Consider the following 111,755-nt stretch of genomic DNA (forward strand, 5'->3'; position numbering starts at 1 on the left):
GCGAACATCAGCAGCATGATCGTGCCGTGCATCGTGAACGCCTGGTTGAACTGCTCGTTCGACATGATCTGCAGACCAGGCCGGGCGAGCTCGGCACGCATGAACAGCGCCATCACGCCACCGATGACGAAGAACGCGAACGACGTCGCCAGGTACAGCGTGCCGATCGTCTTGTGATCCGTGGTCGTCAGCCACTTGAGGTGCCTCATGCCCCGCCTGTGTCCGCGCCCCGCCCGGACGTCACACTTCACTGACGCGACGAGCATCACGAAAACGGGTGTGACGATCGGGAAGCTGCCGGACAAGAACGGGACATGAGCAACGACGAGAACTTCGCCGCTGCCTACCGCGAGCACTACTGGGCGGTCAGCCGTTATGTCGCCCGGCGACTGGACGGGCGGGCCGGCGACGTGGAGGAAGTGGTGGCGGAGGTGTTCACGGTCGCCTGGCGGCGCCGGGCCGACCTCCCGGCCGCCGCGCTGCCCTGGCTGTACGGCGTGGCACGCAACTGCCTGGCCAACGCGGTACGCGGCCACGGACGCCGCCGCCGGCTCGTCGACCGGCTCGGCAACGACGACACCGCGCACGGACGGCACATCGCGGCGGGCCCCGAGGCCGACACGCCCGGCGGCTGGGTGCACGAGGCACTCGCCCGGCTCTCCGCGGCCGACCAGGAGGTGCTCCGGCTGACGGCCTGGGAGGAACTGGGCATCGACGAGGTCGCCGTCGTCCTCGGCTGCGGCAGCCGGGCCGCGTCCATGCGGCTGCACCGGGCCCGGCGCCGCCTCAGAGCCGAGATCGACCGCATGCGTCCCGAGCCCCCGCTCGCCGGGCACCCCTGCATGACCGCCCCGAAGGAGCACGGCCATGGCTGACGAACTCGAACTTCTGCGCGGCGCCGACCCGGTACCGCCCCACGGTCCCCACTTCGGTGACGGTCCCCTGGACCACAACGCCGAGCGCCGGCTCGAGCAACTGCTGCGGGACCAGGGCGACCGGCCGGCGGGCCGTCAGCGAGGCCGACCGGGTCTGCTCTCCGGCCGTCGGCGGCGTCGACAAGGTCGGTTCCCCGGCCGACTGCAGGGCCGACCGAGTCCGTTCCCCGGCCGTCCGCGGACGGGGCAGGGCCCGTTTCCCGGCCGTCCGCGGGAGCGCCTGCTGCCAGGGTCCGGCCGGCTCCGGCTGGCCTGGGGCCTGGTCGCCACGGCCGTCGTTGCCGCTGTGACCCTCACCCTCGTGCTGAGCGGACCCAGCACCCCACCCGCGGTCGCCGCCCCCCGACCGCTGGTGGTCGAGACCGGCTCCACTCCCGTGTCCCTGGCCCGTCTGGCCGAGCGGGCGTCAGCCGCCGCCGGGACCGCCGGTGCGCCCCGCCTGCGCAAGGGCACGCACGTGCAGTCCTGGAGCCTGGGCATGTCCGACGACAGGCCCCCGATCACCCTGCCCCAGGAGCGCATCGTGCGCTGGCGGGCCGACGCCAGCCACACCGAACTCGTCGTGGCCACGGACCCGAGGCATCCGGGCCGCCCGGTCCTCTCGGACGAGGGAGGCGAGCCGCACCTCGTCGACGACGGCCACGTCCTCGTCGACCGGGCTTACCCGCCGAGCTGGAGCGACGCGCCGCCTCAGTCGCCGCCGCCCCGTGACCCGGCCCGGCTGCGCGCCTACCTGATGGAGTCTCAGTTCACCGACGCGCCGCTGACCACTCCCGAACTGCTGGATGCCGTGGCCACGCTGCTGGACCACTGGACCCTCGGCGCCCGGGAGAGCGCCGCGCTCGCCCGGCTGCTGGCCGGCGCGGAGGGACTGAGGCCGGTCGGCCGGGTGACCGACCGGATGGGCCGGCACGGCCAGGCCTATGTGAACGACAGCGGCGGCGTCCGCCGCATGCTGATCATGGACCCGGCCACCGGCGTCGTCCTCGGGCTGGAGAGCACCCTCACCGAGCCGGAGCCCGCGTTCGGCGTCGAGGAGGGCGACGTCATGTCGTACAGCGCCTGGATGCGCTGATCACACGATGGCCATCACGGCCGCCGACAGGTCCCGCGCCGGGCGTGCACGACCCGAACCCGGGCAGCCCGGAACTCATGGTGGCGAAGGAGGCGAAGGTGACGCCATCGACCGGGTGCCGCAGCAGGATGCATGATCCACTCCTGGCGGGTGAACTGCTCCGGCCCGGCCGCACCCTGACGGAGCCCGGCGCGGCTCCCGTTACTCGTCCCAGGCCTGGACCAGCGTCTGCTCGGCGATCTTGCCGCCGCGCAGCGCGATCATGGACTCGGACAGTACGCGCACCCCGTCCGCGTACTCGCAGCTCTCGCTGTAGGCGGCTTCGTCACCCTCGATCACACACCGCTCCAGCTTGTGCGACATGTCGCGGCTGTAGACGTCCTCCAGCATCCGGCCGATCTCGTCGCGGCCGTGCAGGACCTTGGGGTGGCTCGGCTGGGTCGTACGGTCCACGATGCGCAGCTCCGCATCGTCGGCGTACAGCGAGAGCAGGATGTCCGGTGTCTGCCCTTCCAGGCCCCGGCGCAGCGTCTCTCGGTCGAAGGCGGGTTCTGCCGCTGTTCCCATGACGACTCCCTTCGAAGGGCCGCGACCCGGCGGGAGCGGGCCGCGAAAGGCCTCTCCTGATGAGCGTCCTCCCGCCCGGCGGGCTCGGCAAGCGCAGCCGGGGCACTGGGCCTGACGGGTGGGCGGCACCGCCCGCACGGGTACGCCGGAAGCCCGCCCGCGGTGCGGCAGGCATGATCTCAACACGACGTATCGCCCCCGCCGTTCACCGGCCTCGCCGCTCCGATGGCGAACGCGGCCGACGCGGAAGCGAAGAGCCCGCTCAGCCCGCTCTTCGGCTTCGTGCGGAACATTCGCCGACCGCGTGTGTGCGGAAGGGCCGCCCGGCTCCGGGCGGCCCTCATCCGTGCCCGGAATCAGTCCGCCGTGGCGAGGAACTGCGTCGCCGCCAGCTCCGCGTAGAGCGGATCGGCCGTCACGAGCTCTCGGTGCGTGCCGACGGCCCGGACCCGGCCCGCGTCCATCACCACGATCCGGTCGGCCATCGTCACCGTCGACAGCCGGTGCGCCACCACGAGGACCGTGGTCGTACGGGCCACGTCAGCGACGGTGTCGCGCAAGGCCGCCTCGTTCACCGCGTCCAGCTGCGAGGTCGCCTCGTCGAGCAGCAGCAGCCGCGGCCGGCGCAGCAGCGCGCGGGCGATGGCGACCCGCTGGCGCTCACCGCCGGACAGCTTGGTGCCGCGGTGCCCGACCAGCGTCTCGAGGCCGCCGGGCAGCCGGGCGACCAGACCGTCGAGCCGGGTCGTCTTGAGCACCCGCGTCAGGGCGTCCTCGTCCGCCTCGGGATTGCCCAGCAGCAGGTTGTCCCGCAGGGAGCCCGACAGGACCGGTGCGTCCTGCTCCACGTAGCCGATCGCGGCACGCAGCCGGGGCAGCTCCCAGTCGTTCAGGTCCCGCCCGTCCAGGGTGATCATGCCGGACTCGGGGTCGTAGAACCGCTCGATCAGCGAGAAGACGGTGGTCTTGCCGGCGCCGGACGGGCCGACGAACGCCGTCATGCCCTGCGCGGGCACCGTGAACGTCACGCCGTGGTGGACGTAGGGCAGGTCGTCGGCGTAGCGGAAGCGGACGTCGTCGAAGGCGAGGGCGGCGGGCGGGGCGCCGGGGACGGGCAGGGGCGCGGCGTCGGCGGCCGGCTCGGCGGGCAGGCGCAGCGCCTCCTCGATGCGGGTGAGGGCCGCGGCGCCCGTCTGGTACTGCGTGATGGCGCCGACGACCTGCTGTATCGGGGACATCAGGTAGAAGACGTACAGCAGGAACGCCACCAGCGTGCCCACGTCGACCGCGCCGGTCGCGACCCGCGCGCCGCCCACCGCGAGCACCGTGATGAAGGCGACCTGCATGGACAGCCCCGCGGTGTTGCCGGCGGCGGCCGACCACTTGGCGGCCCGCACGCTCTGCCGCCACGACTCCTGCGCCGCCTCGTGCAGCGTCCGTTCCTCGCGGTGCTCCGCGCCGGACGCCTTCACGGTGCGCAGGGCGCCGAGGATCCGCTCCAGCGAGGCACCCATGACGCCCACCGCGTCCTGCGCCTGCCGGCTCGCCTTGTTGATGCGCGGCACGATCACCCCGAGGACGACGCCCGCGCCCAGGATCACCGCCAGGGTGACGCCCAGCAGCACGGCGTCCACCAGGCCCATCATCACCACCGTGGCCAGGAGCGTGAGCCCGCCCGTGCCCAGGCCGACCAGCGAATCGGTGGTGACCGCGCGCAACAGGGTGGTGTCGGAGGTGATGCGGGCCATCAGGTCCCCGGGTTCGCTGCGGTCCACGGCCGTGATCCGCAGCCGCAGCAGATACGACGACAGGGCGCGCCGCGCGCCGAGCACCACCGACTCGGCGGTGCGGGTCAGCACGTACGAACCCAGCGCGCCCACCGCCGCGTTGGCCACGACCAGGGCCGACATCGCCAGCAGGGCGCCGGTGATGGCCCGCTCGTGCGACAGGTCGTCGATCAGCTCCCGCGCCACCAGCGGCAGCAGCAGTCCGGTCGCCCCGGTGACCAGCGAGAGCAGCGCCCCCGCGAACAGGGACCAGCGGTGCGGCCGTACGTATCCGAGGAGCTGCCGCCACGCGGGTGCGGCCGTCCCGGTCTCTGCGATGCTCACGGCGCTCCCTAGGCGTCGGCGGAGCGTTCAGGCTACGTCGCCCCCGACCCGCCCGGCCTGCCCTTTCCGCCCTTTCCGGCGGAGGGGCGTGGCCGATCCGCGTCCCTTACCGATCAGTCGCGCGTAGGGTCGGAAAGGAACGGACCCCGGCCGACGAAGGAGTCAGCACCATGGCCCAGGAAGTACGCGGCGTGATCGCCCCCGGCAAGGACGAGCCGGTGCGGATCGAGACGGTCCTGGTGCCCGACCCCGGCCCGGGCGAGGCGGTGGTGCGGGTCCAGGCCTGCGGGGTGTGCCACACCGACCTGCACTACAAGCAGGGCGGCATCAACGACGAGTTCCCGTTCCTGCTGGGCCACGAGGCCGCCGGCGTGGTCGAGGCGGTCGGCCCCGGCGTCACCGACGTCGAGCCCGGTGACTTCGTGATCCTCAACTGGCGCGCGGTGTGCGGGAAGTGCCGGGCCTGTCTGCGCGGGCGGCCCTGGTACTGCTTCGACACCCACAACGCGCGGCAGAAGATGACCCTGGCCTCGACCGGCCAGGAGCTGTCCCCGGCCCTCGGCATCGGCGCCTTCGCGGAGAAGACGCTGGTCGCGGCCGGGCAGTGCACCAAGGTCGACCCGAGCGTCGCCCCGCAGGTGGCCGGGCTGCTGGGCTGCGGGGTGATGGCCGGCATCGGCGCCGCGATCAACACCGGGAACGTCGGCCGGGGCGACTCGGTCGCCGTGATCGGCTGCGGCGGTGTCGGCGACGCGGCCATCGCCGGATCGCACCTGGCCGGAGCGGCGACGATCATCGCCGTCGACATCGACGACCGAAAACTGGAGACCGCGCGCTCCATGGGCGCCACCCACACCGTCAACTCCCGCCAGAGCGACCCGGTCGAGGCCATCCGTGAGCTCACCGGCGGCTTCGGCGCCGACGTCGTCATCGAGGCCGTCGGCCGCCCGGAGACGTACAAGCAGGCCTTCTACGCCCGGGACCTCGCCGGCACGGTCGTCCTCGTCGGTGTCCCCACCCCCGAGATGAAGCTCGACCTGCCGCTGCTCGACGTCTTCGGCCGCGGCGGCGCACTGAAGTCGAGCTGGTACGGCGACTGCCTGCCCTCCCGCGACTTCCCCATGCTGATCGACCTGCATCTGCAGGGGCGTCTGGACCTCGGCGCGTTCGTGACCGAGACCATCCAGCTCGACGAGGTGGAGAAGGCGTTCGAGCGGATGCACCATGGCGACGTGCTGCGCTCGGTGGTGGTGCTGTGATGGCGGCCCGCATCGAACACCTCGTCACCTCCGGGCAGTTCAGCCTCGACGGCGGCACCTGGGACGTCGACAACAACGTGTGGATCGTCGGCGACGACCACGAGGCGATCGTCATCGACGCCGCCCACGACGCCGACGCCATCGCCGAGGCCGTCGGGGACCGCAGGCTCACGGCCATCGTGTGCACGCACGCCCACAACGACCACATCGACGCCGCCCCCGCCCTCGCCGAGCGCACCGGCGCCACCATCTGGCTGCACCACGACGACCTGCCGCTGTGGAAGCAGACCCACCCGGACCGCGAGCCGGACGCCTGGCTGGTCGACGGCCAGACGATCGAGGCCGGGGGTGCCGACCTCAGGGTCCTGCACACCCCGGGGCACGCGCCCGGCGCCGTCTGCCTCTACGACCCGGGGCTCGGCACCGTCTTCACCGGCGACACCCTCTTCCAGGGCGGCCCCGGCGCAACCGGCCGCTCCTTCTCGCACTTCCCGACGATCATCGACTCGATCCGCGACCGGCTGCTCACCCTGCCCCCCGGCACGACGGTCCGCACCGGCCACGGCGACTCCACCACCATCGGCGCGGAGGCCCCGCACCTGGAGGAATGGATCGCCCGGGGCCACTGATCGCGAGCCGCCCGTAAAAGGCGACAGAAGATGTCCGGCTTACCCGCCACCCTGGAGACGACAAGCAGCCACGGTCACAGGAGGTCGGACATGTCAGCTCCGTTGCAGGGCAAGGTCGCACTGGTCGCCGGTGCGACCCGGGGCGCCGGGCGGGGGATCGCCGTCGAACTCGGCGCGGCCGGAGCCACGGTCTACGTCACCGGCCGCACCACCCGCGCCCGCCGCTCGGAGTACGACCGGCCCGAGACCATCGAGGACACCGCCGACCTGGTCACCGCCGCCGGCGGCCGGGGTGTCCCCGTCCCCACCGACCACCTGGACCGGGCGCAGGTCAAGGCGCTCGTGGACAGGATCGCCGACGAGCAGGGCCGCCTCGACGTCCTCGTCAACGACATCTGGGGCGGCGAGAAGCTCTTCGAGTGGGACACCCCGCTCTGGGAGCACGACCTCGACAACGGCCTGCGTCTGCTCCGGCTCGCGATCGAGACGCACGCCGTCACCAGCCACCACGCCCTCCCCCTGCTGCTGCGCAACCCCGAAGGCCTGGTCGTCGAGGTCACCGACGGCACCGCCGAATACAACGCCGAGAACTACCGCAACAGCTTCTTCTACGACCTCGCCAAGACCTCCGTGCTGCGCATGGCCTTCTCCCTCGGCCACGAACTCGGCCCGCGCGGCGCCACCGCCGTCGCCCTCACCCCGGGCTGGCTGCGCTCGGAGATCATGCTGGACGTCTACGGGGTGAGCGAGGAGAACTGGCGCGACGCACTGGAACGCGTCCCGCACTTCGCCATCTCGGAGACCCCGCACTACGTGGGCCGGGCGGTGGCCGCACTGGCCGCCGACCGGGACGTGGCGCGCTGGAACGGACAGTCCCTCTCCAGCGGCGGACTCGCCCAGGTGTACGGCTTCACGGACCTCGACGGCAGCCGCCCGGACGCCTGGCGTTACGTCGTCGAGGTCCAGGACGCGGGCAAGCCCGCGGACGTCACCGGATACCGGTGACGCGGACGCGCCGCGGGTTCGTCACGGGTCGCTCTCGACGAAGCGGTCCAGCAGCGCGTCCAGCCCGGCCGCCAGGCCCTCCGGACCGCCCCGCTCGGCGAAGGCGGGTGCGGTCGCGCGGAGCCTCGGCAGCTCCCCCGACGGCATGCGGTACAGCCCGAGCCGGAACGCGGGGTCGGGTTCCCGGGGGTCGTCCACCACGGCCCGCAGTTCCACGGCCACGTACCCGAGGACCCAGGCGGTGAAGGCACGCAGGACCGGGGCGGAACGGGTCTCCTCCAAGCCGGCGTCCCAGAGCGCGCCGAGCACCCTTTCGTGATCCCTGAGGACCGCCGGCGCCCTGCGCGCCAGCGGCACCTCGGTGAAACGTGTGAAGATCAGGGGCGCACCCTCGGGGTGGTCGAGACAGACCTGATAGGTGATCCGGGCGATGCGATGCAGTTCGGCCCGCCACGCGGGGCTCGCTGCGTCGGCCGCCGTGTCCGGGGCGGGGGTCCGGGCGAGCCGGTCCTCCAGTTGCAGGAACAGGGCCTCCACCACGCCGTCCAGCAGCGCGGTCTTGCCCGGCGCGTAGCGGTACAGGGACATGGCCTCCACACCGAGCTCGGCTCCCAGCCTGCGCATGGTCAGGGCCGCAAGGCCTTCACGGTCGACGAGGTCCAGGGCCGCGGCGAGGACCCTCTCGCGACTGAGCCTGCCGGGGCGTCCCTCGTCGTCGCCCGGTCCCGCGCCGTCCATCGTCACCTGCCTCCTCCGCGGAGATGTCGCGTGCCGTCACGGCCGCTCCCGTTCGCCCCACACGACGAACCGGTGGACGTACGTGCCGTCCCAGCCGCGGTCCGTACACGTGATGAGGGTGATCCGGGCCTTGTCGGGCCGGGCTCCCGGCTTGCCGGGAACGGGAAGGAGAACGCCGACGTCCGAGGGCTCCACGACCTTGCTGTGGGTGACCCGGTAGGTGTAGGTCGTCCGCTTCCACTCGACGTCGATCGTGTCGCCCTTCCTCAGCTCGGGGAGCCGGTTGAAGGGCTCTCCCCACCCCGTCCGATGACCCGCGACCGCGAAGTTGCCCGTCTCGCCCGGCAGCGCCGTCTCCGGGAAGTGCCCCGGGCCCTTTTCGAGGGCCTTCTGGGAGACGCCCTCGACGATCACCGGGGCGAATTCCTGGCCGAACCGGGGGACGCGCAGTACGGCGACGGCCTCGCCGGCGCGCGGATCGGCTTTGTCCTCAGGTGCTTTCCGCGGTGGAGCGGCCGACTGTCGAAGGCCTTCGCGCAATGCCTGCTGCGTATGGTCGTAGGCGTCGTCGGCCTGACGGTCGTGGAAGAGTCTGAGGCCGCCCAAGGCCAGTCCGGCGAGAATCAGGCCGATACTCAGAATGCGGATCACCCTTCTCATTCCGGACCTCCTGCATTGCGGAGGGGCCACTCCCATGGCCCCGCCCGGGCGACCTTGTCAGGCGTCGTCCCCGACCTTGCGCGGGATCAGCCGCAGTGCTGCGCATCCCGCCGAGATCAGAACGAAGACGACGATCCAGAACCAGACACTTTCGGGGCCCCCTGTGACCGGCAGCAGCCCGGCCCCGGTGGTTCCTCCGGCTGTGGTGCCTGCGCCTACATAGTTCGCCATGATCTTTTCCTTTCTCCGCCTGCATTTCAATGTGTGAGCCGTTGTGCGAGTCGTCGTGCGGGTGTCACCAGGTGCGGTCCCTTCGCAGAGCCGTGTCCGCGAGCGCGCGGAGGTGGACGCCCTGGAGGAACAGGTCGTAGCACCATTCGGGCAGGACCAGCACCGAGGCGATCGACACACGCCAGCCGCGCGATTTCACGGTGATCGCCCGCTCGATGGCGTAGAACGCCGTGAAGGCGATCCAGAACGGAGCGATCCTCAGCCCCGCGCCGACGGCGAGGTACCAGATGACGAAACCTATGTAGGCGGTCGACACGGATACTCCGAGAAAGGCCACGACCTGTCTGGCCCAGCCTTCAGCGGTGTACCGGGTGACGCCGTAGTCGATCAGGTTCTCCAGTGCGCCGCGCTTCCAGCGAAGCCGCTGTTTGGCGAGGGCTCTCCAGGTCTCCATGACTTCCGTGGTCATCGTGGCCCGCGTCGGGGCGACGATGCGGTGGTGGAGGTGCTTCAGGGCCAGCGTGAGTTCGTTGTCCTCGGTCAGCGCCTTCGTGTCGTAGACGCCTTCGGCCGCAGGGAGCCGGCCCGATTTCCGCGCCTCCAGGACGTCTTTGAGGGCTCCGGCCCGGAAAAGGCACGCGGTGCCGGTCAGGCACAGGACCTTGCCCTGCTTCCGTGCCGTGTCCCGGGCGTACCGGGCGAACTCGTTGCGCTGGAAAGCCCCGCACAGTCTGCCGCCGGAGCGACCGCGGAAGGTCCCGCCGACAGCGCCGTATCCCTGGTCCATCTTCCTGCGGGTCACCTCGATGAAGTGAGGATCCAGACAGGTGTCGGCGTCCTGGACGAGGATGCCGTCCTGGTCGGAGAGGTCCGGCAGCAGTCTGCTCAGTGCCCCGTTCAGGTTGCCGGCCTTCTTGTGCCGGTTGCCGACCGAATGCCAGACCTCGGCCCCGGCCGCGTGGGCGATCCGTTCCAGCTGCGCGGTCCGGTCGCTCTCCCGATGCGGATCGAGCGTCACGATGACGCGGTCCGCGGGACGCGTCTGCCTCCGCAGCGCCTCCAGTACGTGGGGGAGTGAATCCACCTCCCTGTAAGCGGGCACGAGCACGATCACCCGAGGCGATTTCCGCGCCGCGGCGGACGCCGCCACGAGCCCGACCGTGCTGGTCGCCGGGTCGTGCCTCGGACGGCGTTCCGCTGCTGTGGGTGAGGACGTTTCGATCATCACGTGCTCCGTGCGATGTGGGGAAGAACTACCTCATATCCATAAGCTTACGTCGTATACCTACATGTGCAACTTACATAGTCGGTTTCGCCTGTATGCGGTCTCGCACCCGCCCTGGCCGGTCCGCGGGGAATGTCACTGTTCCGTCGCAGCCCCGCCGACCGCACAACCGGAAGCCGTCACCGGCCGTCTAGCTGGCAGACATCGCACACCGCTTTCGCGAAAGGGCATGACCAGCCATGGGGGACGTACGCAGACGGAGCGCCGTCGCACTGGGGATCACCGGTCTGGTGGCACCGCTCACGCTCGCTCTCGGCGCCGCACCGGCGCAGGCCGCGAGCTGCACCACGCAGGCCGGCCCGTACCAGAAGAAGGTCGAGAAGTTCCTCGGCCTTCCGGTCGACGGCAAGCAGTCGGCCGCCGACTGCAAGGCCATCCGCGCCTTCCAGACCAAGCACGGCATCTCACCGAACATCGGCTACGCCGGTTCCGTCACCTGGGGCGTGATGGACCTGATGCAGAAGCAGAAGGCCGTCGGGTCGAACCCCAACAAGGACGGCAAGTGCCCGGTGAACAAGGGCCGGATCGCCTGTGTGAACCTGACGCTCCAGCTGAGCTGGATCCAGGACGGCAAGAAGCTCGTCTACGGACCCGTCCCGGTCCGCACCGGCCGTAACGGCGACGAGACCCGCACCGGCCTGAAGAAGATCTACTGGCGCAACATCGACCACGTCTCGTCCATCTACGACGTGCCGATGCCCTACGCCCAGTTCTTCGACGGCGGCCAGGCCTTCCACCAGGCGAACGTCAGCATGTGGAACCCGCCGGGCTCGCGCGGCTGCGTCAACATGACCAAGACCGACGCCAAGAAGTACTGGTCGCTGCTGAAGAAGGGTGACGACGTCTTCGTGTACGGCCGCAAGCCGGGCACCTGATACCGGGCACCCGGCTCGCACCCGGCGTTCCCTACTGGGGCGCGTCCCCGAAGTCCGGGATCTCCAGCCTGACCCCGCCCTGCCGCGCCGACTCGTGCGCGACGATGCCCGGCAGGGTGTAGCGGGCGGCCACCCAGGCGTTCACCGACGGCAGTGTGCGGTCGTTGACGGCGGTCACGAAGTCGTCCACCAGGAAGTGGTGGCTGCCCTCGTGGCCGTTGTGGAGGTGGTCGAACTCCCTCGGCAGTCGCGCGCGGTCGTGCACGGGCGCCGACCCGGAGGTGAAAGCGGCCCGCAGCTCCGGCGCGATGTGCTGGAGCGAGGGGTCGTCGGGCGCCATCGTGGGCTTGGGCTCCAGCAGTTCGCTGATGTCCTTCACCCCCTGCTTGTCCTGCCACAGGGCGACCGTGGCGAGCTGCTCCATGCTGGCCTCGGTACCGAAGAAGCGGAAGCGCGACTCCCGTATGTGCGAGGGGTAGCCGACCCGCCGGAACTCGTTCGTACGGAACGAGCCGCCGCCCGCCACCTCGAACAGCGCGGTGGCGTTGGAGACGTCGTTGCCGAACTGGCTGACGTCCTTGTCGAAGACGCCGTCGCCCCGGTCGTCGGCGACACCGATCGCCGACACGCTCACGGCGTGCGTCCGCCAGGCGCCCAGCACGCCGCCGATCGCGTGCGTCGGGTACAGCAGCGGGGGATAGCTGGCGGTCGCCTTCCAGTTCTCGCCGCCGCTGTACTGGTAGGCCTCGTAGAAGCCCAGGTCCATGTCGTGGACGTAGTCGCCCTCGGCGTAGAAGAGCCGCCCGAAGGCGCCCTCGGCGATCTGGTTGCGGGCGTGGACCGTGGCCGGGTTGTACTCACTGGTCTCGCCCATCATGTAGGTCAGCCCGGTGGCCTTGACCGCGTCGATGATCGCCGCGATCTCCTCCGCGCTGATCGCCATGGGGACGGCGGAGTACACGTGCTTGCCGGCGTTCAGGCCCTGGAGCACCAGCGGGCCGTGCGTCCAGCGCTGGGTGAAGATCGCGACGGCGTCGATGTCCTCCGACTCCAGCATGGCCTGGTAGGACGGGAAGGTGCCCGCCAGACCCTGGGCGGAGGCGAGTTGGGCGGCCCTCTCGGGCAGCAGGTCGGTGACGTAGACGTCGCTGACACCGGGGTGGGCCTGGAACAGGGTGGCGAACTGGCCCGAGAACTGTCCGGCGCCGACGATGCCGATGGAGAACGTCATGGAGCGCGTGCCCTTCACTGGGAGAGGATGAGGTTGATCTGGTCGTTGGTCTGATCGAGGCTGCTCACGGGCTTGCCGTTGCCGTAGATGTCTTCCATCGCGGGCTGCATGAGCGCGGTCATGTCCGCCGAGTAGCTGGCGATCGGGTACGAGAAGGTCCGGGAGTGCTTCTTGTCGGCCACCGGTTCGGTGAACGACGAGACGTCGATGCCCTTCTTCCGGTACGCGGCGACGGCGGCCTCGGTCCCGGCCGGCGTGGCGGGGAAGACGACGCCGTACCTGCCGACGACGGTCTGGCACTTGTCCGAGGCCAGATACGCCACCCACTTCTTGGCGCCCGCCTTGTTCTTGGAGGCCTTCGTGACGGAGTCGGCGAGGCCGTTCATCATGGTGGCGCGCTTGCCGGTCGGGCCGACCGGCGTCAGGGCGGTCTTGATGTCCTTGCCCTTGAAGCCCGCGTAGGTGGAGATCATCCAGGCCCCGTCGAACGCGGTGGCCGCCTTGCCCGCCGCCACCTGGGTGTTCGCCTGGTTGGACTGGACGTTGTAGTCGGACAGCGGTGGCATGTAGCCCTTCTTCGCCAGGCCGAAGTACCACCGGATGACGGACTGGAAGGTCTTGCTGTCGTACTGGTACTTCGTGCCCCAGCGCGGCTTGTCGAGGTAGCTCCAGCCGGCGGAGGCGGCGAAGTTGCTCCACTGGGTCTGGCCGTCGCCGAAGCCGCCGCCGTTGCTGGCCATGCCGTAGACCTTGACGTTGTTCCTGTCGAAGCCCGGTTCGTCGCCCCGCTTGCCGTTCCTGTCGATCGTGAGGTGGGCGATGGCCTTCTCGAAAGTGCCGCCGTCCTTCGGGTTCCAGGCCAGGCTGTTGAGCTGTTCGGCGCCGAGTCCGGCTTCCGCGGTCATCTTGGAGTTGTAGAAGAGCGCGACCGTGTCCCAGTCCTTCGGGGCGCCGTAGCGGTGGCCGTCCTTGCCGATCCAGTTGGCGGCGAGGCCCGGCTGGTAGTCCGCGTCCTCGATGCCGAGGTTGTCGAGCGGTTCGAGGACCTTCAGATCGGCGAACTGGCCGAAGTTCTGGATGTGGTCGGTGAACACGTCCGGCTGGGTGCCCGCGATGAACCCGGCGGTGAGCTTGGTCCAGTAGTCGCTCCAGCCCAACTGCGTGATCTTCACCTTCAGTCCGGGGTTCTCCTTCTCGAACCCTTTGGCACAGGCCTGGTAGGCGGGCAGCTGGTTGGCGTCCCACAGCCAGTACGTGACGGTGTTCGCGGAGGATCCGGCGGCGCCGGACTGCGCGCATCCGCTGACCAGGGACAGCGCCAGCGCTCCGGTCGCCGCGACGAGCGTACGAATTCGCATCACAGTCCCCTTACTTGATCCCGGTGAAGCCGATGGAGCTGACGATGCGGCGGGCGAAGCAGGCGAACAGCACCAGCATCGGCAGCGCGGCGATCAGCGTCGCGGCCATGAGCCCGGACCAGTCGACGCCGGTCGCCGGGGTCTGCGCCCGGAAGACCGCCAGCGCCACGGTCAGCACACGCGAGCTGTCGCTGTAGGAGACCATCAGCGGCCAGAAGTAGTCGTTCCAGGAGGTGATGTACGTCAGCACGGCCAGCGTGATGATCGGCGTGGACGCCATCGGCAGCACCACCCGGAAGAAGATCTTGATCTTCCCGGCGCCGTCGAGCAGCGCGGCCTCCTCGACCTCCTTGGGGATGTTCATGAAGAACTGCCGCAGGAAGAACACCGCGAACGGGGTCATGAACATGGTGGGCAGCGCGATGCCGAGGAGCGTGTCGATCAGGTGCAGCTGCTTGATGAGCACGAAGTTCGGCAGCAGGGTGAAGATGGCCGGCACCATCATCCCGGCGAGGAACAGGCCGAACACCTTGTCCCGCCCCCGCCAGCGCAGTCGCGAGAAGGCGTACGCGGCCATCGCCGAGAAGAAGATCTGACAGCCGGTGATGAGGGTCGAGACCAGCACCGAGTTGAGCAGGTAGCGCCAGAAGTCGAGGCCGCCGCCGGCTCCGCCCTGACTGACGGCCTCCTCGGCCGACTGCATCCCCAGGGCTCGTTCGAAGCCGCTCGTGGTGAGGTCCACCGGCAGCGGGTTGGTCGGGTCGGCGCTCAGGCCCGCGTTGGTGGAGAGCGCGGTGCGCAGGATCCAGTAGAACGGCAGCAGGGTGATGAGGACGATCAGCCCCATCGCGGTCCAGCCGGCGGCCCGCCCCCAGGAGAACCTGCGCCGCACCGGTCGTACGGTCGTGGTGGTCGTCACGGCAGCCATGGCGGTGTCCCCCTTCCGTCAGCCGAGGTCGGTCCGGCCGGCCCGGGTGAGCCGGTACTGGAGGATGGTGATCGCGCTCAGCACGACCAGCAGGGCGACGGACATGGCCGAGGCGTAGCCGAACTGGAAGCGGCCGAAGGCCGAGCCGTAGATGTAGAACTGCAGGACGTTGGTGGCGTTCGCCGGACCGCCCGCGGTGGTGACGGCGACGGTGTCGAACACCTGGAACGATCCGATCACCGTCATGATCAGCACGACCGCGAGCACCGGACGCAGCAGCGGCATGGTGATCCGCCAGAACATCCGCCACTCGCTCGCCCCGTCCACCCGGGCCGCCTCGTACATGTCGTTCGGGATCGCCTGGAGACCCGCGAAGAGCAGCAGGGCCGTGTACCCGACGTGCCGCCACACGTTGATGAGCGCGATCGTCGGGATCGCCCAGGTCTCGTCGGCGAGGAACGGGATACGGTCCACGCCGAGGCCGCTGATGATCTCGTTGCCGATGCCGAGCTGGGTGTCGAGGATCCACAGCCAGACGAGACCGGCGACGACGTTCGACATCAGATACGGCGTCAGCACGATCCCGCGCAGCATCGACGACTGCGTCAGCCGCTGGAGCAGGACGGCGATGGCGAGCGCCGCGACCGTCTGGACGCCGATGTTGATGACGACGTACTCGACGGTGACCCACAACGAGTCCCAGAAGATGGGGTCGTTGACCATGCGGACGTAGTTGTCCAGACCCACCCACTCCGCCGGCGTCAGCAGGTTGAAGCGGGTGAAGCTCAGGTAGATGCCCCGCAGGGTCGGCCAGAGCAGGAAGACCAGGAAGCCGAGCAGGGCCGGCGTGATGAAGAGCGCGGCCAGCCGCCCGTCCCCCCGGTCCTCACCGGACACCCCCTGTCGCGTCCGGGTCCTGCTGGGGGCCTCCGCCGCGCCGCCCGTGGGCAGACGTGAGGGAGGACTGCTGGAGGCGATGGTCATCGGGAGACTCCCTCGCTGCGGCGGCTCGTCCTCTGGCGGGACTTACTTTTGGTGCGAAACAATTGCTGCGTCAAGAGGCCTGCAAACAACTTTTCCCAGGAACCGACATCGACTTAGAGTGGTCATGTTGGTTTCGGTGTGAAAAAAATGGGTGAGGGGGTCGGACCTTCATGACCGAAGGCACCGCCGGCTGGCTGCCGCTGAGCGCGGGGGAGCGCTCCGTGGCGATCGACGTGCTCGTCCACGGCCCGCTCTCGCGCACGGAACTCGCCCGCAGGCTGGGTCTGTCGGCCGGCAGTCTCACCCGGCTGACCAAGCCGCTGATCGAGTCGGGCCTGCTCGTCGAGGTGCCCGAAGCCGATGCGCCCGCGGAGTCGCGCCAGGGCCGCCCCTCCCAGCCGCTGGACGTCGTCGCCGACTCGGGCTTCTTCCTCGGCTTCAAGATCACCGAGGACATGGTCTACGGCGTCGTCACCACCCTGCGCAGCCACATCGTCGCCCGCCACGACCGCCCGCTCACCACCCACGACCCCGCCGAAGTCGCCGACGTGCTGGCCGGGATGACCGCCGAACTGGCCAAGAGGCACCCCCGTCTCGCCGGCATCGGCATCGGGGTCGGCGGATTCGTCCAGGACCGTGCCGTGGTCGGCGAATCCCCCTTCCTGCTGTGGCGGGACGTCCCCCTGGCCGACCTGGTCGAGGAGCGCACGGGGCTGCCGGTGGTCGTCGAGAACGACGTCGCCGCCCTGGTCGAGGCCGAGACCTGGTTCGGCGCCGGGCGCGGCCTGGACCGCTTCGTCGTCCTCACCATCGGTGCCGGTATCGGCTACGGGCTCGTCCTGGGCGGCAAGCGGGTGCCCTTCGCGGAGGAGGACCGCGGCTTCGGGCGGCACTGGATCGTCGACTCCAGCGGTCCGCTCACCCCGGACGGCAGGCGCGGCAGCGCCGTCTCGCTGCTGACCATCCCCAGCATCCGCTACCAGGTCCGGGCCGCCACCGGCGGCGACCACACCTACGAGGAGATCCTCGCCCTGGCCGCCGCGGGGGACCCGATGTCCGCCCGGGTCGTCGAGGAGGCGGCGCGCGCCCTGGGCGCGCTGGTCGCGCAGATCTCCAACTTCGTGATGCCGCAGAAGATCCTGCTCGCGGGGGAGGGGGTCGGGCTGATGGACGTGGCCGGGAAGACGGTCGAGGAGACGATCCGCGAACACCGGCACCCGCTGGCCGCTCCGGTCGGCCTGGAGACGAAGGTGTCCGACTTCCACGACTGGGCCCGCGGCGCGGCCGTGTTGGCCATCAAGGTGCTGGTGCTGGGGTCGGCCGAAGCGTGAACGACGGCGAACTTCCCGGTGCCGAAAGGTACTCACAGGCGGCTGATGTGAACAGCCTCACGTTTACCGGGAGATGGACGTGATCAGTAACACTGTCCGAAATGACCGTTTAGCTCGTGATTACTCACATCGTCTTCACGTCCGGCGACGTATGCTTCACAGTATGTCCACCACTGTTGAACCATCATCCGAGCGATCGGCTGACGAGGTCAACGAGGAGATCCGCGCGCTGTGGCGCCGGTCGGGCGGGACACTGAGCGTCGAGCAGCGCGAGGAGTACCAGCGGCTCGTCCTGGAGTGGGCCGCAGCGGCCCCGCAGCCGGCTCCCGCGGCCTGACCTTCGTCCCGGCGCACGCTGACGCATCGGACCCTCGTCGAAGGGCACCCCTGATCCAACGGGTGCCCTTCTCGCACTTTCCTCGGCCGCCGTCTACGGCATCGTCGTCCCCCGAGCTCTCGGCTTCGCTCGAGCAGGCAGGCGCCCCCTCGCCGCCCAGCGGCCGTTGATGGCCGTCGCCGTGGTCCTGGCCTCCCTGTACCCCGCCCTCCCCGTGGTACTGGGCCTCGCCCTGCTGCACGAGCGGATCAGCCGCCGTCAGGCGGTGGGGCTGCTCGGAGCGGGGATCGCGACCGTGCTGCTCACGCTGGGCTGACGGCGACGCCCCGCCGCCTGCCTCATCCCCACGTGGCCGAGTAGTACTGCCGGTACGCCCTGCGGTCCTGCTCCGCGCGGATCCACCGGGTCGCCACCAGCGCCACGAGGCTGCCCGCGATGACGAGCATGCCCGGGCCGACATTGCGCGGGTCGGTGAGGCGGGTCAGCAGCGTCGACACGTCCGTGCCCGTGATCGGCGCCGACGAACCGGGCGAGGCCGCACCCGGCGAGGCCGACGGCGCGGGTGCGGCGCCCGTGCCACCGGACGACTTGGCCACGATCAGCTTGACGCCCAGCTCGCTCAGCGCCTTCGTCACCGGCTGGAAGAACGTCGTACCGCCCGCCTTGCAGTCCCCGCTGCCGCCCGACGTCAGGCCGATCGCGATGCCGTCGGCGAACATCGGGCCTCCGCTGTCACCGGGTTCGGCGCACACGTTCGTCTCGATGAGACCGGTGACCGTGCCCTCGGGGTAGTTGACCGTGGCGTTGAGCGCCGTCACCTCTCCCTCGCGCAGTCCGCTGGTGCTGCCGCTGCGGAAAATCTTCTGCCCGACCTCCGCGTCGGCGACGCCCGTGATCCGCACGCCCTTGCCGTCACCGACCGCCACCACGTCCGCGCCCTTGCCCGCACGGCCGCCGTCGTACTTCACCAGGGAGTAGTCGTCGCCCGGGAAGCTCCCCCGGAGCGACGTGCCGACCTGCTGCCGGCCCCGGTCGTCGGCGAACCAGACGGAACCGTCGGGCCCGCAGTGCCCCGCCGTGAGGATGAAGTCGCTCTTGCCGTCGGTCACGTTGAACCCTGCCGAACAGCGTCCGGCGGTCGACAGGATGGGCTGCGCGCCGTTGATGCGTGTCGTGAACGTGCCCTCGGTGCGCTCCATCCGCACGAAGGAGCCGATGCCCTCGGCGACGTCGGTCATCCGGGACCAGTCGGAGGCGGAGACGGTGCTGTCACCGCGCACCACCACCTGGTTGCTCTTGTAGTCCAGAGCCCACGAGGTTCCGGCAACCCTGGGGGCCGAACGCAGCGTCGCCGCGGCGGACTTGAGGTCGCTCATACTGTGACTGACCATCTTGGCCCGCGCCCCGGCGCGCTTCACCTCGGCCGCCGCCTTCTCGTCGGTCACCGCGACGACCGGCCGCCCGGACGAGTCGATCCAGCTGCCCGCCGTGCGCGTGTTCCCGAGCCGGGACACGAGGTCGGTGCCCTCGCCCGTCGCCGGCGGCGCGGTGAACGGGACGCCGATGACCGGGGCCGACGGCTCGCTCGCCACGGCGGTGGTGACCATCGCTCCTCCGAGGAGGAGTCCGCCGACGGCCGCCAGCCGTGTCACTCGCCGGACGACCCGTCGTCGTGCGTGCCTCATGCATGGCTCCCGAACCAGAACATCACGGTGCGAACACCGCAGGGCCCTCCTTGAGTTGAGTGCCCTTCATCCCATACGGGGCGGAGCCGTGCCGTGTTCAGCGCACCGGTGATCTCTTCGGCCTCACCCGGCGACCGGGGCCGCGAGCAGGGCCCCGCTGCGCGCGTCGCCCCACACCGAGTCCGGATCGACGTAGGGCCGCAGCAGGGCGGTGAGCGCCGGGTCCCCGCGGCCGTTCAGCTCGTCGGAGGCGATCTTGCGGGCGATCCCGGCCAGGAAGTCCGCCACCTGCACCCGCGCGTCGTCCCGCGCGACGACGAGCCGCAGCCCGGCCAGGCCGATCCCGGCCCGCCGGGCCGTGCCCTCGATCCAGGCGATGCGCTCCGGCGTCAGCATGTTCTGCCGGTCGTGCACGAGGTGGACCGGCCGCCCGCTCCCGCTCCAGAGCGCGGCCGTCCGCACGATCGCCGGGAGCAGCGGGTTGAGCAGCGGGATCAGGGGCGGCCCGGTCAGGAACCCGTCCCGGTACGCCACCGCGCGGGGCCGGGTCGCGGCGAGCCGCTCCAGGATCCGTGCCGCGTCCGTCCGCGGACGCGCCCGGAGCAGGGTGCCGACGGTGGCGTAGAAGGCGTCCACCGGGTCCCCGTCGTGGCGGACCCGCAGCAGCTGGTTGGCCGCCTCCAGGAAGGCCCGCCAGCCGTCCTCCCCGAAGACCTCGCGTCCCGCGCGGAACAGGACGGCCGCCCCGGCCGCGTCGTCCAGCAGCAGACCGAGGGTCCGGTCCACCACGAAGTACGTCTTCTCCATGAGGTGCACCCGAGCCTGCCCGTGGATCGGGCCCTGCGGCGCGAGCAGCCACTCCAGCACCGCGCGGTGCTTCTCCCGCAGCAGGTGGTTCGCCTTGTACTCCTCGGCCGGTGACCGGATCCGGTTCCGGATCTCCCCGACCGTCGCCGCGGCCGACGCCACGGACAGCGAGACGCCGGCGTGCGCGAACACGTCCGTGTTCCCGCCGGTGAGGTTCTCACCGTCCGACCCCGACTCGTCGCAGGCGATCTCCAGCAACGCGCCCACCGCCCCGCCCCGGTGCCCGTCCGCACAATTCCCGCTCACCGCACAGCCCCCTATCGTGTGCCCATGACCAGGATCCCGCACGAGACGTCCGGTGAACCGAATCCCCTGCAAGTCCTCCCTCTCGACCGCCTCCGGCAGCGCACCAGCGTGAAGTGGCGCACCTACCCGGAAGACGTGCTGCCGCTGTGGGTGGCCGAGATGGACGTGCCGCTCGCCGAACCCGTCGTGCGCGCCGTCACCGACGCGCTCCACCTCGGCGACACCGGCTACGCGGCCGGTACCGCCTACGCGGAGGCCCTGGCCGCCTTCGCCGGGAAGCGGTGGGGCTGGGAGGGGCTCGCCGTGGAGCGCAGCGCGATCGTCCCCGACGTCATGCTGGGCGTCGTCGAGATGCTCAAACTGGTCACCGGCCCCGGTGACACGGTGGTCGTGAACCCGCCCGTGTACCCGCCGTTCTACCTGTTCGCGGAGCACATGGACCGGCGGGTGGCCGTAGCCCCGCTCGGGGCGGACGGGCGCATCGACCCGGAAGTCCTGGAGTCGTCCTTCCGGCAGGCCGTGGCGGACGGGCGGCGAGCCGCCTATCTGCTGTGCAACCCCCACAACCCGACCGGCACCGTGCACACGGAGGAGGAACTGTCCGCCGTCGCCGGCCTCGCCGAGCGGTACGGTGTGCGCGTCGTCGCCGACGAGATCCACGCCCCGCTCGTGCTGGGCGGCCCCGGCTTCGTGCCGTATCTGAGCGTGCCGGGCGCCGAGCGTGGCCTGTCCCTGATGTCGGCCTCGAAGGGCTGGAACCTGTCCGGGCTCAAGGCCGCCGTCGCGGTGGCCGGGCCCGGGGCGGCCGCCGACCTGGACCGCATGCCCGAGGAGGTGGGGCACGGCCCGAGCCACGTCGCCGTCATCGCCCACACCGCCGCCCTGCGCGACGGCGTCACCTGGCTGGACGCCCTGCTGGCCGGCCTCGACGGCAACCGGCGGCTGCTCGCCGGCCTGCTCGCCGAGCACCTGCCCGCGATCCGCTACCGGCCGGGCGACGCCACCTACCTGGCCTGGCTCGACTGCCGCGCCCTCGGGCTCGGCGACGACCCGGCCGACGTCTTCCTGCACCGCGGCCGCGTCGCCCTCAGCTCAGGCCTGCCCTTCGGCACCGGTGGCACCGGTCATGCCCGCCTCAACCTGGCGACCTCGCAGGAGGTGCTCGTGGAGGCCGTGCGGAGAATGGCGGCGGCGCTGCGGTGAACCCGGGGACGCGCTCGTAGACTTCCCGGCATGGACGACAGGACACCGGCTGAACTGGGCGCGGGCAAGTACCTGCTGATCACCAGCTACCGCCGGAACGGCACGCCGGTGGCCACTCCGGTCTGGGTGGTGCCCGACGGGGAGGCGCTCGGCGTCTGGACGCCGGCCGACTCCTGGAAGGTGAAGCGCATCCGCAACCGCGCGGACGTGCTGGTCGGCCCCTGCGACCTGCGCGGCAACCCCACCGGCGATCAGGTGCCCGCGACGGCGGAGATCTGCGACGCGGCCACCACCGCCCGCTACCGGCGGCTGATCGCCCGCAAGTACGGCCTGACGGGCCGGCTGACCCTGCTCGGCAGCCGGCTGCGCCGGGGCGTGGACGGCACGGTGGGCATCCGCATCACCCTCTGACCCGTACCGAAGTGATGGGGCGTCAGCTCCAGGCCCGGTACGGCTCGTCCAGCAGCTGGAAGACCGGCTCGCCGCGTACCGGGTCCTTGGCCGTGGACAGCCGCACCCGGTCCCCGCTGTGGATGCCGATCGGCGGGCCCATCACCCGGCCACGCACGACGAACCCCTCGGACATCTCTATCTGTGACACGTTGCGCGCCGCGGGCGTGTTGCGGTGCACCACCGTGGAGTGGCGGACGGTGCCCGTGCCCTCGGCGCGCTCCGTGCGCAGCTCGCTGCCCCGGCAGACCGGACACAGCAGCCGGTGGTACATGGCGGTGCCGCACCAGGTGCAGCGCTGGAAGAGGATGGCCTCCGCGTTCTGGCCCCTCGGGTCGAGCAGACCCGTCGCGGAGCCGGCTGCCTGCTGAGCGACGCTTCCTGAGTGGTACACGCTGGTCAACTCCCTGCACTCGGCCGGAATCCGCGCACGCGATCACCCGCGCACACGTGTGCGCGGTTCGCCGTGCCACCGTGCACGCAGCACAGAGTATGGCACTCAGTGCCACTCGTAAAGGCACTCCGTACCCTCAATGTGAGGGCACTCAGCCCCGCCCCAGGGTCGCCTCGATCTCCTGCACCACCCGCCACAGGGGCGCGCCGCGCCGCGCCACGACCACCACCACGTCCTCCGGCTGCTCCGCCACCGGCGGCACCGGCACGCCCCCGAACGCCGACTGCACGTAGGCCAGCGCGTGGTCGACCGCGGTGCTCGCCTCGCCCCGCCCGTCCGAACGCAGCCAGCACCGCAGCGCGTTGTTGTGCGCCGCCACCACGGCCGCCGCGATCACGTCGGCCTGCAGGGTGCCGTCCCGGCGGGCGGCGAAGCGCCGGCGCAGGTACTCGGCGAGGGCCCGCTCGTAGCGCCACACGACCGACAGCTCGTAGGCGCGCAGCCCCGGTACCTGCTTGGTCAGGCGGTAGCGCTGCACCGAGAACGTCGGGTTCTCGGCGTACATGCGCAGCACGAGCCGGGCCGCGTCGCAGACCCGCCCCACGGGTTCGTCGTCGTCGGAGCCGTCCGCCAGGAAGGCCGTCATGTCGGCCAGGCAGCGTTCGTGGTCCGGGAAGACCACGTCCTCCTTGGAGGGGAAGTAGCGGAAGAACGAGCGCCGTCCGACTCCGGCGAGGGCAACGATGTCGTCGACGGTGGTCTGCTCGTACCCCCGCTCAAGGAACAGGTGGAAGGCCGCCGCCACCAGGGCGTCCCGCATGGGTGGCTTTCCGGTGCCGGCCTCGTCCTTCTCGGAGCTCATGGGCGCGAACGTAGCACCCGGCAGATCACTCATGGCACTCAGTGCACAACTGGCGAGGTACTGAGTGCTGTGCCCGCCGGGCCCGGCCGGTCGCTGAACCCCCGACGCGCAGGCCGCGTATCTAGCGGCAGGACGATCCCCGAAGACGGGCGCCCCCGGCCCGGACGAAGGAGTACAGCGTGTCGACACCGTCCGAGCCCCGGCCGCCGCACGACGGCCCGGCCCTCGAACCCATCCGCGTCCTGCGGCCCCGCCGCACCGACGCCCTCGCGGAACTGATGCGGGAGTTCCAGCAGGACGCCGGCCGGGAGCCCGCCGGCTACGAGTCCGTCGCGCTGCCGGGGCAGCCGCCGGCCGGCTCCGAGGCCCGGACGCAGGAACTCCCGCCCGTCGCCCGCGACAGCCGCCGGCGCACGGACGTCGTGCCCCCGGGAGCCGGGCTGCGCCGCGCCGCCGTCGCGGTGGCCGTTCTCGCGGCCGCCGTGATCGGCTTCGGCGGCGCGCTCCTGCTCCGCGGTGAGCGCCCGGACGACACCGCGGCTCCCGCACCCGGTCCGCCCCGGTCCGCCGCCTCCACCCCCGACCCCGCACCCGCCCCGCCCACCCCGCCCGCCACGGCACCCGTGGACCCCGACGGCGCCGGCACGCTGCGCGAGGGAGCCACCGGGCCCGAGGTGACCGAACTCCAGCAGCGCCTCCTGCGCATCCCGGACGTCTACCGGGACGGCTCCACCTCTGGCCGCTACGACCCCACCCTCACCGCGGCGGTGGCCCGCTTCCAGCTCTGGTACGGCATCCGCGGCGACGAGACCGGGGTGTACGGCAACGACACCCGCGCCGCACTGGAGTCCCGCACACCGGCGGGGGCGAGCTGATGTGTGACCATGGCCGGCATGGACGAGTTCGTCGACCGGCTGAACCCCGAGATGTACGTGGTCACAGCCGCCGCCCGCGGTGAACGGGCGGGATGCCTGGTCGGGTTCGCCTCGCAGTGCTCGCTGCGGCCCGTGCGGTTCGTGGTGTGGCTGTCCGAGCTCAACCACACCTTCCGGGTGGCCCGGAACGCGGACGTCCTCGCCGTGCACCTGCTCGGCCGCGAACAGTACGGTCTCGCCGAGCTGTTCGGCGGACACACCGGTGACCGGGCGGACAAGTTCCAGGACGTCCGGCTGCGGGAGGCGTACGGCGGCGCCCTCGTCCTGGAGGACACGCCGGCCTGGTTCGTCGGCCGGATCCTGACCCGTGCGGGCGGCGGTGACCACATCGGCTTCGTCCTCGACCCGGTCGAGTGGGGCGGACAGGCGGCGCACGACGGGCCGCTGCTGCGTCTTTCCGACGCCGTCACCATCGACCCGGGCCACCCGGTCGACTGACGTCCTCCTCCATCGAACACCGGGCAAGGGCTGGGGAAAGCGGCGCGACAGCGGGGCCACCCGGCGTCATCCTGGGCCGGGGCGACGCACGAGGCGCCCGAACCACCGCGAACCGAAGGCCACGCCCATGAACGGCTCCCGCATCCCCGGCCTGGTGCTGCCCACGCTCTTCCTGCTGGCCCTGCTCGTGGGCCTGTGGTGGTACTGGCGTCACCGCGGTGACTCCTGAGGTGCGGTGACGCCTACCCGTCCTGAACCCCTGGGACCCGGACGTCCACCACGCACACGTCGTCCCGCCGCTCGTCCGGCAGCATCCGCGCGAGCAACGGCCCCAGCGACGCGGGCCCGTCGCCGTGCGGAGCCGCCACCGCCTCGGCGAGCTGCTCCAGACCCAGGTCGATGCTGTCCGGGGGGTGCTCGACCAGGCCGTCGGTGTACAGGATGAGCCGGTCGCCCGGGTCGAGACGGCACTCCGCCTCCTCGTAGACCGGCGTGGCGGCCGCCCCGAGCAGCATGCCGCGGGGCCTGCGCAGATACCGCGCCCCGCCCTCCCGCAGCAGCAGCGGCGGGGGATGCCCGGCCTGGGCCCAGACCAGGCGCCGGCGGCGCGGCTCATAGCGGGCCAGCACCATCGTGGCGGTCGCGTGGGAGTCGCGTGAGTGCAGCAGCAGGGTGTTCAGCCGGGCGAGCGCGCCGGTCAGCGACGAGCCCGTGATGACCATGCCCTTCGCGGTGAAGCGGAGCTGGGCCATCGTGGCCACGGCGTCGACGCCGTGCCCGGCGACATCGCCGACCACCAGCAGCGCGTCCCCGTCGGGCAGCTCGATGGCACTGAACCAGTCACCGCCGACGTGCACACCCGACTGGGCCGGAAGATAGGCGACCTCGACGCGCAGCCCGGCCAGGTGGACGGGCCGGTTGGACATCGGCAGCAGCGCGTGCTGGAGCCGGGAGGCCAGGGTCCGCTCGGCCTGGAGCACGTCGTGCTGGGTCAGGATCGCCCGCTCGCTCTCGACCAGGGCCAGCTCCGCCCGCCGCCGGGCGGTCATGTCCTGCACGAAGCCGTGCACCTCGACGGGCGTCCCGTGCCGGTCGGCCACCGCCTCGGCCACCAGCCGCAGATGCCGGATGCCGCCGCTCGTCCGGATCCGGAACGGTACGTCGAACGCCCGCCCGCCGTGGACGAGTTCGCTGATGGCGCGGGTCAGCGCGGGCGTGTCCTCGGGCAGCGCGAGCTCCGGCACCTCCGGCAGGCGCACCGGGCCGTCCGCCGGGTCCCGGCCGACGAGGGAGAACACCTGGGTCGACCAGGAGGCCTCCTGGGTGGCCAGGTTCCAGTTCGCCCAGCCGAGATTGCCCAGCCGCTGCAGGTCCGCCAGCCGCTGTTCCTGCCGGTCGGAGGAGCCGTGCCTGATCCACGAGACGACGAGGGCGTCGCCCAGCGGGGCCACCCGTGCCGTGTACACGTACAGCTCGGCGACGCCCGCCACGACCTCCTCGTGCGCGAACGGCTCGCCCTCGTACGCCTTCCCGGTGGCCAGCACCTGAAGGCAGCCCCGCCACAGTGGCTCGGCCGCCAGGGCCGGTCGCAGCTCCAGCAGCCGCCGCCCGGCCGGTTCCTCACCGGTCCGGCCCAGCAGGTCGCCCACCTGCGCGGTCGCGGCCTCCACCCGGAAGTCCTCGGTCTCGCCCGTCGCGCCGTGCAGCGGCGTGAGCAGCATCGCGGCGACCGGCAACGCCTCGAACAGCGCCTGCACCGCGTCCGTGGCGGCGTCGGCGTCGCGCTCGGGCGGAGTGTCGAAGGCGCGCAGCCGGCCGGCGCACAGCCTGGTGACGCCGCGCAGGTGGGCGCGGTCGCGCGAGGTGAACACCCCCGCCCGGCCGCGCAGCACGCCGATGCAGACCTCGGCCGGGCCCGCGGCGGCCACGGGCAGCCAGGCACGCGAGCGCCACCGGTCGGGAGGGTCGCCGATGAGCAGATACCGCCGCTCGTCCGATGCGAAGTCCTCCAGCCAGCGCGGCTCACCCGCCCGCAGCGCGTCCAGCGCCGCCATGCCGCTCAGCGGCGGCACCTGGGACCACTGGGCCGCCAGCTGGTCGTCGACGCCGGCGTGCCCGATCAGAACGAGCCCGCCGTCGGGCCTGCGTGCGTAGATCAGGATCGCGTCGGCCCCCATGCCGGGGCCGAGGTGCTCCAGCAGACACCGGGCGAGGTCGTGCGGTGACGTCACCCGAACGAGGGCCTGGCCGAGGCGGGCCAGGGCGGCGGTGACGTCGTCCGGCGCGTCCGACTGCTCCAGGGCCACCGTTGCGGAGTCGCGAGCCTCGGAACCGGGGGATGCGCTCGCCCTGCCCGCGGCGGGTGGCGTGGGCGCGAGGGTGCCCAGGGTGATCCAGCACTCCTCCAGCAGGGTGTGACGGGCGGCCTTGGCGCGCTGGAGCAGCAGTTCGCCCGCCGCGTCCGCGGTGCACCCGGTCAGCGCCATCACAGCGCCCTTGGCCCGTTCCACGACAGAAGCCGTGGCCGCCTGGTCGCGCAGCCGGTCCAGTTCGGCGCGCTGCCGGGCGACGATCTTGGCCAGTTCGACCAGGTCCGGTGCGGCACCGGGCTGCGCCGGAGTCACGGGCTCGCTCGTCACGCGTTGAGCATCGCACACCCTGCCCGATTCGAAGAGCGGCTTGTTCGCACGGACTGCCCGCCAGGCCCGGGCGCCCCGTCCGTCACCTCAGCCTCACCGGGCAGGGGTCAGCGGCCGTCGCGCGGATACAGCCACAACCGCAGCAGCCGGCTCAGCCGCGGCATCACCAGATAGGTCAGCACCGGCAGCAGGACCAGGGGGAAGACAGCGGCCCGCAGGGCCAGCGGCCAGCCGGTGGTGTGAGGTGTGACCAGCCACTGGACGAGCAGGGTGCAGGGGTAGGCGCCGAGGAAGGTCGTGAGGACCATCTTCCACCGGGGCGGGGCCTGCACCGTGGTGCCCGGGAGGCTGAACCAGGTCTCCATCCCGGTCGTCGACTGGCGCTCGCTGCTGACCTCGGTGGCGATGTCCTCGATCCGCCGGTGCCAGTGCGCACGCTCCTCGGACTCCAGCCAGGCGGCGAGCCGGTGCTGATCGGACCAGCGCAGCACCGCGTGGTAGCGGTGACCGTCCTCGGGCGTCAGCCAGGAGACGCCCTCGTTGCCGGGGAACTGTCTGGCGCAGCGGGTGATGCCGTGCGTCCACTCCTCGAACCGCTGCTCCCGGCCGGGGCGCACCTGCCAGGTCAGAACCGTGGTCACCGGCTCGCCGCGCCGGGCTGTGGTGGTGCTCATTCCCCCACGGGTGCCACGCCCGGCGCCGGTCATGCCCGGCGGCTCACGGCTGGCGGTTCGCCTCCACCAGGGCCTGGGTCACCGCCCTGACGCTGCGCGCGATGTGCTGGAGCTGCATGACCTCGGCCGCGTACAGCTTGATCGTGTGCTCGATGACCCCCTCGTGCAGGCCGAGGCCGGGAAGGTCGGCGCGGGCGGTCTGCAGGGCGGTGCGGGCGACCCGGATCTCGTTCTGGACCTGGATCTGGGCGTGCCGGGCGAGGAGGACGGGGTGGCGGATGAACACGGGGTATCCGGCGTAGCGCGTGGGCACCAGCTCGCGCAGCCACTTGGCCGCCGAGCGCTCCCAGTCGTAGCTCCCGGGGGTCTTGACCTGGCAGGGCCAGTCCGGGCTGATGCGCGTGGTGGTCAGGTGCATGATCATCGCTTCCGGGTGTGCGGCGTCGTGAGGGTGGACGACGGGTCGGGGCGGCCCCGGCCTAGGGGATGACCGGGGCCGCCACGGACACCCGGGACCCGGAGTGGGTAGGACCCGGCTCCACGGGTGCGGAACGGATCCGGAACTGCCGGGTCGCGATCCGTGAGCAGTATTTATATATGCCATCCGGTTTGCAAGAAGCATGAAAACATTCATGCGCGCTTTGTTGTGGATGGTCCCCATGTGTGGTCCGTCCGGCGGGGTCCGCCGCCCGTCGCTCAGTCCCTGAGGAAGAACTGGTGCTGGTCGGCGAGCTGCTCGTACTCCTCCAGCCGCGCCTGCGTCCGCTCCGGATCCGCGTCCGTCATCGCCTGCAGCAGGGCCGAGCACATCACGCCCGGGGCAGCGTAGGAGTCGAAGACCAGGCGCGAGCCGGTCCCGAGGGCGAAGACGACGTCCGCCTCGTCCGCGAGCGGCCCGAGCGCCAGGTCGGTGATCAGCGCGACCTTGAGCCCGGCGCCCCGCGCGACCCGGACGGCCGTCAGGGTCTCCTGGGCGTGCCGGGGCAAGGAGAACGCCAGCACCCACGTGCCACCCGCCTCACGCGACTGCAGCAGCGCGTCGTAGGCGACGCTGCCGCCGCGCGTCACGAGCCGTACGTCCGGATGGATCCGGCGGGCGGCGTAGGCGAAGTACTCGGCGAGCGAGACGGAGATGCGCAGCCCGAGCACCGTCAGGGGGGTGGACGAGGAGAGCTTGCGGCCGACGTCGATGACCACGCCCGGGTCGGCCAGGTCGCGCCGCAGGTTCTCCAGATTCTCGATCTCGGCGTCGACCGCCGCCTGCAGTTCGTTGCCGCGCATCTCCTCGGCCGGGCCGACGGCGAGGGTGCCCAGCGCGATCGACTGGAGCTTCTCCCGCAACGCCGGGTAACCGCTGAAGCCGACCGCCGAGGCGAAACGCGTCACCGAGGGCTGACTGACTCCGGCCCGGTCCGCCAGATCCGTGATCGACAAGAAGGCCGCCTCGGTGATGTGCTCGATCAGGTACTGCGCGATGCGCCGCTGCCCCGGGGACAGCCGGGGCCGGTCGAAGAGGGCCCTGAGCTGGGCGGACGGGGAGACCTCCGCTTCGGGGGCGGCCTTCCCCGAGGTGATCGCGGATGCCTGTGCGCGTGCCTGCTGCGGCGATGGCACCGGTGCGCCTCCTTCGTCTCCCACGGACGTTCAACATAGCTCACGCACATGGTGACCAGGGCTTCTCCGGACAGCATGAGCTGTCCCGCCGGGGGTTACCCGTGCGCCGGGCGGGAACCCGCCGCCGCACACGACCCCGAGAGGAGCCGCCGACATGACCGTCCCCGAGGAGAACCGTCCCAAGACGGAGACCACGGACGAACTGCTGGAACACCGGGACGACCACCGCTCCCGGCCGCCGGGCGCGACCGGCCGCACGATGCGCGAGGCCCTGGAAGAGGCCGAGGTGCGCCCCGACGACTACGACGACCGCTAGGCGGTGTCCGTGGGGCATCCCCCCGGCACCCCGATCGAATCGACGAAGCTTCCGGCAGGTGAGACGGCATGGGCGCGCTGAGTGCGCTGGAACAGACCCTGGAGAACCGTTGGGACGCGCTGTGGGCGCGGCTCCTCGACAAGGAACCCGTCGAGGTCGTCGACGCCCTGCGGCGTGAATGCGACGACAACGCCGTCGTGTGCCGCGGGGGCCGCGTCATGGTCCCCAACGCCTACGACGTGGAACTGCCCGACGACGTGCACGACCATCTGACCCGCACCGGCACCGACGTGGGCCAGGCCCTCACCGACAGCCTGTGCCGCCACGCGGAACGCCGCGGTTACGAGTTCGCCGGCCCGCTGGCGGTCCATGTGGCGAGGTGCCCCGACGTGCCCAACGGCCGTTACCGGGTGGCCGGCCGGGTCATGGAGCACGTGAGCGCGGACGGGTTCTTCTACGCGACCCACTGACGTGGACGCACCGACGTACGCGCGCGACCGCGGTCAACGGCGGTACAGCGTGATCGAGTGCCCGACGTCGTCCACGGGGCGGCTGTCGCCGATCAACTCGGCCAGCCGCCCCGTGGCCTTGGCGGCCGCCGAGTCCGACACGGCCAGCAGTCCCCGTACCTCACGGACCGGCACCCGCCGCGGATCGGAGGCCTCGATGCCGTAGAAGGACGGCACACCGCTGCCCTTGTACACGAGCCACACCCGCTCGCCCGGATAGCGCTCACGGAGCCGGTCCGCGAGCCGCCCGAGGTCCTGCCCCCAGTCGACGTTCGAGTCGTGCAGCCACTCCCGGGTTCTGCCCGGCCCCCCGAACGCCTCATTGGAGTACGGCAGATAAAAGGGATAAGCCCGGGCCGAACTGACCACGGCGAACGCCACCAGCACGGCAACCCCCAGGCACACCCACCGCCGTCGCACCATGAGGACGCACCCCGCCGCCACCGCGAGGAACAGCGGCAGGAACACGGCGTACCGCGTCCCGAAATCCCGGGCACCTTGCATGGCCGCCGCCAGCAGCACCAGGGGAGCGGCCAGCACATAGGGCGCGGCAGGCCGCAGCCGCCGGACCGCGACCACGGCCGTGGCGCCCGCGGCCCACAGCACGAGCATCCCCAGCGGCGTCTTCACCAGCAGCGCGGCCGGCAGGTAGTACCAGAGCGAACCCTCGTACAGCCGCCCGAACAGAAACCCCTGCCACGGCCGGTTCTCCAGCCCGAACTGCACCCGCATCCCGTCCCGGTAGGCCTCCGGGAACGGCATCGTCTCCACCAGCAGTCCGCGCAGCCCGCGCACCACCGGCACCTGCTGCTCCGGAGCCCAGCGCAGCCGCGGATCGACCATCAGATACGTGACCCACACGACGGCGACCGCCACCAGGGCCACACCGCCGGCCGCCGCCACGGCCCGGCGCAGACTGCTTCCGGACGACCGCCACACGGACACCGCGGCCAGCGCCATCAGCACCGGCACAGCGGGCAGCGTGCTTATCCTCGTGGCCAGCGCGGCGCCCAGCGCCACTCCCGCGAGCGGCACGTACAGCCGCGGATTCCGGCGCGCCCGCCACACCAGCCACGCCGAGGTGAGCACGAACCCGGCGGCCGGTACGTCGAGCGTGGCGAGCGAGCCGTGGGCGATGACGTCGGGGGAGAAGCAGTACAGCGCGAGTGCGGCCAACCCCGCGCCATTCCCGGCCAGTTCACGGGCGAAGCAGAACACGACGAGCCCGAACAGCAGCGTCAGCGCGATCACGGGGAGGCGGGCCCACAGCATCAGCCGCCAGGGGTCGTTGCCCGACTCGTAGAGCAGGTGCCGCCCGAGCCTGCCCTGGTCCCCGGCGAAGGCCGGGTCGATGTGCGGATCCGCGAGGGCGACCCCCGCGCCGATGACCAGTTTGCCGAGCGGCGGATGCTCGGGGTTGTGCCGCAGCCGGTGCTCGTGCACGTACTCGGCGGCCGCGCCCACGTACACCGGTTCGTCGATCGTCGGGGTCTGCCGCACGGCGGTCGTGACCATCGCGAAGGCCATCTGGGCGAGGAGCACGGCCACGAGGAGCGGCACCGGCCACCGCCTGCCGGGCCGGCGCGCCCGGTCCGCCGGCACCGGGGGCGAGAGCGACACCGGCCGGGGAACGGCGGGAGCGGTCCAGAGGTCCCTCATGGACTCACTCTGCATCAGCTCCCGCCGTAGAAAGCGCTACCGCCTCACGAGTCGTACCGACAGACCGTCAGCCGTCTCCACGGGCACGGCCCGCAGCGTCTCCGAGTCCAGCTCGACCCGGTCGAACCGGCCGCGCAGCTGTGCGGCGGACAGGACGGGGACGGTCGTCCCGGCGACCGGCGGCCGCTCGGTGTCGAGCCGCAGCGACAGCACGCTGCCCCGGCCCAGCAGGACCCGCCGGCTCACCGTGAGGGCGGGGCCGTGGTTCTTGCGGAGCAGCAGCTCCAGCGTCGACTCGCCGTCCTGGACGTACGAGCCGCGCACCCGCAGCACCTTGTCCGCGCGGAGTGTGCCGCCGGTGACCCGGACGTCGCCCTCGCCCAGCGCGTTCGGTGCCCCGGCGGCCAGCACGCCGTCCTCGACGACGGTCCCGCCGTGGTAGCGGTTGTGGCCCGCCAGGGTCAGCGTGCCCGAGCCGCGCTTGGTCAGGCCGCCGTCGCCCTCGATGTCGTTGCGCCAGCTGTCGGTCGCGTGGAAGCCACCGGCCGCCGCGTCGAGCGTCACGGTGACGTCCCGGTCGAAGGCGCCGTAACCGTCCGCCGCGGCGAACAGGTTCAGCCGGCCCCACTGCTCGAAGCCGTCCAGCAGGACATAGCCGGAGGGCAGCGCGGTCGTCCGCAGCACCTCGCGCCGCTGGGCCGCGGTCAGGTACGGAAGCCGCGTCTCCAGCAGGACCTCCGCGCCCTTCGGCACGGTGAGCGGGTCCTTGGGGCCCCGGCGCGGCAGGACGTACGTCAACCGGTGCCCGACCGCGCGGGCGTTGGCCTCGCGGTCGGCGTAGGCGTCCCCGGCACCCGGGTGGGCGTAGTCGTACAGGGTGTCCGCCGTGGTGCCGGTGTGCTGTGTGAAGTAGGCCAGGGCCTGGGCGCGGGCCGCCGCCTTGAGCTCCGCGTTCGCCGGGTCGGCCAGCGTCGCGGCGGTCAGGGCGGTGGCCATGATCCGGCCGCCGATGACGTCGACGGTGGAGTGCATGCCCGACATGATCCGGGTGTGGCTGAGCTCGAACGCCCGCGTCACCAGCTCCTGGAACCGCTCGGGCACCGCGTACGCGAAGGCCAGACCGGCCAGGTGGAAGGCGTTGGTGTGACCGCTGGGGAAGCCGCCGTCGTCGGCGGGGGAGGTGCTGCGCTGGCGCAGCAGCTGCTCGACGACGACCACGTCCGACTCGTACACCGGGTAGCCGAGTTCGTCCGTGCGGCCGGTGTCGACGACCTCGCTGTCCTCGTTCATGCGCCATGGACGCGGGTACTGGAAGGCGTACTTGCCGGGGTTCCCCGAGGCGAACGGGCCGCGCACGGTGTCGACCAGCTTGGCCACCAGGCCGAGGTCGGAGGTGTACGAACCGGCGCCTAGGGCGGAGCCGGCGGGCGCGCCGGCCGGCACGGAGTCGCTGATCGTGGTCGGGGGCGTGGTGTCCGGGGCGCTGGTGATCGACGTGACCGCCTTGGCGCCCGCCTTGTACAGGCCGGACAGCGGGCCCAGGCCGGCGATCATCGCGTAGCTCTGGTGCTGGCGGTCGTAGACGAACGCCTCCCGCGCCTGCGCCTCGGTGCGCGCGCCGGTGACCTGGGCGCAGTAGCGCATGTTGGCGCGCAGTACCTCGGGGCGCAGCGGTGTGCCGGTGTTCCAGGCGGAGCCGGTCTTCCACACCTCGGCCATACCGCCGAGGATCCGTACCACCGCGTTGGTCTCGGGCGTGAGGTTCGTCAGGACGTTGGTCTTGTAGTCGTCGACGAACGCGGCGAGAACGGTGGCGGCCTTGGCGTCCGCGGCGCCCAGCCACCCGACGAGGGTCGGCGCGGCGACCACCGCGGCCGAGCCGCCCAGGGAGGTTCTGAGGAAACCCCTCCGGTTCAGGGTGGGGGAGTGGTGCCCGGCGGATGACGGCATGGGTGTGCCTCTCTTCAGTTCTGCGGCCGTTCGGCCGGGTGAAGTCGTGCGATCCTGCCTGATTCGAAGGCCGACTGGTGTCCCGTCGAGGAGGGCTCGGCGGCCCGGATGTGTCCCGCGGGTGAACGCGCGGCCCGGCTCACAGGAGCGACCGCGCCAGCGCCACCGCGCCCTCGACCGGTGGCACCCGCAGGGGCCTGGCGCGGGCCGTGGGCAGCGTCTCGGTCAGGGCGACGGTGAACGCGTCGAACAGCGCGGGCTGGGAGAGCACCGTGCCGCCCGCCACGACCACGTCGTCGACCGCCACGCCGCGGGCGGCGAGCCGGGTGACGAGCGCTGCAAGCGCCCAGCCCGCCTCGTCGATCACGGTCCGGGCGAGCTCGGAACCGTCGGCGGCAGCCGCGAAGACGACGGGGGCGTGCCGGCCCCACTCGGCCGAGACGTCCGTGGCCCTCTCCAAGGCAGCGCCGATGGCGGGGACCTCGGGCACATCGAGCGCGGCGATGAGCCCGAGCGCGAGCGCGTCGGGCCGCTCCCCGCGGTCGTGGGCCGCCCACACGGCTCGTGCCGCTTCCCGGACGAGACCGGCGGCGCCGCCCTCGTCGCCGAGGGCCGCGCCCCAGCCGCCCACCTGGACGGCGGTGCCGTCGGGCAGCCGCCCCACCGCCACCGAGCCGGTGCCGGCGACCAGGCCGACGCCCTTGTCCAGTCCGGCTGCGGGGACGAGGAGCTGAGCGTCGCCCACCACCAGCGCGGGCGCGTCGAAGTGCAATTGGAGTGCGGCGCGGATCTGCGCGCACTGGCGGGGGGTCTCGCAGGCGTGCCCGCCGACGGCCACGGCGGACGGACGGGCGCCCGCCGGTAGCGCGTCGGCGACCAGCGTGGCCAGCCACCCGGCGGCTGCCACCGGGTCGTGCGGCCGCCAGCCGCCGCTCGCACGGACGTGGTCGGCCACGAGGGCGTCGCCCGCGAGCGCGCGCAGATGCGTCTTGGTGCCGCCCACGTCGATACCGACCACGAGGGGCGCGATGTCCTGCACGGAACCTCTTTCGTCGTTGCGCTGTGCTGCGACGGCGGGCGAACCGTGCCTGAGGGACGGGCAGTTGAAGGACTAGGGAAGCCCCGGGACGGGCTTCTGGCGGAGCACGGCAGGCGAGTACCGTGAACTTCGTTAGGAAGTTAACTAACGAAGTACAGTGCGTCAAGAGGAATCCCTTCGCCGCGTCCCGTGGAAACGACCCGAGACGATCCGGGCCGGTCGGCCCGGGAGCGCGGCCCTTTACCCGTGTGGGGGAACTGTTGGAACCTGACGTGGCAAGAGCCCCCCGCCTGACCGAGAGCGCGGGCGCGGTGTTCGCCGTACTGGCCGGGGCCGGCCGGGCCACCCGGCCCCAGCTCGCGAGTCTCGCGGGCCTGTCGAAGCCGACGGTGTCCGCCGCCGTCGCGGAACTGGAGGCCGTCGGGCTCGCCGCCCACTCCGGCACGGCCTCCAGCGGCACGGGACGCAACGCCGCCGTCTACCGTCTCGGGCCGGCCGCGGGGGCCGTGCTCGCCGTCGACCTCGGCCCCGCCCTCACCCGGGTCCGCGGCTGCGCCCTGGACGGCACGCTGCTCGCCGAGGCCACCGGCTCCCGGGACGGCGCCGCCGACGTCGTGCGCGAGGCGCTCGACGCGCTGCCCGCCGACGCCCCGCTTCGGACCATCGTCGTCGCCGTCGGTGACGTCACCGCGCCGCGCAAGGAGGGCGCCGGCATGCGTCCGGCGACCGCCAAGGCCGGTCCCGTCTTCGACGCCGTGACCGTCGCGCTGCCGCCGGGCGTCCCCGTCCACCTCGAGAACAACGTCAACTGCGCCGCCCTCGCCGAGCTGCACGAAGGTGCCGCCCGGGGCCGGAACACCTTCGGCTACCTGCGCATAGGGGTCGGTATCGGCCTCGGCATCGTCGTCGGCGGCCAGGTGCTGAGGGGAGCGAACGGCGCGGCCGGTGAGCTGGCCCGGCTGCCCTACCCGTGGGACGTCGGCCGCGAACCCCGCCACGAGGCCCTGGAGGAGTACATCGGCGCACGCTCCCTGCTGCGCCGCGCCGCCGAGGCCTGGCCGGACACCGACGGGCCGTGCCCCAGCACCGCCGAGCAGCTCTTCGCCCTCGCCGGACGGGGCCGTGCCGCCGCCCGCGCCGTCGTCGACCGCCATGCCGTGGACGTGGGCCGGCTGGCCGCAGCCGTGACCGCGGTCCTGGACCCGGGGCTGGTCGTGCTGGGGGGCAGCACCGGCGCGTACCCGCAGCTCCTGCAGGGTGTGCGGGCCGAGCTCGCCCGGCTGAGCTGGCCCACCGAAGTCGTCAGCAGCACGGTGGGCGATCTCGGCACCGTCGTGGGCGCCGCCCGGCTCGCGGTCTCCCGAGGAGTCCAAACCGTGACCGAGTCCGTGAGGGCGAAGGATTGACGGCCTCCGACTCGATCTGCCAATGTCCGGACAAGCGCTTTCTAAGTCGGCCCGGGACGCCGACTCCGGGTGAGCCTCCCGCCCGTACACGAAGTACGGCAGCCGCACGAGGGCGAGCTTGTGCGACGCCGGCCGTCATGGCCGGGGACACCACCCGTCAAGGCGACGCGGCCGGGCGAGGCCGTGCCCCCGGAAAGCGAAACCTCTCCCACCATGCACCAGTGCCGCCTCGGCCGGCCCCGTGCTTCCTCCGCTACGACGAAAAGGGATCGAAGATGATCAGTGTGGGTGTGCGGCGCTCCCGCCGACTCGGCCGCGGCGGCATACGCCGCGTGGTTCCCCTCGCTGCCGTGGCCACGGCAGGTGCCCTTCTGCTCTCCGCCTGCGGCTCGGGTGGCGACTCGGGCGGGACGTCCAAGTCGCTGACGTTCTGGATCTCCACGGTTCCGGGGCAGGACGCGGGCTGGAAGAAGATGGTGGCGCAGTACAAGAAGGAAGCCGGCGTCACCGTCAAGCTCGTCAACATTCCCTACGACGGGTACCCGACGAAGCTGCACAACGCCGCGCAGGCGAACTCCCTGCCCGACGTGGCGGCGGTTCCGGCGCTGGACCCGATCTGGGCGAACAAGCTGATCGACCTCAGCTCCATCGCCAACAAGAAGAGCAACAAGATCAACGCCAACTTCATCGCCAAGGACTCGTCCGGGAAGGTGCTGTCCATCCCCTCGGACGTCACCGCGTCCGGCATGTTCATCAACAAGACCCTGTTCAAGAAGGCCGGCGTCTCCTTCCCGACCTCGCCCGGGAAGACCTGGACCTGGACCGAGTTCATCAAGGCGGCGGACAAGGTCCGTGACAAGACCGGCGCCAAGTACTCCCTGACCTTCGACCAGTCGCCGTCCCGGCTCCGCGCCATGGTGTACGAGCTCGGGGGCAAGTACGTCCACGCGGACTCCTCCGGCACGTTCTCGGTGGACGCCGCGACCAGGAAGGCCGTGAAGCGCTTCGTCGGGATGAACGACGACAAGACCATGCCGAAGTCGGTGTGGACCAGCGGCGCCGATCCGTCGGCCATGTTCCAGAGCGGTGACGTGGTCGCCTACTGGTCCGGCGTGTGGCAGGTTCCCGCCTTCGCCGAGAGCATCAAGAAGTTCGACTGGGCCAGCGTCCCCACCCCCGCCGAGCCGGTGCAGGCCAGTGACGTCAACAGCGGCGGCATGATGGTCGGGTTCAACAACAACGAAGCCGCCGCCACCGCCGCGAAGAAGTTCATGTCCTGGCTGTACGAGCCGGACCACTACCGCGCGCTGTGCGAGGCGTCCGGGTTCCTGCCCGTCGAGAGCGGCCTGAACCCGAAGTACCCCTTCACCTCCGAGGCGGCGCAGGCGGCGTTCAAGCTCTACAACGAGTCGATCCCGGGCTACGCCCCCATCTCCGGCTACTTCAACACCGCGCAGACGAAGTGGGTGCTGAAGGGCAAGAGCCTCACCGAGGACCCGACCAAGACGGAGCTCGGCAAGGCGATCAACGGCCAGCAGTCGCCCGACAAGGCTCTGGACAACATCGTGGCCGGCTACAACCAGCAGGTCGGCGGAGGATCGTAGGCCGACGGGGCCCGGGGCGGGGTCGACACACCGCCGCCCGGCCCCGGGCGCCCGCGTGATGCCGGGCTCACGGCGTGAGCCCACAGCCGTCCATCCCACCAGCACGGAGTCAGGAAGATGACAAAACGCGCCTCGGACGTGTCCGTGAGCCCGCCCAGGAGACGCAGCAAGTACACCGTCGCGCCGCTCGTCCTCATCGCGGCCAACGTCGTGCTCTTCGCGCTGTTCTTCGTCTGGCCGGCGGTGATCGGGCTCGTCTACTCGTTCACGAACTACACGGGCGTGGGGGCGTTCCAGTTCATCGGACTGGACAACTACAGCAAGCTGTTCGGGGACTCCGCGTTCTACGACGCGATGACCCGCACCCTGCTGTACACCGTGCTCTTCGTTCCCCTGAACTTCGTGTTCTCGCTGCTCATCGCCAACGTGCTGGTGAGCAAGCATGCCAAGGGCGTGTCGGTCGCCCGCATCTTCTTCTTCATCCCGTGGCTGCTGTCGCCCATCGTCGTGGGTGTCCTGTGGCGGTGGCTGTTCGGTGAGAACTTCGGACTGGTCAACTACCTCATCGAGAAGGTCGGCGGAAGCGCAGTGCCGTGGCAGTCGAACGCGGACCTGTCGCTGCTGGTCGTGGTGGTGGCGGCCTCATGGGCCTGGACGGGCTTCTCGATGCTGCTGTTCATTGCCGCGATCAAGAACGTACCGACGTCGTACTACGAGGCGGCCGCGCTCGACGGCGCCGGTCCGTGGCGCCAGTTCTTCAGCATCACGCTGCCGAGCATCGCGCCCACGTCCTTCATCGTCATCCTGCTCAACACGATCCACGGGATGAAGGAGTATCCGCTGTTCGCCTCCCTCAACAACGGCGGACCCGGAACGTCGAACAACCTGCTGGTCCAGTACATCTACCAAACCGGCTTCAAATCGGGCCAGATCGGCTACGCGAGCGCCGCGTCGTTCGTGCTCATGCTCATCCTGATGGCCGTCGCGATGATCCAGCTGATGGTCAACCGGCGGGTGGAGAACCGATGACAACCACAGACATGCCTCGCAAGGCCGACTCCACGCCCGGACGGGCTGTTCCCAAGAAGCGGTCCGGCGGCGCGGCCAGTGGCGGGCTCCGGCGCGCGATCCCCGCGACGACACTGCTGTGGGTGCTGGCGGCCCTCTACGGCGTGCCGGTGCTGTGGTTCGTCCTCAGCTCCTTCAAGCCGGCCGGAGACCTGTTCTCCCTTCCGCTGACGCTGTTCCCGACGAACCCCACCGTGTCGGGTTACGAGGCGGCGTGGGACAGCGCCAACTTCTCCCAGTACTTCATCAACACCGCCATCGTGTGTGTGATCGCGACGATCCTCACGGTGGGAGTCAGCTGCTGCACCGGCTACGCGCTGGCCAAGTACGACAACAAGTGGCTCAAGGCCTTCTTCGTCGGCATCCTGGCCACCACGATGCTGCCGGGCGAGGTCATGCTCGCCCCGCTCTTCCTGGTGGTCCGCGACCTCGGTTTCTACAACTCGCTCGCCGGCATCATCCTCCCGGCCGTGCTCACCGCGACCGGCTGCTTCATGTTCCGCCAGTTCTTCCTGACGGTCCCCGACGAGCTCATCGAGGCCGCCCGCATCGACGGCGCACGTGAGCTGTCGATCTTCCTGAGGATCATGGTGCCGATCTCCCGGCCCATCATGCTGACGCTCGCCATCCTGTCGTTCCAGTGGCGGTGGAACGACTACATCTGGCCGCTGCTGATGCTCAACGACCCCGAGAAGTTCACCGTGCAGATCGGCATCCAGAGCCTCGTCGGGGCACAGAACATCAACTGGTCGGTGCTGCTGGGCGGTTCGGTCATCTCCATGGTCCCGCTGATCGTCGTCTTCCTGGTGTTCCAGCGTTACGTCATGAACGCCGACATCAACGCCGGACTGAAGGACTGACCGTGACCACCCCGCTCGACCACGAGTTCGTCCGCGCGGTGGCCCGCGCCGCCGACCGGCTGGCCGCCCCGCTGGCGGCCGCCCCCGACGAGGAACCCGCCGGTGTGCCCCACCGCGCTCTGGCACGACGGGCGAAGACGCTGATCGCCGCGTACCGGTCCCCGGACTCGGCCCTGCACGGCAGCAAGCAGGCCGTCGCCGCCGCGACGACCCACCTGCGCGCCCTGCGCGCCGCGCAGACGGCCACCGGCCTCTTCGCCGGCGGCGACAACGTGCAGTCACCGCCGGACTCCGGCTTCACCGTCAACGACGTGTGCGACGCGCACGTCCTCGCCGCCGGCGCGGGGCCGGAACTGGGCGATGTCACGGCCACGCTCGCCCGGATCGCCCGCGCCGCCACCGGCAGTCTCCTGACCGGTGGGGTGCACACCCCGAACCACCGCTGGGAGCTGTGCGCCGCGCTGGCCCGGCTGCACCGGTCGTTCCCGGACGGCCGGCTGCTCGACCGCGTCGAGGAGTGGCTCGCCGAGGGCGTCGACATCGACGCGGAGGGCCTGTACTCGGAACGGAGCGCCAACTACGCGGCCCACGTGTCCAACCCTTCGCTGCTGCTCCTGGCCGAGGTGCTCGGCCGCGCCGAGCTGCTGGACGCCGTCGAACGCAACCTCGCCACGACCCTCGATCTGATCAGGCCGGACGGCACGGTGGAGACGGTCCTCTCGCGCCGGCAGGACCAGAACCACCCGTTCCCGCTGGCGCCCTACCTGCCGCACTACCGGCTCCTCGCGATCCGCACCGGCCGGGGCGACTTCGCCCGGGCGGCGCGACTGGCGGCCGCCGTCGGCGTCGACGACCCCGGCCTGCTGGCCGAGACCCTGCTCACCCCGGACCTGACCCGCGTCCTGCCGGAGCCGGCTGCGGAGACGCTTCCGCGGGACCGGTACCTCGGTACCGCGCGCCTCGCCGCACGGGCCTCGGCCACCGCGCACACGGTGGTGTACGGCGGCTCCGACGTGCCCGAGCACCGGCGCATCCGCTCGGGCCTCGCCTGCAATCCCACCTTCCTGCGCCTGTTCGCCGGCGACGCGGTCCTCGACGCGGTGCGCCTCGCACGGGGATTCTTCGACCTGGGCCCGTTCCGCGCCGCCGCGATGCAACAGCCCGCAGCCAACCGGTACCGGCTCACCCAGACCCTCACGGCCGCCTACTACCAGCCGCTGCCGCCGGACCGGCGCCGGGAGGGCGGCGCCTACCGGATGGCGGACGAGGGACGCTTCTCGGCCGCGATGGCCTTCCCGGACCGGCCCCGGGACGAGGTCTCCCACACGACCCGCGTCGAGGTGGACCTGCGGGAGGACGGTGCCGACCTGCGGATCGACATCAGCGGTCCACGTGTGCCCTGGGCCCTCGAACTGACCTTCCGGCCGGGCGGCGTGCTCGAGGGCGCCGTGCCGATCGGCGACGGACGCTGGTGCCTGACGGCCGGGCCGATGACCTACCGGGCCGGTGACGACGAGATCCGCGTCGAGACCGGTGTCGAGGCGGGCGAACCGCTGGCCGGTCCCGACCGGAGCGACGTGCTGCGCTACGACCCCGGCCAGGACTACACCGTGGTGGGGGGCACCGACGCGACGACCGGGAACCGCGTCTACATCGGCGGACAGGGCCCGCAGACACTCACCGTCGCGCTGCGCGCCCGCCGGTCCGCACCTGTCGTGTGACTCCGGCGCCCAGGCCGAGGGTCACCTCAGGCATGAACCGCACGCCCTCGCGGTCCGCCACGGACGTGGTTCGCCTGACGACGGCTCACCCGCCGCGGGCCGGCTCCCCGGCCCGCGGTGCCTGAGCGGCGAGTTCCACCAGGGGCCCGCCGCTGAGCCGGCACACCTTCCACTCGTCCAGGAGCTCCACCCCGAGCGACGTGTAGAAGTCGATCGCCGGAGTGTTCCAGGACAGGACCCACCACTCGAAGCGGTCGTAGCCGCTTCGCCGGCAGGTCGCGGCGAGGGTCGCGAGCAGGGCCTTGCCATGGCCCGAGCCGCGCGCCTGCGGCCGTACGTAGAGGTCCTCCAGGTGCATGCCGCGGGTGCCCGTCCACGTCGAGAAGCGCGGGAACCACAGGGCGTAGCCCACGGTCTCACCGGTGTCGTCGTCCTCGGCGATCAGCGCGAAGGCGGCCGGGTGCTCGCCGAACAGTGCCTCGCGCAGTTGCTCAGCGGTGGCCCGGGCCTGCTCCTCGGCCCGTTCGTACGCGGCGAGTTCACGGATCATCGTGCGGATCTCGGGGACATCGTCCAGGGTGGCGGATCGGATCATGGGCAAATCATGCCCCGCACGGCACCACCAGGTCCGCCCGCCCCCGGGTCGCCGCGACCAGCTCGGCGTTGCGCTCGTCCGAGCGGGCCACCCATGCCACCGCCTCCTCGTGGGTCTTGCCGAACTGCTCGTGGCGGGCGACCAGTCGGCGCACGCGCTCGCGCTCGGGCAGCTCGCAGAACCACACCTCGTCGAGGAGGGGGCGGACGCGGGGCCAGGCCCCGGTGGTCAGGAGCAGGTAGTTGCCCTCGGTGACGACCAGACGGGCCGTCGGAGGCACCGGGATCGCGCCCGCGACCGGCTGCTCCAGCTCACGCTCGAAGCCGGGGGCGTACACGACGTCGCCGGGTTCGTCGCGCAGCCGTCGCAGCAGGGCCGCGTACCCGGCCGCGTCGAACGTGTCGGGTGCGCCCTTGCGGTCTCGCAGGCCGAGGCGCTCCAGTTCGGCGTCGGCGAGGTGGAAGCCGTCCATGGGAACGTGCGCGACCCAGGGGGCACCGCCGCCGTTCAACTCCCGCACCAAGTGCTCGGCGAGCGTCGACTTGCCCGCGCCGGGGCTGCCCGCGATGCCGAGGATCGCTCGCCGGCCGCCCTGCGTCAGGGCCCGGGCGCGGTGGAGGAGGTCGTCGAAGGTGAGGGGCACAGGGGTGCTCTCCGGAGACGGAGGTGTGGCTCGAGGCCATGGCGGTGGTGGAGATGTCCGTGCAGCCTAGCGCCAGGTCAGCCGGCCGTGGCCGGGAATCCGCGGTGTGAGGGGTGCTGACAGGGACCCTCACCGAGCGCCTCTCCTTCCTACGCCGGGATGCATGGACGATCGGGCCGAAGTCTGCGGCCCCGTCACCGAACCGACCCTCGCCCCCGCGGCCCGGGCCGGCGTCAAACGCCGCTGAACGGGCGACTGTTGTCCCAGGAGTGCCGCACGTACCGCATCCCCGGTGCGTGTGGCGTGCGCCACTCACTGGAACATCGTCCGGCGGGGAACCGGTCCTGTATGACGCAGCTCGGTCTTCCCGCAGACATCCACGCCTGTCTCTTCGACCTCGACGGTGTCGTCACCAAGACGGCCGTCGTGCACGCGGCCGCCTGGAAGGAGATGTTCGACGCCTTCCTGCGCGAACGCGACGGCGTGGACTTCCGGCCGTTCGAGGCGGCGGACTACGACGAGTACGTCGACGGGCGCCCCCGGGCCGACGGGGTGCGCACCTTCCTCGCCTCCCGCGGCATCGACCTGCCCGACGGCGCCCCGGACGACCCACCGGGCGCCCGAACGGTGCACGGACTGGGCAACCGCAAGAACGAGCTGGTCCTGGAGAAGATCCGCACCGACGGCGTCGAGGCCTACGACGGAACCCTGCGCTATCTGGAGGCCGTCCGGGCTCACGGCCTCAGCACCGCGATCGTCTCCTCCAGCGCCAACTGCCGTGACGTGCTCCGCTCGATCGGCGCGGAGCACTTCTTCGACGTACGCATCGACGGCGTGGTCGCCGCCGAGCGCAAGCTGCCCGGCAAGCCGCACCCCGACACGTTCCTCGCCGCCGCCGAGGACCTCGGCGTCGAGCCGTCCGAAGCGGCCGTCTTCGAGGACGCCCTGGCCGGTATGGACGCTGGCCGCGCGGGCCGTTTCGGCTACGTCGTGGGGGTCGACCGGGTCGGGCAGGCCGACGCGCTGTACCGGCACGGCGCCGACATCGTGGTGAAGGACCTCGCCGAACTGGGGGACACGCAGTGATCACGCAGCGGGCGTACGGCGTGGAGCCCTGGACCGTACGCGAGACGGCACTCAACCTCGACCTCCTGGCGCAGAGCGAGTCCGTCTTCGCCCTGTCCAACGGCCACATCGGCTGGCGCGGCAACCTCGACGAGGGCGAACCGCACGGCCTGCCCGGTTCCTACCTCAACGGCGTCCACGAACTGCACCCGCTGCCGTACGCCGAGGCCGGTTACGGTTACCCGGAGTCCGGCCAGACCTCCATCAACGTCACCAACGGCAAGGTGCTGCGGCTGCTGGTCGACGACGAGCCGTTCGACCTGCGTTACGGGCGTCTCGTCACCCACGAGCGGACCCTCGACCTGCGGCGGGGCGTCCTGGAACGGGTCTGCGAATGGACCTCACCGGCCGGCTCCACCGTCCGGGTGCGCTCCACGCGGCTGGTGTCCCTCACCCAGCGCGCCATAGCCGCCGTGGCGTACGAGGTGGAGCCCGTCGACAGCCGCACCCGTGTGGTCGTCCAGTCGGAACTCGTCGCCAACGAGAGCCTGCCCGAACCGGACGGTGACCCGCGCGCCGCCAAGGCGCTGAAGTCGCCGCTGGAGCCGGAGGAGGACCTCGCCGAGGGCAGCAGGCTGCGGCTGGTCCACCGCACCCGCCGCAGCGGCCTGAGGGTCGCCGTGGCCGCCGACCACACCGTCAGCGGTCCCGAACGGACCACCACGAGCAGCGAGAGCAACGTGGACGTGTCCCGGCTGACGGTCACCTCCGTGCTGGAACCGGGCGAGCGGCTGCGTGTGGAGAAGCTGGTCGCGCACGGCTGGTCCGGCGTCCGCTCCCGGCCCGCCATGAGCGACCAGGTCGAGGCGGCCCTGGCCGCGGCCGGGCACAGCGGCTGGCAGGGTCTCCTGGACGACCAGCGGGCCTACCTCGACGACTTCTGGGCGCGCGCCGACGTCGAGATCGACGGCGACGAGGAGATCCAGCAGGCCGTCCGCTTCGCCCTCTTCCACGTCCTCCAGGCCGGTGCCCGGGCCGAACAGCGCGCCATCCCCGCCAAGGGCCTGACCGGGTCCGGCTACGACGGCCACGCCTTCTGGGACACCGAGGCGTTCGTACTGCCGCTGCTGACCTACACCGCACCGAAGTCCGCCGCCGAGGCCCTGCGCTGGCGCCTCGACACCCTGCCCGCCGCCCGGGAGCGCGCGACCCAGCTCGGCCTGCGGGGCGCCGCGTTCCCCTGGCGCACCATCGAGGGCTCGGAGGGCTCCGCCTACTGGCCGGCCGGCACGGCGGCCTTCCATGTGGGTGCGGACATCGCCGACGCCGTCGTGCGGTACGTGGCCGTCACCGGCGACGAGACCTTCGAACGCGAGGTCGGCGTGGAACTGCTGGTGGAGACGGCCCGTCTGTGGCGCTCCCTCGGCCACCACGACGACCGCGGTACCTTCCACATCGACGGCGTCACCGGACCGGACGAGTACAGCGCCATCGCCGACGACAACACGTACACCAACCTGATGGCCCGGGCGAACCTGCTGGCCGCCGCCGACGCCTGCAAACGCCACCCCGACGAGGCGGCGCGGCTCGGTGCCGACGAGGAGGAGATGGCCGCCTGGCGGGACGCCGCCGAGGCCATGAACGTGCCCTACAACGAGGAAATCGGCGTCCACGAGCAGCACGCCGGCTTCACCCGCTACCAGCGCTGGGACTTCGCCGGGACCGGCCCGGACCAGTACCCGCTCATGCTCCACTTCCCCTACTTCGACCTGTACCGCAAGCAGGTCATCAAGCAGGCGGACCTGGTGCTGGCGATGTACACCTGCGGCGCGTTCTTCGAGGAGTTCTTCGACGAGGAGCAGATCGCCCGCAACTTCGCCTACTACGAGCCGCTGACCGTCCGCGACTCCTCCCTGTCCGCCTGCGTCCAGGCCGTCATGGCCGCCCGGTCCGGCCATCTCGACCTGGCCGCCGACTACACGGCCGAGGCCGCGCTGATGGACCTCGGAGACCTGGAGCACAACACCCGCGACGGACTGCACATCGCCTCGCTGGCCGGCACCTGGATGGCGCTGGTCGCCGGGTTCGGCGGCATGCGGTGCAGCGACGGCGCCCTGCGGTTCGCGCCCCGCCTGCCCGAGCGGTACAGCCGGCTCGCCTTCACGGTGGGCTTCCTCGGCCGGTGCCTGCGCGTGGAACTGACCGCCGACCGGGCCACGTACACCCTGGTCTACGGCACGCCCCTGACCATCCGGCACCACGGCAGTGAACTGACGGTCGGCGAGGACGCCCCCGTCTCCCGGCCCATCCCCGAGCTGACCCACCGCCCGGCCCCGCGCCAGCCCCCGCACCGCGCCCCGCACGCCCGCTGACCCCGACTCCCGGGTCAGGCAGTTGGCCGAGTACCGCCCCGCACGCCACCGCCCCGCGGGTTAGCTTGATCGTGTTTCCCGATCATCAGGGTTAGGGGCGGAACATGCCTGAGGGCGCCAACGCCATCCTCACCGGGAGGCGAAGACGCGAACAGCCCGCCGGGCCGCGCACCGCTTCGGCGGTGCGCGGCAGCAGGCCGCTCGCCGCGCTGGCCGTCGTCTTCACCCTCGCGCAGCTCGCCCTCGTGCGGCCCGTCATGGGCCTCGGCTGGGACGAGATCGTCTACGTCAGCCAGGTCACCTCGCACCACCCCGCGGCCTTCTTCAGCGCCCCCCGCTCCCGCGGCGTCTCGCTGCTGGTCGCGCCCGTCGCGTCCTGGTCGTCGTCCGTCCCGCTGCTGCGCGTCTACCTCGCCCTGCTGTCCGGCATCGCCCTCTACCTGGCCCTGCGCTGCTGGCGGGGTCTGTTCCCGACCCGCGTCCTGGTGGTCGGCGGGGCCCTCTTCGCCTCCCTGTGGATGACCCTCTTCTACGGTCCGCAGGCCATGCCCAACTACTGGGTCGCGATCGGAGCCTTGATCAGCGTCGGCTGCTTCCTGCGGGTCCGGGCGGAACGTTCCTCCCCAGGCCTCCTGTGGGGTCTCGCGGCCGGCGCCGCGCTCATGGCGTGGATGCGCCCCACCGACGCGGCCTACGTGGCCGTGCCGCTGCTCGTCCTCGCCCTGGTGCGCCGCCACTGGCACCTCCTGCTCGTGCTGGCGGCAGGCCTGGCGGCCGGTGCCGTGCCGTGGGTGATCGAGGCCTACGCCGGCTTCGGCGGGCTGGGGGAGCGGCTGGCGGAGGCCTCCCGGATCCAGGGCGGTCTTGGCTGGCAGATCGCCGTCGACGACCAGTTGCGCAGCCTGGGCGGACGCGCCCTGTGCCGGCCGTGCACCGGGCCGATGCCGACCCCCCTGGTCACCCTCTGGTGGTTCGCCCTGCCCGTCCTGGCCGGGCTCGGGCTGGCCGTCGCGGTCCGGGCCGGGCGTGCCGGACGGACCCTGGTCCCGCTGGTCTGTGCCGCCACGGCCGCGCTGCCGTACCTCTTCATGATCGGCTACGCGGCGCCGCGCTTCCTCCAGCCGGCCTACGCGCTGCTCGCGATCCCGGTCGCCGACGCCCTGTGGCACCTGGTCAGAACCCCGCGCGGGACCTGGCGCCCGGTGGCCGCCACACTCGTCGCGCTCTGCCTGGCCGGACACCTCGCGGTACAACTCGCCGTTCTGCACGGCGCGGTGTCCCGCAACATCGACAGCCGCCGTGACTGGGACCGCACCGCCGAGGCCCTGCACCGGCTCGGCGTCCGCCCGCCCTGTCTGCTCACCGGTCACGAGGCCATTCCCGTCGGCTACTACACCGGTTGCTCCTCGGGAGCGACGTCCGGGAACAACGAGAACATCACCGTGGCCGGCATCCTGCGCACCGCGGACCGCCTCCCGGTCGCCCACCTCGCACCGGCCGGCGGCGCCCCGCCCCGCTACGCCCGCTCCTGGCCCGTCCACCGGATCGCGGACCTGGACGTCCGTGTCGCACCTGGCTCCTGACGCCCCAGGTGACGTTTCCCGCCCGTCCGGCTCAGGTAGGAGTCGGTTGACGGTCACGATCGAGGGGGGAACGGCATGGCGGCGAGCGACCATGAGGGCAGGCTGGGGGAGGAGTTCTTCACTCCGGGCACCTCGTCCTTCACGGACTTCCTGGCGGCCCACCGCCCCGAGCTGCTGAGCACCCGGCGTGTCCTCCCGGACGGCGTCCGGGCCGAGGGCGCCCCGCACGGCACGACCGTGCTGGCCCTCACCTACCGGGACGGCGTGCTGCTCGCGGGCGACCGGCGGGCGACGATGGGCAACCTGATCGCCCAGCGCGACCTGGAGAAGGTGCACCCCGCCGACGACCACTGCGCGGTCGCCTTCGCGGGCACGGTCGGGCTCGCGGTGGACATGGTGAAGCTGTACCAGGTGGAGCTGGCGCACTTCGAGAAGATCGAGGGCATCCCCATGACCCTCGCCGCGAAGGCCACCCGGCTGGCCACCATGATCCGGAACAACCTGGGCCAGGCCATGCAGGGCCTCGCCGTCGTCCCGCTGCTGGCCGGTTACGACCCCGCCGCTCCCGAGGACGCACGGGGCCGCATCTTCTCCTTCGACGTCGCCGGCGGCCGTTACGAGAAGTTCGGCTTCCACGCCGAGGGGTCCGGATCGCCGTACGCCCGGGGCGCGTTGAAGAAGCTGTACCGGCCGGGCATGTCCCGCCGCGAGGCGGCCCTGGCCGCACTCCAGGCGCTGTACGACGCGGCGGACGACGACTCCGCGACCGGCGGCCCCGACCTCACCCGCCGCATCTACCCGATCGTCTCCGTCATCACCGAGGACGGCTTCGAGCGGCTGGCCGAGGGGGAGACGGAGGAGCTCAGCCGCGAGATGGTCGAGCAGCGGAACACCCGGCCGGACGGACCGAACGCCGGGGTGTGACACCCGGCCGCAAGTACCGACCGCCGACGGAGTTTTCGGTTCCATGGACAAGACCTGTCACGGGCTTTACTGCACATGACTTGCAGGTGCTGGATGATGGCGCAAGGCTGTCCGACGCAGCCGTTCATCCGACAGAAAGACCTTCCCCCCGATGACGGCCGCCCCTGAGTCCACTCCGCCCCTCCCCGCCCCGGCCCCCGCCCAGCGCACGGCCTGGCACCGCGTCCGCACCTCCATGACGCGGCGGGAGTGGACCAGGGCCGGGGGGATGGCGGCCTTCATCCTGACCCTGCACGTGATCGGCTGGTTCACCCTCGTCGCGATCGTCGCCCCGGAGCACCACGCCATCGGCGCGCAGACCTTCGGCGTCGGCATCGGCGTCACCGCGTACACGCTCGGCATGCGGCACGCCTTCGACGCCGACCACATCGCCGCCATCGACAACACCACCCGCAAGCTGATGGGGCAGGGACAGCGGCCGCTGTCGGTCGGGTTCTGGTTCTCCCTCGGCCACTCCAGCGTCGTCTTCGCCCTGGCCTTCCTGCTCACGCTCGGCGTGAAGACCCTGGCCGGGCCGGTCCGCGACGGCGGCTCCACGCTGCACGACGTCACGGGCCTGATCGGCACGGCCGTCTCAGGGGCGTTCCTCTACCTGATCGCGGGCGTCAACCTCGTCATTCTGGCCGGCATCTGGAAGGTGTTCCGCGCCATGCGCTCGGGCCGCTACGACGAGGCCGCCCTGGAGGAGCAGCTGGACAACCGCGGCCTCATGAGCCGCCTGCTGGGCCGGGTCACCAAGTCGGTCTCCAAGCCCTGGCACATGTACCCGCTGGGCCTGCTGTTCGGCCTCGGCTTCGACACCGCCACCGAGATCGCCCTGCTCGTCCTGGCCGGTTCCGGCGCCGCCTCCGGACTGCCCTGGTACGCGATCCTGTGCCTGCCCGTCCTGTTCGCCGCGGGGATGTGCCTCCTCGACACCGTCGACGGCTCGTTCATGAACTTCGCCTACGGCTGGGCCTTCTCCAAGCCGGTCCGCAAGGTCTACTACAACCTCACCATCACCGGCCTGTCCGTCGCCGTGGCCCTCCTGATCGGTTCGGTCGAGCTCCTCGGCCTCCTCGCCGAACAGCTCGACCTGCACGGCCCGTTCTGGGACTGGATCTCCGGCCTCGACCTCAACATCCTCGGCTACGTCGTCGTCGCCCTGTTCTTCGCCACCTGGGTGGTGGCGCTCGTGGTGTGGAGGGTCGGGCGCATCGAGGAGAAGTGGTCGGGGGACCTGGCCCCTCCACAGCACTCGTAGCAGCCGCTCACGCCCCCGGCCGGAGCTCCTTGTGCCACTTGACGATCTGCTTCTCCGCATCGCCCGTGTACGACCACGGGGTGCGGGTCGCGCGCGGCCCCAGCATGCCCAGCAGGACACCCGCGATGTCCTTGGCGCCGGCGGAACAGGCCGCGTGGGCCAGGTAGCTGAAGTCGCGGAGCTCGGCGGGCGCGATCCCGCTCTCCGTCCGGCTCATGACCCAGCGCTGCCAGGTCCGCCGCAGGTCGCTCGCCGCACCGTCGTGGCTCCAGTGCTGCGACAGGCCCACGGCGGAGTGCCTGCCCCGTGCCGCGTCCAGGGCGAAGCGGTACTCCTCGACCCGGGCGTACTGCACCAGCACGGGCAGCGGACAGCCGGGCGGCGCCACCCCGGCCGCGTCCCGGGCGAAGTCGTACATCAGGCCGTGCGTGCCGTGCCAGCGCGCCGAGTAGTAGTGCAGGACCTGCAGGTGCCCCTCGACGCTGTACGGATCGCGCCCGTGCAACTCGTCCCACCAGCGCCCCAGTTCCTGCCGGCGCACCCCGGAGGGGTACAGGCGCGCCACCGAGATCAGCGACACCCACGGCGTCGGGTCCTCCGGGTACGCCTCCGCCGCCGTCAGGCAGGCCAGCACCGCGGCGTCCACGCGGTGCTGGTCGATCGGCACGCCCCGTCCCGCCGCGATGGCCACGTTGAAGGTGCGGGCCGTCTCCGTAGCCGCCCGCAGCACCAGCGCGTCGGCGCTGTGGGCGTCCGCCGACAGCCAGGACTCCACCGTCGAACTGCCCGCGCACACCTGCGCGAGCTGCCGGATCCGGTGCCCCCGGGCCGCCCAGTCGCGGCCGGTGGCGCCCAGCAGGTCACGCAGCCCCTGCCAGCGGCCGATCACGACGTCCTGGCGGGCTGAGGTGAGGTCGGTGTCCCCGCAGTCGGGGTCGAAGTCGGGAGTGAAACCACGTCTGAGACTGCCTCGCGCCATCGGGGTCCTCCTCAGAAGTCGGTGGAGAGACCCTCGTGGACGCGGGCGTGCGCGTCCTGTTCGCCGGGGACGTAGTCCGCCTCGACCGCGCGCGAGGCGTCCAGCTTCGCGGGCCGGTAGTAGTCGCTGCCCTGCCTCCAGTACCAGAGCATCGGGACCAGCCCGACCGCGAGGCCGCCGATGCCGATCGTGATCGCGGCGCTGGACAGCTCGCCCAGCGACTCCACGAACACCCAGAACATGAACAGGGCGCCGCACAGCGGCCACAGGCCGCCGAAGAGGAAGTTGGCCGGGGACGTCAGCAGCATCTTCCGGTACGCGACGACCACCGCGAGGCCGGCGAGCCCGTAATAGACAGCGATCTGCAGGCCGATCGCCGAGATGGCGTCGGAGAGGATGTCGCCCACCGAGCCCAGGGCGTTGGAGGCGATGAACATCGCCAGCGCCACCGCCCCGACCACCACGATCGCCACCCAGGGGGTGTTCCATCGGCGGTGCACCCGGCCCAGCGCCGCCGGCATCGTACGGTCCCGGCCCATCGCGAACAGCGAGCGCGTCACCTGGATCAGTGTCGTCTCCAGCGTGGCGATCGTCGACAGCATCACGGCCACGATCAGCAGCTTGCCGCCCCAGCCCGGCCAGATCTCCTCGCCGAGCACGGCCAGCACGTTCGCGTCGTTCTCCTCGATCTGCTTCGAGGACAGGATCACGTTCACCGCGATGGTGAACACCTCGAACAGCAGGAAGACGATGCCCACCCCGATCAGGCCCGCGAGTCCCGTCGTACGGCGGCTGTTGCGGGTCTCCTCGCTGAGGTTGCTGGTGACGTCCCAGCCCCAGTAGTAGAACGCGGCGATGAGCGCGCCCGAGGCGAAGCCGGCCATGCCGTCGAAGTGGGAGAAGCCGAGCCAGGACCAGTCGAAGGCGCGGGCGTTGCCGGTGTGGAAGAAGGCGAGCACCGCGAACAGCGCCAGGATGGCCAGTTCGACACCCGACATGACCAGCTGCGCCCGGACCGTGAGCCGGGCGCCGCCCAGCACCACCAGCAGCATGACGAGGAACCAGGCGGCGCCGACCACCGTGGACAGCGCGGTGTTCTCGGCCAGCTTCTCGTCGAAGAGCGCGAGCGTCATCGACCCGGCCGGCAGCGATCCGGCCACCATGAAGATCGTCGCCGAGATCACCAGGGCCCAGCCGCTGATGAAGCCCAGGAAGGGGTGGAGGGTGCGCCCCACCCACGAGTAGCTGGCACCCGCGTTGACGTCGATCCGGCCGAGGTAACTGAACGCCAGCGCGATGCCCAGCATGGGTATCGCGCAGTACAGCAGGGCGGCAGGACTGGCCAGCCCCACCGCGCCGACCAGGACGGCGGTGGTAGCGGCCAGCGAATACGCCGGGGCGCTGCCGGCGACCGCCATCACCACGGTGTCGAACGTGCTGAGGACGTTGGCCTGCAGCCCTCTGCCCCTGCTGTAGCTCATGGTTGCGCTGCTTTCACTTGTGCACGACCGGAGGCGGGCAGGCCGTCCCGGGGCGTTGGGGGTGGGGTGGAGCTCGCCACCGGACGGAGGAGGATGGCCTCGGGCCCGGGAGCGATGAAAAAGGGGTCGTGGATACCGTGCTGCCGCCGCGTCGGCAACCGGTCACAGTGTGTGTGCGAGCGATGATAGTCCCACTCCTTGATCTTTCAAGATTGACCGGTGGGTAATGTCCGGAGCGGCCCAGGGTTTTAACTCCTGTTGGCCCGAGGGGCGTTCGATCCCCCCTCCCGGCCGGGGCGCATCCGCCGAGGTTGAAGCCCGCGTAACGGGAAACGCGGAACGGACAGGAGAGACCAACGAGTCGAGCAGCGCGACAGGAAGGCAGGAGTGATGGGCACGGAACCGATGCGCTCGGAACCGATGGCGGACGACGTGTACCAGCCCACCGGGACCAACGAGGAGCAGGAGGACGCCGCGCCGCTGGACCTGCAGGACGCCGTCGACGAGCGGACGTACGACGACACTCTCGACGAGGGCTACTCACCGCCGGAGAAGCCCCTCGGCGTCACCAAGCGCGGCACCACCGCCGCCGAGCAGCACGAGGGCGAGACCCTCGACGAACGGCTGGCCCAGGAGGTCCCCGACGTGTCCGCCGAGCCCGCCGGGGACGGTGTGGGCGACACCCCGGACAGTGACGGCGAACCGGTGGACCCCGAGGCGGGCACCGCCCGCGCCGGCCGGCTGGTCGCCCCGGACGAGGGCGCCCACGCCGACACCACGAAGGAGACCGTCGCGACGGACGTCGGCATCGACGGCGGAGCGGCCGGCGCTGAGGAGGCCGCCGTGCACGTCGTGGAGGACGACGCCCTGCCCGAGGACGACGCCCCTTCCGAGGACGATGTCTTTCCCGAGGGCGACGGCAGGTTGTGACCCGCCCGCCGGCGTGAGCCCACGCCGGCACGCACGAGGCCACCGGACCCGAGCGCATCCGCGCCGGGCCGGTGGCATTCTGCGTGCCGAGGTCGGCCTAGGGCAGGAGCTTCTCCAGGGCCGCGGGGCCCTCGGCCGCCAGCTTGCGCTTGGCCCACTCGATGTTGCGCGGGGTGATGTCCTTGCCCGACGCGAGGACGAGGTCCTCCGGTGACACGTCGGTGCCGGTGCGGGCGTGGAGCAGGCGGTCCGGGGTGGCGCGGTCCTCGGACGGCCGGGATGCGGCAGGCTCTGACGTCGACATGTTCGCTGCTCCTAGGGTCCGGATCGCCGGGGCGGCCCCGGTGCTGAAAAACGGGTCCGATATCACCATTCCCCCCGGGAGCGCGGCCTGCATCCGGAGAGCGCGGTCCTTTTCCCTGCGCACACGTGTTATTCCATGCGCACACGTGTTACCGCCGCGGCTGGCCTGGCCCGTGCCGCCCTGTCGGCCTTCGCCGGTACGGCGAGCGCCGACGACGGCCCCGTCGTACGGCCCCGTCGGCGGCGGCCCGGGCAGCATCGCGGGCCGCCGCCGGCCGCTGTCGTTCAGGGCCCGTCCCGCGGAAGGGGCGCGAGCACCAGCATCGTGACGTCGTCCTGTACGTCCGGGCAGTGCCGCACGAGGTCGGCCCAGACCCGCTCGGCCAGCGTGACCGGGTCCTCTGCGGCCAGCCCCGGCAGCCGTTCCACCAGGGGGTAGAAGGCCCCGCCCGCGTCCCTGGCCTCGGTGACCCCGTCGGAGGCCAGGAAGAGCCGGTCCCCGGCCCTCAGCGGCACCGAGACGACCCGGGGCGGAGCGCCCCCGGCGAGACCGAGACCGAGCGGGGTGCACGGCTCGACGTCCAGCTCCACGGCCCGCCCGTCCCGCAGCAGCAGCGGACCGGCCTGCCCGCACGCCACGATCCGCACGACCCGGGCGTCGGCGGAGAAGTCGAGCAGCACCGCCGTCGCGAACAGCTCGGCGTGCGGGTCGCCCGCCGAGTCCACCGCCAGCCTCCGGTCGAGCCGGGCCGCCACCGCCTCCGGGTCCGGCTGGTCCAGCACGGCCTCCCGGAACGCCCCCAGCAGCGCCGCGACCGTGGCCACGGCCGACAGCCCGTGCCCCTGCACATCCCCCATCACCGCCCGTACGCCGTAGGGGCCCGCCCGCACGTCGAAGAAGTCGCCGCCGACCAGCGTCCCGCGCTGCGCGGCCCGGTACAGCCCCGCGCACCGCACCGGCCCGACCCGCTCCGGCAGCGGCGGCACCACGGCCCGCTGCGCGGCCTCGGCGACGGTCCGCTCGGTGACCAGCTGCGCGTCGCGCCTGCTGCGGACGTAGGACAGCAGCACGCTCAGCACCGACACGAAGCACACGGTCAGAAGATCCGTGCTGCCGGGATCGTCGAGGTTGAAGACGGGCACCGTCAGCACGACCACGACCAGCGCGCCGAGCACCGCCGTCATCACCGGGCCGTGCGCCAGCACGGCCAGCGGCGGGATGGCGCCCAGCAGGAAACCGATGTCGAGCGGCTCCGGGCTGATCAGCTCCGCCGCGCACACCCCCGCCAGCAGCGCCGACGGCAGCACCCGGGCCCAGCCGGGCGGCGGTGCGCCGCGCAGCCAGCCCTGCCGGTCCGGGTCCCGCCGCGCCAGCCGGCCGCGCACACTGCTCACACCACCACGCTGCTACGCCCGACCGGCCGCCGCACGCCGGGACCCGCGCCACCACGGGCGGCCGCAGGCTCCGGCCGGAACGGCGTCGGCGTCCGCAGGATCCCCGAACACGTCCCTCTCAAGGGGGTGTTGGGCCAATCCGGAAAACCGATGGACGGCCCCCCGGAGATCACGTAGCGTGTGGCGCGCCACGCCCCGAGACCAGCGGAAGGAGGACAGAGCCGTGCAGTTCACACCGTTTCCGCGCTCCCTCCCCGTTGTCCCGGCGTGCCTCGACTGACCGACCGGGAGCGCTCTCAGCAGCACACGTCCCGGAGGACACCCCATGACCGATGTGGTCATCCGCGCGCTCGGCACGAGCGACGCCGAACTCTTCGACACCCTGCCCGACCCGCTCGGCGCCCGTGAGGGCCACCGGCTGACCCGGCACCGCCCCGACTGGAAGCGGGTGGCCCTGCGCGACGGCCGGGTCGTCGCCCGCGGCGCCTGGTGGGGCGGCCCCGACGACTCCGAGCCCGTCAACCTCAACTGGTTCGACGTCGCCGAGGGCGAGGAGGAAGCGGGCGCCGCCCTCCTGCGCTCCGCCCCCTGGCAGGTCGAACTGGAACTGAACCTGCCGGCCGGCTGGCGGGACGACCCGGCCCTGCGCGCCGCCGCCGACACCCGCGTCACCGCCGCCCGGAAGGCCGGCTACGAGCTCCTCGTCGAACGCCTCCTGTACCGCTGGACCCCCGCCGGTGGCCTGCCCGAGCGGCCCGGGCGTCTTCAGTTCCGCGCCGAACCGGACGACGCCGTGTTCTTCGACGCGCTGCGCCGCATCCACTCCGTCACCCTGGACGCCCACGCGCTCAAGGCCATCGAACAGGGCGGACTCGACCGGGCGGCCCAGGAGGAACTCGACTTCTTCCACTGGTGCCCGTCGCCGCGCGAGTGGTGGCAGGTGGCGTACACACCGCAGGGCGACATGGCCGGCATCCACATCCCGGCCCACAATCCGTCGGGACCCTGCATCGGCTTCATCGGCGTCCTGCCGGACCAGCGGGGCCACGGCTACGCCTACGACCTGCTGGCCGAGTGCACGCACTTCCTGGTCGGGCAGGGGGCGGAGTTCGTCGCCGCGGCCACGGACCTGGGCAACTTCCCGATGGCGGCGAACTTCGCCAAGGCCGGCTTCCCGGTGGTGAAGGAGCGGCTCAACTTCGACCCGGCGTAGGCAACCGGGCCGCCCGCGAACCGTCCCGGCCGCGCGGACTAGGACCTGTCGTCCAGCAGGTCCTGGGCCGCCGTGAGGATCTCCGTCACCCTCAGGCCGAACGCCGCGTCACAGGCGTGCGGGCGGCCGGTCCGGGCGGCGTCGAGCAGCGCGTCCGCGGCCCGCATCAGCGCGGGCACCGCACCGTCGGAGCCGTCCGGCAGCACCGCCACCCCGGCCTCCCCGCGCAGCTCCACACCGGCACCGGCCGCGGCGGGCGGCGCCGTCAGGCTCAGGGTGAGCGTGCTCGACGCCCCGCCCGCGTGGTCGAGGACGACATGCGCCGTGTCGCCGGGCCCGTACACCGCCGCCGTCACGCGCCGTACGTCGCCGAGGACCGCCAGCAGCACGGACAAGGCGTGCGGGCCGACGTCCCACAGGGCGCCCTTCTCCCGCCGCCACGGCGTCGCGAAGGGGCTCTCGCTGGTGAACACCGCCCCGAGCCACTCGGCGCGCCCGGTGAACCAGCCCGGCACCGCGGCCTGCTCGCCGATCCAGGCAGCCGACTCGGGCTGGAAGCGGGTCGTGAAGAACACGATCGAGGCGACACCGGCTTCCTCGGCGGCCTCGACCACGGCCCGCGCCTGTTCCACCGTCGGCGCGAGCGGCTTGTCGAGCAGCAGATGGCACCCGGCCCGCGCCGCCCGGGCCGCGAGGGAGGCCTGCACGTCGGGCGGCAGCGCCACGGCCACGGCGTCCACGTCGGCGAACAGGTCGTCGACGTCGTCGTAGGCGCGGACGCCGTGCCGCTCCGCCAGCTCCTTCGCGGCTTCCGGGCGACGGCCCCAGACCCCCGCGAAGTCCAGCTTCTCGTGCCCGCTCAACGCGGGTGCGTGGGCCATCTGTGCCCAGGGCCCGGTGCCGAGCAGTCCTATGCGCATGCCGCCGCCTCTCCACGCTGCCAGGACGAAGAGCGTGCCACACGGAAACGGCCGGGAGACAACAAGAAAGGCAAGGAGTGCTCTCCTTGCCTGTCTCAAGTTATAGCCCACAGGGGGACTTGCGGCAAGGCCCCCCGGCTCCCGCAAACTGTGCGGCCTAAGCCCAGGACCTGCGGAAACGGGAGCATGACGTGACCCCTGCGACCACGAGCGCGTTCGATCTTCCCGACCGCCTCGCGCACAAGGCCGCCGCGGCGTCGATCGCCGGGGACGAACAGCACTTCGCCGCCATCGCCGACTGCCTCGCACAGAACATCGCCGAACTGTCCGACCGCCTTGCCGCCGAGCGCAGGGCCCCCGGCGGCAAGGGCAGGCAGGCGATGGACCGGGACGCCGAGATCCACCGGCTCACCGCAAGGCTGCGCGCACTGCGCCGCTTCGGACTGGACCTGTGCCTCGGGCACATGGTCGCCGCGGACGGCTCCGAGCCCGTCTACGTGGGACGGCTCGGCCTGACGGACAGCGAGGGGCGACGGCTGCTGGTCGACTGGCGTTCCCCCGCCGCCGAGCCGTTCTTCGGAGCCACCCACGCCAACCCGATGGGCCTGGCGAGCCGCCGCAGGTACCGCTGGACCGGCGGCCGGATCGTCGACTACTGGGACGAGGTGTTCACCGACGACGCGTTCGACGGGCACGCCGCGCTCGACGACCAGTCCGCCTTCATCGCCAGCCTCGGCACCAACCGCTCGCCCCGTATGCGGGACGTGCTCGGCACCATCCAGGCCGACCAGGACGCCATCATCCGCGCCGGTTCCCGCGGCGCCCTCGTCGTGGACGGCGGTCCGGGCACCGGCAAGACCGTCGTCGCCCTGCACCGCTCCGCCTACCTGCTCTACTCCGACCCGCGCCTCGGGCAGCACCGCCGGGGCGGCGTGCTCTTCGTCGGCCCGCACCGGCCCTACCTGTCCTACGTCTCCGACGTCCTGCCCAGCCTCGGCGAGGAGGGCGTGCAGACCTGCGTCCTGCGGGACCTCGTCGACGAGGGGGCCACGGCGGGGGAGGAGACCGACCCGGAGGCGGCCCGCCTGAAGTCGTCGGCGGACATGGTGCGGGCGATCGAGAAGGCCGTGCGCTTCTACGAGGAGCCGCCGACCGAGGCGATGACGGTCACGACCCACTGGTCCGACATCCGTCTGAGCGCCGGGGACTGGGCCGTGGCGTTCGAGGCCGCGGAACCCGGCACGCCGCACAACGAGGCACGCGACCAGGTCTGGGAGGAACTCCTCACGATCCTCGTGGACAAGCACGACGGCGACGCCCCGGAAGAGTCGCTCCGCAAGGCGCTGTCGCGGGACCGGGAACTGCTCACGGCCTTCAACCGCGCCTGGCCGCTGCTGGAGGCGACCGACCTCGTCGGGGACCTGTGGTCCGTTCCCGCCTACCTGAGGATGTGCGCGCCCTGGCTCGGCCGCGACGAGGTGCGCACCCTGCAACGCGAGGAGCCCCAGGCCTGGACCGTGTCCGACCTGCCGCTGCTGGACGCGGCACGCCAGCGGCTCGGCGACCCGGAGGCCTCACGGCGCAGGCGCAGGCAGGAGGCCGCCGTCGCCGCACAGCAGGACCGCATGGCCGACGTCATCGACGACCTGCTGGAGGCCCACACCTACGACGACGGCGAAGGCGTGCTGGTCATGCTGCACGGCCAGGACATGCGCAACTCCCTGGTAGACGACAGCGCCCTGCCCACCGCCGACCCGGACCGGCTCGCCGGGCCGTTCGCGCACATCGTCGTGGACGAGGCGCAGGAACTGACCGACGCGGAATGGCAGATGCTGCTGCTGCGCTGCCCGTCGCGCAGCTTCACCATCGTCGGGGACCGCGCCCAGGCCCGGCACGGGTTCACGGAGTCGTGGCGGGAGCGGCTGGAGCGGGTCGGCCTTGACCGGGTCGAGATGGCCTCGCTGAGCATCAACTACCGCACGCCCGCGGAGATCATGGCGGAGGCCGAGCCGGTCATCCGGGCCGCGCTGCCGGACGCCAACGTGCCGGCGTCGATCCGCAGCAGCGGCGTCCCCGTCCGGCACGGATCCACCACGGAGCTGCACGCGGTCCTCGACACGTGGCTGGCCGAACACGCCGATGGGATCGCCTGCGTGATCGGCGGTCCCGCGTTCCGGCCCCTCTCGCCCCGCGTCCGGTCACTGACCCCGGAGCTGTCGAAGGGGCTGGAATTCGACCTCGTCGTCCTCGTCGACCCGGAGGATTTCGGCAACGGCGTCGAGGGCGCCGTCGACCATTATGTGGCGATGACCCGGGCCACGCAGGAGCTCGTGATCCTCACAAGCTCCTGACGCTGAGGCCGGGGCGGCACGCCTAGGAGGCCAGCTCCTTGCGGATGCGGTCCAGCATGAACGCCGACGACTCCCAGGCCCGTTCCTCCCAGGCGAACACACAGGCCGTGGCGACCCCGTCGAAGCCCAGCTCGCGCAGGGTGCCGAAGAAGACGTCCCAGTCGACCTCGCCCTGGCCGATGTCGAGGTGCTGGTGGATCCGGGCCGGGGTGCCGGGCGGGTTGAGGATGTAGCGCAGGCCGCTGGAGCCCTTGTGGTTGAAGGAGTCCGCGATGTGCACGTGCCGCAGCTTGTCACCGGCGTAGCGCATCATCTCCGCGATGTCCGCGCCGGCTTCCGAGGGGCCCGAGAGGTGGAAGGAGTGCGGCGCGCAGTACAGGTAGTTCACCCACGGCTTGTCGATCGCGCGGACGAGATCGACGGCCGGGGTGTTCTCCTCACAGAAGTCGTCCGGGTGGGCCTCCAGGTTCAGAGCGATGCCTTCGCGCTCGAACACCGGCAGCAACTCCTCCAGCGAGCGCCAGAACGCGGCCTCGCTCTCGGCGGCGCGCTCCGGGCGGCCGTTGAACTCCGAGTTCATCAGCGGGCATTCGAGGTCCGCGGTGATCTCGATCATCCGCTTCCAGTAGCGGACGGCCGCCTGCCGCTCGGTCTCGTCCGGCGAGGACCACCTGTACAGCGGCAGCACCGAGGACAGGCGCACGCCGTGCGTCCGCAGCGACTGCTTCAGCTCCCGCACCCGCGCGTCGTCCGCGCGTGGGTGCAGGAAGAACGGCATGAAGTCCGCGCGCGGCGACAACTCGATGTACTCATAGCCGAGTTCGGCGACCGTGCGGACCATCTCGTCGATCGGCAGGGAGCGGAACATGTACGGGTCGAGGGCGATCTTCACGCGGTGTCTCCGTAGAACGCGGGGCGGGGCTTCATGTCTGTGGTGACGGTCTCCCCGCCGGCCTCCAGGGACCGGACGGCGGCGTCGGTGATGACGGTGGCGGCGTAACCGTCCCAGGAGGACGGGCCGGTGGGCTCGGTGCCGGCCGCCACGGAGGCGATCCACTCCCGGAACTCGGTGTCGAAGGCCTCCGCGAACCGGTCCTTCCAGTCCTGCAGCACGCCCGTGCCGTGCCGGGCGGCCGTGCGGATCCCGACCGCGGCCGGGTCGGGCAGCCGGACCAGGCCGTCCTCGCCGACGACCTCGCACTGGATGTCGTAGCCGTACTGGCAGTTGACGAAGACCTCCAGGTCGATCCGGACGCCCGAGGCCGTCTCGAAGATCATGATCTGGGGGTCCTTCAGATGCGCGAACCGCCTGCTCGTGGCGCGCGGGGTGACCACCTGGGCGGAGACGATCTCGTCGTCGAGCAGCCAGCGCAGCACGTCGATCTCGTGCACGGCGGTGTCCTGGGCGGCCATGGCGGAGTGGTAGGACTCCGGGACGGCCGGGTTGCGGTGGGCGCAGTGCACGATCAGCGGCGCGCCGAGCGAACCGGTCGACAGCACCTCCTTCATCTGGCGGTAGCCGGGGTCGAAGCGGCGCATGAAGCCGACCTGGACCAGCCGGCGGCCGTGCGCCCGCTCGGCCTCGACGATCCGCAGGCAGTCCTCGGCGGTCGTGGCCAGCGGCTTCTCGCAGAACACCGGCTTGCCGGCGGCGATCGCGTTCAGGACGTGCTCGGCGTGGGTGGGCCCCCAGGACGTGACGAGGACGGCGTCCACCTCGGGGGAGGCGACGAGGTCCGCGCCGGTGGGCAGCGCGACGGCACCGGACCCGGCGGCCACCTCGGCGGCGCGCTCGGTGTCCACGTCGGCCACGGCCGTGACAGTGGCGCCGGTGACGACCTCGGTGAGCCGCCGGATGTGGTCCCGCCCGATCATTCCGGCGCCGATGACGCCTACACGTACGGTCATGCCGAACTCCTCGGAAGATGGTCAGGAAAAGCGCCCCGGAGCTCCGCCTCGAGGGTGATGCGTTCCCGCTTGCTGTCGCGCGCTACTAGCGCGCTCTAGTTCGAGTACGATGACCCCTGTGCAAATGTCATGTCAATAGCTGGTCGCCGGGAGATCGCAGGATCCCTCACGGGGGTGCGTGCGGGGCAACCCGTAAGGTGTCCGGCGTCGGAGGGTGGGTTCACAGGTGGATGCATCGGGCAGGCAGCGGCCCACGATGGCGGACGTCGCCGAGAAGGCGGGCGTCTCCCGCGCTCTCGTCTCGATCGTCTTCCGCAACCAGGCCGGAGCCGGCCAGGAGACCCGGGAACGGGTCCTGCGCGTGGCCGACGAGATCGGATACCGGCCCGACAACGCGGCCCGGCTGCTGGCCCGTGGCCGCAGCCGCACGCTCGGCGTCATGTTCACCGTGCAGCAGACCTTCCACACCGACCTCATCACGGGCATCTACCCCGAGGCCGAACGCCTCGGCTACGACGTGCTGCTCTCCGGGGCGACCCACGGCCGCAGCGAGGCCAAGGCCGTCGAGGCGCTGCTCAGTCACCGCTGCGAGGCGGTGATCCTGCTCGGCCCGGACGCCGAGCCCGCCTTCCTGGACGAACTCGGGCAGCGCACGGTCGCCGTCTCGGTCAGCCGCCGGGTGCCCCGGGCCCGGGTCGACTTCGTGCACTCGGCCGAGGGCAAGGGGGTCCGGCAGGCCATGGACCACCTGGTGGAGCTGGGGCACCGCAGGATCGTGCACATCGACGGCGGGCGCGGCCCCGGCTCGGCGGAGCGCCGGCGTGCCTACCGGGCCGCGATGCGCCGCCACGGGCTGGAGGCCGAGGCGCGGGTCATTCCCGGTCACCACACCGAGGAGTCCGGCGTCGAGACCGGCCGGCTGCTCCTGGCCGAGCGGGACGGCGGACGGCCGCTGCCGACGGCCGTCCTCGCCGGCAACGACCGTTGCGCGATGGGTCTGCTGATGGCGCTGACCCGGGCGGGCGTGGAGGTTCCGCGCGATCTGTCCGTCGTGGGCTACGACGACAGTCACCTCTCCCACCTGATGCCGATCGGCCTGACGACCGTCCGCCAGGACGCCCTCCTTATGGCCGAGCACGCCGTCCGTTTCGCCGTCGAGCGGCTGGAGGAGCGGGACCGGGAGCCTCGGGAGGCGGTGCTGGATCCCAAGCTGGTGGTGCGGGGGACGAGCGGGCCGGCCCCGGAAGGGCCGTGCCCGGCCTGACGCGCCCGGCCCCGCCGCCCGGTTCCGTCAGCGCGTGCCCTTCTTGGCGAACTCCGCGACGCTGTCGACGTTGTCCTTCGTGACGAAGGCCGGTCCGGTGAGCACGGGAGCGGTGCCGCCGCCGCTGACGTTGCCGTTCGTCCTGTACAGCCACAGCGCGTCCACCGCCAGGTAGCCCTGGAGGTAGGGCTGCTGGTCGACGGCGAACTCGATGCCGCCGCCCTGGATGGCCCCGACCAGGTCCTTGTTGAGGTCGAACGTGGCGACCTTCGCCTTGCTGCCCGCGTCCTTCACCGACTGCACGGCGGTGAGGGCGACCGGGGCGCCGAGCGTGACGACCTGGTCGATGGAGGAGTCCTTCTGGAGCTTGGCGGTCAGCGTCGACTTCACCGAGGGCATGTCCGTGCCGTTGACGTACAGGTTCTCCGTCGTGCCCTCGAAGCCCTTCTTCAGTCCTGCGCAGCGGGCCTCCAGCGCGACCTGGCCCTGCTCCTGTATGACGCAGACGGCGTGCTTGGCGCCCAGTTGGTTCAGACGCTCGCCGAACGCCTGCCCCGCGATGTTCTCGTCCTGGCCGAAGTACTCCAGCATGCCGAGTTCCTTCCAGTCGTCCAGGCCGGAGTTGAAGCCGACGACGGGGATGCCGGCCGCCTTGGCCTTCGCCACCACGCCCTTCATCGCGTCGGGCTTGGCGGCGGTGAGGGCGATGCCGTCGACCTTCTGGTCGATGGCGTTCTGCACGAGGTTGGCCTGGTTCCCGGCCACGGGGTCGCTGGAGTAGACGAGCTTGATGTTGTCCTTCGCGGCGGCGGCCTGGGCGCCCTTGCGGATCAGGTCCCAGAACGTGTCGCCCGGTGCCGCGTGGGTGATCAGGGCGACGGTCATCCGCGGGGTCGTGGCCTTGCCCGCGGCGGCGTCGGTGCCGCCGGCCTCCGACTTCTTCCCGCCCGAGCCGCTGGAGCAGCCCGCGGCGAGCAGGGCGCCGGCGAGGGCTGCGGTGGTCAGGGCGGTGGCTCTGTGGTGTCTGCGCATGTCGGGTGCACCTCACTGTGCTGGGACGAGGGGGCCGCGCCCGGTCCGGGAGTGCGGGCGGTGGGTGGGCGCCCGGGGCGGCGGCGGTCATGGTGGTGCGGTGGTCCTGGGTGCGGACCCCTGCGTTCTCGATGACTGGAGCGCGCCACTAGCGCGCTCTAGTGGCAGGTACTATGCGGGCGTCTCCGGGGGATGTCAACAGCTTTGTCAGGACGTACCAACAAAAGAAGGCCGCTCGTACGCACCGGTGCTGAACGGTGTGTACGAGCGGCCTCGGGCGGACGGTCCCGGACCGCCCTGCCCGGCTGCTCAGTTCTCCGTGCTGATGTTGACCATCCACGGGACGCCGAACCGGTCCGTGCACATGCCGAACACGTCGCCCCACATCTGCTTCTCCAGCGGCACCGCGACCGAACCGCCCTCGGACAGCTTCTCCCAGTAGCCGCGCAGCTCGGCGTCGTCGTCACCGCTGAGGCTCACGGAGTAGGAACCGCCCTGCTCCGACTCCATGCCCGGTGGGTTGTCGGCGCCCATCAGGGTGAAGCCGCTGGTGGTCTCCAGCATGCCGTGCATGATCTTGTCGGCGTTCGGGGCGTCCGCCTGCCCGAACTCTCCGTAGCTGTTGAGGTTGAGCGTGCCGCCGAAGACCTCCTTGTAGAACTCCATCGCCTGCCGGGCGTCGCCGTTGAAGTTGAGGTACGGGTTGAGGCGCGAGGCCATGAGAACCTCCCAGAAGGGGGCAAAAGTCGTGTCCGCGCAGCGTATCGCCAGGCACCGGCAACGGCTCGTCGAGCCGCCCGCGCCCTCGGCGGGGTCAAGGTTCGCCACCATCGGTGCCGTCACCAACTGCGCTGTTAACGTGGCCGCTTGAGTAGAAGGGGAGGCAGCGGTTCGTGTCATCGACATTCCGCATCGGCGGGGATCTGGACGTACGTCGGCTCGGTTTCGGGGCGATGCATCTGCCCACCGAGCCCGGCCCCGCCCGGGAGAACGCCCTCGCGGTGGCCCGGCGCGCCGTGGAGCTGGGCGTGACGCTGATCGACACGGCGCACCTGTACGGCGGCGGAGCCAATGAGGAGCTCCTCGCCGAGGCCCTTCACCCCTACCCGGAGGGCCTGCTGATCACCACCAAGGTCGGTGTCGCGCGCACCGGCCCCGGTGGGGACTGGAAGCTCGACGGACGGCCGGAGATCCTGCGCGACCAGGTCCGGCAGGCCCTGCGCCGGCTGCGGACCGAGCGGATCGAACTGCTCCAGCTGCACCGCATCGACCCCGACACGCCGCTCGCCGACCAGCTCGGCACGCTGCGGGAGCTCCAGACCGAAGGCCTGGTCGGCCGGATCGGGCTGTCGGAGGTCACCGTCGAGGAGCTGGGGCGGGCCAGGGAGCTCGTCGACGTCGTGAGCGTGCAGAACCGCTACAACCTGCTCGACCGGGAGCACGAGCCGGTGCTCGACGCTTGTGCGGCGGCCGGTATCGCCTTCCTGCCGTGGCGGCCCGTGGCCTGGGGGAAGGCGGGGGCCGAGGGCGAGATCTCCGCGGTGGCGGCCGAGCTCGGGGCCACGCCCACGCAGGTCTCGCTCGCCTGGCTCCTCGACCGTGCGCCGGTCGTCCTGCCGATCCCGGGCACGGCCCGGACCGGGCATCTGGAGGAGAACCTCGCAGCGGCCGGCCTGACACTGACCCCCGCCCATCGCGCCCGCCTGGACCGGCTTGCCGGGGGCGTAGAGGCTGACTCGGGCTGAGGGGGCGGGCCGGGCGGTTTCCGTGTCCGGGGGTGTCCCCGGGCGGTTTCCCTGCCTGCCCGGGGAGGGGCCGGCCGCGCCGGGAAGCGTCGGCTTCCGGGGGGAGAGGGGCATGGCCGCCGGTTCTCCGAGTCGTGCGGCGGGCCGGACCACCGCGTCTGCTGCCGGGGGCGTCCTCCTGGCACGCATCGGCCGGAACACGAGGGCTCACGGGTCGTCGCGTCGGACGCGCTGTTGTTCCCTACGGTCGGGCCGTCGGCCGCCCGCCGGGACGAGCAGCGACCGGCCGTGTCCGGGGCGGGGAGCGTTCGGTCGAGCACCTGCCGGGGCGGCGACGCGTGCGAGCGCTCACGCCTCGTCGGACGCTCCGCTGTTCCAGTCGTACGGGCCGCCGCCCTGCCACTCGATCAGTTCGGTGTCGTCGACGGCCGTGTCCGTGGTGGGCAGGCCCTCGCGGTGCAGCAGGTCCAGCACGTCGAAGAGGCTGTAGGCGACGCCCATGCGCTCACCGTGGATGGTCACCAGCCGTCCGCCGTCCGTCGCGGGCGGCTGCACGACCACAGGGGGTTGACCGTCCATAGCCCCACCATGCTCCCGAAACGGCCGGTTCGCAGCTCGGTGGCGTCCAGAAGCGGTACCGGCCCGTCCTCGCGTGCCGGTGCCGGGCGCGCTGTGCGCCGGTGACAAGGCGCGATCCGGAAGCTGAGTTCTCATCAGCACTCCCTGAGAGCGCCTCCACCGGCGCCCTAGCGTCCGTGGCATGGACATGAACCGTACGCACAGAGGGAAGTGGCGCGGTGCCGTGCTGGCGGTGCTGCTGAGTGCCGGAACGCTCACGGCCGCCGCCCCGGGCGCCCACGCCGACGGGGCGCGCACCGAGACGCCGGTGAAGTCGACGTCGCCGGTGACCGGAGTGACGGAGTCGATGGTGCGGGTGAAGGTGCCGCTGCCGGAGTCGGCGGGGCCTCGCCCGGCCGCCTGCGACTGGCTGTCGTACCTGCGCTTCCGCTCCGCCGCCGGGCCGGCCGCGTCGGCCGACGCCGACCGGATCCTCATCGCCCAGCCCGGGATCCTGGAAGGGGCCGGGGCGTTCGACAGCGTCGCCCGCAACACCGTCGAGCGCGCCGCCGAGCAAGGGCGGCACATCGAGTTCTGGGCGCTGGACCGGCGCTCCAACTGCCTGGAGGACCGCACCGGTATCGCCTCCGGCGACCAGCACACCGCGGTCGACTACTACTACCGTGGCAAGCAGGTCGGCGGCCGGACCTTCGCCGGCTTCACCGGCAACGCGCAGCTGGGTTGGATGGCGAAGCTCGGGATCGAACAGACCGTACGCGACCAGTACGACCTGCTGACCGCCGAGTTGCCCTCCCAGGCGCAGCGCAAGCAGAAGGTGCTGTGCGGCGGTCACTCGCTGGGCGGTGTGATCACCGGGTACTTCGCCGCAGCCGACTTCGACGGCGACCGCGCCACGACGGCGGACGCCGGGTACAACCAGTGCGCCGGCTACTTCGCCCTCGACACGACCGTCTCCACCTCGCTGGCCGACCTCAGCGGCAGCATCCCGGACGAGACCAACCTGCCCGACATCGGCCTCGGTTACGGCGTCGTGCAGGCCGGGCTGGACAGCGGGGTGCTGCCGCGCACCCTGTCCGCGCCGGTGCTGCTCAACCCCGAGACCATGACCCTGCTCGGCATCGCCGGTCTCGGTGCCCTCGACGACCTGGAGGGCGAGGCCGACCTGCCCCGCTACCTGCCCTCCAACCTGAACATCGAGGCCACGAACCGTTTCCTGTTCGCCAAGGACACCGCCGCCTTCCTCAGCGGCAAGCCCGCGGTGAAGGACTTCCGGCTCACCAACGCGGCCGTGCTCGGGGCGCTGCTGGACGACAACTCCGTGCCGCTGGCGTTCCTGCAGACCAGCGTGGGCTTCTTCGACGGCGGACCCATCGCCGACAAGAGCTTCCCCGTCGCCAACGGCGGTGACCGGCAGGCCGGACCGTACGGCACCGCGTACAAGGCCATCCCGGACCGGCCGCAGGGCCCGCTCTACACCTGGCGCAACTACGACCGCGTCGACGACCCGGACGACCCCGGGTACCGCTCCGCCGACGGCACCCCGTTCACCGGCGCCGGCGAGGAGGTCACCGACATACGGCAACTGGCCCGCAGCCTCGCCGAGCAGCCGCTGGACTTCACCGAGCAGTACTTCCCGACCAAGCTGGTCACGGACCTCCAGCTGGCCACATCCCCGCAGGTGAAGAAGCGCGTCGTGCACCCCGAGGGGCTCAAGGCCAACCCGGTGCTCACCGTGCTCGCCGGTGAGGGCCTGCTGGCCGGCCGGGTCCCGGCCGAACTGCACCCCGTGATCGCCGACGGCTACCAGCACCTCGACGTCCTGACCGCCGCGCCCGTGCAGAACGACGGCCGGCCCGAGCCCGTCTCCACCGCCCTCGCCGGCTTCGCACGGTCACCACGTCAGCAGCCCTAGTCCGTACACGCACACGCCCGGGGCCCGGGAGGATCTCCTCCCGGGCCCCTTGGTGTGACGCGGGCTCAGAGCCTGCCCGCGGCGAAGGCGGCCGCCTCCTCGGCGTCGTCGCGGTAGCTCAGGTGCGCCCCGACGTCGCCCCCGCCGTTCTCGCATACGGGGTCGCCCTCGGCGCAGAGGTCGAGCGTGCGGCTCTGGTAGGTGCCCGTGACGCTCTTGCCGAGCGCCCGGATCGGGTTGCCGAACAGCAGCACCGCGGCGACCTTCGGCTCCACCGCCGCGGGCAGCGTGGCCACGATGGGGCTGCCGACCACCGCACCGGCACTGCTGATGCCGATCGAGTTGTCGACGACGTTCGCGCCCTGCGAATAGCCGACGAGAACGAACTTCTGGCCGGGGCAGGCGGCGGCCCGGCTCTTCACATGGTTCACCAGATCCAGATTTCCCTGTGCCGCGGACGTCGGGGAGAGGTCGGCGGGGTAGTTCACCTTGTAGCTGGACAGGCTTTTGCCCACCGCCTTCTTCTGCAGGGCGGAGTACACCGGGTCGCCGACGATGAAGCCGAGCGTGCCCGGCTCGAAGGTGCCGCGGGCCGCGACGACCTCGACGTCCGAGCAGGCCGCGGCCAAGGCCGGGGGAGCCGCGAGGGTGGTGAGTCCGGCCCCGCCGGCCAGCGAGAGCGCCGCGAGACACATACGGATACGCATGGGGGATCCTCCGCGTGGGAGGCGCGTGAAGCGCCTGCGAAAAAGGACGCCCCGAACGTATTGGCTTTGTCGCTCCCGCTGTTATGGATGGAATTATGGAAACGCCGCTGATTTTTGTCGCCGATTGAGTACGCCGTCTGAATCCGGGGAGTCAGTTCTGCCGTGTGTGCAGTGATTCCGCGCGCAACGCGAGAATGAGGTCGAGGCGGGTCTCCGGGTCGTGCAGGGCGTCACCGAAGAGCTTCTCCAGCTGGCGCAGGCGGTAGCGGACCGTCTGCGGGTGGATGTGCAGCCGTGCGGCGACGTCCGGCACGTTGCTGCCGCTGAGCAGCCAGGCCAGCAGGGTCTCGGCGAGCCGGTCGCGCTGCCCCGCCGAGACCGTGTCGAGGGGAGCGAGGACCCGTGCCTGGAGGCGCTCCAGCAGCGGCTCGTCGCCGTGCAGCAGCAGCGTCGACAGGTGCTCCGAGCAGCGCACCACGCCCTGGCGGGGGAGCACCCCACGGCCCATCAGACCGAGCGCCCGGGTGGCCAGGCGCAGCGACTGCGCGGCCTCGGTGACCGCGACCGCCGGGCCGATCGCGGCCGGTCGGCCGCGCAGCGCCAGTGTGAACGCCCGGCCGCCGATGCCGCCCGCGCCCTCCGGGTCGGGCACCAGCATGCGCGGCGGGCGGGACCCCATGTCCACCAGCGCGCCCGCCGCCGCCAGCGGCCGGTCCTCCTCCCGCCGGTCCGGCGCCGCCGCGAGCGCCACGACGGCGACCGTACGCGGCACCGGCCAGCGTGCGCTGTGCGCGAGGTCCTGCACGGCCTCCAGCGCCACCGGCCCGTCCTCCAGGAGCAGGTCGAGCAGGCGCTTGCGGCGCCGTTCCAGCTCGTCGGAGCTGCGCAGCTGGGCCTCCGCGTAGCCGGACGCGGCCGCCTGGGCGACCTCGTGCACGGTCCGGAACGCCAGCTCCCCCAGCGCGGCCACGACCGTGGAGTCCAGGCCGAGTTCCTCCGCCGTTCGGCCCATCTGCCGCCAGGCGCACAGGCCGCCGACCCGCAGCGCGGACTGCAGTGCGTCCAGGCTGCGGCCCTCCAGGGCCTCGCCCCGCCCCAGTTCGTAGTACGTCGCCGCGATCGCACCCGCGTCGTCGCGCGGGTCGGCGATGTGGTCGACGAACAGGGTCAGCGCCTGCACCACCCCGGACCGCAGGTTCCGGAGGTACGTGCCGTCGGCGGGCCGGGCGTACTCGGGGACCTGGCGGCGGACCTCCTCCTCCACCTCGTCGGCGACGGCCGCCAGATTCGCCCGCAGCAGCTCCGCCAGCTCCGGCGGGACCTGGGGAGGCGCGGTGGGGTGGTCCGGCACGCCGTGCGGGGTGGGCACAGCCATCACGGACACTCCTTTCGACCGGAAGCGGCTCACCCGCGGGCTGTCACCCGTGGGACGAGTGGGGAGTCCCGTGTTGGACGGACGACCCCTCCGCCCCGTTCCGTGCCCCGACGGCACCCCCGTCACTCGGGCACGCCCAGCGCACGGGCGAGGACAGGCCACGAGGCCGTGAACTCCGGCTTCCAGTGCGCCCAGTCGTGCCCGCCGCCCCCGTAGAAGTGCGTGGTGGCCTGGATCCCCATGAGGGCCAGCGTGCGGGCGAAGCCCTGGGCCGAGGGCCACAGGGCGCTTTCCAGAATCCCGGGCAGCGGATCGCCACCGCCCCCCACCCCGCTGCCCTGCGACACGTACAGGGCGGTGCCGCGCAGCCCGGTGGCGCGGGCACGAGGGTTGAAGTCGCGCCACGTCAGGAGGTTGAACACCGGATTGCCCCACAGGGACGCGGCCGGCAGGTTCTCGCGGGCCACGATCGCGTCCATGATGGCGGGAACCCCGGGCGCCGTGGTGTCGAGGATGCCGCTGTAGGAGGCCGCCGCGGTGAACGCCCCGGGGTGGCGGGCCGCGTGCGCCATCGCCCCGTAGCCGCCGGTGGAGACGCCGGCGACCGCCCGCACGCCGGAGGCCCGGTAGTCGCGGGCGAGCAGCGCCGGCACCTCCTGCACCTGGAAGGTCTCGTAGTCGGGGCCGCCGCGCCAGACGCTCGGAATGCCGGTGGGGCCCGCGTCCGGCATCGCCACGATCAGGTCGCGGCCGGCGGTGAACGCCTCGATGTCCGTCTCGCGGGTCCAGGACGTGTAGTCGTCGTGGGCGCCGTGCAGCAGGTACAGCACGGGGTACTTCTTCTCCGGGCGCGTCCCGAAATCCGACGGCAGGATCAGCCGGACCGGCGCGCTGCGGCCGAGCGCGGCGGAAGGCACGGACACGTCCCGGGTGCGGGGCCCGAGACGGGTGGCCGCCGGGGAAGGCGTCGTGGCAGCGGCCCCGAACAGGGCGGCGAGACCGGCGGCTGCCGCCGCTCTGGCGACGGTACGCCGGGACATTCCGGCGGCGGGCTGCTGCGGCAGGTCGGGCATGACGGCTCCTCGGGTTCCAGGTCAGGGGGACGGCTCGGCGAGCGTCCGGCTCAGGTGGGTGGCGATCTCGTCGACGTGCGGCGGATCGAGCAGCGACAGATGGTGACCGGGCACCGGCACCACCTCCAGACGCGGGCACACCTCGTCCCAGCCGAGCGCCGCGTCGTCCCGCTCGTACGCCGGGTCGCGCACGGTGTGCGGCGCGGCCTCGGTGGCGCGGTAGAGGAGCACCGGCCCGGCATAGCCGCCGGGCCGGTGCTCCTCGCCGACGCCCATGTCCAGGTAGGAGGCTCGCTGGTGCTCCAGGGCCGCCGGCGGCACGTCGGCGGCCTCGCGCAGGGCGCGAAGCACGGCGTCGATGCGGGCCGTGTCGTCGTCGATGGCCACGAGTTCGTCGTACGGCAGCTCCAGGCGCACGCCGTAGGTGTCGGCGACGTGGCGGGCGAAACCCTCGAAGTGCGCCCGGATCCGGTCCGCGCGGGTCAGCCCCGGGCGGGGGAGGGGCCGTACGGAGTCGATGAGCACGACCAGCCGCACCTGACGCCCGGCGGCGGTCAGTTGCCGCGCGGCCTCCTGGGCGACGAAGCCGCCGAAGGACCAGCCGCCCAGCAGGCAGGGGCCGTCGGGGCGGACGGCGTTGATCGCCTCGGCGTAGCGCCGTGCCTTCTCGGGCACGGTCCTGGCCTCCTCGATCCGCTCCAGCCCGTACACCGGCTGGTCCTCGCCGAGGCGTTCGGTGAGCGTCCGGTAGACGCTCACCGGGCCGCCGGCGGCATGGACGAGGAAGAGCGGCGGCCGCGAGCCGGTGGCGCGCAGAGGCCGCACGGGGGTGTCGTCGCGGGGGAGGGCCCGCTCGATGCGGGCGGCCGCGTCCTCGACGGTGACGGCGGCGAACAACTCGCGCAGGGGCAGTTCGATGCCGAACTCACGCTCCACCGCCGTGCGGACGCGGACGGCCATCAGCGAGTCCAGCCCGAGGTCGGTCCACGCGGTGCCCGGAGTGATACGGGCGGGGGAGTGGCCGGTGACGGACGCGGTGTGGTGGGTCAGGCGGGCCAGCACCGAGGTGGGTTCCGGCACCGCTGCCGGAGATTCATCCGGCGGTGGCGCGGTGTGAGCCGTCCGGCCGTCCGTCCACCAGTGCCGTACGTGCCGCCACCGGGGCAGCGGCAGGTCGATGACCCGCCCCGGCGGCACGGGAAGCCGCTGTCCCGCCGCGTACAGGGCGCCCAGCTGCCCGGCGAACGCCTCCGACCCGTCCGCGTCCCGGCGCAGCGTGCCCAGGGCGAGGGCGCCGGGCACGGTGTCGGCGACGGCCCCGGTCAGCACCGGGTGGGGGGAGATCTCCACGAAGGCCGTGTGGCCGTCGGCCGCGGCCGACGCGAGCGCCCGGTCCAGCCGTACGGGCCGCCGCAGGTTGGCCGCCCAGTGTGCGGCGTCGAAGAGGCAGTTGCCGCGCGGGTCGTCGAGGACCGTGGAATGGACCGGGACACGGGGCCGGCGTGCCCGGATGCCCGACAGCTCGTCCACCAGCTCCGGCAGCAGCCCGTCCACCTGTGGCGAGTGCCCGGCGCCGACCACCCGCATGGCCCGCGCCGCCCTGCCCTGCCCCTCCAGCCGGCGCACGAGCCCGGCCACCGCCGCCTCCTCACCCGTGACGACCTTCTGCCGGGGGGAGGAGTGCACGGCGACCTGCACCCCCGGGAAGTCCCGTGCCAGCGCGTCCAGTTCGGTGTCGTCCAGGTCCACCACGGCCATCGCGCCACCGCGCAGGCCGCTCAGCAGCCGGGCCCGCACGGCGATCACACGCGCCCCGTCCGCCACGTCCAGCGCGCCCGCGCACACCGCCGCCGCCACCTCGCCCATGGAGTGGCCGATCACGGCGGCGGGCTCGACACCGTAGGAGCGCCACAGCTCGGCGAGCGCCAACTGCAGGCCGAACAGCACCGGTTGGGCGACCTCCAGGCGGTCGAAGCCGTCGCCCGAGGCCAGGTGGTCGTACAGGGACAGACCGCACTCCGGGGCGAGCTGCGGGTCGAGTTTCTCGACGGCGGCGGCGAACGCGGGTTCCTCGGCCAGCAGCCGGCGCCCCATGCCGGGCCACTGGCTGCCGTAGCCGGAGAACACCCACACCGTGCCCCGCCCCACCCGGTCGTGCCCACCGGTCGTCACCCGCGCGTCCGGCCGCCCGGCCGCCAACTCCGCCAGGGCGTCGGCCAGTTCGTCGCGGTCGCGGGCGACCACGGCGGCGCGCACGGGGCCCCGGCCCGTGCGCCCGGCCAGGGTCCGGGCCACGTCCGCGGGGTGCGCGGGACGGTCGCGCAGCCGGTCGGCGAGCCTGCCGGCCGTGTCCCGGAGGCGCTCGGCGTCGAGGTCGGAGAGAAGGTGCACGCGGGCGGCCGGTTCCCCGGCCGGTCGCGCCGGGGCCAGGCCGGGCGGTCCCTCCTCCAGCACCACATGGGCGTTGGTGCCGCCGAAGCCGAACCCGGAGACGCCCGCGACGGCCGTGCCGCCGTAGCGGGGCCAGGGTTCCGGCTCGGTCACCACCCGCAGCCGCGGATCGGTGAGAGAGCTGCCCCGCTCGCAGTGCAGGGACGGCGGGATGGTGTCGTGGTGCAGGGCCAGCACGGTCTTCACCAGGCCCGCGATGCCCGCCGCGGACTCCAGATGACCGAGGTTGCCCTTGGCGGACCCCAGCAGCAGCGGCTGGTCGGGGTCCCGTCCCGCGCCCAGCACCGCGCCGAGGGCGCCCGCCTCGATCGGGTCGCCCAGCGGCGTGCCGGTGCCGTGCGCCTCCACGTAGTCGACGTGCTCCGCGGGGAGCCCCGCCTGCGCGTACGCCCTCTCCAGCAGCGCCTGCTGGGCGGCCGGGTTGGGCGCCATGAGGCCGTTCGAGCGGCCGTCGGAGTTGACGGCGGTGGCGCGGACGACGGCCAGCACCCGGTCGCCGTCCCGCTCGGCGTCGGACAGCCGCTTCAGGATCACGGCCGCGCAGCCCTCGCCGCGGCCGATGCCGTCGGCCGCCGCCGAGAACGGCTTGCACCGGCCGTCCGGCGCGAGGGCGCCCGCCCGCCGGAACGCGACCGTGACGGCCGGCGACAGCAGCAGGTTGACCCCGGCCGCGATCGCCGTGTCGCTCTCGCCCGTGCGCAGGCTGACGCAGGCCTGGTGCACGGCGGCCAGCGAGGAGGAGCAGGCCGTGTCGACGGCCAGGCTCGGCCCCCGCGTGTCCAGGACGTAGGCGAGCCGCCCGGCCGCGACGCTCAAGGCGCCCCCGGCCGGCGCCCAGGGGTCGACGGTGGCCGGGTCGGCGCCCGTGAGCTGCCCGTACTCCGGCGCCGAGATGCCGACGAACACACCGGTGGCCGTACCCGCCAGGGACCCGGCCGGCAGGGCGGCGTGGTCGAGCGCCTCGTGGACGACCTCCAGCAGGATCCGCTGCTGGGGATCCATCACCGCGGCCTCGCGCGGGGTGATGCGGAAGAAGTCCGCGTCGAACCCGGCGACGTCGTCGAGATAGCCGCCGTACGGATGAGCGTCGGCCGGTGGGAACGCGGTGAAGTCGCGCCAGCGGTCCTCCGGGACGCGCCGGATCGCGTCGGTACCCTCGCTGAGCAACCGCCAGTAGCCGTCCGGGCCGTGCGCCCCGCCGGGCAGACGGCAGCCGGCCCCGACTACCGCGACCGGCTCGGCCGTCCCGCCCGGGACCGGGGCACGCGGCACCTCGGCCGCCTCGGCCCCCGGCGCCTCCGCGGCGCACAGCCGCGTCACCAGGGCCTCCCCGGTGGGCGTCTCCCACAGCAGTGTCGTCGGCAGCTCCCGGCCGGCGGCGCGGGACAGCTCACCGGCCAGGGCGACGGCATCCCGCGAGGCCATGCCGAGGTCCGAGAGGGGCCGGTCCATCGGCACGTCCTGCGGGGACGTGCCGTTCCAGGCGGCCACCCGCTCGGCGATCAGCCGGCGCAGCGCGGCCTCGTCGACGGGCCTCATCCCGCCGCACCCGCCCGGCCCTGCACGCGGTAGGCGCCCTCCAGATAACGGGTGCGGGTCAGCGCCCGTGACACCTTGCCGCTGGAGGTACGCGGCACCGTGCCCGGCGGCACCAGGACGACATCGGCCAGCCGCAGCCCGTGCCGGGCGGAGACGGCACCGCGCACGGCACGCACCACGGCCGCCACGTCCAGCCCGGCGAGGTGCGCGCTCCGCGCGTGCTCCGCCACGACCACGGCGCACTCGCCGCCTGCGCCGCCCGGCGCGGCGAAGGCGGCGAGGCGGTCCCGGCGGATCACGTCGTGCGCCTCCTGGGCCGTCGCCTCCACGTCCTGCGGGTAGTGGTTGCGCCCGTCGACGATGATCAGATCCTTCAGGCGTCCGGTGACGACCAGGTGCCCCTCCAGCACCGTCCCCAGATCACCCGTCCGCAGCCAGCGGCCCGGCCCGGCAGCGGAGTCCGCGAACTCCGCGCCGAAGACCTCCTCCGAGTCCCGGTTCCAGTAGCCGCGGCCCACGTTCGGCCCCTGCACCCAGATCTCCCCGACCTCGCCCTCCGACAGCAGGGCCCGTGACACCGGGTCGGCGACCCGGACCCGCTGACCCGCCGGAGTGCCACAGCCCGCCAGCAGCACCGCCCGGGGGTCGTCGGGCCGGGCGGGCAGGGCCTTGCCGGCCGCCAGGGCGTCGCGGTCGAGCGCGAACCGGCTGAGCGGCTCACCCGGCCGGGCCGCGCACACGAACACCGTGGCCTCGGCCAGCCCGTACGAGGGACAGTGCGTCCCGGGCGCCAGGCCCTGGTTCGCGAACGCCGCGTGGAAACGGTCGGCCGTGCCCGGGCGGACCGGCTCACTGCCGTTGATCAGCGTGGTCACCTTGTCCAGCCGCAAACCCTCCTTCTGGTCCGGGGTGACGGTCGCGACGCAGTAGTCGTAGGCGAAGTTGGGCGCGGCGCTCACGGCACCGGGGTGCGCGGCGAGCAGCCGCAGCCAGCGCACCGGCTCGTGCAGGAACGCCGCCGGGTCCATCAGCACCGACAGCGCCCCGCGTGCCACCGGCGCCGCGACACTGAGCACCAGCCCCATGTCGTGGTACAGCGGCAGCCAGCCCACACTGGTCATCGGGCGGGCGTCGAGGCCGTAGGCGGCCAGTGCCTGGCGGGCGTTGGCGACGACGTTGCCGTGGCTGATCTCCACACCGGCCGGGGCGCGGGTCGAACCGGACGTGTACTGGAGGTAGGCGGTCGCCCCGGCGTCCGGGGTCACCGGCTGCCAGTCGCCGCCCTCGTCGTCGGGCACCTCGTCCGCGACGACGATCCGCGGCCCGCCCTCCCCGAGGAAGTCCCGCACCTCGTCCCGGGCCCGGCTCGTCGTCACCACCACCGAGGGGCACGCGTCGGCCAGGACGCCCGCGAGCCGGTCGGCGTGCCCGGGCAGAGCCGGTGTGTACAGGGGCACGGCGACCAGCCCGGCGGCCAGGGCCGCCAGGAAGGCGGTCACGTACTCCGTGCCCTGCGGGCACAGCAGCGCGACCCGGTCCCCGGGGCGCGTCTCGTCCGTGAGGCGTGCGCCGAGCGCCCGCACCCGCACGTCCAGGCGGCGCCAGGTCAGGGTGCGGTGGACTCCGCGCGAGTGCTGTGCCGGGTGCTCGACGAAGGTGAAAGCCCGGCGGTCGGGGGTGGTCCCGGCCCAGTGCTGTACGTAGTCCGGCAGTGTGGGGCAATCGGGCGCGAGCGGGGGGCGGCTGTCCATCAGGCGGGGCTCCTCACGGCGCGGATCGGCCTATGGGTCACGAAAGAAGCGGGAAGGGAGCGGCTAGAGGGGGATGTTGCCGTGCCGGCGTTCCGGCATCGGGGCACGTTTGCCGCGCAGCGCGCGCAGGGCGCGGCAGACCTGCTCCCGCGTCTCGCGCGGCGCGATGACGGCGTCGACATAGCCGCGCTCGGCGGCGAGGTACGGGGTGCCGTGGGTGCGTTCGTACGCGGCGAGGAGCCGGGCCCGCAGCGCCTCCGGGTCGTCGGACGCGGCGAGTTCGCGCCGGTGCAGGACGCCCACGGCCCCCTCGGCGCCCATCACGGCGATCCGGGCGGTGGGCCAGGCGAGGTTGACGTCGGCACCCAGGTGCTTGGACCCCATCACCGCGTATCCGCCGCCGTAGGCCTTGCGCACCACGACCGTGACTTTGGGGACGGTGGCCTCGGCGTAGGCGTACAGCAGTTTCGCGCCCCGCCGGATGATCCCGGCCTGCTCCTGCCGCACCCCGGACAGATATCCGGGCACGTCGGCGAAGGTCAGCAGCGGGATGCCGAACGCGTCGCAGAACCGGACGAACCGGGCCGCCTTCTCGGACGCGTCGATGTCGAGGACCCCGGCGGCGTGCAGGGGCTGATTGGCGACGACGCCCACCGAGCGGCCCTCGATCCGGGCCAGGGCACAGATGATGTTCGGCGCGAACAGCTCCTGCACCGGGAGCAGTTCACCGTCGTCGACGACCGCGTGCAGGATGTCCCGCATGTCGTAGGCCTCGCCGAGCCGGTCCGGGACGACCTCGTCGAGCCCGGCCCCGGGCGGAGCGCTCCCGGGGGCGTACTCCGGAGGCCGTTCCAGGTTGTTGGCCGGCAGGTACGACAGCAGGTCCCGCACGGTGTCGAGGGCGTCCTCCTCGTCGGCGGCCAGGAAGTGGGCGTTGCCGTTGACGGTGTTGCTGGTGCGGGCGCCGCCCAGCTCCTCGGCGGTGGTGCGCTCGCCCGTGACCGTCTCGATGACGTCGGGGCCGGTGACGAACATGTGCGAGGCGCGGTCGACCATCACCGTGAAGTCGGTGATCGCCGGCGAGTACGCCGCGCCGCCCGCGCACGGGCCCAGGACCACCGAGATCTGCGGGATCACCCCGGACGCCTTGACGTTGCGGCGGACCAGCTCGGCGTAGAGGGCGAGAGCGGCGACACCCTCCTGGATCCGGGCGCCGCCGGAGTCGTTCAGGCCGATCACCGGGCAGCCCGTCTTCAGGGCCAGCTCCATCAGGGCGACGGTCTTCTCGCCGAAGGCCTCGCCCATGCTGCCGCCGAAGACCGTGGAGTCCTGGGCGAACACGCACACCGGGCGGCCGTCGACCGTGCCGTACCCGGTGACCACGCCGTCGCCGTAGGGACGGCGGGCGTCGTGCCCCGCGGGCCGGGCCCGGACGAACAGGCCGGTCTCGGTGAAGGAACCCTTGTCCACGAGCCGGTCGATCCGCTCCCGGGCCGAGAACTCCCCGCGTCTGCGCGGCCCTCCCGCGGCCACCGCCCGCTCCCGGCGGTGCTCCAGGCCGGCGACGCGCTCCGCGGTACCCCCGGGCGTGTGCGTCGCCGTCTCCCCCGGACCGGATGCTGTCACCTCTGTGCTCACAACCACCTCCGAAGTGGCTCTCGAATATGGCAGCGAGGCCGGGGAGCGCCGTACGGATCGCCTTTCTGTGTGGGGGAGTTGAGTCCTCGGGTGACGGCTTTCATCCAGGTGTGACAAGAGAGCTTCGAGGGCCGGGCGCGATTCAGCGGCCCGGGTGCTGAATGCGTTCTCCTTCTTCTGTTGGACCCCCGGCCGCGCGGCGTCCAGGCTGGAGTGCACCATCGCCCGACAGCCGGAAGAGGTCACGAACCCATGCACAGCCGCCGCATCGGTGACGTCGAGGTCAGCGCGATCGGCCTGGGCGCGATGCCCATGTCCATCGAGGGGCGACCGGACGAGGAACGCTCCCTCGCCACCATCCACGCCGCGCTCGACGCCGGTGTGAGCCTGATCGACACCGCGGACGCCTATCACCGCGACGCCGACGAGGTCGGTCACAACGAAACCCTGATCGCCAAGGCCCTCGCCTCCCACGACCGCGGCGGTGACGTCCTGGTCGCCACCAAGGGCGGACACCTCCGCCCCGGCGACGGCAGCTGGACGCTCGACGGCAGCCCCCGCCACCTCAAGGCGGCCTGCGAGGAGTCCCTGCGCCGGCTCGGCGTCGAGGCCATCGGCCTCTACCAGTTCCACCGCCCCGACCCGCGCGCCCCCTATGCCGAGTCCGTCGGCGCCGTCCGGGACCTGCTCGACGAGGGCAAGATCCGCATGGCCGACATCTCGAACGCGAACCCCGAGCAGATCCGGCAGGCCCAGGAGATCCTCGGCGGGCGCCTGGTCTCCGTGCAGAACCAGTTCTCCCCGGCCTTCCGCTCCAGCGAGCCGGAACTGCGCCTGTGCGACGAACTCGGTATCGCGTTCCTGCCCTGGAGCCCCCTCGGCGGGATCTCCAGGGCCGGTGAACTGGGCTCGGGCCACGCCTCCTTCGCCCGGATCGCCGAGGCGCGCGGCGTGAGCCCGCAGCGCGTGTGCCTGGCCTGGATGCTCGCCAAGTCGCCGGTGGTCGTCCCGATCCCGGGCGCGAGCCGGCCCGAGACGATCCGCGACTCGCTCGCCGCCACCGACCTGACCCTGACCGCCGAGGAACTGGCGGAGCTGGACGCCGCCTGACCAGATCCTGAGACCCGGAGACGGCCACGCGCCGCCCCCGGGGCTGGCCCGGCTGCTGCACGGGCGCACCACGTTCGTCGTCGCGCACCGGCTGTCCACCGTCCAGGGCGCCGACCGGATCGTGGTGATGGGCGACGGCCGGATCGAGGAGATCGGCACGCACGAGGAGCTCCTGCGTCAGGGCGGGGCATACACCGCACTGCACCGGGGCCAGCTCACCTAATACCGGTCGCATCCGATCAGTTCTCGTCAAATCAGCTACAGGTGAGAAAAACGTGTGAATGTTTCCGCGTGGTTCGGGCATACGCAGCGAAAACACAGAGAGGGGCGCTACGTGCTTGTACCGGACCGGAAGATCGTCAGGGAGCTGCTGACGCGGTACGCGTCGCTGAGGATCGCTCAGTCGGAGAGGCACGTGCCGAAGGCGGCACGCGAACTGGAGGACGTCAGCTACACGCTGTGCGTGATGATGGGGACGTCCGACATCAGTGACGCCATTGCCAAGGCGGATGTCCTGCTGCTCACCGAGGGGCGGCCGGACGCAGCCGACGCGGACGGGGAGAACGGTCTGACGCTGGTCGGCTGAGGGCTGACGAAAGGCCCGGCGCGGACCGGGCAGCACGCCTCGGCGGCCCCTAGGAGGGGGCCGCCGAGGCGTTCGTCCGCCCGTGGAACGCCGTGCGGTAGGCGTACGGCGTGGTGCCGGCCACCTTGCGGAACCGCTCGCGGAAGGCGGTCGGCGAGCCGAATCCCGCCTGGCGCGCGATCCGTTCGACGGAGTGGTCCGAGTTCTCCAGCAGGTACTGGGCGCGCCGCACCCGCGCCCGCAGCAGCCACTGCAGCGGTGTGGTGCCGGTCTGCTCACGGAAGCGGCGGCTGAAGGTCCGCTCGCTCATCCCCGCCCGTGCCGCCAGCGTGCCCAGCGTCACCTCGTCCGCGAGATGGTCCTCGATCCACTCCAGCACCGGTTCGAGCGCCGAACCCCGGGGCACGGGCGGATGCTCGTGCACGATGAACTGAGCCTGCCCGCCCTCCCGTTCCAGCGGCATGACCGACATCCGGGCGATGTTCGCGGCGACGGCCGATCCCAGGTCGCGCCGGATCATGTGCAGGCACAGATCCAGCGCCGCGGCCGCGCCGGCCGAGGTGAGGATCTGCCCGTTGTCGACGTACAGCACGTCCGGCTCCACCTCGACCAGCGGGAAACGCCGGGCCAGCTCGGCGGCGGCCACCCAGTGCGTGGTGGCGCGCAGCCCGTCCAGCAGCCCGGCCTCCGCCAGCACGAAAGCACCCACGCACACCGACGCGATCCGGGTCCCGGCCGCAGCCGCCTCCCGCAGGGCCGCCAGCACCCGGGCGGACGGCGGCGCCGCGTCGGGGGAGCAGCCGGGCACGATGACGGTGTCCGCCTCCGCCAGTGCCTCCAGCCCCCGCTCGATCCGCAGGGTGAAGCCGCCGTCCGCGCGCACCTCGGGCGTCTCGGAGCACAGCCGGACCCGGTAGGCGGGCCGCCCGTCCGGCATGTGGGTCCAGGCGAACGTCTGCTGGGGCGCCGCCATGTCGAAGGGCACCACTTGATCGAGAACCAGGATCGCCACGGAGTGCATGAACGCCACCCTAGGCGTGTTCCCGCCGGTCCCATGGCCTGGGGATCGTGTCAGCCCGGAAGCGGAAGCGCAGGCCGGACGAGATGGCGAGAACCCGTTGGAAGCTGACGTTCCAGCCCATGGGGCGTCACCCGGAGGCGTCCTAGCGTGGGCCCGTCGACCGCATTCACGGAAAGAGCCCCGGTGACCAAGATCCTGCTGTCTCTCCATGTCCTGGCCGCCATCGTCGCCATCGGTCCCGTGACCGTCGCGGCCAGCATGTTCCCGCCTGCCGTGCGCCAGGCGGCCCCCGCCGGCGCCGGCACGGCGGCGCTCCTGCACCGCATCTGCCGCGTCTACGCCAAGGTCGGACTCACCGTCCCCCTCCTCGGGTTCGCCACCGCGGCCGCGATGGGCGTCCTCGGCAGCGGATGGCTCGTCACCTCCATCGCCCTCACCGCGGCGGCCGCCGGCGTCCTGATCGCCTTCGTCCTGCCCCGCCAGGAAGAACTCCTGGGTCAACTGAAGGACGAGCAGGGCGTCGACCGGCGGGGCACCGCCCGACTGGCCATGTTCACCGGCGTCTTCAACCTGCTGTGGGCCACGGTCACCGTTCTGATGATCGTCCGGCCGGGTTCCACCACAGGAGCCTGAGAAGGGCTCACCATCGCCTGTCACGGATGTCCGGTCTGCGTCAAGTCATCCCAAGGAATTCACACTCCGGGACACCGTGCCGCCTACACTCGCAGTCTCGCCCCCGCACGGGGCCGACGAGCAGAAAGGCACGTTGACGGGTGTTCCAGGATTCCCCCATCTACGACCGACTCATCGCGGAGCGCGGTGACGTACCCGCACAGGTGCGCCGCGAGGCCGAACGTGTGAGCAGGGAACTGGAGCTGGTCATGCGGCCCTCACAGTCCCTCGGCTACGACCGTCCGCACTCCCCGGGAGCCGGCTGGCAGCGCGCGGGCATGCTTCCCGGCCCGCGGCCGCAGTGAACCGGGCGGCGGGCCCGGGCCCGGTCTGCACCGGGCCCGGTGTCAACGGAGCGTCGTGTTCGCTCCGTTGACGTGCAACGGCTGGACCGGAACGGGCCGGGCCAGCCACTCGGCGATGGTCCGCGCGATCGGCTGGGCCGTCTCCACCTCCACGAACCCGAACTGCCCCGACTGGTTGCACTCCAGGAACCACCAGGTCCCGTCGGAGTCCTCCACGAAGTCGAAGGCCCCGTAGGCCAGTTCCGCCTCACGCAGATAGGACAGGACCCCCGGCGCGATGCTGGACGGCACATCGACGGGCCGCCACGGCGAGCCGGGCGCGGCGAACCGCACGTCGACATCGTCCGGATCCGCGTCCTCGGCGGTCGCCTTGCGGGCGGCCAGCATCCGCTCACCCACGACGGTGAGCCGGATGTCGGCCCGCTTGGAGATCCGCCGCTGCAGCAGCGTCGGCCCGAACGCGACGGCGGAGAAGTCCGTCTCCGGCGCGACCCGGCTGGTCGGCACGGCCCGGGGCGGGTCCTGCGGATGCGCGCCCGACACCGGCTTGACCACCAGCTCCGGGTAGCGCTCCGCGAACTCGCGGGCGGCACGCGGAAAGGTCGTGATCAGCGTCGCGGGCACGGGCAGGCCGCATCTCTGGGCCAAGCGCAGCTGCCACGGCTTGTGCCGGGCCCGGCGCGCGGCGTCGGGATGGTTCATCCAGCGCGCGTCCGAGCCCCGCAGCATGCCGTAGAGCGCCTGGGCGGCCTCCTCGGTCAGCCACGCCGACGGCTGGGCCGCCCGCGCCGCCGGGACGCCGGGCCGGCGCACCCACACGGACCGGAGCCCCCCGATGCTCACCAGCCGCCCCCCGGCGGACAGGTGGCCGCGGAACCGGCCGTGCACGAACTCCCCCGACAACGCGACACCACCGGTCAGGTCCGCGGGATCGACCCGGACCACCGGAACCCCCGTCGCGTTCAGATGCACGACGACCATGTCCGCGGTGACGTCCTCCTCAGAGGTGAGGATCAGTACGGTCATCTTCGGCGGTCCGTGGTCAGTCGTCGAAGTGCGTCTTGGAGCCGGCGGTGGACGTCGTGGTGCCGAACTCTCTCAACAGGGCGAAGTCTGAGGCCGCGACCCGTCCGTCGCGGAGCACGTTCAACTGCAGTCCGGCGTCGTACACGTACGGAATGGCAGCTTCCAACTCCACTGCCGGGCGCGCGTAGTTGAGCGCGAACGGTTGCATCGTCTCTCCCTCGTCGGTACTGCGCCGACCAGGCGGTGACCCCCTGGGCGTTGCCGCCCCGTCCACCGGCCTGTTTCGGCTTCCAGAGACTTATACGAATCGAACGGGTGGTTGGTTTCCTTACTTTCCGTAGTTATTTGCCGGTTGCCGGTCCGGTTCGTGTGCCGTACTGCGCTCCCGTTCGCCGAGGGAGCCGCGGACGGTGCGCAGAGCGAGCAGCAGGACGCCGATGTCATCCAGGTACACCGGGTCGGGTACCAAGTCGGTGGGCAGCACCAGATAGAGCACCGCGCCCCAGAAGACCCAGCGCGGGCCCGCGGGGAGCCCCGCGCGCTTCAGATCGCGCCGCGTCCGTACCAGCCGCACGAGGACGACGACGGCGAAGACGAGGACGACGGCCGCGAGAACCGCGGCCAGAACGATCACCTTTGTGGTCGTATCCACGGGTTGCCCTCCTCCTGGCATGCCGCGACACGGGGTGTCCCTAGCTGGATTCCCTTTTCCGGCGGCTGTATTGCGGCCGGAGCCCGACATGTCGGCGAGTCGGCGGATTTTCCCGTGCGGTGGTCATCCCAGTGGCTCACTCGAGTGGCACGGGGTGACGGGGGCGCCTGGTGATGGTCAGCGTAACGGGTCCGCCCAGCCGTCCGCCGAGACGACCGTTGCCACCGGCACGCACCAGGTGGAGCGGGCGAGCGCGCTGCCCGCCACCGCGTCCCACCAGGCCGGCCCGGCGGCCGCCGAGCCCGTCACCCTCGGCTCCCACCCGGCGGCCGGGGCGGGAACGCGACCGCCGGCCCCCGAGCCGGACCCGACCACTGCCCGCCCCGCGGCCCCTGAGCCGGACCAGGCGGACCCGTTCGCCGCCCCCTCCCCGGAGCGGCCCGCTCCGCCCGCCGAGGACTGGCTGGATCCCGCCGATGCGCGGCCCGCTGCTCCCGTCCGGCACGCCCGGACACGGGCCGCGAGATCCACCGCAACCTCGACGACTTCCCGCTGCAGCGCGGCGACGCGTCCCTGCGGCTGCACGCGTTCGCCCTCGGCCTGTCGGTGCTGTGCACGGTGCTCGCACTGCTGCCGGCGCTGCGCCCCGAGTGAGGCTCGGCCGGGCTCCGGCCGACGGCCCTTGTCAGGTCCGGCGGCCGAGCAGCCCGGTCAGCACCCGGTCCGGGGTGAGCGGGAGTTCACGCAGGCGGACGCCCGTGGCGTGGTGCACCGCGTTGCCGATCGCCGCGGCCGTCCCGACGATGCCGATCTCCCCGATCCCCTTGCTGCCCATGGGATTGAGACGGGAGTCCTCCTCGTCCAGCCAGTGCGCCTCGATCCCGGCGACGTCGGCGTGCACGGGCACGTGGTACGACGCCAGATCCGACTCGGTGAAGTCGCCGAACGCGGCGTCCATGGTGCTGCCCTCGGTCAGCGCCATGCCCAGGCCCATCGTCATGCCGCCAACGAACTGCGAGCGCGCCGTACGGGCGTTGAGGATGCGGCCCGCCGCATAGACCCCGAGGAGCCGGCCGACACGGACCTCGCCGGTGACCGTGTCCACGGCGACCTCGGCGAAGTGCGCCCCGAAGGCGTGCCGCGCGAAGTCGCTCTCGGCGTCCGCCGCTCCCGTCGTGTCGGCGCGGAATTCGAGGCCCTGCCCGGGCAGCGTCCCCACGTGCCCGGCCAGCCGCCGGGCCAGTCCGGCGCAGGCGTCGTGCACCGCCCAGCCCCAGGAGGCGGTCCCGGACGAACCGCCGGCCAGCGGCGCCGACGGCAGTTCCGTGCTGCCGACCTCGATCCGTATCCGCTCCAGCGGCACCCCGAGGGCGTCGGCGCCGACCTGCGCGAGCACGGTCCGGGCGCCCGTCCCGATGTCGGTGGCGTTGATCCGCACCAGGAACGAACCGCCGGGCAGTGCGCGCGCCGTCGCCGTGGACGGCCCCACCATGACGGGATACGTCGCCGCCGCCACACCCGTCCCCAGCAGCAGGGGGCCGTCCCGGCGGACGCCCGGGCGGGGATCGCGCCCGGTCCAGCCGAAGCGCCGGGCGCCCTCGCGCAGACACTCGACCAGATGCCTGCTGCTGAACGGCCTGCCGCTGTCGGGCTCGACGTCGGGTTCGTTGCGGACGCGCAATTCGACCGGGTCGATGCCGAGTTCGGTGGCGAGTTCGTCCATGGCGGACTCCAGGGCGTACATGCCCGGCGCCTCGCCCGGCGCCCTCATCCACGACGGGGACGGCACGTCCAGTGCCGCAACCCGGTGGACCGTACGGGTGTGGGGTGCGGCGTACATCACCCGTGCGGGCACCGCGGCCTGCTCCACGAACTCCTTGATGCGGGAGGTGTGCGTGGTGACCTCGTGCACGAGGGACACGAGACGGCCGTCCGTTTCCGCCCCGAGCCGCAGCCGGTGCAGGGTCGGCGCGCGGTGCCCGACGACGGCGGGGAGAAAGCGGCGGGGCAGGGCCACCGTCACCGGCCGCCCCGTCTCGCGTGCCGCCATGGCGGCGAGCACCACGTCCGGGCGCGGCGTGCCCTTGGACCCGAAGCCGCCGCCGACGTGCTCGGCGGTGACGACGATCCGATCCCTGGACAGGCCGAACAGGCCGGCGAGCACGGCCCGCACGGCACCGGTGCCCTGGCTGGAGGTGTGCACGGTGAGCGTGCCGTCCTCCCACCGGGCGGTGCTGGTGTGCGGTTCCATGGGGTGGTTGTGCAGCGGCGGAACCCGGTACGCGACGTCCACCCGGGCGGCCGAGGAGCCGAACGCCCCGTCGGGATCGCCCTGTTCACGCACGGCCGGATGACCGCCGTTGGCCTCCTCGGGGACGTACACACCCGGGTGTGAGGCCGTGAGGGTCACGTCGTGCTCTTCGGCGTCGTAGGTCACGCGTACGGCGGCGGCACCGGCGCGGGCCGCCTCCAGGGTCTCGGCCACCACCAGGGCGACGAACCAGCCGCGGTGCGGAACCCGCGCGTTCTGCAGCAGGGCGAGCGTGGGATCGTCCGGTTCCGCGAGCCGCGGCGCGTTCTCGTGGGTGAGGACGGCGATCACGCCGGGCACGGCCAGGGCGGCCGCCGTGTCGACGCCGGTCACCCGGCCCCGGGCCACACGCGACGGCACGGGCCAGGCCTGGGCCCGGCCGGGGGAGTGGAACTCGGCGGCGTAGCGGGCGGTGCCGCTGACCTTCTCCCGTCCCTCCCGGCGCTCGGCGGGGGCGCCCACGCTGCCGGTCATGAGGCCCTCCCGGTGAGTGCGGTGTCCGTGAGCCGGGACAGCACGTCCACGGCGAGATTGCGGGCGAGCGGCACCTTGTAGGCGTTGTCCCGCAGCGGTTGCGCGGCGTCCAGTTCGAGATCGGCGGCGTGCTCGAACGCGGCCCGGGTGGGAGCCGCGCCCAGCAGTGCCTCCTCCGCCCGCCGTGCGCGCCAGGGCCGGTGCGCCAGCGCACCGAAGGCGACCCCGGCGTGCCCGACCACACCGTCCTCCAGGCGCAGCACGACCGCGACGGACGCGAGTGCGAAGGCGTAGGAGGCCCGGTCGCGGGCCTTGCGGTACGCCGACGGCAGCCCGGCCGTGGCAGCCGGGAGGACCACGCCGGTGACCAGTTCGCCGGGACGGATCTCGGTGTCCTGCTCGGGGCGGTCCCCGGGCAGCCGGTGGAAGTCCGCCGCCGCGACACTCCGGGCCCCCTCCGGTCCGGCCAGTTCGACACGCCCGTCGAGGGCGGTGAGTGCCACGGCCATGTCGGAGGGATGGGTGGCGATGCAGTGCGCGGAGTGCCCGAGCACCGCGTGGTCGCGGTGGACGCCGTCCCGTGCTCCGCAGCCGCTGCCCGGCTCGCGTTTGTTGCACGGCTTCGACAGGTCCTGGAAGTACGGGCACCGGGTGCGCTGGAGCAGGTTTCCGCCGGTCGTCGCCGCGTTGCGCAGCTGCCCGGAGGCACCGGCGAACACTGCCTGCGACAGCGCCGGGTACCGGTCGCGGACCAGCGGGTGGGCGGCGAGGTCGCTGTTGCGGACCATCGCCCCGACGCGCAGCGCACCCCCGGGCAGTTCCTCGACCGTGTCCAGGGGCAGCCGGGTGACGTCGATCAGGGCGGCGGGGGCCTCGACGCCGAGCTTCATCAGGTCGACGAGGTTCGTGCCGCCCGCGAGGTAACGCGCACCGGTGTGGGAGGCGTACGCGGAGGTCGCCTCCTCGACGCTGCCGGCGCGGACGTAGGCGAACTCCTTCACGGGATCACGTCCTCCACGGCCTCGGCGATCCGCGGATACGCGCCGCACCGGCACAGGTTGCCGCTCAGCCGTTCCCGGATCTCCTCCCGGTCCAGCGGCACCGGCTCGCCCGAGGGCGCCACCGGGTCGGTGACGTGCGAAGGGTGGCCGGCCGCCGCCTCGGCGAGCACACCGGCGGCGGAGCAGATCTGGCCCGGAGTGCAGTAGCCGCACTGGAAGGCGTCGCGCTCCAGGAAGGCCCGCTGCAGAGGATGCGGTTCCTCCCCGTCTCCGAAGAGGCCCTCGACGGTGGTCACCTCGCAGCCGTCGAGGGCGACCGCGAACAGCAGACAGCTGTTGACGCGCCGCCCGTCGACCAGGACCGTGCAGGCTCCGCACTGGCCGTGGTCACAGCCCTTCTTGGCGCCCGTGAGGCCGAGATCCTCCCGCAGGAGGTCCAGCAGGACCCGGCGGTGGTCGACGGTGAGGGTGTGGGGTTTGCCGTTGACGCGGAGCGTGGTCCGCGAGTGGTGCTGGAGGTTGCCCATGTCGTGGAGGACCTTCCCGGGCGGGCCGTGGTGCCGTACGGACCGCGTATCCAGGAGGGCACGACTGACACCTGCGCCCCACGAGCCCGGGCCCCTACTGCTCCGACGTCACGCGCCGGTCGGCGGTCCCCTCGTCGGCGGGTGCGGTCGCGGGACGCTTGACCTTGAAGCGTTCGAACGTCCGTGTGAGCTGCTGGAGCGGGGACGCGGCCGGGGGATCGGACGGCTGGGGTCTGGCGGGGGCCGCCTCAGCGGATGCCTGGTAGGCGGCCAGGGCCTCGTGGGCGCTCTCGGCCGCCTCCCGGTACAGGTCACGGGACTTCGTCATGGCCTCCAGCGCCTCGGCGTACATGGCCACCAGACCGCGCTGGCGCTCCAGCTCCTCCTGGAGCGTCAGCAGGTGCCAGTCCTCGCGCAGCGCGGTGAGGGCGTCCTCGGCGCCGTCGGGCAGCGGCCTCGGGAGGGCGGCGAAGCGCGTCACCGCGTCGACGAGGTCGGCCGGCTCCGAACCGTCGAGGAACACCGCGCGCACGGAGAAGTCCTGGGCGTCGTAGCCGTCCGGCGCGGGGACGCCCGGCAGCACCACCGCTCCGCCGCGCGGCACCTGCACGCCGGAGTCCCGCAGGGCCCAGTTCAGGCCGCGCAGCTGCTGCGGGGCCGCGTGGTGCTCCACCACACGGTGCCGCAGGCCCGGCGGCAGCCACCGCGCCAGCGGCGTGCGCCCCCGGTCGTCAGTGCTCATCGCCTCGTGGACGACCACGTGGATGTGCCATCCGCCACGCACCGTGTTCCTCAGCAGGCGGCGGATCTCCTTGTCGTCCTTCGGCAGCGGGTTGATCTCAGCCGGGATCAGTCGCGTGCCGGCGTCCTCGTCCCAGGCGGTGTCCGGCTCCTGCGGCCAGAACAGGCCGGTGGGGGAGGGCCACGCGTGGTCCCACGGCTGCTCGGCCTCGGCGACCAGCAGCCACTCCTGCCCGGCCCCTTCGCCCACGCCGGGTTTCAGGCTCAGCCGGGCGCGCACGGTCACGTCGTCGCCGACCCGCCAGCGGGCCTCGAAGACCCGTTCCGCCGGCCCGGTCTCGTCTTCGGGCAACTCCATGAAGTCGTCGATGGCCTGACTGTCCTTGCGCTGCTGCAGCGAGCGCCGGAGAACGTCTTCCGCGTCACCCGGGGCGTGGCGGCCGCGCGCCGGCCACACCGTGGCGGGAGTCATGGGACGGACGGTGAGGGAGGTCTGCATGGGTCCATCTATGAACGGGGGTACGTGCGTCTGCCAGTATCGTCGCCGCAGGCCGACGGGTGCTACCCGGGGTCGCACCCGGTCGGGGTCGCCGGTGAGGTACGTGTCCACGAGCCTTCACCTCCCGGGTCGGCCGCGGCGTGCGCCGTCGGTCATGCGCACCGCCTACCCGTGCCGGCCCGTGCCATGTGACTCGAAGGCGGCGGCGTGTGCCGACCGGCCGGCGCGCTGGGGCACCCGGCGGCGCGATCCCGCACCCGTCGGCGCCCTGGAGTGGTGACGGGTGCACGGGATGTGCGCCATGCGCGCGGGGTGTGCGCGCCGCGCGCGCATCGGGAGAACGCACGCGTGGTCCGGCCGCCGCGCGGTCCCGACAATGGTGCGCACGAGCAGGGCCCGCCCACCATCCGCATCGGGGCGGGTCCTGCTCGCCACGCCGGGTGCGGGGCGCCGTTCAGCGTTCCCCGTCACCGGCTGGATTCGCCGCCTCCAGTCCGGTCGCCGCCCAACTGGCGAGGAGCTTCAGCCGCTCCTCGTGCGCGCTGCCGGGTTCGGCCGTGTAGAGGGTAAGGGCGTGGGCCTCGTGGGCGGACACGGGCAGGTCCAGGGGCTGGTAGGTCAGTTCCAGGAAGCCCGCCTCGGGGTGGTGGAAGCGTTTGACCCCGCCGTGGTGGATCCGCACGTTGTGGGCGGCCCACCGGGTGCGGAACTCGCCGCTGACCGTGGACAGTTCGCCCACGAGTTCGCGCAGCGCCCTGTCGTGGGGGTAGCGGCCCGCCTCGGCGCGCAGCAGCGCGACGGTGATCTTGGCGCCGGTGTCCCAGTCGTCGAGGAAGTCGTGCGAGCCGGGTTCGAGGAAGAAGTACCGGGCGAAGTTGGGCCGGCCGCGCTCGACCGTGACCCCGCTGTCGAACAGGGGGGCGAACAGGGCGCGGGCGAGGGCGTTGGTGGCCACCATGTCCAGCCGGCCGTTGGTGACGAACGCAGCGGACAGGGTCACCGAGTCGAGCAGCCACTGGACGTGCTGCGGGATCTCGGTGGGCTTGCGGCGGCGCCGGGTCACCGGACCGGGCTGGGCCGCCCTGGCCAGGTCGAACAGGTAGGTGCGTTCGTCCTCGTTCAGTTGCAGCGTGCGGGCGACCGCGTCGAGGACCTCCTCGGAGACACCGCCGATGTGCCCCCGCTCCAGCCGCGTGTACCACTCGGTGCTCACACCGGCGAGGACCGCGACCTCCTCCCGGCGCAGCCCGGGGACCCGGCGCCGGCCGCCGGGGGGCAGCCCGACCTGCTCCGGGGTGAGCTGGGCGCGCCGGCGGGCGAGGAAGTCACGGATGTCGGCGCGGTTGTCGGAGCGGTGGTCCATGTCCCCCACGCTAAGCCCGGGAACCGGGGCGAGGGGGGGTGAGCTTGTACCCCCCATAAACGCGGCCTCCCGCACAGGCGGGAAGAGCGGTTTCGTGGGACACGCACGACGATCTCGATCCTTCGGAGACGACGCATGACCACGCGAGGAGGAACCCTCCACGCCCCCGCCGAGGCGCACACCGGCCACCGCGAGCATCCGCCCACCCGGCTCCCGCTCGTCGTGTACGTCCTTGCTCTCGGCACCTTCCTGATGGGCACGACCGAGTTCGTCGTGGCGGGACTGCTGCCCGAGATCGCCGGGGACGTCGGGATCGGCGTGGCCCGGGCCGGGCTGCTGATCACGGTCTTCGCGGTCGGGATGATCGTCGGCGCACCGCTGATGACCATGCTGACGCTGCGGCTGCCCAGGCGGCTGACGCTGATCCTGGCCCTGGGCGTCTTCGCGGCCGGGCACGTGGTCGTCGCACTCGGCTCCGGCTTTGGTGTCCTGCTGGCGGCCAGGTTCCTGACGGCGCTGGCGACCGGGGCTTTCTGGGCGGTGGCCAACGTGGTGGCCGCCCACGCCGCCGGTCCCGCCGCGAGCTCACGCGCCCTGGGCGTGGTGGGCGCCGGCGCGATGCTCGCCAACGTCGTCGGTGTACCGCTCGGCGCCTTCGCCGGACAGCTCATGGGCTGGCGGGGGCCCTTCTGGGCCCTGGCCGCCCTCGGAGCGGCCGCCACGGTGCTCATCGCCCGCCACGTTCCGCGCGACACCGGCGGCCACGGGGCGATCTCGGTGCGCTCCGAGCTGTCCGCGCTGCGCTCGGGCCGCCTGTGGCTGGCCCTGGCGGCCTGCGCGACCACGACCGGCGGTGTGCTGTCGACGTACACGTACATCTCGCCGCTGCTGACCGGCCGGGCCCAGCTGTCCGCCGCGCTCGTGCCCCTGGTGCTGGTCGGATTTGGCGCCGGCGCCCTGGCCGGCTTCCTGGTGGGCGGCCGGCTGGGCGACCGCCGCCCGTACACGACTACGATCGCCGCCGCCGCGGTGACCACGGTCCTGCTGCTGGCGATCTGCCTGCTGTCCGCCTACCCGGTGCCCACGATCGCGCTCGTCGCCCTGCTGGGGCTGTTCGGGCTCGGCGCCAACCCGGTGCTGATCTCCCTGGGCGTCCGTTTCGCCGGCCGGGCACCCACCCTGGGGTCGGCGCTGACCGTGTCGGCGTTCAACCTGGGCACCGCAGCCGGCTCCTGGATCGCGGGCCTCGCGCTCGACTGCCCGCTGGGGGCCACGGGACCGGCCGCCGTCGGCACCGCCATCGCCGCGCTCACGCTGATCCCCACGGTCGCCCTCGCGGTCGTCCAGCGACGCCGGTCCTCGGCATCCACCGGTGCGGTCGTCCACCGTTCAGCACCCGAACACGCCTGAAACCCCACGTCACGAGCCAGGTCCGGCTCACAACCCAAGGAGTGGTACCCATGCGCGCTGCTGTTCTGCATGCCCCCGGCGACATCCGAGTGGAGGAGATCGCCGACCCGAAGATCATCGCACCGACGGACGCCGTCATCCGGCTGACGGCCGCCTGTGTCTGCGGCTCGGACCTGTGGCCCTACCGCGGCGTCGAGTCCCTCGACGGCCCCATGCCGATGGGGCACGAGTACGTCGGCGTCGTCGAGGAGGTCGGCAGTGACGTCACGAACGTGCAGCCCGGCCAGTACGTCGTCGGCTCCTTCGTCGCCTCCTGCGGCACCTGCGAGATCTGCCGCTCCGGCTACCCCTCCTCGTGTGTGCACCGCGTGTTCATGGCCCAGGTCGGCACCCAGTCCGAACGAGCCCTGATCCCGCACGCCGACGGCACCCTCGTCCCCCTGCCCGGCACGCCCGACGCCGACCTGGTCCCCGACCTGCTCGCCGCCTCGGACGTACTGGGCACCGGATGGTTCGGCGCGGTCGCCGCCGAGGCCGGCCCGGGCAGGACCGTCGCGGTCGTCGGCGACGGCGCGGTCGGCCTGCTCGCGGTCCTGGCCGCGCGGCAGCTCGGCGCGGAGCGGATCATCGCGATGAGCCGCCACGAGCCGCGCCGGCGCCTCGCCCTGGAGTTCGGTGCCACCGACATCGTCAGCGAGCGCGGCGACGAGGGCGTGGCGAAGCTCAAGGAGCTGACGGGCGGCCTCGGCGCCCACTCCGTCGTCGAAGCGGTCGGCACCCAGGAGTCCATGCAGCAGGCGATCCGGTCGGCCCGGCCCGGCGGGCACGTCGGTTTCGTGGGCGTCAACCACGACGTCACCCTCAGCGGCGAGGAGCTCTTCTTCTCCCAGGTCCACCTGCACGGCGGCCCCGCCCCGGTGCGCCGGTTCCTGCCCGAGCTGATCGACCTGATCTGGCAGCGGAAGATCAACCCCGGCAAGGTCTTCGACCTCGTCGTCCCGCTCGACGAGGCCCCCGAGGCCTACCGGGCCATGGACGAGCGCCGCGCCATCAAGGCCATGCTCACCCTCTGACCGAGCCCCCACTGCGGGGCTCGGTCAGGCCTGACCAGACGGGCGCCGGGTACACGGTCCCTTCACGAGCCGGTGTGCGGACGCAGGAGAGGGGACCGGGGACAGTGGCGGTGAAGGCGATGGGCTGGGCGCACTCGTTCCGGATGGCCGAAGGTGTACGCGCAGGGCGGGAGTGGACACGCAGGCGTCTCGATTCCCTGCCCTGGGCCGCTGCCGAGCCGGACACGGTGGACGCCATCGTGCTGGCGGTGTCGGAGCTGATCACCAATGCGCACATCCACGCGCACAGCGATGCGCACCTGGTCCTCACCTGGGACGGCGACTGCCTCCATGTCAGCGTCCACGACGAGGACCCGACGCTGCCGCGCCAGCGCGAACCGCAGCCGGGCGAGGTCTCCGGCCGCGGAGTGGCGATCGTGAGCAAGCTCGCCGACGAGTGGGGGATCAGGTGCCAGCGGCACGGCAAGACGGTGACGGCATGCTTCCGTCCCGCCGACCCCGACCCCGACCCCGACCCCGACCCCGACCCCGGTGCCGGTACGGCCCGCTCCTGAAGGAGAAGCGTCGTGTACCTGGCACGAGGGTCGAGTGACGACCCCTACCTCTGGCTCTGGGTCCTGGGCGCGGTCGCGCTGTACGCCCTGATCAGCTACGGACTGGCGTACCGCGCCCGCGCCCGGCGCGGTTCCGCGCATCCGGCCCATGACGCCCTGCACGACCTCAAGGACCGGGAGGACCCCCAGCCGCCCGAGAACCGCTTCGTCAGCCGCCTGATCATGCTGTCCGGAGCGGGGCTCACCGGCCTCGTCGCCTACCTGACCGGCGGCGTCGTACGGGTCCTGGCGGCCGCGCTCACCGCCGTTGCCGCGGTGAGCGTCTGGGCGTACTACGACCACCGCACGCAAACGCGCGAGGCGGCCCGGCAATAGCGCGGACCCGGGCCCCCTCGCACCTGCGCGAGGGGGCCCGGGGGCGTCAGTCGTTCTCGGGGTGTGTACCGGGCCCGTGGACGCCGGGGGACAACGGAGTGGGTGACAGCGCGGAGTCCTCCTCGCCCGGTTCCAGCAGGGTGTCGGCGGCGCCGACGATGAGGGGATCGGGCGTGCCGACCGCTTGCCGGTCCTTGCTGGCGTAGTCCACGCGCGACAGCAGACTGCGCATGGTCTCCAGCCGGGCGCGCCGCTTGTCGTTGCTCTTGACGACGGTCCAGGGGGCGTGGGCGGTGTCGGTGGCCCGGAACATGTCCACCTTCGCCTCGGTGTACTCGTCCCAGAGGTCCAGGGAGGCCAGGTCGGTGGGGGAGAGCTTCCACTGGCGCACCGGGTCGACCTGCCGGATCGCGAAGCGCGTGCGCTGCTCGGAGCGCGACACCGAGAACCAGAACTTCATCAGCAGGATGCCGTCGTCCACCAGCATCCGCTCGAAGTCCGGGCACTGGTCGAGGAACAGCTCGTACTCGTCCTTGGAGCAGTAGCCCATCACCCGTTCCACGCCGGCCCGGTTGTACCAGGAGCGGTCGAAGAAGACGATCTCCCCGGCCGTCGGCAGATGCGCGATGTACCGCTGGAAGTACCACTGGCCCTGCTCGCGCTCGGTGGGCTTGTCCAGGGCGACCACGCGGGCGCCGCGCGGGTTGAGCCGCTCGATGAGCCGCTGGATCGTGCCGCCCTTGCCCGCCGCGTCACGCCCCTCGAACACGACGACCACGCGGGCACCGGTGTCCTTGACCCACCGCTGCAGCTTGAGCAGCTCTATCTGCAGGATGCGCTTGGTCCGCTCGTACTCCTTGCGGCTCACCTTGCGGTCGTAGGGGTAGTTCTCCCGCCACGTCCGGATGGGGCGTCCGTCCCCGTCCAGGACGATCGGCTGTTCTCTTCTGCTGCTGTCCACGGTCAGCCCGTCCAGCAGCTTGTCCCCGTCTTCGGCGCTCATCACTCGACTCCCCGTTCGGCTCGCATCCGCAGGTCAACGGAGACACGGGTGCCCCGCCTGGCTCCTCCCATGTGAGCTCCCGGCCGGACGCCGGTGCCCCGCTCTCGCGGACGGCGTAGCCTCCTACAGGTTGCCGTCTCGCCCGTACCGCGTGACGCGCCGACTGCGTTGACGCACGGCCCTTTGTGGAAGACCAGTTATCGGCGAAAGGACCCGATGAGGGTGTCGAGCATGCTCCGCACCAGCTCCTCCGTCACCAACCCCGTGATCCCCGGCTTCCATCCGGATCCGAGCATCTGCCGGGTCGGCGAGGACTACTACCTCGCATGCTCCAGCTTCGAGTACTTCCCCGGCGTACCGATATTCCACAGCCGGGACCTGGTGCACTGGACCCAGACAGGCAACGCGCTCGACCGGCCGGGCCAGCTGCGCCTGCCGCCCGACACGCGCGCCTCCGGCGGCATCTACGCCCCGACCCTGCGCCACCACGACGGGCGCTTCTGGCTGATCGTCACGAACGTGAGCGGCGACGGGAACCTGCTCTTCACGACCACCGACCCGGCCGGACCCTGGTCCGACCCGATCCCGCTGCCCGGCGTGCACGGCATCGACCCCGACCTCGCCTGGGACGACGACGGCACCTGCTGGTGCACCACCGCCGGAGTCGGGCAGATCCGCCTCGATCCCCACACGGGGGAGACGTTCGGTGAACGGCAGCCCCTCTGGTCCGGAGCGCCCGGCGCCAAGGCGCCCGAAGCACCGCACCTCTACCACATCGGCGACTACTGGTACCTGCTCATCGCCGAGGGCGGCACCGAGCGGTGCCACGGCGTCTCGATCGCCCGCGGCCGCTCACCCCAGGGCCCCTTCGAGCCCTGCCCGGCCAACCCGATCCTGACCCACAGGGGCACCGACCACCCCATCCAGAACACCGGCCACGCCGACCTGGTGGAGGGACCGGACGGCTCGTGGTGGATGGTCCTGCTCGGCGTCCGGCCGCACGGCGGCACGCCCGGCTGGCACGTCCTGGGCCGCGAGACCTTCCTGGTGCCGGTGACCTGGTCCGAGGGCTGGCCGGTCGTCGGCGAGCTCTCCCCCGTCCTGGCCCCGCCCCCGTGGCCGCTGCGGGAGCCCGCGGCCCCGCCGGTCCGGGACGACTTCGACAGCGGTGAACTCGCACCCGCCTGGATCTCGCTGCGCTCCCGGCCCGCCGAGAAGTGCACCACGAAGGAACGGGCCGGCTGGCTCAGCCTCCGCGCGGCGGGCGAGTCGCTCGACGACCCCGAGGTCACCTTCGTGGGCCGCCGCCAGCAGCATGTGTCGTGCCGTGCGCGGGTGCTGGTGGACCCTGCGGAAGGGCGCGGAGGCCTGGCCGTCCGTCTCGACGAGGAGCACCACTACGAGGTCGAGGTGACGTCGGGCGAGGTGCGGGTCCTGGCCCGCGTCGGCCCGTTCCGCTCGGAGGTGGCGTCCCGCGCGACGTCCGCAGGCCCGGTGGTGCTGAGGATCGAGACGGCGGTCACCGAGCAGGTCAGTGACGCCCGCCAGGGGCCGGACACCGTCTCCCTCGGCATCGAGGACCCGCAGGGCGCCTTCACCGAACTCGCCGCGCTCGACGGCAAGTACCTGTCCACCGAGGTCGCCGGCGGCTTCACCGGCCGCGTCATCGGCATGTACGCCGCCACAGGGACCGTCCACTTCGACTGGTTCGACTACGAGCCGGCCGGCCCCGACGGGCCGGGCCGGACGGGCTCCGCGGACTGAGACGGGCCCGGCCGCTCAGAGGGCGGTACCCGTCTCCTCGGCCAGGGCCCGCACGAGGCGGTCCTGGAACGCCTCGTCGTGAACGGCGCGATGCGGCTGCGACCGCCGGCCGTGGTACCAGTACCCGCCGGCGGTCAGGGCCTCCGGGTCGTCGCTCGACGCCAGCCATTCCTGTGTCCGGTGCCCGAGTTCGAGGTCGTCCGGGGCGCCCGGCCCGCCCATCCGAGTCGGCACCCAGCCGGGGTCCACGGCGTTGCTCAGCACTCCGGGGCGCAGCCGGGCCACCGCGGTCGCCAGGGTCGTCACGAAGAGCTTGCTGTCGGCGTACGACCCGGGGCTCCCGCCCCGCCAGTCGACCCCGTCCAGCGAGGCCGGGTGCCCGCCGAGATGCGAGCTGCTGCTCAGGTACACCAGCCGGCGCGGCCCGCGCAGCAGGGCGGTCAGCAGATAGGGCGCGACGATATTGACCGGCATGACCGCCGGTCCGCTCCACACCCCGGCATTGTGGATGACGGCGTCGAGCGGCGGCGATGCGTTCAGCTCCTCGGCGACCCGCCGCACGGCGTCACGCTCGACGAAGTCGCCGACCACGACGTGTGCTCCACGGGCGGCGAAGGGGTCGAGAGCCGCCGCCCGCTCCTGGTTACGGGCGTGCACCACCACGTCGTGCCCGGCGGCCAGCAGCGCCTCCGCCGCGGCCCGCCCGAGCCCGTCCGCGGACCCGGTCACCAGGATCCGGCTCCGTGCTCCTCGCATGAGACTGCCTCCTTCTGCCGGAGCGCGTCCCGCGAGGAGACCCGCACCGGATCGCACGGCTGGTCAGCCCGGGTACCCCGCGTGGCCGTCGAACGCCGGCTCTCAGTAGCCGACGCGGAAGGTCGCGTCCTGCCGGTCGGTCGTCGTGGAGACCGGGTCGATGCGCAGAGCGTAGTCGGCGTGGCGGATGTATCGGGTGGGGTAGTTGTGCGAGCGGAAGGAGGACCAGGCCGCGTCCGCCAGGCCCGCCGTGCGGTGGAAGGTCGCGTCCGCGGCGAACGTCGGCGTACTGTCGTCGACGTCGAGGCGGAGCCCGTAGTCGTAGTGCCGCAGATAGCGGGTCGGGTGGTTGACGGACCGGAAGGAGACCCCGGAGCTGTCGGCCAGCCCCGGGACCAGGGTCCACAGGGAGTCCTTGTAGGGCTCGATCGGGTACTCGTCGATACGGCCGAGGTAGCCGGCGTGGCGGACGTAACGGGACGGGTGGTTGTACGACTTGAGCCGGTTCCAGGCCGGCGCGCCCCACTTCGCGAGCAGGCCGGCGTACTCGGCGGAGGTGATCGTCGCGACGCCGCAGTGCTTGGAGTTGACCGGCTGTGTGTACGTCCGCTGGTCGAGGGCCGTCCAGGTGCCGGAGGCGAGGTCGGTGGACCGCCAGGCGTAGAACACGCCGTTGGGCGTGTAGGTGTCGCCCCACAGCCACCAGGTGCCGGAGGTCAGCGACTTCACCACGGTCGGCGCCTCGGTCCCGCCGTGCGCCACGCCGGTGCCGAACTCGGTGAAGCTGCCCGGGTTCAGGGTGGTGGATCTGGCGCCCACCAGCGTCTGGTTCTTCTTGAAGTAGAGGTAGTTGTAGCCGTTCACGCCGACGGCCATGTCGCCGTCGATGACGTCGTAGCCGGGGTCGAAGAAGACCTGTGGGGCGGAGGCGGTCACGAAGTCGGTCGTGTAGTTGACCATGATCACGTTGTGGCCGCTGGAGTTGACCGATGAGTAGATCACCGCGTACTGCCGCCGGCCCGCGTCCCAGAACGCCTCGGGGGCCCAGCTGTGGGTGGCCATGTCGTGCAGCTTCAGCCGCCGGTAGCCGGTGAAGGTGCGCAGGTCGGCCGAGTCCCACACGTGGATGTACTGGCTGTTGTAGCTCCAGTCGGTGCCCTTGAGGTCGGTGGCGAGCACGACGAACGTCCCGTCCTGCTTGCGCATCAGGAAGGGGTCGCGCAGGCCGAGCGCTCCCGACGTGGGGGTGACCAGGGGGTTGTTCTGGTTGAGCGGCGTCCAGTCGAGCCCGTCGGGGCTGACGGCGAGGTGCAGGCCGTAGTCGGTGCCGTCGCCAAGCTTGGTCGACTCGGTGAAGTAGACCATCGCGTACGCCGAGTCGGCGGCGTGCGCGGTGCCGCTGCCGAGGGTCAGGGCGAGGGGAACGGTGGCGATCATGCCGAGGAGCCCGCGGCGGGAGAGGTGGGGGTGTGCGCTCATCTTGGTCTCCAAGGAGGCGAGGGTGCCGGACTGCCGCTCTGCCGGGCGGAGTTGGGGGGAGCCTCGTCCCTTCTCGACTCAGGGGGAGCAGCCGTGCACCACACTCGATCGATATGTCGAACGATGTTCGCTGTGCCGGATGGGACCGTAGGGGTGCCGCACTCCCACCGTCAATACTCGTGCTCGCCCTGCCGCGAACACGGCATCGTCGGTCACCCGACCGCTCGCTTACGGGCGGGGCCGGTCCTGGATCTGCATGCCGGGCCGGCGGCGGTGGACCGTCACGTACGTCAGGCCCCTCTCGCCCGCGGTCACGTGGCGGACGCTGCCGTGCGGCAACCAGACGAGGCTGCCGGGCTCCACCGGGTGCGGGCCGTCCGCGGCACCCAGCGTGCCGTCGCCGCCGACCACGAGCAGGAGGACGTCGAGGTCGGGTTCGGCGTGGGTGTCGATGGCCCCGCGGGGCGGCACGCGGATGAGGTTGGCGTCCAGTTGCCGGCCGGGCTCGGCGAGTCGCCACAGGGCGCCGCTCGATCCCGGGGCGGTCGCGGCGAGCGACTCGGTGTTGCCCAGGATCCGCGGAAGGGGAGCGTCGGCCGCGGAGTCAGTCATGGATCGTGCCACCGTCCGATACGGGCCTGCCCTGGGCCGGTTCACCCGGGCGACGGGCGATCCGCGCCGGTCACGGGCGGATGCCCAGAGGAATTTAGCACCGGCCTGCTGCGCGCGGGCGTGCAGCACGTCCCCGATGAACAGGTCGTACACGAGCACGCCGATCACACCGCCGACGAGCGGTCCCCATCACCGCCATGGCCCAGCCCCAGGTGATCAGCAGCCAGTCCCCGGCGCCGAGGAGGAAGACGGTCCCCCGGGCGTCTCGTCCGTGGCGGCCTCGCCCTCGCCCGGGCCCAGCCGGACGCAGCATTCCCCCGGTTCCGGCGCCAGCGCCGCGCGGACGCCGTTGACGTCGAGACCGTCGAGGTAGCCGCTGAGGAAGGCGTGGTTCATGCCGCACACGAGCTCCGGAGCCTTCGCGGCCAGCGGATGGAAGGGGCAGTTGCGCAGCCGGAGCCGGGTCGGGGTCTCCCGGACGGGCTCGTAACCGTACTGGTCCAGCAGGCGCTCGCAGGTCGTCAGCCCCCGCTCGGGGCCCAGCCGGCCCGGGCGGGTCTCGCGTCGCGCGGCCTCACCCACCTGCCGGCCGCGCTCCTGCGCGGCGCGCATCGCCGCCTGCCTGGCGTTCTCACCGGCCCGCTCGGTGAGAACCGCGTCCAGGAGCAGGTCCGCCAGGAGTTCGTGGCGCCGGTCGGGGATGGACACGGTGATCTGGGCGTCGGTCGGCTCGTACACCTTCGGCTGCCTGCCGACCTTGCGGGTGCCGCCCGGTGTTTCGTAGCGGGCGCGCAGCAGGCCCGCGTCGACCAGTTTGTCGAGGTGGAAGGCGGCGAGTTTGCGGGAGATGCCGACGCTGGCGGCGGCCTCGTCGCGGGTGACGGCGCGCCGGGCACGCCGGATGAAGGCGAACATGCGCCGGCGCGAGTCCTCGCTCAGGACGCTGACGGAGTCGATGGCGCTGTCGGCCGGGCCGGCCTGCGCGGGCGGATCGGAAGCCACAGGACCACCGTAACTCCCATCCACGTGGGAGCGAGAGCCTTTTCATCGCTCTGTCCTGCACCACTTGACGTCCGCGCGGAATAACGGAAACACTCGTTGGTGAAACTCCTGGTGGTGCGCTTCGGCCGCCCCCGACACCGCCCCCCGACTCTCGGAGATGGCTGACATGACCGAGTTCCCCGCCCAGACCTCCCTCCGGAGCGACCTGCTCGACCAGGAGACGGCGGCACCCGCCCGGCCCGCCCTGCGGGTGGTCCACGAAACCGACGGGATCGACCTTGCCGCCGCGGAGGCCGCGGCGGGCCGGTTCCTCGACGCCCTCGGCATCTCCACGGAGTCGGAGAGCCTGCGCGGCACACCCGGCCGGATGGCCCGCGCGTACGCGGAACTCTTCAGCCCGCGCCCCTTCGACCTGACCACCTTCCCCAACGACGAGGGCTACGACGAACTCGTCCTCGCCCGGCGCATCCCGGTCCGGACCGTCTGCGAGCACCATCTGCTGCCCGTGGTCGGCGTCGCGCACGTCGGCTACCTGCCCGGGGCCCGCATCCTCGGTCTGTCCAAGCTGGCGCGCGTGGTCGAGTACTTCGCCTGCCGCCCCCAGGTGCAGGAACGTCTGACCAAGCAGGTCGCCGACTGGTTGCAGACACACCTGGAGCCCAAGGGTGTCGGCGTGGTCATCGAGGCGGAGCACTCCTGCATGACGCTGCGCGGTGTGCAGGCCACCGGCTCCGACACCCTGACCTCCACCCTGCTCGGCCTCCTGCGCTCCGACGCCCGCTCCCGCGGCGAGTTCCTCGCGCTGACGCGTGTGACCCCCTGACCGCGCTTCCGGGTCCTGCGGTCATGACCGGGCGAGACGCGTGACCCGGTCGTGCAGGCGCTGCACGTGGTCCTCGGACTCCGGCTTCATCAGGACGCTGCGCAGGATGCGGGCACCGTCGGCGTCGGCGGCGACCTGCGGGTGGCGTGCGGTGAAGGCGTCGCGGTCGGCCTTGAGGGTGCTCAGGAACACGGGGTCGGTTCCTGTCATCCCGTCGTCCAGGACGCGGGCCGAGGCCGAGTCGACACCGCTGAGGGTGGCGGGCTCCACCGAGGGGAAGTAGGTGACGATGTCCAACTCGGGCTGCTGATAAAGCTCCAGGGCGTCCGAGGCGGTGATCAGGCCGGCCCAGCGCAGGGCGGCCCGGCGGCCGGCCCCGAGGACGCGGCCGAGTCCGTCGGGGGTGGGCGGGAGGACCTGGAAGGTGAGCCACAGGGCGGCGGCCGAGGCTCCGGCCCGGGAGCATTCCAGGCTGATCTCGCCCAGGTGGAGCTCGCTGGAGGTGAAGTAGGTGTACGGCGAGTCGTGGAGGTAGAAGCGGCCCACCTCGGGGTCGCGGAAGAGGACGGCGCCGCAGCCGTAGGGCTGGAGTCCGTGCTTGTGCGGGTCGACGACGATCGAGTCGCACCGGGCGATCGCCCGCCAGGGCTGCTCGGGAAGTCCTTCCGGGCCGTCGGCGCCGGCAAGCAGGGTGAAGAACCCGCCGTAGGCCGCGTCGACGTGCAGCCGGACCCCGTAGCGGTCCCGGAGGGCGAGAGCGGTGTGGATCGGATCGACGGCTCCGAGGCCGGTGGTGCCCGCGGTGAGTACGACCGTGCCCACTTCTCCCGTCCGCAGGATGTCCTCGAGCGCGTCGATGCTGATGCGGCCGCGGTCGTCGGTCGGGATCGGATACCCCTTCATCCCCAGGACGTGGCACATGCGGCCGTGGGTGTAGTGGGCGTCGGCGCTGTAGGCGATGCCGCGGCCGGGGTGGAGTTCGCGGGCGACGAAGAGGGCTTCGAGGTTGGCGATCGTGCCGCTGGTGGTGAGGTGGCCGAGGTGGGTGTCGTAGCCGAACATCGCGGCCAGGTGCGCGACGGCCTCGCGCTCCATGCGGGCGGTGGCCGGGCCGCCGTCCAGGGCGTGGTTGTTGGGGTTGATCAGCATGGTGGTGAGGTAGCCGACGATCGCCGCCGGGTGCGGGGGCTTGAGCATCTGCCCCGCGTAGCGCGGATGGAAGAAGGGGTAGTTCTCCTTCAGCCTCCCGGTGAGCTCCTCGAAGGCGGCGGCGAAGCGGTCGTCGTCGACGAGGAGGGACGAGTGCTGCTCGTAGGGGCCGAAGGTGTCGGCCCACTGCTGTATCGCGTCGTTGGCCCGGCCGAGCCAGTGCTGCAGGTCCACGGATCTCCCTCTCTGCCGATGTGGTGGCTGGGGGTCCACCGTAGAGAATCGTTGACTGCTCAGCAATTGATTGCTCAGTAGTTGAGACGGCAGTAGGTGAAGAAGCAGTAAAGTCGGCCGGGTGAACCCCGTGGAACGAGAGAACGACGAGGCCGCCCGCGCCGCCGGCAGCAGGCTCGTGCAGGACTTCGGACTGCTGATCAAGGCCGCCACCCGCCTGGAACAGCGGATCGACATGGCCCTGCGTAAGGAGTGCGAGGTCAGCCACACGATGTTCGAGGTCCTCATCCGGCTGTGCCGGCGCCCGGACGAGGAGATCTCGCAGCGCCGGCTGGCCGACGACCTCACCCTCACCAGCAGCGGCATCACCCGCCTGATCGACCGCATGGAGGGAGCCGCCCTGGTGCGGCGCGGGCCTGCTCCCGGAGACCGCCGAAGCGTCCTGGTCGAGGCGACCGATCACGGCCGTGCGGTGTTCCTCCGGGCTGCCGCCGTCCACGCGCGGGTCGTCGAGCGGTACTTCGTGGCGCCGGTGGCCGGCGCCGACTACGCACGGCTGACCCGCGCGCTGGGCGAGATCGACAAGGCGCTGCGCGACACCTGACAGCGCGGGGTGGCCCCTGGGTCAGGGTGTGTAGACCGTCGGCCGGGGCGCCGTGGGCATGGCGTTGCCGATGAAGAAGCTCGGGTGCGGGGGCTGGTTGTAGGCGGTGTTCTGCCAGGCGAGCGCCGTGCGGTACTGGGTGTCGTGGAGCAGGGTGGTGATCTTCGTGCTGGTCTGGTTCGGCGTGGAGTAGATGCGCAGCGCCTTGTTGTCACTCGTGCGCCAGATCACCTCTTCGCGCCAGTCGCCGAGGATGTCACCGGACAGGACCGGTGTGGACTTGGTGCCGTTGTTGGAGGCGACGCCGGAGCCGGTCAGCAGCCGGGTGTCGCCGGACGTGCCGTACTTGTCGATGCGGGTGCCGTCGAGGAGCTCGCGAACGGGGTCGCCGTCCCACCAGGACAGGAAGTTGATGCTGGAGGGCTCCCGGCCCAGGGAGGCGCCGGTGGCCGAGCGCAGGGTGGTGTCGGCGGCGGACCACGCCTCCGCGCCCGCGCTGCCTGCGTAGACGTCGGCGGCGACGCCACGGCCGTTGTCGGACCCCGACGCCGTCTGCCACAGGATCTGGCCGGTGCGTGCGTCGGCCATCCAGGAACCGGGCTTGCTCGCGTCCTCGGAGACCTTGAAGTACTCCAGGCCCGCGCGGCCGGGGTTGAGGTCACCGACGTGGCCGGCGTCTCCGTGGCCGAGCCGGGTGGTCCACAGCCCGCTGCCGTTGTCGTCCACGGTCATCGCGCCGTAGACGATCTCGTCCCTGCCGTCGGCGTCGACGTCGGCGACGGACAGGCTGTGGTTGCCCTGGCCGTCGTAGCCCTTGCCGCTGTTGGTGGAGGAGGTGGTGTCGAAGGTCCAGCGCCGGGTGAAGGCGCCGCCCCGCCAGTCCCAGGCGGCTATCACCGTGCGGGTGTAGTAGCCGCGCGCCATGATCAGCGAGGGGCGGGCACCGTCCAGGTAGGCGGTGCCGGCGAGGAAGCGGTCGACGCGGTTGCCGTAGTTGTCGCCCCAGGAGGAGACGGTGCCGCGGCCCGGGGCGTAGTCGACGCTCTGCATCGCCTTGCCCGTCTGGCCGTTGAACATCGTCAGGTACTCGGGCCCGGACAGCACGTAGCCACTGGAGTTGCGGTGGTCGGCGGAGGAACTGCCGATGACCGCGCCGGTGCCGTCGCGGGTGCCGTCTGCGGTCTTCATGGCGACTTCGGCCTTGCCGTCGCCGTCGTAGTCGTAGACCTGGAACTGCGTGTAGTGGGCGCCGGAGCGGATGTTGCGGCCCAGGTCGACGCGCCACAGCCGGGTGCCGTCGAGCTTGATGCCGTCGACGATGGTGTTGCCGGTGTATCCGGACTGGGAGTTGTCCTTGGCGTTGGTGGGCTGCCACTTGAGGACGAGGTCCAGGGCACCGTCGCCGTCCAGGTCGCCGACGGAGGCGTCGTTGGCCTCGTAGGTGTAGGCCGAGTTACCCGGAGCGGTACCGCCCGCGGGCGGGGAGACGGGCACGTCCTTGTAGCCCGTGCGGAACTGGACCGCGGGCGCGGACGCGGCCTGCTCGGTGCCGTTGACGACCGTGCGCACCGTGTAGTCCGCCGACGCCGCGCCGCCCGCGTCGAAGTAGTTCGTCGAGGCGGTGACGGGGGAGGAGTTGAGTCTGGTGCCGCCGCGGTAGACGTTGAACGACACGTCGTTCGGGTCGGTGGCCAGCCATCGCCACGACACGAGGTTTCCGCTGCCGGTGTGCACGCTGGACAGGCCGCGGTCGAGCTTCTCGACCTGCCGGGCGGTCGCCGCGTTCGCGGTCTGCGGCAGTGCGACGAGTGCGGAGGCGGCCAGTGCGGCAGCACAGACGCAGCCGGCGAACCGGCCGCCCGGCCGGAGGGATGATCGCCAGGGTCGTGGCGCGGTGCGGGGACGCCGGTACGGATCGGTCACGGTGGCCTCCGGGGCGTGGGGGGTATGGGAACGCTCCCATGAGGTGGGAGCGTAAGAACGGGCTGATGCCTCGTCAAGAATTCTGTCCAGTCTGCTGTTTGGCCCTGTGCGGATCCGTGAGTTTCTCAGTGTCCAGAAGCAGACGGTCGTCGGGCGAGCGCATCGACGAAGTCATCGGCCTGTGAGCAGAGCCCGGCCGCCCCCGAACTGCCCCCGCCCGCCGGCCTCGTACGATCACCGCTTTAGCATGGCGGCCGGCATCCGAAGACGCCGCCGGGCTCGATCTCGGCCGGCACCGACCGAGGGCAGGGAAGGCGCAGCACGATGACGGGGTTCCGCGACGCCGACGTACTCGACGACCCGGTGGGCGAATCGCTCCGCGGGCACCACGCACACCTCGCCCGCCGGCTCGGTGACGCCGCCACCTACGTGCCCGGGGTCGCGACCTTCTCCGCGGTGCCCGCCGAGCCGGACGCGGAAGCATGGGCCGACCTGGCCAAGCTGCTGGGGCCGGGCGAGTTCGCCGACATGTTCAGCTGCCCGGCCGTGCCGCCGCCGGACTGGGAGCCGGTCTTCGTCCTGGAAGGCCGGCAGATGATCTGGGCCGGTCACGGCGGCCCGGATCTGTCCGGAGCCGACATCGACTCCGGCGTGGCCGAACTCGGCGCGCAGAGCGTGCCCGAGATGCTCGGCCTCATCGAGCGGACCCGCCCGGGGCCGTTCTGGCCCCGCACGCACGAACTCGGCACCTATCTCGGCATCCGCGACGGCGGCACGCTGGTGGCGATGGTGGGGGAGCGGCTGAGGCCTCCCGGGTGGACCGAGATCAGCGCCGTCTGCACCGCCCCCGAGGCGCGCGGCCAAGGGCATGCCGTCCGCTTGCTGAGCGCGCTCATCGCACGCGTCGTGGCGCGCGGCGAGCGTCCCTTCCTGCACGTGGCCGAGGAGAACAGCGGCGCGCTCGCACTCTACGAACGGCTCGGCTTCGAGACGCGCAAGCCCGTGACGTTCCGCGGTTTCCGTACGCCATGAGGCATCGGATCCCGACCTGACGAGGCGCCTCACCAGGCCGCGTCCTCCCACTGGTCCAGCAGGTCTTCGGCCGACACCTCCTCGGGCTCGACGGCCGGGCTCCGGGTGGACTGTTCGGTCCAGATCACCTTGCCCCGGGCCAGGTAGCGCGTTCCCCACCGCCGGGCGAACCGGGCGACGAGGAACAGTCCCCGCCCGCCCTCGTCGGTGATCGCGGCCCTGCGCAGGTGGGGTGAGGTGCTGCTGCCGTCGGCGACCTCGCAGATCAGACTGTCGCCGTCGCGCAGCACGCGCAGCCGGATCGGTTCGATGCCGTAGCGGATGGCGTTGGTGACCAGCTCGCTGACGATCAACTCGGTCGTGAAAGCCAGCTCCTCCAGCCCCCACGCCACGAGCCGTCCGGTGACCTCCGCCCTGATGCCCGCGACGGCCGCGGGATCGCCGGGCACCTCCCACTCGGCCACCCGGGAGCGGTCCAGCAGCCGGGTGCGGGCGACGAGCAGGGCGATGTCGTCGCTGGACCGGGCGGGAAGCAGCGCGTCGAGGACGTCCCGGCAGGTCTCTTCCGGAGTGCGGCCGGCACCGGCCAGAGCGTGGCGCAACGCCTCCAGACCGGCGTCGATGCCCCGCTCCCGGTCCTCGACCAGACCGTCGGTGTAGAAGACCAGCCGCGAGCCCTCGGGGAGGGTGACCTCCGCGGTCTCGAAGGGTTCGGCGCCGCCCAGGCCGAGCGGCGGTGAACCGGGCACCCGCACGAACTCCACGGTGCCGTCGGGGTGCACCAGGGCCGGCTCCGGATGCCCGGACCGGGACAGGCAGCACTTTCCGGAGGCCGGATCGTAGATGGCGTAGAGGCAGGTGGCGCCCGCGACGCTCTCGCTGTCCCGCTCCTCGTTCTCGTCGCTGTCGATCCGTGCTACCAGCTCGTCCAGGTGCCCGAGGAGCTCGTCCGGGGGCAGGTCGAGGGCGGAGAAGTTGTGCACGGCGGTGCGCAGCCGGCCCATCGTGGCCGCGGCGTGCAGGCCGTGCCCCACGACGTCGCCGACCACAAGGGCGACCCGCGCACCGGGCAGGGGGATCACGTCGAACCAGTCGCCGCCCACGCCCTCCAGAGCGGGCAGGTAGCGGTGGGCGACCTCGACGGCCGAGTGATCGGGCAGGGAGCCCGGCAACAGGCTGCGCTGCAGTGACTCGGCCAGGGTGTGCTCGCGGGTGAAGCGGCGGGCGTTGTCGATGGCGACCGCGGCCCGGGCGGCCAGTTCCTCGGCGAAGGCCAGATCCTCCCTGCCGAAGGGGGCGCCGTCGGAGCGCCAGAAGCTCGCCATGCCCAGCACCACACCGCGGGCCTGGAGCGGCACCGTGATCAGGGAGTGGAAGCCGAGGTCCAGCACCCGTCTCGCCCGATGGGGATCCTGGGCGCTCATCCAGCCGCCCGAAGCGGTCAGGTCGACGTCCAGGACCCCCCGGCCGCGCTCGGCGCCGACGGCCGCCGGCGACGAGGGGACGAAGCGGATCAGCTCACCGACCGGATAGAGGGACCGGGCCCCGTCGACGCCGTGCACCGCCACCCGGCGCATCTCCGGACCGGGCCCGGCCGCCACCGCGCCGCGCAGGATCGGGTCCAGCAGGTCGACCGTGGCGGTGTCGGCGAACCGGGGAACCGCCACCTCGGCCAGCTCCTGCGCGGTACGCACCACGTCCAGCGTGGTTCCGATCCGCACCCCCGCCTCGTACAGCAGCCCCAGCCGCTCCCGGGCCACCTCCGCCCGGCCGGCCAGGGCCCGCAGCTCCGTTGTGTCACGCAGGGTCGCCACGCTGCCCGCGGGGCGGTCGTCCGGGTCGACGGGCCGCACGTTGACCGCCAGCAGCCGGTCGCCGGCCAGGTGCACCACGTCGGTGACCGGCCGGCCCGAACCCAGCAGCTCGGCGGTGCCCGCCTCCAGACCGAGATCCGTGACCCGGCGCTCCTCGGCATCCGCGGGCAGGTCCAGCAGCCGTCGCGCCTCGTCGTTCGCGAGCAGCAGCCGCCCGTCGCTCCCGATGATCAGGACGCCCTCCCGCACGGCGTGCAGCACCGCGTCGTGATGCTCGTACATGCGTGTCATCTCGGACGGATCCAGGCCACGGGTCTGCCGCCGCAGCCGCCACGAGACCAGAGCCGTCCCGCCCGCGGCCACCGCGAGCGCGCCACCGGCGAAGCCCAGTAGCTGGGGCAGCTGGTCCATCACCACGTCGTCCACACTGGCCACGGTGACCCCGACGGACACGAAGCCGACGATGGTGATCCCGTTGGTGTCGTAGACCGGAACCGTCGTGTCCACGGCCAGACCCAGACTGCCCTCGAACGTCTTGGTGAAGGGCCGGTCGGCGGCGCCGCCCTCCCGCACGGCGTAGATGTGCTTGCCGATCAGCTTCGGGTCGGGGTGGGTCCAGCGGAAGCCCTGGGGATCGAAGGTCACCACGTAGTCGACACCGGAGTTCTTCCGGGTGTCCTCCGCCCGCGGCTGCAGCAGCTCGGTGGGGTCGCCGGACTTCATGGCGTCCAGGGTTCCCGGGGCCCGTGCGAAGGACTGGGCGACGCCCTTGGAGAGCTGCCGCGCCTCCTGCGTGCTCGACTCCCGGGCCTGCACGACCAGGGCTCCTCCCGCGGCGGCGGCGAACAGCACCATGATCACCGACTGCAGCAGGAACACCTGGCCGGCGACGCTGCGCACCCTCGGCAGGACCTGCCATCGAGGTCCCGGGGACCGGGCCCCGCGCCCCTGCTGCGCGTCGTGCCGCCCTCCCCGTACTGAGGCCGACCGGGTGCGCCCGCCGCTGCGCGGGGAGGAGCGGAAGGCCGAGGATCGACCGGGGTGCCGGGGCATACCGACTCTTTACCATGCACGTTCATATTCAGCCATATGGCTGCATTCAGTCGGTCAGGTGCGAGCCCAGTCCCGCCAGCGCCTGGTCACGCGGTCCCGGTTCTCGAGCCACCACTCGATGTCCAGGTCGAACCCCGACAGCAGATGGCCGGGAGTGCTGGGCAGACGCGCGGCGGTGGACTCGGTCAGGTAGCCGTAGGCGGCGGGCACCACGGGTCCGTCGGGGTAGAGCCGCGCCATGTGGGCCTGCACCCGGGGCCGCAGCGCGAAATCGATCAGCCGGTAGGCGGCGTCCGGGTTGGCGGAGCCCTTGGGGATCCCGAAGCCGTTGCTCTGCCTGCGGGCGCCGTTCCACTCGTAGGCGAGGGGAGTCCCGCGCCCGAGCAGGCTCTGGACCCGGCCGGCCCAGGAGCTGGAGGCCACGACACTGCCGCCGGACAGCAGCTCACCCGGCTCCGCGCCGTACTCCCAGAAGGTCCGCACGGAGCCCCTGATCTCGTCCATGACCTTGAAGGCGCGGTCCACATCGAGGGGGTAGAGCCGGTCGAACGGCACCCCGTCCGCGAGCAGCGCGAACTCCAGCTCCGGCCAGTCCACCTCGCCCTGCAGCGCACGGTTGCCCGGGAAACGCCCGAGGCCCCAGAAGTCCGCCCACGACTCGGGCTTCCTCCCGCCGAACGCGTCGGTGCGGTAGGCGAGGACGCTGGCCCAGTAGCTCTTGCCCACGCCGTTGGGGGTGAGCAGCGACTGGGCGATGCCGGCGTTCCTGACGTTCTTCAACCGGCCGTAGTCCAGTGGCTCCGAGGCGCCCTCGTGCTCGAAGAGCACCAGATTGGACATGTCGATGTCCATGACGTCGAACCGCGGCCGGCCTTCCTTGATCTGGGCGAGCATCTGCTCGTGCCCGAAGTCCACCACCCTGATCCGGATACCGGTCTCCCGGGTGAACGGCTCGTAGACGGCCTTCCGGTTCGCCTCGCCGTAGGAACCGCCGAAATTCCGGACGACGAGCACCCTGCTGCTCTCGGCGGCACTCCGCTCGGTACGGGTCTCACACCCCGTGAGCGACGCGGCGGCCGCGCCGGCGGCGAGCCCTCCGACTCCGGCCAGGAAGGCTCTGCGGTCGAGTGCGACGTCTCCCACCGGCTGCCTCCACAGTGACTTCTGGATGATCCGAGACGGAGGGTGGGTCCTGGCCGGCCTTCTTCCTCTCGCAGCTTTGGTCAGTGTTTACCAGGAAACGTGCCTTCTTCACAGAGCTGTGGGCGGGGGCCTCACCGACGCAGTTCCACCGCGAGGTGCGAGGACAGGGCGCGGAGGAAGTCGGCCGCGTCGAAGATCTCGCCGGCGGAGACGACGCCGGTCGTCCTGGTCTGCCCGGTGAGGATGCGGTGCACCGCCTCCACAGCGAGCGGCGCCGTCACCGCGTAGATGTCCTGCCCGCTCGCCACGGCGCGCCGCTCGGCGCCGCCGGAACGTACGACGACGTCGACGAGGAAGGTCTGGGCGGACCGCCCGTGCTCGTCGACCGCGGCGGGCGTCGGTGTGCCGGGCGCCGACACGTCCCGGGCGGCCCCGGCCGTCATGTAGGTACGGACATCGGGGATGGGCAGGTGGCTGGGGATGGTGACGACGTCGGCCATCGTGAACTCCCCGATGACGGGTCGGGAGCCCAGCGGCTCCGGAAAGGGCCACTGGAGGGTCGTCGCCTCGTCCCGGCGGTAGTCCAGCCGCCCGTTCCGGTACACCACGCGCGCACCACCGCGCCGCTCCCGGGAGACCGCGCCCGCCGCCCGTGTCCCTTCCGTGGGCTGCCAGCCGCTCAGCGCGTACGCGACGTGCGCCTCGTCGGCCTCGGTCCAGTCGCCCATCGCCGCGGTGGCCAGCAGGTCACCGAGTCCGCCGAAGAAGGCCATCGCCGGGACGATCACCGCGCCCGCGGCGCGGGCACGGTCAGCGAAGTGGGCGAACGTGTCCGCGTTCGCCTCGATCTCGGCCGCCACATCGACATACGGGACGCCGGCGCGCAGGGCCGCCTCGATCACCGGAGCAGCCGTCGTGGCGAACGGCCCGGCACAGTTGACCACCGCGGCCGCGC

At 72.1% G+C, this 111,755-nt stretch carries 103 protein-coding genes and 1 pseudogene (1 of these 104 running past the window's edge); 44 read left to right on the forward strand and 60 right to left on the reverse strand.

From position 1 onward, the window contains the following. Positions 1–209, reverse strand: a 209-nt coding sequence (locus HNR57_RS24845; RefSeq protein ID WP_184563026.1) for a cbb3-type cytochrome c oxidase subunit I, incomplete at its 3' end; no start/stop codon positions are given. 105 nt (positions 210–314) lie between these two features. Here HNR57_RS24845 and HNR57_RS24850 point away from each other — a divergent pair. Both HNR57_RS24850 and HNR57_RS24855 read left to right on the forward strand, forming a co-directional pair. Next, positions 315–875: an RNA polymerase sigma factor gene (locus HNR57_RS24850; RefSeq protein WP_184563028.1), complete on the forward strand. Its 561-nt coding sequence runs from the start codon at positions 315–317 to the stop codon at positions 873–875. Further along, positions 868–2,010, forward strand: a complete 1,143-nt coding sequence (locus HNR57_RS24855; protein WP_246554921.1) for a CU044_5270 family protein — start codon at positions 868–870, stop codon at positions 2,008–2,010. The genes HNR57_RS24850 and HNR57_RS24855 overlap by 8 nt, the downstream gene beginning before the upstream one ends. Positions 2,011–2,211: 201 nt before the next feature. On the opposite strand, the gene HNR57_RS24860 is transcribed toward HNR57_RS24855, so the two are convergent. Both HNR57_RS24860 and HNR57_RS24865 read right to left on the reverse strand, forming a co-directional pair. Next, positions 2,212–2,577 carry a nuclear transport factor 2 family protein gene (locus tag HNR57_RS24860; RefSeq protein WP_184563030.1) on the reverse strand — a complete coding sequence of 122 codons (366 nt, stop codon included), beginning with the start codon at positions 2,575–2,577 and terminating at the stop codon, positions 2,212–2,214. Positions 2,578–2,933: 356 nt separating this feature from the next. Further along, positions 2,934–4,688, reverse strand: a complete 1,755-nt coding sequence (locus HNR57_RS24865; RefSeq protein ID WP_184563032.1) for an ABC transporter ATP-binding protein — start codon at positions 4,686–4,688, stop codon at positions 2,934–2,936. 170 nt (positions 4,689–4,858) lie between these two features. Between HNR57_RS24865 and HNR57_RS24870 the strand changes: the two genes are divergently transcribed. From HNR57_RS24870 to HNR57_RS24880, 3 genes are all read left to right on the forward strand, one after another. Further along, the gene (locus HNR57_RS24870; RefSeq protein WP_184563034.1) at positions 4,859–5,947 is read left to right on the forward strand and encodes an S-(hydroxymethyl)mycothiol dehydrogenase; all 1,089 of its coding nucleotides are present in this window, start codon (positions 4,859–4,861) and stop codon (positions 5,945–5,947) included. Beyond that, positions 5,947–6,576: an MBL fold metallo-hydrolase gene (locus HNR57_RS24875; protein WP_184563036.1), complete on the forward strand. Its 630-nt coding sequence runs from the start codon at positions 5,947–5,949 to the stop codon at positions 6,574–6,576. The genes HNR57_RS24870 and HNR57_RS24875 overlap by 1 nt, the downstream gene beginning before the upstream one ends. A 90-nt stretch (positions 6,577–6,666) precedes the next feature. Then, complete coding sequence (locus HNR57_RS24880; RefSeq protein WP_184563038.1) at positions 6,667–7,581, forward strand: SDR family oxidoreductase; 915 nt, start codon at positions 6,667–6,669, stop codon at positions 7,579–7,581. A gap of 21 nt (positions 7,582–7,602) precedes the next feature. On the opposite strand, the gene HNR57_RS24885 is transcribed toward HNR57_RS24880, so the two are convergent. The 4 genes from HNR57_RS24885 to HNR57_RS24900 all read right to left on the reverse strand — a co-directional run bounded on the left by HNR57_RS24885 (position 7,603) and on the right by HNR57_RS24900 (position 10,435). After that, positions 7,603–8,319 carry a TetR/AcrR family transcriptional regulator gene (locus tag HNR57_RS24885; protein ID WP_184563040.1) on the reverse strand — a complete coding sequence of 239 codons (717 nt, stop codon included), beginning with the start codon at positions 8,317–8,319 and terminating at the stop codon, positions 7,603–7,605. Positions 8,320–8,355: 36 nt separating this feature from the next. Beyond that, positions 8,356–8,970 carry a class E sortase gene (locus HNR57_RS24890; RefSeq protein WP_221342996.1) on the reverse strand — a complete coding sequence of 205 codons (615 nt, stop codon included), beginning with the start codon at positions 8,968–8,970 and terminating at the stop codon, positions 8,356–8,358. A gap of 66 nt (positions 8,971–9,036) precedes the next feature. Next, positions 9,037–9,210 carry a hypothetical protein gene (locus HNR57_RS24895; RefSeq protein WP_184563044.1) on the reverse strand — a complete coding sequence of 58 codons (174 nt, stop codon included), beginning with the start codon at positions 9,208–9,210 and terminating at the stop codon, positions 9,037–9,039. 64 nt (positions 9,211–9,274) lie between these two features. Continuing rightward, positions 9,275–10,435, reverse strand: coding sequence for a glycosyltransferase family 2 protein (locus tag HNR57_RS24900; RefSeq protein ID WP_184563046.1), 1,161 nt, complete (start codon positions 10,433–10,435; stop codon positions 9,275–9,277). Positions 10,436–10,674: 239 nt separating this feature from the next. On the opposite strand from HNR57_RS24900, the gene HNR57_RS24905 reads away from it, so the two are divergent. Then, positions 10,675–11,370 carry a L,D-transpeptidase family protein gene (locus tag HNR57_RS24905; protein ID WP_184563048.1) on the forward strand — a complete coding sequence of 232 codons (696 nt, stop codon included), beginning with the start codon at positions 10,675–10,677 and terminating at the stop codon, positions 11,368–11,370. Positions 11,371–11,401: 31 nt separating this feature from the next. Here the strand turns inward: HNR57_RS24905 and HNR57_RS24910 are convergent, their stop codons facing one another. Genes HNR57_RS24910 through HNR57_RS24925 form a run of 4 tightly spaced genes read right to left on the reverse strand, consistent with a single transcriptional unit; the run spans position 11,402 to position 15,871 of the window. Next, a complete protein-coding gene (locus tag HNR57_RS24910) occupies positions 11,402–12,601 on the reverse strand; it encodes a Gfo/Idh/MocA family protein (protein ID WP_184563695.1) in 1,200 nt (399 codons plus the stop codon). A 14-nt stretch (positions 12,602–12,615) separates the two neighbouring features. Next, a complete protein-coding gene (locus tag HNR57_RS24915) occupies positions 12,616–13,959 on the reverse strand; it encodes an ABC transporter substrate-binding protein (RefSeq protein WP_184563050.1) in 1,344 nt (447 codons plus the stop codon). A gap of 10 nt (positions 13,960–13,969) precedes the next feature. Beyond that, positions 13,970–14,887: a carbohydrate ABC transporter permease gene (locus tag HNR57_RS24920; RefSeq protein WP_184563052.1), complete on the reverse strand. Its 918-nt coding sequence runs from the start codon at positions 14,885–14,887 to the stop codon at positions 13,970–13,972. Between the two features lie 18 nt (positions 14,888–14,905). Beyond that, positions 14,906–15,871 carry a carbohydrate ABC transporter permease gene (locus HNR57_RS24925; protein WP_184563054.1) on the reverse strand — a complete coding sequence of 322 codons (966 nt, stop codon included), beginning with the start codon at positions 15,869–15,871 and terminating at the stop codon, positions 14,906–14,908. Positions 15,872–16,041: 170 nt separating this feature from the next. Here HNR57_RS24925 and HNR57_RS24930 point away from each other — a divergent pair, with 170 nt between their 5' ends. The 3 genes from HNR57_RS24930 to HNR57_RS24940 all read left to right on the forward strand — a co-directional run bounded on the left by HNR57_RS24930 (position 16,042) and on the right by HNR57_RS24940 (position 17,855). Beyond that, complete coding sequence (locus tag HNR57_RS24930) at positions 16,042–17,202, forward strand: ROK family transcriptional regulator (protein WP_184563056.1); 1,161 nt, start codon at positions 16,042–16,044, stop codon at positions 17,200–17,202. Between the two features lie 151 nt (positions 17,203–17,353). Then, on the forward strand, positions 17,354–17,539 hold the full coding sequence (locus HNR57_RS24935) for a hypothetical protein (RefSeq protein WP_184563058.1): 186 nt from the start codon (positions 17,354–17,356) through the stop codon (positions 17,537–17,539). Between the two features lie 169 nt (positions 17,540–17,708). Further along, the gene (locus HNR57_RS24940; RefSeq protein ID WP_246554925.1) at positions 17,709–17,855 is read left to right on the forward strand and encodes a hypothetical protein; all 147 of its coding nucleotides are present in this window, start codon (positions 17,709–17,711) and stop codon (positions 17,853–17,855) included. 22 nt (positions 17,856–17,877) lie between these two features. Here HNR57_RS24940 and HNR57_RS24945 read toward each other — a convergent pair whose 3' ends face one another. Both HNR57_RS24945 and HNR57_RS24950 read right to left on the reverse strand, forming a co-directional pair. Then, a complete protein-coding gene (locus HNR57_RS24945; protein ID WP_184563060.1) occupies positions 17,878–19,224 on the reverse strand; it encodes a S1 family peptidase in 1,347 nt (448 codons plus the stop codon). 123 nt (positions 19,225–19,347) lie between these two features. Then, entirely contained in the window at positions 19,348–20,337 is a 990-nt protein-coding gene (locus HNR57_RS24950; protein ID WP_184563062.1) for a hypothetical protein, read from the reverse strand. 24 nt (positions 20,338–20,361) lie between these two features. Between HNR57_RS24950 and HNR57_RS24955 the strand changes: the two genes are divergently transcribed. Both HNR57_RS24955 and HNR57_RS24960 read left to right on the forward strand, forming a co-directional pair. Beyond that, on the forward strand, positions 20,362–21,540 hold the full coding sequence (locus HNR57_RS24955; protein ID WP_184563063.1) for a MalY/PatB family protein: 1,179 nt from the start codon (positions 20,362–20,364) through the stop codon (positions 21,538–21,540). 30 nt (positions 21,541–21,570) lie between these two features. Continuing rightward, positions 21,571–21,951 (forward strand): PPOX class F420-dependent oxidoreductase, encoded by a 381-nt coding sequence (locus tag HNR57_RS24960; RefSeq protein WP_184563065.1) that lies wholly within the window; start codon positions 21,571–21,573, stop codon positions 21,949–21,951. A gap of 22 nt (positions 21,952–21,973) precedes the next feature. Here HNR57_RS24960 and HNR57_RS24965 read toward each other — a convergent pair whose 3' ends face one another. Further along, on the reverse strand, positions 21,974–22,384 hold the full coding sequence (locus HNR57_RS24965) for a Zn-ribbon domain-containing OB-fold protein (protein ID WP_184563067.1): 411 nt from the start codon (positions 22,382–22,384) through the stop codon (positions 21,974–21,976). Between the two features lie 151 nt (positions 22,385–22,535). Then, positions 22,536–23,204: a TetR family transcriptional regulator gene (locus tag HNR57_RS24970; protein WP_184563698.1), complete on the reverse strand. Its 669-nt coding sequence runs from the start codon at positions 23,202–23,204 to the stop codon at positions 22,536–22,538. Between the two features lie 221 nt (positions 23,205–23,425). On the opposite strand from HNR57_RS24970, the gene HNR57_RS24975 reads away from it, so the two are divergent. Both HNR57_RS24975 and HNR57_RS24980 read left to right on the forward strand, forming a co-directional pair. Then, entirely contained in the window at positions 23,426–24,121 is a 696-nt protein-coding gene (locus HNR57_RS24975) for a peptidoglycan-binding domain-containing protein (protein ID WP_184563069.1), read from the forward strand. 9 nt (positions 24,122–24,130) lie between these two features. Continuing rightward, positions 24,131–24,619: a flavin reductase family protein gene (locus HNR57_RS24980; RefSeq protein WP_184563071.1), complete on the forward strand. Its 489-nt coding sequence runs from the start codon at positions 24,131–24,133 to the stop codon at positions 24,617–24,619. A gap of 242 nt (positions 24,620–24,861) precedes the next feature. Here the strand turns inward: HNR57_RS24980 and HNR57_RS24985 are convergent, their stop codons facing one another. From HNR57_RS24985 to HNR57_RS25000, 4 genes are all read right to left on the reverse strand, one after another. Further along, positions 24,862–27,258: a SpoIIE family protein phosphatase gene (locus HNR57_RS24985; protein WP_184563073.1), complete on the reverse strand. Its 2,397-nt coding sequence runs from the start codon at positions 27,256–27,258 to the stop codon at positions 24,862–24,864. 107 nt (positions 27,259–27,365) lie between these two features. Beyond that, positions 27,366–27,932, reverse strand: a complete 567-nt coding sequence (locus HNR57_RS24990; protein ID WP_184563075.1) for an antibiotic biosynthesis monooxygenase — start codon at positions 27,930–27,932, stop codon at positions 27,366–27,368. Positions 27,933–27,975: 43 nt separating this feature from the next. Continuing rightward, positions 27,976–28,356 carry a hypothetical protein gene (locus HNR57_RS24995; RefSeq protein WP_174569490.1) on the reverse strand — a complete coding sequence of 127 codons (381 nt, stop codon included), beginning with the start codon at positions 28,354–28,356 and terminating at the stop codon, positions 27,976–27,978. Between the two features lie 272 nt (positions 28,357–28,628). Further along, entirely contained in the window at positions 28,629–29,546 is a 918-nt protein-coding gene (locus tag HNR57_RS25000; protein ID WP_184563077.1) for a MurR/RpiR family transcriptional regulator, read from the reverse strand. Between the two features lie 154 nt (positions 29,547–29,700). On the opposite strand from HNR57_RS25000, the gene HNR57_RS25005 reads away from it, so the two are divergent. Together HNR57_RS25005 and HNR57_RS25010 are read left to right on the forward strand one after the other, a co-directional pair. Beyond that, positions 29,701–29,862 carry a hypothetical protein gene (locus HNR57_RS25005; protein WP_184563079.1) on the forward strand — a complete coding sequence of 54 codons (162 nt, stop codon included), beginning with the start codon at positions 29,701–29,703 and terminating at the stop codon, positions 29,860–29,862. Between the two features lie 68 nt (positions 29,863–29,930). After that, a complete protein-coding gene (locus HNR57_RS25010) occupies positions 29,931–30,332 on the forward strand; it encodes a DUF3662 domain-containing protein (protein WP_184563081.1) in 402 nt (133 codons plus the stop codon). A gap of 33 nt (positions 30,333–30,365) precedes the next feature. Here HNR57_RS25010 and HNR57_RS25015 read toward each other — a convergent pair whose 3' ends face one another. The 3 genes from HNR57_RS25015 to HNR57_RS25025 form a co-directional block, all read right to left on the reverse strand. Next, positions 30,366–32,030 carry an ArnT family glycosyltransferase gene (locus HNR57_RS25015; protein WP_376772282.1) on the reverse strand — a complete coding sequence of 555 codons (1,665 nt, stop codon included), beginning with the start codon at positions 32,028–32,030 and terminating at the stop codon, positions 30,366–30,368. A gap of 36 nt (positions 32,031–32,066) precedes the next feature. Further along, positions 32,067–33,980, reverse strand: coding sequence for a phosphatase PAP2 family protein (locus tag HNR57_RS25020; RefSeq protein WP_184563091.1), 1,914 nt, complete (start codon positions 33,978–33,980; stop codon positions 32,067–32,069). Between the two features lie 139 nt (positions 33,981–34,119). After that, positions 34,120–35,019, reverse strand: coding sequence for an N-acetylglucosamine kinase (locus tag HNR57_RS25025; RefSeq protein ID WP_184563093.1), 900 nt, complete (start codon positions 35,017–35,019; stop codon positions 34,120–34,122). 272 nt (positions 35,020–35,291) lie between these two features. On the opposite strand from HNR57_RS25025, the gene HNR57_RS25030 reads away from it, so the two are divergent. The 5 genes from HNR57_RS25030 to HNR57_RS25050 all read left to right on the forward strand — a co-directional run bounded on the left by HNR57_RS25030 (position 35,292) and on the right by HNR57_RS25050 (position 41,678). Next, entirely contained in the window at positions 35,292–36,425 is a 1,134-nt protein-coding gene (locus HNR57_RS25030) for an ROK family transcriptional regulator (RefSeq protein WP_313674658.1), read from the forward strand. Positions 36,426–36,700: 275 nt separating this feature from the next. Beyond that, on the forward strand, positions 36,701–38,029 hold the full coding sequence (locus tag HNR57_RS25035; protein ID WP_184563097.1) for an extracellular solute-binding protein: 1,329 nt from the start codon (positions 36,701–36,703) through the stop codon (positions 38,027–38,029). A gap of 117 nt (positions 38,030–38,146) precedes the next feature. Beyond that, positions 38,147–39,058 (forward strand): carbohydrate ABC transporter permease, encoded by a 912-nt coding sequence (locus HNR57_RS25040; RefSeq protein WP_184563099.1) that lies wholly within the window; start codon positions 38,147–38,149, stop codon positions 39,056–39,058. Beyond that, positions 39,055–39,957 (forward strand): carbohydrate ABC transporter permease, encoded by a 903-nt coding sequence (locus tag HNR57_RS25045; RefSeq protein WP_184563101.1) that lies wholly within the window; start codon positions 39,055–39,057, stop codon positions 39,955–39,957. Before HNR57_RS25040 ends, HNR57_RS25045 begins: the two co-directional genes overlap by 4 nt. Positions 39,958–39,959: 2 nt before the next feature. Next, positions 39,960–41,678, forward strand: a complete 1,719-nt coding sequence (locus HNR57_RS25050) for a hypothetical protein (protein ID WP_184563103.1) — start codon at positions 39,960–39,962, stop codon at positions 41,676–41,678. An 85-nt stretch (positions 41,679–41,763) separates the two neighbouring features. On the opposite strand, the gene HNR57_RS25055 is transcribed toward HNR57_RS25050, so the two are convergent. After that, positions 41,764–42,273, reverse strand: coding sequence for a GNAT family N-acetyltransferase (locus HNR57_RS25055; RefSeq protein WP_184563105.1), 510 nt, complete (start codon positions 42,271–42,273; stop codon positions 41,764–41,766). 7 nt (positions 42,274–42,280) lie between these two features. Continuing rightward, positions 42,281–42,916: a nucleoside/nucleotide kinase family protein gene (locus tag HNR57_RS25060; RefSeq protein WP_184563107.1), complete on the reverse strand. Its 636-nt coding sequence runs from the start codon at positions 42,914–42,916 to the stop codon at positions 42,281–42,283. Positions 42,917–43,264: 348 nt separating this feature from the next. Between HNR57_RS25060 and HNR57_RS25065 the strand changes: the two genes are divergently transcribed. The 5 genes from HNR57_RS25065 to nicT all read left to right on the forward strand — a co-directional run bounded on the left by HNR57_RS25065 (position 43,265) and on the right by nicT (position 50,163). Further along, a complete protein-coding gene (locus tag HNR57_RS25065; RefSeq protein WP_184563109.1) occupies positions 43,265–44,002 on the forward strand; it encodes an HAD family hydrolase in 738 nt (245 codons plus the stop codon). Beyond that, positions 43,999–46,353, forward strand: a complete 2,355-nt coding sequence (locus HNR57_RS25070) for a glycoside hydrolase family 65 protein (RefSeq protein ID WP_184563111.1) — start codon at positions 43,999–44,001, stop codon at positions 46,351–46,353. The genes HNR57_RS25065 and HNR57_RS25070 overlap by 4 nt, the downstream gene beginning before the upstream one ends. A 104-nt stretch (positions 46,354–46,457) precedes the next feature. Further along, positions 46,458–47,936 (forward strand): hypothetical protein, encoded by a 1,479-nt coding sequence (locus HNR57_RS25075; protein WP_184563113.1) that lies wholly within the window; start codon positions 46,458–46,460, stop codon positions 47,934–47,936. 75 nt (positions 47,937–48,011) lie between these two features. Continuing rightward, the gene (prcB, locus tag HNR57_RS25080) at positions 48,012–48,860 is read left to right on the forward strand and encodes a proteasome subunit beta (RefSeq protein ID WP_184563115.1); all 849 of its coding nucleotides are present in this window, start codon (positions 48,012–48,014) and stop codon (positions 48,858–48,860) included. 151 nt (positions 48,861–49,011) lie between these two features. Next, positions 49,012–50,163, forward strand: coding sequence for a Nickel transporter NicT (gene nicT / locus HNR57_RS25085; protein ID WP_184563117.1), 1,152 nt, complete (start codon positions 49,012–49,014; stop codon positions 50,161–50,163). A 7-nt stretch (positions 50,164–50,170) separates the two neighbouring features. Here nicT and HNR57_RS25090 read toward each other — a convergent pair whose 3' ends face one another. After that, on the reverse strand, positions 50,171–51,142 hold the full coding sequence (locus tag HNR57_RS25090; RefSeq protein ID WP_184563119.1) for a hypothetical protein: 972 nt from the start codon (positions 51,140–51,142) through the stop codon (positions 50,171–50,173). 11 nt (positions 51,143–51,153) lie between these two features. Then, entirely contained in the window at positions 51,154–52,623 is a 1,470-nt protein-coding gene (locus tag HNR57_RS25095) for an APC family permease (RefSeq protein WP_184563121.1), read from the reverse strand. A gap of 405 nt (positions 52,624–53,028) precedes the next feature. On the opposite strand from HNR57_RS25095, the gene HNR57_RS25100 reads away from it, so the two are divergent. Continuing rightward, the gene (locus tag HNR57_RS25100; protein ID WP_184563700.1) at positions 53,029–53,553 is read left to right on the forward strand and encodes a DUF5709 domain-containing protein; all 525 of its coding nucleotides are present in this window, start codon (positions 53,029–53,031) and stop codon (positions 53,551–53,553) included. A gap of 97 nt (positions 53,554–53,650) precedes the next feature. Here HNR57_RS25100 and HNR57_RS25105 read toward each other — a convergent pair whose 3' ends face one another. Next, the gene (locus HNR57_RS25105) at positions 53,651–53,857 is read right to left on the reverse strand and encodes a hypothetical protein (protein ID WP_107457994.1); all 207 of its coding nucleotides are present in this window, start codon (positions 53,855–53,857) and stop codon (positions 53,651–53,653) included. Positions 53,858–54,141: 284 nt separating this feature from the next. Further along, a complete protein-coding gene (locus HNR57_RS25110) occupies positions 54,142–55,251 on the reverse strand; it encodes a PP2C family protein-serine/threonine phosphatase (protein ID WP_313674667.1) in 1,110 nt (369 codons plus the stop codon). A gap of 325 nt (positions 55,252–55,576) precedes the next feature. Here HNR57_RS25110 and HNR57_RS25115 point away from each other — a divergent pair, with 325 nt between their 5' ends. Beyond that, positions 55,577–56,464: a GNAT family N-acetyltransferase gene (locus tag HNR57_RS25115; RefSeq protein ID WP_184563123.1), complete on the forward strand. Its 888-nt coding sequence runs from the start codon at positions 55,577–55,579 to the stop codon at positions 56,462–56,464. Between the two features lie 38 nt (positions 56,465–56,502). Here HNR57_RS25115 and HNR57_RS25120 read toward each other — a convergent pair whose 3' ends face one another. Next, entirely contained in the window at positions 56,503–57,384 is an 882-nt protein-coding gene (locus HNR57_RS25120; RefSeq protein ID WP_184563125.1) for a Gfo/Idh/MocA family protein, read from the reverse strand. 191 nt (positions 57,385–57,575) lie between these two features. On the opposite strand from HNR57_RS25120, the gene helR reads away from it, so the two are divergent. Next, the gene (gene helR / locus HNR57_RS25125) at positions 57,576–59,735 is read left to right on the forward strand and encodes an RNA polymerase recycling motor ATPase HelR (protein WP_184563127.1); all 2,160 of its coding nucleotides are present in this window, start codon (positions 57,576–57,578) and stop codon (positions 59,733–59,735) included. A 22-nt stretch (positions 59,736–59,757) separates the two neighbouring features. Here the strand turns inward: helR and HNR57_RS25130 are convergent, their stop codons facing one another. Both HNR57_RS25130 and HNR57_RS25135 read right to left on the reverse strand, forming a co-directional pair. Continuing rightward, the gene (locus tag HNR57_RS25130) at positions 59,758–60,627 is read right to left on the reverse strand and encodes a sugar phosphate isomerase/epimerase family protein (RefSeq protein WP_184563129.1); all 870 of its coding nucleotides are present in this window, start codon (positions 60,625–60,627) and stop codon (positions 59,758–59,760) included. Further along, positions 60,624–61,643 (reverse strand): Gfo/Idh/MocA family protein, encoded by a 1,020-nt coding sequence (locus HNR57_RS25135; RefSeq protein ID WP_184563131.1) that lies wholly within the window; start codon positions 61,641–61,643, stop codon positions 60,624–60,626. Before HNR57_RS25135 ends, HNR57_RS25130 begins: the two co-directional genes overlap by 4 nt. 256 nt (positions 61,644–61,899) lie before the next feature. Between HNR57_RS25135 and HNR57_RS25140 the strand changes: the two genes are divergently transcribed. Next, the gene (locus HNR57_RS25140; RefSeq protein WP_184563133.1) at positions 61,900–62,907 is read left to right on the forward strand and encodes a LacI family DNA-binding transcriptional regulator; all 1,008 of its coding nucleotides are present in this window, start codon (positions 61,900–61,902) and stop codon (positions 62,905–62,907) included. 27 nt (positions 62,908–62,934) lie between these two features. Here HNR57_RS25140 and HNR57_RS25145 read toward each other — a convergent pair whose 3' ends face one another. Together HNR57_RS25145 and HNR57_RS25150 are read right to left on the reverse strand one after the other, a co-directional pair. Further along, positions 62,935–63,939, reverse strand: a complete 1,005-nt coding sequence (locus tag HNR57_RS25145) for a sugar ABC transporter substrate-binding protein (RefSeq protein WP_184563135.1) — start codon at positions 63,937–63,939, stop codon at positions 62,935–62,937. Between the two features lie 309 nt (positions 63,940–64,248). Further along, positions 64,249–64,659 (reverse strand): VOC family protein, encoded by a 411-nt coding sequence (locus tag HNR57_RS25150; RefSeq protein ID WP_184563137.1) that lies wholly within the window; start codon positions 64,657–64,659, stop codon positions 64,249–64,251. Between the two features lie 173 nt (positions 64,660–64,832). Between HNR57_RS25150 and HNR57_RS25155 the strand changes: the two genes are divergently transcribed. Further along, positions 64,833–65,684 (forward strand): aldo/keto reductase, encoded by an 852-nt coding sequence (locus HNR57_RS25155; protein ID WP_313674673.1) that lies wholly within the window; start codon positions 64,833–64,835, stop codon positions 65,682–65,684. 348 nt (positions 65,685–66,032) lie between these two features. On the opposite strand, the gene HNR57_RS25160 is transcribed toward HNR57_RS25155, so the two are convergent. Continuing rightward, positions 66,033–66,263, reverse strand: coding sequence for a hypothetical protein (locus tag HNR57_RS25160; protein WP_104788031.1), 231 nt, complete (start codon positions 66,261–66,263; stop codon positions 66,033–66,035). Between the two features lie 181 nt (positions 66,264–66,444). On the opposite strand from HNR57_RS25160, the gene HNR57_RS25165 reads away from it, so the two are divergent. Continuing rightward, positions 66,445–68,175, forward strand: a complete 1,731-nt coding sequence (locus tag HNR57_RS25165) for a hypothetical protein (protein WP_184563139.1) — start codon at positions 66,445–66,447, stop codon at positions 68,173–68,175. 65 nt (positions 68,176–68,240) lie between these two features. Here HNR57_RS25165 and HNR57_RS25170 read toward each other — a convergent pair whose 3' ends face one another. The 6 genes from HNR57_RS25170 to HNR57_RS25195 form a co-directional block, all read right to left on the reverse strand. Then, positions 68,241–68,882, reverse strand: a complete 642-nt coding sequence (locus tag HNR57_RS25170) for a cutinase family protein (protein ID WP_184563140.1) — start codon at positions 68,880–68,882, stop codon at positions 68,241–68,243. A 151-nt stretch (positions 68,883–69,033) separates the two neighbouring features. After that, positions 69,034–70,257 (reverse strand): PucR family transcriptional regulator, encoded by a 1,224-nt coding sequence (locus HNR57_RS25175; RefSeq protein ID WP_184563142.1) that lies wholly within the window; start codon positions 70,255–70,257, stop codon positions 69,034–69,036. 122 nt (positions 70,258–70,379) lie between these two features. Then, on the reverse strand, positions 70,380–71,330 hold the full coding sequence (locus HNR57_RS25180; RefSeq protein ID WP_184563144.1) for an alpha/beta hydrolase: 951 nt from the start codon (positions 71,328–71,330) through the stop codon (positions 70,380–70,382). A 21-nt stretch (positions 71,331–71,351) separates the two neighbouring features. Next, on the reverse strand, positions 71,352–75,320 hold the full coding sequence (locus tag HNR57_RS25185) for a type I polyketide synthase (protein ID WP_184563146.1): 3,969 nt from the start codon (positions 75,318–75,320) through the stop codon (positions 71,352–71,354). Further along, positions 75,317–77,071: a fatty acyl-AMP ligase gene (locus HNR57_RS25190; protein ID WP_184563148.1), complete on the reverse strand. Its 1,755-nt coding sequence runs from the start codon at positions 77,069–77,071 to the stop codon at positions 75,317–75,319. The genes HNR57_RS25185 and HNR57_RS25190 overlap by 4 nt, the downstream gene beginning before the upstream one ends. A gap of 63 nt (positions 77,072–77,134) precedes the next feature. After that, the gene (locus HNR57_RS25195; RefSeq protein ID WP_376772284.1) at positions 77,135–78,715 is read right to left on the reverse strand and encodes an acyl-CoA carboxylase subunit beta; all 1,581 of its coding nucleotides are present in this window, start codon (positions 78,713–78,715) and stop codon (positions 77,135–77,137) included. Positions 78,716–78,961: 246 nt separating this feature from the next. Between HNR57_RS25195 and HNR57_RS25200 the strand changes: the two genes are divergently transcribed. The 3 genes and pseudogenes from HNR57_RS25200 to HNR57_RS25210 all read left to right on the forward strand — a co-directional run bounded on the left by HNR57_RS25200 (position 78,962) and on the right by HNR57_RS25210 (position 80,405). Next, positions 78,962–79,819 (forward strand): aldo/keto reductase, encoded by an 858-nt coding sequence (locus HNR57_RS25200; protein WP_184563152.1) that lies wholly within the window; start codon positions 78,962–78,964, stop codon positions 79,817–79,819. 43 nt (positions 79,820–79,862) lie between these two features. Further along, positions 79,863–80,042 (forward strand): annotated as a pseudogene (locus HNR57_RS25205) (ABC transporter ATP-binding protein); the annotation flags it as partial. A 111-nt stretch (positions 80,043–80,153) separates the two neighbouring features. Next, positions 80,154–80,405, forward strand: a complete 252-nt coding sequence (locus tag HNR57_RS25210) for a DUF5133 domain-containing protein (protein WP_031143776.1) — start codon at positions 80,154–80,156, stop codon at positions 80,403–80,405. A 49-nt stretch (positions 80,406–80,454) separates the two neighbouring features. Here the strand turns inward: HNR57_RS25210 and HNR57_RS25215 are convergent, their stop codons facing one another. Then, positions 80,455–81,426 carry a GlxA family transcriptional regulator gene (locus tag HNR57_RS25215; RefSeq protein ID WP_184563154.1) on the reverse strand — a complete coding sequence of 324 codons (972 nt, stop codon included), beginning with the start codon at positions 81,424–81,426 and terminating at the stop codon, positions 80,455–80,457. A 183-nt stretch (positions 81,427–81,609) separates the two neighbouring features. On the opposite strand from HNR57_RS25215, the gene HNR57_RS25220 reads away from it, so the two are divergent. Beyond that, the gene (locus tag HNR57_RS25220) at positions 81,610–82,059 is read left to right on the forward strand and encodes a hypothetical protein (RefSeq protein ID WP_184563156.1); all 450 of its coding nucleotides are present in this window, start codon (positions 81,610–81,612) and stop codon (positions 82,057–82,059) included. A gap of 140 nt (positions 82,060–82,199) precedes the next feature. Continuing rightward, entirely contained in the window at positions 82,200–82,403 is a 204-nt protein-coding gene (locus tag HNR57_RS25225) for a hypothetical protein (RefSeq protein WP_031111422.1), read from the forward strand. Between the two features lie 42 nt (positions 82,404–82,445). On the opposite strand, the gene tgmB is transcribed toward HNR57_RS25225, so the two are convergent. The 9 genes from tgmB to HNR57_RS25265 all read right to left on the reverse strand — a co-directional run bounded on the left by tgmB (position 82,446) and on the right by HNR57_RS25265 (position 90,997). Further along, on the reverse strand, positions 82,446–83,429 hold the full coding sequence (tgmB, locus tag HNR57_RS25230) for an ATP-grasp ribosomal peptide maturase (protein WP_184563158.1): 984 nt from the start codon (positions 83,427–83,429) through the stop codon (positions 82,446–82,448). A 16-nt stretch (positions 83,430–83,445) separates the two neighbouring features. Further along, the gene (tgmA, locus tag HNR57_RS25235; protein WP_033312495.1) at positions 83,446–83,637 is read right to left on the reverse strand and encodes a putative ATP-grasp-modified RiPP; all 192 of its coding nucleotides are present in this window, start codon (positions 83,635–83,637) and stop codon (positions 83,446–83,448) included. Between the two features lie 120 nt (positions 83,638–83,757). Further along, positions 83,758–84,081: a YkvA family protein gene (locus HNR57_RS25240; RefSeq protein ID WP_184563160.1), complete on the reverse strand. Its 324-nt coding sequence runs from the start codon at positions 84,079–84,081 to the stop codon at positions 83,758–83,760. A 177-nt stretch (positions 84,082–84,258) separates the two neighbouring features. Further along, the gene (locus HNR57_RS40335) at positions 84,259–84,390 is read right to left on the reverse strand and encodes a hypothetical protein (protein WP_281403912.1); all 132 of its coding nucleotides are present in this window, start codon (positions 84,388–84,390) and stop codon (positions 84,259–84,261) included. Positions 84,391–84,766: 376 nt separating this feature from the next. Beyond that, positions 84,767–86,866 carry a xanthine dehydrogenase family protein molybdopterin-binding subunit gene (locus tag HNR57_RS25245; RefSeq protein WP_184563162.1) on the reverse strand — a complete coding sequence of 700 codons (2,100 nt, stop codon included), beginning with the start codon at positions 86,864–86,866 and terminating at the stop codon, positions 84,767–84,769. Next, the gene (locus HNR57_RS25250) at positions 86,863–87,867 is read right to left on the reverse strand and encodes an FAD binding domain-containing protein (protein ID WP_184563164.1); all 1,005 of its coding nucleotides are present in this window, start codon (positions 87,865–87,867) and stop codon (positions 86,863–86,865) included. Before HNR57_RS25250 ends, HNR57_RS25245 begins: the two co-directional genes overlap by 4 nt. Further along, the gene (locus tag HNR57_RS25255) at positions 87,864–88,394 is read right to left on the reverse strand and encodes a (2Fe-2S)-binding protein (protein ID WP_184563165.1); all 531 of its coding nucleotides are present in this window, start codon (positions 88,392–88,394) and stop codon (positions 87,864–87,866) included. The genes HNR57_RS25250 and HNR57_RS25255 overlap by 4 nt, the downstream gene beginning before the upstream one ends. Before the next feature lie 94 nt (positions 88,395–88,488). Next, entirely contained in the window at positions 88,489–89,634 is a 1,146-nt protein-coding gene (locus HNR57_RS25260) for a hypothetical protein (protein ID WP_184563167.1), read from the reverse strand. 454 nt (positions 89,635–90,088) lie between these two features. Next, the gene (locus HNR57_RS25265; RefSeq protein ID WP_184563169.1) at positions 90,089–90,997 is read right to left on the reverse strand and encodes a helix-turn-helix transcriptional regulator; all 909 of its coding nucleotides are present in this window, start codon (positions 90,995–90,997) and stop codon (positions 90,089–90,091) included. Between the two features lie 135 nt (positions 90,998–91,132). Between HNR57_RS25265 and HNR57_RS25270 the strand changes: the two genes are divergently transcribed. The 4 genes from HNR57_RS25270 to HNR57_RS25285 all read left to right on the forward strand — a co-directional run bounded on the left by HNR57_RS25270 (position 91,133) and on the right by HNR57_RS25285 (position 94,409). After that, positions 91,133–92,407 (forward strand): MFS transporter, encoded by a 1,275-nt coding sequence (locus tag HNR57_RS25270; protein WP_184563171.1) that lies wholly within the window; start codon positions 91,133–91,135, stop codon positions 92,405–92,407. A gap of 50 nt (positions 92,408–92,457) precedes the next feature. Then, complete coding sequence (locus HNR57_RS25275; protein ID WP_184563173.1) at positions 92,458–93,480, forward strand: zinc-dependent alcohol dehydrogenase family protein; 1,023 nt, start codon at positions 92,458–92,460, stop codon at positions 93,478–93,480. A gap of 104 nt (positions 93,481–93,584) precedes the next feature. Further along, the gene (locus HNR57_RS25280; protein WP_184563175.1) at positions 93,585–94,034 is read left to right on the forward strand and encodes an ATP-binding protein; all 450 of its coding nucleotides are present in this window, start codon (positions 93,585–93,587) and stop codon (positions 94,032–94,034) included. Between the two features lie 12 nt (positions 94,035–94,046). Further along, positions 94,047–94,409: a hypothetical protein gene (locus HNR57_RS25285; RefSeq protein ID WP_184563177.1), complete on the forward strand. Its 363-nt coding sequence runs from the start codon at positions 94,047–94,049 to the stop codon at positions 94,407–94,409. Between the two features lie 46 nt (positions 94,410–94,455). Here HNR57_RS25285 and ppk2 read toward each other — a convergent pair whose 3' ends face one another. Continuing rightward, on the reverse strand, positions 94,456–95,412 hold the full coding sequence (ppk2, locus tag HNR57_RS25290) for a polyphosphate kinase 2 (RefSeq protein WP_184563179.1): 957 nt from the start codon (positions 95,410–95,412) through the stop codon (positions 94,456–94,458). A gap of 231 nt (positions 95,413–95,643) precedes the next feature. On the opposite strand from ppk2, the gene HNR57_RS25295 reads away from it, so the two are divergent. Beyond that, on the forward strand, positions 95,644–97,176 hold the full coding sequence (locus tag HNR57_RS25295) for a glycoside hydrolase family 43 protein (RefSeq protein ID WP_246554927.1): 1,533 nt from the start codon (positions 95,644–95,646) through the stop codon (positions 97,174–97,176). A gap of 15 nt (positions 97,177–97,191) precedes the next feature. On the opposite strand, the gene HNR57_RS25300 is transcribed toward HNR57_RS25295, so the two are convergent. The 4 genes from HNR57_RS25300 to HNR57_RS25315 form a co-directional block, all read right to left on the reverse strand. Next, positions 97,192–97,932 (reverse strand): SDR family NAD(P)-dependent oxidoreductase, encoded by a 741-nt coding sequence (locus HNR57_RS25300; protein ID WP_184563183.1) that lies wholly within the window; start codon positions 97,930–97,932, stop codon positions 97,192–97,194. A gap of 102 nt (positions 97,933–98,034) precedes the next feature. Continuing rightward, positions 98,035–99,411, reverse strand: a complete 1,377-nt coding sequence (locus HNR57_RS25305) for a glycoside hydrolase family 43 protein (protein ID WP_184563185.1) — start codon at positions 99,409–99,411, stop codon at positions 98,035–98,037. 228 nt (positions 99,412–99,639) lie between these two features. Beyond that, a complete protein-coding gene (locus HNR57_RS25310; RefSeq protein ID WP_184563187.1) occupies positions 99,640–100,023 on the reverse strand; it encodes a cupin domain-containing protein in 384 nt (127 codons plus the stop codon). Between the two features lie 216 nt (positions 100,024–100,239). Then, positions 100,240–101,025 (reverse strand): helix-turn-helix transcriptional regulator, encoded by a 786-nt coding sequence (locus HNR57_RS25315; protein ID WP_313674695.1) that lies wholly within the window; start codon positions 101,023–101,025, stop codon positions 100,240–100,242. A 166-nt stretch (positions 101,026–101,191) separates the two neighbouring features. Between HNR57_RS25315 and folE the strand changes: the two genes are divergently transcribed. Beyond that, entirely contained in the window at positions 101,192–101,848 is a 657-nt protein-coding gene (folE, locus tag HNR57_RS25320) for a GTP cyclohydrolase I (RefSeq protein WP_184563189.1), read from the forward strand. Between the two features lie 21 nt (positions 101,849–101,869). Here folE and HNR57_RS25325 read toward each other — a convergent pair whose 3' ends face one another. Continuing rightward, positions 101,870–103,231, reverse strand: coding sequence for a pyridoxal phosphate-dependent decarboxylase family protein (locus tag HNR57_RS25325; protein WP_184563191.1), 1,362 nt, complete (start codon positions 103,229–103,231; stop codon positions 101,870–101,872). A gap of 130 nt (positions 103,232–103,361) precedes the next feature. On the opposite strand from HNR57_RS25325, the gene HNR57_RS25330 reads away from it, so the two are divergent. Continuing rightward, positions 103,362–103,835: a MarR family winged helix-turn-helix transcriptional regulator gene (locus tag HNR57_RS25330; RefSeq protein ID WP_313674697.1), complete on the forward strand. Its 474-nt coding sequence runs from the start codon at positions 103,362–103,364 to the stop codon at positions 103,833–103,835. Positions 103,836–103,856: 21 nt separating this feature from the next. Here the strand turns inward: HNR57_RS25330 and HNR57_RS25335 are convergent, their stop codons facing one another. Beyond that, positions 103,857–105,758: a rhamnogalacturonan lyase gene (locus HNR57_RS25335; RefSeq protein WP_184563195.1), complete on the reverse strand. Its 1,902-nt coding sequence runs from the start codon at positions 105,756–105,758 to the stop codon at positions 103,857–103,859. Between the two features lie 324 nt (positions 105,759–106,082). Between HNR57_RS25335 and HNR57_RS25340 the strand changes: the two genes are divergently transcribed. Then, positions 106,083–106,790 carry a GNAT family N-acetyltransferase gene (locus HNR57_RS25340; protein WP_184563197.1) on the forward strand — a complete coding sequence of 236 codons (708 nt, stop codon included), beginning with the start codon at positions 106,083–106,085 and terminating at the stop codon, positions 106,788–106,790. Positions 106,791–106,819: 29 nt separating this feature from the next. On the opposite strand, the gene HNR57_RS25345 is transcribed toward HNR57_RS25340, so the two are convergent. The 3 genes from HNR57_RS25345 to HNR57_RS25355 all read right to left on the reverse strand — a co-directional run. Next, entirely contained in the window at positions 106,820–109,657 is a 2,838-nt protein-coding gene (locus HNR57_RS25345; RefSeq protein ID WP_184563199.1) for a SpoIIE family protein phosphatase, read from the reverse strand. Positions 109,658–109,711: 54 nt separating this feature from the next. Further along, positions 109,712–110,800, reverse strand: a complete 1,089-nt coding sequence (locus tag HNR57_RS25350; RefSeq protein ID WP_184563201.1) for an ABC transporter substrate-binding protein — start codon at positions 110,798–110,800, stop codon at positions 109,712–109,714. A 131-nt stretch (positions 110,801–110,931) separates the two neighbouring features. Further along, on the reverse strand, positions 110,932–111,755 hold the 3' portion of the coding sequence (locus HNR57_RS25355) for a saccharopine dehydrogenase family protein (protein ID WP_184563204.1). It continues 208 nt past the right edge of the window; the window shows 824 of its 1,032 coding nt (coding positions 209–1,032); its start codon lies beyond the right edge, outside the window — the gene reads right to left on this strand; its stop codon occupies positions 110,932–110,934.

The sequence above is a fragment of the Streptomyces paradoxus genome (assembly GCF_014202475.1).
In the GTDB taxonomy this organism is placed as follows: Bacteria; Actinomycetota; Actinomycetes; order Streptomycetales; family Streptomycetaceae; genus Streptomyces; species Streptomyces paradoxus.

What these genes read in the sequence shown, in the direction of transcription:
- HNR57_RS24850 (WP_184563028.1), top strand. Translation starts at nt 315, where the DNA reads ATGAGCAACGACGAGAACTTCGCCGCTGCCTACCGCGAGCACTACTGG.
- HNR57_RS24855 (WP_246554921.1), top strand. Translation starts at nt 868, where the DNA reads ATGGCTGACGAACTCGAACTTCTGCGCGGCGCCGACCCGGTACCGCCC.
- HNR57_RS24860 (WP_184563030.1), bottom strand. Translation starts at nt 2,577, where the DNA reads ATGGGAACAGCGGCAGAACCCGCCTTCGACCGAGAGACGCTGCGCCGG.
- HNR57_RS24870 (WP_184563034.1), top strand. Translation starts at nt 4,859, where the DNA reads ATGGCCCAGGAAGTACGCGGCGTGATCGCCCCCGGCAAGGACGAGCCG.
- HNR57_RS24875 (WP_184563036.1), top strand. Translation starts at nt 5,947, where the DNA reads ATGGCGGCCCGCATCGAACACCTCGTCACCTCCGGGCAGTTCAGCCTC.
- HNR57_RS24880 (WP_184563038.1), top strand. Translation starts at nt 6,667, where the DNA reads ATGTCAGCTCCGTTGCAGGGCAAGGTCGCACTGGTCGCCGGTGCGACC.
- HNR57_RS24885 (WP_184563040.1), bottom strand. Translation starts at nt 8,319, where the DNA reads ATGGACGGCGCGGGACCGGGCGACGACGAGGGACGCCCCGGCAGGCTC.
- HNR57_RS24895 (WP_184563044.1), bottom strand. Translation starts at nt 9,210, where the DNA reads ATGGCGAACTATGTAGGCGCAGGCACCACAGCCGGAGGAACCACCGGG.
- HNR57_RS24900 (WP_184563046.1), bottom strand. Translation starts at nt 10,435, where the DNA reads ATGATCGAAACGTCCTCACCCACAGCAGCGGAACGCCGTCCGAGGCAC.
- HNR57_RS24905 (WP_184563048.1), top strand. Translation starts at nt 10,675, where the DNA reads ATGGGGGACGTACGCAGACGGAGCGCCGTCGCACTGGGGATCACCGGT.
- HNR57_RS24910 (WP_184563695.1), bottom strand. Translation starts at nt 12,601, where the DNA reads ATGACGTTCTCCATCGGCATCGTCGGCGCCGGACAGTTCTCGGGCCAG.
- HNR57_RS24915 (WP_184563050.1), bottom strand. Translation starts at nt 13,959, where the DNA reads ATGCGAATTCGTACGCTCGTCGCGGCGACCGGAGCGCTGGCGCTGTCC.
- HNR57_RS24920 (WP_184563052.1), bottom strand. Translation starts at nt 14,887, where the DNA reads ATGGCTGCCGTGACGACCACCACGACCGTACGACCGGTGCGGCGCAGG.
- HNR57_RS24925 (WP_184563054.1), bottom strand. Translation starts at nt 15,871, where the DNA reads ATGACCATCGCCTCCAGCAGTCCTCCCTCACGTCTGCCCACGGGCGGC.
- HNR57_RS24930 (WP_184563056.1), top strand. Translation starts at nt 16,042, where the DNA reads ATGACCGAAGGCACCGCCGGCTGGCTGCCGCTGAGCGCGGGGGAGCGC.
- HNR57_RS24935 (WP_184563058.1), top strand. Translation starts at nt 17,354, where the DNA reads ATGCTTCACAGTATGTCCACCACTGTTGAACCATCATCCGAGCGATCG.
- HNR57_RS24940 (WP_246554925.1), top strand. Translation starts at nt 17,709, where the DNA reads ATGGCCGTCGCCGTGGTCCTGGCCTCCCTGTACCCCGCCCTCCCCGTG.
- HNR57_RS24945 (WP_184563060.1), bottom strand. Translation starts at nt 19,224, where the DNA reads ATGAGGCACGCACGACGACGGGTCGTCCGGCGAGTGACACGGCTGGCG.
- HNR57_RS24955 (WP_184563063.1), top strand. Translation starts at nt 20,362, where the DNA reads ATGACCAGGATCCCGCACGAGACGTCCGGTGAACCGAATCCCCTGCAA.
- HNR57_RS24960 (WP_184563065.1), top strand. Translation starts at nt 21,571, where the DNA reads ATGGACGACAGGACACCGGCTGAACTGGGCGCGGGCAAGTACCTGCTG.
- HNR57_RS24970 (WP_184563698.1), bottom strand. Translation starts at nt 23,204, where the DNA reads ATGCGGGACGCCCTGGTGGCGGCGGCCTTCCACCTGTTCCTTGAGCGG.
- HNR57_RS24980 (WP_184563071.1), top strand. Translation starts at nt 24,131, where the DNA reads ATGGCCGGCATGGACGAGTTCGTCGACCGGCTGAACCCCGAGATGTAC.
- HNR57_RS24990 (WP_184563075.1), bottom strand. Translation starts at nt 27,932, where the DNA reads ATGAGCACCACCACAGCCCGGCGCGGCGAGCCGGTGACCACGGTTCTG.
- HNR57_RS24995 (WP_174569490.1), bottom strand. Translation starts at nt 28,356, where the DNA reads ATGATCATGCACCTGACCACCACGCGCATCAGCCCGGACTGGCCCTGC.
- HNR57_RS25005 (WP_184563079.1), top strand. Translation starts at nt 29,701, where the DNA reads ATGACCGTCCCCGAGGAGAACCGTCCCAAGACGGAGACCACGGACGAA.
- HNR57_RS25010 (WP_184563081.1), top strand. Translation starts at nt 29,931, where the DNA reads ATGGGCGCGCTGAGTGCGCTGGAACAGACCCTGGAGAACCGTTGGGAC.
- HNR57_RS25015 (WP_376772282.1), bottom strand. Translation starts at nt 32,030, where the DNA reads ATGAGGGACCTCTGGACCGCTCCCGCCGTTCCCCGGCCGGTGTCGCTC.
- HNR57_RS25020 (WP_184563091.1), bottom strand. Translation starts at nt 33,980, where the DNA reads ATGCCGTCATCCGCCGGGCACCACTCCCCCACCCTGAACCGGAGGGGT.
- HNR57_RS25035 (WP_184563097.1), top strand. Translation starts at nt 36,701, where the DNA reads ATGATCAGTGTGGGTGTGCGGCGCTCCCGCCGACTCGGCCGCGGCGGC.
- HNR57_RS25040 (WP_184563099.1), top strand. Translation starts at nt 38,147, where the DNA reads ATGACAAAACGCGCCTCGGACGTGTCCGTGAGCCCGCCCAGGAGACGC.
- HNR57_RS25045 (WP_184563101.1), top strand. Translation starts at nt 39,055, where the DNA reads ATGACAACCACAGACATGCCTCGCAAGGCCGACTCCACGCCCGGACGG.
- HNR57_RS25055 (WP_184563105.1), bottom strand. Translation starts at nt 42,273, where the DNA reads ATGATCCGATCCGCCACCCTGGACGATGTCCCCGAGATCCGCACGATG.
- HNR57_RS25065 (WP_184563109.1), top strand. Translation starts at nt 43,265, where the DNA reads ATGACGCAGCTCGGTCTTCCCGCAGACATCCACGCCTGTCTCTTCGAC.
- HNR57_RS25075 (WP_184563113.1), top strand. Translation starts at nt 46,458, where the DNA reads ATGCCTGAGGGCGCCAACGCCATCCTCACCGGGAGGCGAAGACGCGAA.
- prcB (WP_184563115.1), top strand. Translation starts at nt 48,012, where the DNA reads ATGGCGGCGAGCGACCATGAGGGCAGGCTGGGGGAGGAGTTCTTCACT.
- nicT (WP_184563117.1), top strand. Translation starts at nt 49,012, where the DNA reads ATGACGGCCGCCCCTGAGTCCACTCCGCCCCTCCCCGCCCCGGCCCCC.
- HNR57_RS25090 (WP_184563119.1), bottom strand. Translation starts at nt 51,142, where the DNA reads ATGGCGCGAGGCAGTCTCAGACGTGGTTTCACTCCCGACTTCGACCCC.
- HNR57_RS25095 (WP_184563121.1), bottom strand. Translation starts at nt 52,623, where the DNA reads ATGAGCTACAGCAGGGGCAGAGGGCTGCAGGCCAACGTCCTCAGCACG.
- HNR57_RS25100 (WP_184563700.1), top strand. Translation starts at nt 53,029, where the DNA reads ATGCGCTCGGAACCGATGGCGGACGACGTGTACCAGCCCACCGGGACC.
- HNR57_RS25105 (WP_107457994.1), bottom strand. Translation starts at nt 53,857, where the DNA reads ATGTCGACGTCAGAGCCTGCCGCATCCCGGCCGTCCGAGGACCGCGCC.
- HNR57_RS25115 (WP_184563123.1), top strand. Translation starts at nt 55,577, where the DNA reads ATGACCGATGTGGTCATCCGCGCGCTCGGCACGAGCGACGCCGAACTC.
- HNR57_RS25120 (WP_184563125.1), bottom strand. Translation starts at nt 57,384, where the DNA reads ATGCGCATAGGACTGCTCGGCACCGGGCCCTGGGCACAGATGGCCCAC.
- HNR57_RS25135 (WP_184563131.1), bottom strand. Translation starts at nt 61,643, where the DNA reads ATGACCGTACGTGTAGGCGTCATCGGCGCCGGAATGATCGGGCGGGAC.
- HNR57_RS25140 (WP_184563133.1), top strand. Translation starts at nt 61,900, where the DNA reads ATGGCGGACGTCGCCGAGAAGGCGGGCGTCTCCCGCGCTCTCGTCTCG.
- HNR57_RS25145 (WP_184563135.1), bottom strand. Translation starts at nt 63,939, where the DNA reads ATGCGCAGACACCACAGAGCCACCGCCCTGACCACCGCAGCCCTCGCC.
- HNR57_RS25150 (WP_184563137.1), bottom strand. Translation starts at nt 64,659, where the DNA reads ATGGCCTCGCGCCTCAACCCGTACCTCAACTTCAACGGCGACGCCCGG.
- HNR57_RS25160 (WP_104788031.1), bottom strand. Translation starts at nt 66,263, where the DNA reads ATGGACGGTCAACCCCCTGTGGTCGTGCAGCCGCCCGCGACGGACGGC.
- HNR57_RS25165 (WP_184563139.1), top strand. Translation starts at nt 66,445, where the DNA reads ATGGACATGAACCGTACGCACAGAGGGAAGTGGCGCGGTGCCGTGCTG.
- HNR57_RS25170 (WP_184563140.1), bottom strand. Translation starts at nt 68,882, where the DNA reads ATGCGTATCCGTATGTGTCTCGCGGCGCTCTCGCTGGCCGGCGGGGCC.
- HNR57_RS25175 (WP_184563142.1), bottom strand. Translation starts at nt 70,257, where the DNA reads ATGGCTGTGCCCACCCCGCACGGCGTGCCGGACCACCCCACCGCGCCT.
- HNR57_RS25180 (WP_184563144.1), bottom strand. Translation starts at nt 71,330, where the DNA reads ATGCCCGACCTGCCGCAGCAGCCCGCCGCCGGAATGTCCCGGCGTACC.
- HNR57_RS25185 (WP_184563146.1), bottom strand. Translation starts at nt 75,320, where the DNA reads ATGAGGCCCGTCGACGAGGCCGCGCTGCGCCGGCTGATCGCCGAGCGG.
- HNR57_RS25190 (WP_184563148.1), bottom strand. Translation starts at nt 77,071, where the DNA reads ATGGACAGCCGCCCCCCGCTCGCGCCCGATTGCCCCACACTGCCGGAC.
- HNR57_RS25200 (WP_184563152.1), top strand. Translation starts at nt 78,962, where the DNA reads ATGCACAGCCGCCGCATCGGTGACGTCGAGGTCAGCGCGATCGGCCTG.
- HNR57_RS25215 (WP_184563154.1), bottom strand. Translation starts at nt 81,426, where the DNA reads ATGCACTCCGTGGCGATCCTGGTTCTCGATCAAGTGGTGCCCTTCGAC.
- tgmB (WP_184563158.1), bottom strand. Translation starts at nt 83,429, where the DNA reads ATGACCGTACTGATCCTCACCTCTGAGGAGGACGTCACCGCGGACATG.
- tgmA (WP_033312495.1), bottom strand. Translation starts at nt 83,637, where the DNA reads ATGCAACCGTTCGCGCTCAACTACGCGCGCCCGGCAGTGGAGTTGGAA.
- HNR57_RS25245 (WP_184563162.1), bottom strand. Translation starts at nt 86,866, where the DNA reads ATGACCGGCAGCGTGGGCGCCCCCGCCGAGCGCCGGGAGGGACGGGAG.
- HNR57_RS25255 (WP_184563165.1), bottom strand. Translation starts at nt 88,394, where the DNA reads ATGGGCAACCTCCAGCACCACTCGCGGACCACGCTCCGCGTCAACGGC.
- HNR57_RS25260 (WP_184563167.1), bottom strand. Translation starts at nt 89,634, where the DNA reads ATGCAGACCTCCCTCACCGTCCGTCCCATGACTCCCGCCACGGTGTGG.
- HNR57_RS25265 (WP_184563169.1), bottom strand. Translation starts at nt 90,997, where the DNA reads ATGGACCACCGCTCCGACAACCGCGCCGACATCCGTGACTTCCTCGCC.
- HNR57_RS25270 (WP_184563171.1), top strand. Translation starts at nt 91,133, where the DNA reads ATGACCACGCGAGGAGGAACCCTCCACGCCCCCGCCGAGGCGCACACC.
- HNR57_RS25275 (WP_184563173.1), top strand. Translation starts at nt 92,458, where the DNA reads ATGCGCGCTGCTGTTCTGCATGCCCCCGGCGACATCCGAGTGGAGGAG.
- ppk2 (WP_184563179.1), bottom strand. Translation starts at nt 95,412, where the DNA reads ATGAGCGCCGAAGACGGGGACAAGCTGCTGGACGGGCTGACCGTGGAC.
- HNR57_RS25295 (WP_246554927.1), top strand. Translation starts at nt 95,644, where the DNA reads ATGCTCCGCACCAGCTCCTCCGTCACCAACCCCGTGATCCCCGGCTTC.
- HNR57_RS25300 (WP_184563183.1), bottom strand. Translation starts at nt 97,932, where the DNA reads ATGCGAGGAGCACGGAGCCGGATCCTGGTGACCGGGTCCGCGGACGGG.
- HNR57_RS25305 (WP_184563185.1), bottom strand. Translation starts at nt 99,411, where the DNA reads ATGAGCGCACACCCCCACCTCTCCCGCCGCGGGCTCCTCGGCATGATC.
- HNR57_RS25310 (WP_184563187.1), bottom strand. Translation starts at nt 100,023, where the DNA reads ATGACTGACTCCGCGGCCGACGCTCCCCTTCCGCGGATCCTGGGCAAC.
- folE (WP_184563189.1), top strand. Translation starts at nt 101,192, where the DNA reads ATGACCGAGTTCCCCGCCCAGACCTCCCTCCGGAGCGACCTGCTCGAC.
- HNR57_RS25340 (WP_184563197.1), top strand. Translation starts at nt 106,083, where the DNA reads ATGACGGGGTTCCGCGACGCCGACGTACTCGACGACCCGGTGGGCGAA.
- HNR57_RS25345 (WP_184563199.1), bottom strand. Translation starts at nt 109,657, where the DNA reads ATGCCCCGGCACCCCGGTCGATCCTCGGCCTTCCGCTCCTCCCCGCGC.